Source organism: Mycobacterium sp. MFM001 (assembly GCF_003402475.1).
Classification (GTDB): domain Bacteria; phylum Actinomycetota; class Actinomycetes; order Mycobacteriales; family Mycobacteriaceae; genus Mycobacterium.
Genome location: NZ_BFAB01000002.1, coordinates 1 through 113,868 on the forward strand (window position 1 = coordinate 1; position 113,868 = coordinate 113,868).

At 66.9% G+C, this 113,868-nt stretch carries 105 protein-coding genes, 1 tRNA gene, 1 rRNA gene and 1 pseudogene (1 of these 108 only partly in view); 45 read left to right on the forward strand and 63 right to left on the reverse strand.

All coding sequences use genetic code 11. The features are described from left to right. Positions 1-484, reverse strand: a 16S ribosomal RNA gene (locus MFM001_RS03430); the annotation flags it as partial. Between the two features lie 237 nt (positions 485-721). Then, entirely contained in the window at positions 722-1,975 is a 1,254-nt protein-coding gene (murA, locus tag MFM001_RS03435; RefSeq protein WP_116373642.1) for a UDP-N-acetylglucosamine 1-carboxyvinyltransferase, read from the reverse strand. A 59-nt stretch (positions 1,976-2,034) separates the two neighbouring features. Here murA and MFM001_RS03440 point away from each other — a divergent pair, with 59 nt between their 5' ends. Next, the gene (locus MFM001_RS03440; RefSeq protein ID WP_116373644.1) at positions 2,035-2,619 is read left to right on the forward strand and encodes a cob(I)yrinic acid a,c-diamide adenosyltransferase; all 585 of its coding nucleotides are present in this window, start codon (positions 2,035-2,037) and stop codon (positions 2,617-2,619) included. 7 nt (positions 2,620-2,626) lie between these two features. On the opposite strand, the gene MFM001_RS03445 is transcribed toward MFM001_RS03440, so the two are convergent. The 22 genes from MFM001_RS03445 to argS all read right to left on the reverse strand — a co-directional run bounded on the left by MFM001_RS03445 (position 2,627) and on the right by argS (position 25,713). Continuing rightward, entirely contained in the window at positions 2,627-3,070 is a 444-nt protein-coding gene (locus MFM001_RS03445; protein WP_116373646.1) for a DUF2550 domain-containing protein, read from the reverse strand. A 15-nt stretch (positions 3,071-3,085) separates the two neighbouring features. Next, on the reverse strand, positions 3,086-3,451 hold the full coding sequence (locus tag MFM001_RS03450; protein WP_116373648.1) for a F0F1 ATP synthase subunit epsilon: 366 nt from the start codon (positions 3,449-3,451) through the stop codon (positions 3,086-3,088). 21 nt (positions 3,452-3,472) lie between these two features. Next, positions 3,473-5,023: a F0F1 ATP synthase subunit beta gene (atpD, locus tag MFM001_RS03455; RefSeq protein WP_116373650.1), complete on the reverse strand. Its 1,551-nt coding sequence runs from the start codon at positions 5,021-5,023 to the stop codon at positions 3,473-3,475. A gap of 23 nt (positions 5,024-5,046) precedes the next feature. Then, positions 5,047-5,970 carry a F0F1 ATP synthase subunit gamma gene (locus tag MFM001_RS03460; protein ID WP_116373652.1) on the reverse strand — a complete coding sequence of 308 codons (924 nt, stop codon included), beginning with the start codon at positions 5,968-5,970 and terminating at the stop codon, positions 5,047-5,049. Positions 5,971-5,976: 6 nt separating this feature from the next. Continuing rightward, complete coding sequence (atpA, locus tag MFM001_RS03465) at positions 5,977-7,629, reverse strand: F0F1 ATP synthase subunit alpha (RefSeq protein WP_116373654.1); 1,653 nt, start codon at positions 7,627-7,629, stop codon at positions 5,977-5,979. Between the two features lie 43 nt (positions 7,630-7,672). Further along, positions 7,673-9,013 carry a F0F1 ATP synthase subunit B/delta gene (locus MFM001_RS03470; RefSeq protein ID WP_116373656.1) on the reverse strand — a complete coding sequence of 447 codons (1,341 nt, stop codon included), beginning with the start codon at positions 9,011-9,013 and terminating at the stop codon, positions 7,673-7,675. A 6-nt stretch (positions 9,014-9,019) separates the two neighbouring features. Next, complete coding sequence (locus tag MFM001_RS03475) at positions 9,020-9,553, reverse strand: F0F1 ATP synthase subunit B (protein ID WP_116373658.1); 534 nt, start codon at positions 9,551-9,553, stop codon at positions 9,020-9,022. Positions 9,554-9,562: 9 nt separating this feature from the next. Further along, positions 9,563-9,808 (reverse strand): F0F1 ATP synthase subunit C, encoded by a 246-nt coding sequence (locus tag MFM001_RS03480; RefSeq protein WP_099539703.1) that lies wholly within the window; start codon positions 9,806-9,808, stop codon positions 9,563-9,565. An 87-nt stretch (positions 9,809-9,895) separates the two neighbouring features. Then, positions 9,896-10,651: a F0F1 ATP synthase subunit A gene (gene atpB, locus MFM001_RS03485; RefSeq protein ID WP_116373660.1), complete on the reverse strand. Its 756-nt coding sequence runs from the start codon at positions 10,649-10,651 to the stop codon at positions 9,896-9,898. Further along, entirely contained in the window at positions 10,644-11,111 is a 468-nt protein-coding gene (locus MFM001_RS03490; RefSeq protein WP_116373662.1) for an ATP synthase subunit I, read from the reverse strand. The genes atpB and MFM001_RS03490 overlap by 8 nt, the downstream gene beginning before the upstream one ends. 223 nt (positions 11,112-11,334) lie before the next feature. After that, a complete protein-coding gene (locus MFM001_RS03495; RefSeq protein ID WP_116373664.1) occupies positions 11,335-12,519 on the reverse strand; it encodes a glycosyltransferase family 4 protein in 1,185 nt (394 codons plus the stop codon). 7 nt (positions 12,520-12,526) lie between these two features. After that, positions 12,527-13,180 carry an L-threonylcarbamoyladenylate synthase gene (locus MFM001_RS03500; RefSeq protein ID WP_116373666.1) on the reverse strand — a complete coding sequence of 218 codons (654 nt, stop codon included), beginning with the start codon at positions 13,178-13,180 and terminating at the stop codon, positions 12,527-12,529. After that, the gene (prmC, locus tag MFM001_RS03505; RefSeq protein ID WP_116373668.1) at positions 13,177-14,022 is read right to left on the reverse strand and encodes a peptide chain release factor N(5)-glutamine methyltransferase; all 846 of its coding nucleotides are present in this window, start codon (positions 14,020-14,022) and stop codon (positions 13,177-13,179) included. The genes MFM001_RS03500 and prmC overlap by 4 nt, the downstream gene beginning before the upstream one ends. Continuing rightward, complete coding sequence (gene prfA / locus MFM001_RS03510) at positions 14,019-15,092, reverse strand: peptide chain release factor 1 (RefSeq protein WP_116373670.1); 1,074 nt, start codon at positions 15,090-15,092, stop codon at positions 14,019-14,021. Before prfA ends, prmC begins: the two co-directional genes overlap by 4 nt. A 66-nt stretch (positions 15,093-15,158) precedes the next feature. Then, the gene (gene rpmE, locus MFM001_RS03515; protein WP_045380239.1) at positions 15,159-15,401 is read right to left on the reverse strand and encodes a 50S ribosomal protein L31; all 243 of its coding nucleotides are present in this window, start codon (positions 15,399-15,401) and stop codon (positions 15,159-15,161) included. A gap of 107 nt (positions 15,402-15,508) precedes the next feature. Continuing rightward, positions 15,509-17,125 carry a fatty-acid--CoA ligase FadD1 gene (gene fadD1, locus MFM001_RS03520; protein ID WP_116373672.1) on the reverse strand — a complete coding sequence of 539 codons (1,617 nt, stop codon included), beginning with the start codon at positions 17,123-17,125 and terminating at the stop codon, positions 15,509-15,511. Positions 17,126-17,206: 81 nt separating this feature from the next. After that, entirely contained in the window at positions 17,207-18,976 is a 1,770-nt protein-coding gene (gene rho, locus MFM001_RS03525; protein ID WP_116373674.1) for a transcription termination factor Rho, read from the reverse strand. Between the two features lie 271 nt (positions 18,977-19,247). Continuing rightward, the gene (thrB, locus tag MFM001_RS03535; protein ID WP_116374351.1) at positions 19,248-20,183 is read right to left on the reverse strand and encodes a homoserine kinase; all 936 of its coding nucleotides are present in this window, start codon (positions 20,181-20,183) and stop codon (positions 19,248-19,250) included. A gap of 54 nt (positions 20,184-20,237) precedes the next feature. Beyond that, on the reverse strand, positions 20,238-21,320 hold the full coding sequence (gene thrC / locus MFM001_RS03540) for a threonine synthase (protein WP_116373676.1): 1,083 nt from the start codon (positions 21,318-21,320) through the stop codon (positions 20,238-20,240). Continuing rightward, positions 21,317-22,642: a homoserine dehydrogenase gene (locus MFM001_RS03545; RefSeq protein WP_116373678.1), complete on the reverse strand. Its 1,326-nt coding sequence runs from the start codon at positions 22,640-22,642 to the stop codon at positions 21,317-21,319. The genes thrC and MFM001_RS03545 overlap by 4 nt, the downstream gene beginning before the upstream one ends. Positions 22,643-22,645: 3 nt before the next feature. Then, positions 22,646-24,025 (reverse strand): diaminopimelate decarboxylase, encoded by a 1,380-nt coding sequence (gene lysA / locus MFM001_RS03550; RefSeq protein ID WP_238158943.1) that lies wholly within the window; start codon positions 24,023-24,025, stop codon positions 22,646-22,648. Positions 24,026-24,060: 35 nt separating this feature from the next. After that, on the reverse strand, positions 24,061-25,713 hold the full coding sequence (argS, locus tag MFM001_RS03555) for an arginine--tRNA ligase (protein ID WP_160117991.1): 1,653 nt from the start codon (positions 25,711-25,713) through the stop codon (positions 24,061-24,063). A 114-nt stretch (positions 25,714-25,827) separates the two neighbouring features. Here argS and MFM001_RS03560 point away from each other — a divergent pair. After that, positions 25,828-25,903: transfer RNA gene (locus MFM001_RS03560), tRNA-Arg, on the forward strand. A gap of 13 nt (positions 25,904-25,916) precedes the next feature. Here the strand turns inward: MFM001_RS03560 and MFM001_RS03565 are convergent. Continuing rightward, positions 25,917-27,002 (reverse strand): sulfite oxidase, encoded by a 1,086-nt coding sequence (locus MFM001_RS03565; RefSeq protein WP_116373685.1) that lies wholly within the window; start codon positions 27,000-27,002, stop codon positions 25,917-25,919. Between the two features lie 90 nt (positions 27,003-27,092). After that, entirely contained in the window at positions 27,093-27,971 is an 879-nt protein-coding gene (locus tag MFM001_RS03570; protein ID WP_116373687.1) for an LLM class flavin-dependent oxidoreductase, read from the reverse strand. Between the two features lie 39 nt (positions 27,972-28,010). Here MFM001_RS03570 and MFM001_RS03575 point away from each other — a divergent pair, with 39 nt between their 5' ends. Beyond that, the gene (locus MFM001_RS03575) at positions 28,011-28,424 is read left to right on the forward strand and encodes a VOC family protein (RefSeq protein WP_116373689.1); all 414 of its coding nucleotides are present in this window, start codon (positions 28,011-28,013) and stop codon (positions 28,422-28,424) included. Positions 28,425-28,517: 93 nt separating this feature from the next. Then, positions 28,518-28,907 carry a VOC family protein gene (locus tag MFM001_RS03580; protein WP_116373691.1) on the forward strand — a complete coding sequence of 130 codons (390 nt, stop codon included), beginning with the start codon at positions 28,518-28,520 and terminating at the stop codon, positions 28,905-28,907. Positions 28,908-28,910: 3 nt separating this feature from the next. On the opposite strand, the gene MFM001_RS03585 is transcribed toward MFM001_RS03580, so the two are convergent. The 5 genes from MFM001_RS03585 to MFM001_RS03605 form a co-directional block, all read right to left on the reverse strand. Further along, positions 28,911-29,381: an RrF2 family transcriptional regulator gene (locus tag MFM001_RS03585; protein WP_116373693.1), complete on the reverse strand. Its 471-nt coding sequence runs from the start codon at positions 29,379-29,381 to the stop codon at positions 28,911-28,913. Positions 29,382-29,390: 9 nt separating this feature from the next. Then, complete coding sequence (locus MFM001_RS03590; RefSeq protein WP_116373696.1) at positions 29,391-30,119, reverse strand: 3'(2'),5'-bisphosphate nucleotidase CysQ; 729 nt, start codon at positions 30,117-30,119, stop codon at positions 29,391-29,393. Beyond that, positions 30,116-31,960 (reverse strand): adenylyl-sulfate kinase, encoded by a 1,845-nt coding sequence (cysC, locus tag MFM001_RS03595; protein ID WP_116373698.1) that lies wholly within the window; start codon positions 31,958-31,960, stop codon positions 30,116-30,118. The genes MFM001_RS03590 and cysC overlap by 4 nt, the downstream gene beginning before the upstream one ends. Continuing rightward, entirely contained in the window at positions 31,960-32,889 is a 930-nt protein-coding gene (gene cysD, locus MFM001_RS03600; RefSeq protein ID WP_238158897.1) for a sulfate adenylyltransferase subunit CysD, read from the reverse strand. Before cysD ends, cysC begins: the two co-directional genes overlap by 1 nt. Positions 32,890-33,110: 221 nt before the next feature. Beyond that, a complete protein-coding gene (locus MFM001_RS03605) occupies positions 33,111-33,602 on the reverse strand; it encodes a carbonic anhydrase (protein WP_116373702.1) in 492 nt (163 codons plus the stop codon). Between the two features lie 167 nt (positions 33,603-33,769). On the opposite strand from MFM001_RS03605, the gene MFM001_RS03610 reads away from it, so the two are divergent. The 4 genes from MFM001_RS03610 to MFM001_RS03625 are packed head-to-tail and all read left to right on the forward strand — an operon-like array spanning position 33,770 to position 39,159. Further along, positions 33,770-34,747, forward strand: coding sequence for an ABC transporter permease (locus MFM001_RS03610; protein ID WP_116373704.1), 978 nt, complete (start codon positions 33,770-33,772; stop codon positions 34,745-34,747). Next, positions 34,744-35,673, forward strand: a complete 930-nt coding sequence (locus tag MFM001_RS03615) for an ABC transporter permease (protein ID WP_116373706.1) — start codon at positions 34,744-34,746, stop codon at positions 35,671-35,673. Before MFM001_RS03610 ends, MFM001_RS03615 begins: the two co-directional genes overlap by 4 nt. After that, the gene (locus MFM001_RS03620) at positions 35,670-37,511 is read left to right on the forward strand and encodes an ABC transporter ATP-binding protein (RefSeq protein WP_116373708.1); all 1,842 of its coding nucleotides are present in this window, start codon (positions 35,670-35,672) and stop codon (positions 37,509-37,511) included. The genes MFM001_RS03615 and MFM001_RS03620 overlap by 4 nt, the downstream gene beginning before the upstream one ends. Then, entirely contained in the window at positions 37,504-39,159 is a 1,656-nt protein-coding gene (locus MFM001_RS03625) for an ABC transporter family substrate-binding protein (RefSeq protein ID WP_116373710.1), read from the forward strand. Before MFM001_RS03620 ends, MFM001_RS03625 begins: the two co-directional genes overlap by 8 nt. A 49-nt stretch (positions 39,160-39,208) precedes the next feature. Here MFM001_RS03625 and MFM001_RS03630 read toward each other — a convergent pair whose 3' ends face one another. Genes MFM001_RS03630 through MFM001_RS03640 form a run of 3 tightly spaced genes read right to left on the reverse strand, consistent with a single transcriptional unit; the run spans position 39,209 to position 44,611 of the window. Beyond that, a complete protein-coding gene (locus MFM001_RS03630) occupies positions 39,209-40,813 on the reverse strand; it encodes a GMC family oxidoreductase (RefSeq protein ID WP_116373712.1) in 1,605 nt (534 codons plus the stop codon). A 43-nt stretch (positions 40,814-40,856) separates the two neighbouring features. Further along, positions 40,857-43,469, reverse strand: a complete 2,613-nt coding sequence (locus MFM001_RS03635) for an ATP-binding protein (RefSeq protein ID WP_116373714.1) — start codon at positions 43,467-43,469, stop codon at positions 40,857-40,859. Beyond that, entirely contained in the window at positions 43,466-44,611 is a 1,146-nt protein-coding gene (locus MFM001_RS03640) for an exonuclease SbcCD subunit D (protein WP_116373716.1), read from the reverse strand. Before MFM001_RS03640 ends, MFM001_RS03635 begins: the two co-directional genes overlap by 4 nt. A 145-nt stretch (positions 44,612-44,756) precedes the next feature. On the opposite strand from MFM001_RS03640, the gene MFM001_RS03645 reads away from it, so the two are divergent. Continuing rightward, positions 44,757-45,254, forward strand: coding sequence for a histidine phosphatase family protein (locus MFM001_RS03645; RefSeq protein WP_238158898.1), 498 nt, complete (start codon positions 44,757-44,759; stop codon positions 45,252-45,254). An 81-nt stretch (positions 45,255-45,335) separates the two neighbouring features. Here MFM001_RS03645 and MFM001_RS03650 read toward each other — a convergent pair whose 3' ends face one another. After that, on the reverse strand, positions 45,336-45,881 hold the full coding sequence (locus tag MFM001_RS03650; RefSeq protein ID WP_116373718.1) for a DUF3558 domain-containing protein: 546 nt from the start codon (positions 45,879-45,881) through the stop codon (positions 45,336-45,338). After that, positions 45,878-46,426, reverse strand: coding sequence for a DUF3558 domain-containing protein (locus tag MFM001_RS03655; protein ID WP_116373720.1), 549 nt, complete (start codon positions 46,424-46,426; stop codon positions 45,878-45,880). Before MFM001_RS03655 ends, MFM001_RS03650 begins: the two co-directional genes overlap by 4 nt. A 139-nt stretch (positions 46,427-46,565) precedes the next feature. Here MFM001_RS03655 and MFM001_RS03660 point away from each other — a divergent pair, with 139 nt between their 5' ends. The 3 genes from MFM001_RS03660 to MFM001_RS03670 all read left to right on the forward strand — a co-directional run bounded on the left by MFM001_RS03660 (position 46,566) and on the right by MFM001_RS03670 (position 51,667). Beyond that, entirely contained in the window at positions 46,566-48,305 is a 1,740-nt protein-coding gene (locus tag MFM001_RS03660) for an ABC transporter ATP-binding protein (protein ID WP_116374353.1), read from the forward strand. A gap of 8 nt (positions 48,306-48,313) precedes the next feature. Then, entirely contained in the window at positions 48,314-50,212 is a 1,899-nt protein-coding gene (locus tag MFM001_RS03665) for an ABC transporter ATP-binding protein (RefSeq protein WP_116373722.1), read from the forward strand. 156 nt (positions 50,213-50,368) lie between these two features. Then, a complete protein-coding gene (locus tag MFM001_RS03670; RefSeq protein WP_116373724.1) occupies positions 50,369-51,667 on the forward strand; it encodes a trypsin-like peptidase domain-containing protein in 1,299 nt (432 codons plus the stop codon). 7 nt (positions 51,668-51,674) lie between these two features. Here the strand turns inward: MFM001_RS03670 and MFM001_RS03675 are convergent, their stop codons facing one another. Beyond that, complete coding sequence (locus MFM001_RS03675; protein WP_116373726.1) at positions 51,675-52,235, reverse strand: hypothetical protein; 561 nt, start codon at positions 52,233-52,235, stop codon at positions 51,675-51,677. Between the two features lie 258 nt (positions 52,236-52,493). Beyond that, entirely contained in the window at positions 52,494-53,600 is a 1,107-nt protein-coding gene (locus MFM001_RS03680) for an adenylate/guanylate cyclase domain-containing protein (RefSeq protein ID WP_116373728.1), read from the reverse strand. 39 nt (positions 53,601-53,639) lie between these two features. Here MFM001_RS03680 and MFM001_RS03685 point away from each other — a divergent pair. Further along, positions 53,640-54,135, forward strand: a pseudogene (locus MFM001_RS03685) (DNA-deoxyinosine glycosylase). Here MFM001_RS03685 and MFM001_RS03690 read toward each other — a convergent pair. After that, positions 54,130-55,521, reverse strand: coding sequence for an amidase (locus tag MFM001_RS03690; RefSeq protein WP_116373730.1), 1,392 nt, complete (start codon positions 55,519-55,521; stop codon positions 54,130-54,132). The pseudogene MFM001_RS03685 and the gene MFM001_RS03690 sit on opposite strands and share 6 nt — an antisense overlap. 19 nt (positions 55,522-55,540) lie before the next feature. Here MFM001_RS03690 and MFM001_RS03695 point away from each other — a divergent pair, with 19 nt between their 5' ends. Genes MFM001_RS03695 through MFM001_RS03705 form a run of 3 tightly spaced genes read left to right on the forward strand, consistent with a single transcriptional unit; the run spans position 55,541 to position 57,588 of the window. Next, positions 55,541-56,692 (forward strand): MalY/PatB family protein, encoded by a 1,152-nt coding sequence (locus MFM001_RS03695; RefSeq protein WP_116373732.1) that lies wholly within the window; start codon positions 55,541-55,543, stop codon positions 56,690-56,692. A 13-nt stretch (positions 56,693-56,705) separates the two neighbouring features. Next, positions 56,706-57,140 (forward strand): HIT family protein, encoded by a 435-nt coding sequence (locus MFM001_RS03700; RefSeq protein ID WP_116373734.1) that lies wholly within the window; start codon positions 56,706-56,708, stop codon positions 57,138-57,140. Between the two features lie 4 nt (positions 57,141-57,144). Then, positions 57,145-57,588, forward strand: coding sequence for a nitroreductase family deazaflavin-dependent oxidoreductase (locus tag MFM001_RS03705; protein WP_116373736.1), 444 nt, complete (start codon positions 57,145-57,147; stop codon positions 57,586-57,588). On the opposite strand, the gene MFM001_RS03710 is transcribed toward MFM001_RS03705, so the two are convergent. Together MFM001_RS03710 and MFM001_RS03715 are read right to left on the reverse strand one after the other, a co-directional pair. Continuing rightward, positions 57,585-58,622, reverse strand: a complete 1,038-nt coding sequence (locus MFM001_RS03710) for an LLM class flavin-dependent oxidoreductase (RefSeq protein WP_116374354.1) — start codon at positions 58,620-58,622, stop codon at positions 57,585-57,587. The two genes, MFM001_RS03705 and MFM001_RS03710, sit on opposite strands and share 4 nt — an antisense overlap. A 20-nt stretch (positions 58,623-58,642) precedes the next feature. Then, positions 58,643-59,482 (reverse strand): uracil-DNA glycosylase, encoded by an 840-nt coding sequence (locus MFM001_RS03715; protein WP_116373738.1) that lies wholly within the window; start codon positions 59,480-59,482, stop codon positions 58,643-58,645. A gap of 47 nt (positions 59,483-59,529) precedes the next feature. On the opposite strand from MFM001_RS03715, the gene MFM001_RS03720 reads away from it, so the two are divergent. The 3 genes from MFM001_RS03720 to MFM001_RS03730 all read left to right on the forward strand — a co-directional run bounded on the left by MFM001_RS03720 (position 59,530) and on the right by MFM001_RS03730 (position 62,805). Next, entirely contained in the window at positions 59,530-60,897 is a 1,368-nt protein-coding gene (locus MFM001_RS03720; RefSeq protein ID WP_116374355.1) for an FAD-binding oxidoreductase, read from the forward strand. Positions 60,898-61,000: 103 nt separating this feature from the next. After that, a complete protein-coding gene (locus MFM001_RS03725) occupies positions 61,001-62,224 on the forward strand; it encodes a cytochrome P450 (RefSeq protein WP_116373740.1) in 1,224 nt (407 codons plus the stop codon). Continuing rightward, the gene (locus MFM001_RS03730) at positions 62,224-62,805 is read left to right on the forward strand and encodes a TetR/AcrR family transcriptional regulator (RefSeq protein ID WP_116373742.1); all 582 of its coding nucleotides are present in this window, start codon (positions 62,224-62,226) and stop codon (positions 62,803-62,805) included. The genes MFM001_RS03725 and MFM001_RS03730 overlap by 1 nt, the downstream gene beginning before the upstream one ends. Here the strand turns inward: MFM001_RS03730 and MFM001_RS03735 are convergent. From MFM001_RS03735 to MFM001_RS03745, 3 genes are read right to left on the reverse strand one after another with little or no spacing between them, the layout of a single operon-like run. Then, on the reverse strand, positions 62,789-63,517 hold the full coding sequence (locus MFM001_RS03735) for a siderophore-interacting protein (RefSeq protein ID WP_116373744.1): 729 nt from the start codon (positions 63,515-63,517) through the stop codon (positions 62,789-62,791). The two genes, MFM001_RS03730 and MFM001_RS03735, sit on opposite strands and share 17 nt — an antisense overlap. A gap of 45 nt (positions 63,518-63,562) precedes the next feature. Beyond that, complete coding sequence (locus MFM001_RS03740; protein ID WP_116373746.1) at positions 63,563-64,702, reverse strand: acyltransferase; 1,140 nt, start codon at positions 64,700-64,702, stop codon at positions 63,563-63,565. Then, the gene (locus MFM001_RS03745; protein ID WP_116373748.1) at positions 64,699-66,357 is read right to left on the reverse strand and encodes a DEAD/DEAH box helicase; all 1,659 of its coding nucleotides are present in this window, start codon (positions 66,355-66,357) and stop codon (positions 64,699-64,701) included. The genes MFM001_RS03740 and MFM001_RS03745 overlap by 4 nt, the downstream gene beginning before the upstream one ends. A 71-nt stretch (positions 66,358-66,428) precedes the next feature. Between MFM001_RS03745 and MFM001_RS03750 the strand changes: the two genes are divergently transcribed. Both MFM001_RS03750 and MFM001_RS03755 read left to right on the forward strand, forming a co-directional pair. Then, positions 66,429-67,001: an LppP/LprE family lipoprotein gene (locus MFM001_RS03750; RefSeq protein ID WP_371685293.1), complete on the forward strand. Its 573-nt coding sequence runs from the start codon at positions 66,429-66,431 to the stop codon at positions 66,999-67,001. Between the two features lie 109 nt (positions 67,002-67,110). Further along, positions 67,111-70,518 carry a TM0106 family RecB-like putative nuclease gene (locus tag MFM001_RS03755; RefSeq protein WP_116373751.1) on the forward strand — a complete coding sequence of 1,136 codons (3,408 nt, stop codon included), beginning with the start codon at positions 67,111-67,113 and terminating at the stop codon, positions 70,516-70,518. Here MFM001_RS03755 and MFM001_RS03760 read toward each other — a convergent pair. Both MFM001_RS03760 and MFM001_RS03765 read right to left on the reverse strand, forming a co-directional pair. After that, positions 70,509-72,314, reverse strand: a complete 1,806-nt coding sequence (locus MFM001_RS03760; RefSeq protein WP_116373753.1) for an MFS transporter — start codon at positions 72,312-72,314, stop codon at positions 70,509-70,511. The two genes, MFM001_RS03755 and MFM001_RS03760, sit on opposite strands and share 10 nt — an antisense overlap. Continuing rightward, positions 72,311-72,871: a PadR family transcriptional regulator gene (locus MFM001_RS03765; protein WP_160117992.1), complete on the reverse strand. Its 561-nt coding sequence runs from the start codon at positions 72,869-72,871 to the stop codon at positions 72,311-72,313. The genes MFM001_RS03760 and MFM001_RS03765 overlap by 4 nt, the downstream gene beginning before the upstream one ends. Before the next feature lie 135 nt (positions 72,872-73,006). Here MFM001_RS03765 and MFM001_RS03770 point away from each other — a divergent pair, with 135 nt between their 5' ends. Together MFM001_RS03770 and MFM001_RS03775 are read left to right on the forward strand one after the other, a co-directional pair. Then, positions 73,007-73,759, forward strand: a complete 753-nt coding sequence (locus MFM001_RS03770; RefSeq protein ID WP_116373757.1) for a hypothetical protein — start codon at positions 73,007-73,009, stop codon at positions 73,757-73,759. A gap of 143 nt (positions 73,760-73,902) precedes the next feature. Beyond that, positions 73,903-77,580, forward strand: a complete 3,678-nt coding sequence (locus tag MFM001_RS03775; protein ID WP_116373758.1) for a multifunctional oxoglutarate decarboxylase/oxoglutarate dehydrogenase thiamine pyrophosphate-binding subunit/dihydrolipoyllysine-residue succinyltransferase subunit — start codon at positions 73,903-73,905, stop codon at positions 77,578-77,580. An 83-nt stretch (positions 77,581-77,663) separates the two neighbouring features. Here the strand turns inward: MFM001_RS03775 and MFM001_RS03780 are convergent, their stop codons facing one another. Further along, complete coding sequence (locus MFM001_RS03780) at positions 77,664-79,403, reverse strand: MOSC and FAD-binding oxidoreductase domain-containing protein (RefSeq protein ID WP_116373760.1); 1,740 nt, start codon at positions 79,401-79,403, stop codon at positions 77,664-77,666. 230 nt (positions 79,404-79,633) lie between these two features. On the opposite strand from MFM001_RS03780, the gene MFM001_RS03785 reads away from it, so the two are divergent. From MFM001_RS03785 to MFM001_RS03825, 9 genes are all read left to right on the forward strand, one after another. Then, complete coding sequence (locus MFM001_RS03785; protein ID WP_116373762.1) at positions 79,634-80,506, forward strand: alpha/beta fold hydrolase; 873 nt, start codon at positions 79,634-79,636, stop codon at positions 80,504-80,506. 63 nt (positions 80,507-80,569) lie between these two features. Beyond that, on the forward strand, positions 80,570-81,256 hold the full coding sequence (locus MFM001_RS03790) for a TetR/AcrR family transcriptional regulator (protein ID WP_116373764.1): 687 nt from the start codon (positions 80,570-80,572) through the stop codon (positions 81,254-81,256). Between the two features lie 104 nt (positions 81,257-81,360). Beyond that, positions 81,361-82,023, forward strand: a complete 663-nt coding sequence (locus MFM001_RS03795) for a TetR/AcrR family transcriptional regulator (protein ID WP_238158903.1) — start codon at positions 81,361-81,363, stop codon at positions 82,021-82,023. Positions 82,024-82,149: 126 nt separating this feature from the next. Beyond that, entirely contained in the window at positions 82,150-83,019 is an 870-nt protein-coding gene (locus MFM001_RS03800) for a DUF427 domain-containing protein (RefSeq protein ID WP_116373768.1), read from the forward strand. A 2-nt stretch (positions 83,020-83,021) separates the two neighbouring features. Continuing rightward, entirely contained in the window at positions 83,022-83,453 is a 432-nt protein-coding gene (locus tag MFM001_RS03805; protein ID WP_116373770.1) for a VOC family protein, read from the forward strand. Then, positions 83,450-84,148 carry a haloacid dehalogenase type II gene (locus tag MFM001_RS03810; RefSeq protein WP_116373772.1) on the forward strand — a complete coding sequence of 233 codons (699 nt, stop codon included), beginning with the start codon at positions 83,450-83,452 and terminating at the stop codon, positions 84,146-84,148. The genes MFM001_RS03805 and MFM001_RS03810 overlap by 4 nt, the downstream gene beginning before the upstream one ends. Positions 84,149-84,174: 26 nt before the next feature. After that, the gene (locus MFM001_RS03815) at positions 84,175-85,236 is read left to right on the forward strand and encodes a zinc-binding alcohol dehydrogenase family protein (protein WP_238158905.1); all 1,062 of its coding nucleotides are present in this window, start codon (positions 84,175-84,177) and stop codon (positions 85,234-85,236) included. 82 nt (positions 85,237-85,318) lie between these two features. Then, entirely contained in the window at positions 85,319-85,816 is a 498-nt protein-coding gene (locus MFM001_RS03820) for a DUF417 family protein (protein ID WP_116373774.1), read from the forward strand. 31 nt (positions 85,817-85,847) lie between these two features. Beyond that, positions 85,848-86,678 carry an SDR family oxidoreductase gene (locus MFM001_RS03825; RefSeq protein WP_116373776.1) on the forward strand — a complete coding sequence of 277 codons (831 nt, stop codon included), beginning with the start codon at positions 85,848-85,850 and terminating at the stop codon, positions 86,676-86,678. A 20-nt stretch (positions 86,679-86,698) separates the two neighbouring features. On the opposite strand, the gene MFM001_RS03830 is transcribed toward MFM001_RS03825, so the two are convergent. Genes MFM001_RS03830 through MFM001_RS03840 form a run of 3 tightly spaced genes read right to left on the reverse strand, consistent with a single transcriptional unit; the run spans position 86,699 to position 89,717 of the window. Next, positions 86,699-87,541, reverse strand: coding sequence for a glycine betaine ABC transporter substrate-binding protein (locus MFM001_RS03830; RefSeq protein ID WP_116373778.1), 843 nt, complete (start codon positions 87,539-87,541; stop codon positions 86,699-86,701). Continuing rightward, positions 87,538-88,707, reverse strand: a complete 1,170-nt coding sequence (locus tag MFM001_RS03835) for an NADP-dependent malic enzyme (protein WP_238158906.1) — start codon at positions 88,705-88,707, stop codon at positions 87,538-87,540. The genes MFM001_RS03830 and MFM001_RS03835 overlap by 4 nt, the downstream gene beginning before the upstream one ends. A 20-nt stretch (positions 88,708-88,727) precedes the next feature. Continuing rightward, positions 88,728-89,717, reverse strand: a complete 990-nt coding sequence (locus MFM001_RS03840) for a malate dehydrogenase (protein ID WP_116373780.1) — start codon at positions 89,715-89,717, stop codon at positions 88,728-88,730. Positions 89,718-89,878: 161 nt separating this feature from the next. On the opposite strand from MFM001_RS03840, the gene corA reads away from it, so the two are divergent. Continuing rightward, positions 89,879-90,982 (forward strand): magnesium/cobalt transporter CorA, encoded by a 1,104-nt coding sequence (corA, locus tag MFM001_RS03845; RefSeq protein WP_116373782.1) that lies wholly within the window; start codon positions 89,879-89,881, stop codon positions 90,980-90,982. Between the two features lie 60 nt (positions 90,983-91,042). On the opposite strand, the gene MFM001_RS03850 is transcribed toward corA, so the two are convergent. From MFM001_RS03850 to MFM001_RS03875, 6 genes are all read right to left on the reverse strand, one after another. Next, the gene (locus MFM001_RS03850; RefSeq protein ID WP_116373784.1) at positions 91,043-91,690 is read right to left on the reverse strand and encodes a suppressor of fused domain protein; all 648 of its coding nucleotides are present in this window, start codon (positions 91,688-91,690) and stop codon (positions 91,043-91,045) included. Further along, positions 91,671-92,855 carry an ABC transporter ATP-binding protein gene (locus MFM001_RS03855; protein ID WP_116373786.1) on the reverse strand — a complete coding sequence of 395 codons (1,185 nt, stop codon included), beginning with the start codon at positions 92,853-92,855 and terminating at the stop codon, positions 91,671-91,673. The genes MFM001_RS03850 and MFM001_RS03855 overlap by 20 nt, the downstream gene beginning before the upstream one ends. A 4-nt stretch (positions 92,856-92,859) precedes the next feature. After that, positions 92,860-93,702, reverse strand: a complete 843-nt coding sequence (locus tag MFM001_RS03860; RefSeq protein WP_116373788.1) for a carbohydrate ABC transporter permease — start codon at positions 93,700-93,702, stop codon at positions 92,860-92,862. After that, positions 93,689-94,582, reverse strand: a complete 894-nt coding sequence (locus tag MFM001_RS03865; protein WP_116373790.1) for a carbohydrate ABC transporter permease — start codon at positions 94,580-94,582, stop codon at positions 93,689-93,691. Before MFM001_RS03865 ends, MFM001_RS03860 begins: the two co-directional genes overlap by 14 nt. Next, positions 94,579-95,985 (reverse strand): extracellular solute-binding protein, encoded by a 1,407-nt coding sequence (locus MFM001_RS03870; RefSeq protein ID WP_238158907.1) that lies wholly within the window; start codon positions 95,983-95,985, stop codon positions 94,579-94,581. The genes MFM001_RS03865 and MFM001_RS03870 overlap by 4 nt, the downstream gene beginning before the upstream one ends. Before the next feature lie 96 nt (positions 95,986-96,081). Continuing rightward, positions 96,082-96,609 (reverse strand): general stress protein, encoded by a 528-nt coding sequence (locus tag MFM001_RS03875; protein WP_116373792.1) that lies wholly within the window; start codon positions 96,607-96,609, stop codon positions 96,082-96,084. Here MFM001_RS03875 and MFM001_RS25140 point away from each other — a divergent pair. Beyond that, positions 96,567-97,106 carry a DUF4190 domain-containing protein gene (locus tag MFM001_RS25140; protein WP_371685157.1) on the forward strand — a complete coding sequence of 180 codons (540 nt, stop codon included), beginning with the start codon at positions 96,567-96,569 and terminating at the stop codon, positions 97,104-97,106. The two genes, MFM001_RS03875 and MFM001_RS25140, sit on opposite strands and share 43 nt — an antisense overlap. A gap of 4 nt (positions 97,107-97,110) precedes the next feature. Then, positions 97,111-97,572, forward strand: a complete 462-nt coding sequence (locus MFM001_RS03885) for a DUF4190 domain-containing protein (RefSeq protein ID WP_116373796.1) — start codon at positions 97,111-97,113, stop codon at positions 97,570-97,572. A gap of 1 nt (position 97,573) precedes the next feature. On the opposite strand, the gene MFM001_RS03890 is transcribed toward MFM001_RS03885, so the two are convergent. Further along, complete coding sequence (locus tag MFM001_RS03890; RefSeq protein WP_116373798.1) at positions 97,574-98,542, reverse strand: CoA ester lyase; 969 nt, start codon at positions 98,540-98,542, stop codon at positions 97,574-97,576. Between the two features lie 24 nt (positions 98,543-98,566). Between MFM001_RS03890 and MFM001_RS03895 the strand changes: the two genes are divergently transcribed. The 4 genes from MFM001_RS03895 to MFM001_RS03910 all read left to right on the forward strand — a co-directional run bounded on the left by MFM001_RS03895 (position 98,567) and on the right by MFM001_RS03910 (position 103,113). Then, positions 98,567-99,862: a magnesium transporter MgtE N-terminal domain-containing protein gene (locus MFM001_RS03895; RefSeq protein ID WP_116373800.1), complete on the forward strand. Its 1,296-nt coding sequence runs from the start codon at positions 98,567-98,569 to the stop codon at positions 99,860-99,862. Next, positions 99,859-100,389 (forward strand): DUF1003 domain-containing protein, encoded by a 531-nt coding sequence (locus MFM001_RS03900; protein ID WP_116373802.1) that lies wholly within the window; start codon positions 99,859-99,861, stop codon positions 100,387-100,389. Before MFM001_RS03895 ends, MFM001_RS03900 begins: the two co-directional genes overlap by 4 nt. Positions 100,390-100,532: 143 nt before the next feature. Further along, on the forward strand, positions 100,533-101,939 hold the full coding sequence (locus MFM001_RS03905) for a lytic transglycosylase domain-containing protein (RefSeq protein WP_192886847.1): 1,407 nt from the start codon (positions 100,533-100,535) through the stop codon (positions 101,937-101,939). A 25-nt stretch (positions 101,940-101,964) separates the two neighbouring features. Further along, the gene (locus tag MFM001_RS03910; RefSeq protein WP_116373806.1) at positions 101,965-103,113 is read left to right on the forward strand and encodes an Mrp/NBP35 family ATP-binding protein; all 1,149 of its coding nucleotides are present in this window, start codon (positions 101,965-101,967) and stop codon (positions 103,111-103,113) included. Positions 103,114-103,164: 51 nt separating this feature from the next. On the opposite strand, the gene tatB is transcribed toward MFM001_RS03910, so the two are convergent. The 4 genes from tatB to sigE all read right to left on the reverse strand — a co-directional run bounded on the left by tatB (position 103,165) and on the right by sigE (position 106,376). Continuing rightward, positions 103,165-103,551: a Sec-independent protein translocase protein TatB gene (tatB, locus tag MFM001_RS03915; RefSeq protein WP_116373808.1), complete on the reverse strand. Its 387-nt coding sequence runs from the start codon at positions 103,549-103,551 to the stop codon at positions 103,165-103,167. Further along, the gene (locus MFM001_RS03920; RefSeq protein ID WP_192886848.1) at positions 103,552-105,054 is read right to left on the reverse strand and encodes a S1C family serine protease; all 1,503 of its coding nucleotides are present in this window, start codon (positions 105,052-105,054) and stop codon (positions 103,552-103,554) included. 78 nt (positions 105,055-105,132) lie between these two features. Beyond that, the gene (gene rseA, locus MFM001_RS03925) at positions 105,133-105,519 is read right to left on the reverse strand and encodes an anti-sigma E factor RseA (RefSeq protein WP_116373812.1); all 387 of its coding nucleotides are present in this window, start codon (positions 105,517-105,519) and stop codon (positions 105,133-105,135) included. A 104-nt stretch (positions 105,520-105,623) separates the two neighbouring features. Further along, positions 105,624-106,376, reverse strand: coding sequence for an RNA polymerase sigma factor SigE (sigE, locus tag MFM001_RS03930; RefSeq protein ID WP_116374360.1), 753 nt, complete (start codon positions 106,374-106,376; stop codon positions 105,624-105,626). A 186-nt stretch (positions 106,377-106,562) separates the two neighbouring features. Here sigE and MFM001_RS03935 point away from each other — a divergent pair, with 186 nt between their 5' ends. The 5 genes from MFM001_RS03935 (at position 106,563) to MFM001_RS03955 (ending at position 111,227) form a co-directional block, all read left to right on the forward strand. Next, the gene (locus tag MFM001_RS03935; RefSeq protein WP_116373814.1) at positions 106,563-107,231 is read left to right on the forward strand and encodes an O-methyltransferase; all 669 of its coding nucleotides are present in this window, start codon (positions 106,563-106,565) and stop codon (positions 107,229-107,231) included. 117 nt (positions 107,232-107,348) lie between these two features. Continuing rightward, complete coding sequence (locus tag MFM001_RS03940) at positions 107,349-107,987, forward strand: TetR/AcrR family transcriptional regulator (RefSeq protein WP_116373816.1); 639 nt, start codon at positions 107,349-107,351, stop codon at positions 107,985-107,987. Continuing rightward, entirely contained in the window at positions 107,977-108,912 is a 936-nt protein-coding gene (locus MFM001_RS03945) for an ABC transporter ATP-binding protein (RefSeq protein ID WP_116374361.1), read from the forward strand. The genes MFM001_RS03940 and MFM001_RS03945 overlap by 11 nt, the downstream gene beginning before the upstream one ends. Then, the gene (locus MFM001_RS03950) at positions 108,909-110,543 is read left to right on the forward strand and encodes an ABC transporter permease (RefSeq protein WP_116373818.1); all 1,635 of its coding nucleotides are present in this window, start codon (positions 108,909-108,911) and stop codon (positions 110,541-110,543) included. The genes MFM001_RS03945 and MFM001_RS03950 overlap by 4 nt, the downstream gene beginning before the upstream one ends. Positions 110,544-110,552: 9 nt before the next feature. After that, complete coding sequence (locus MFM001_RS03955; RefSeq protein ID WP_116373820.1) at positions 110,553-111,227, forward strand: isoprenylcysteine carboxylmethyltransferase family protein; 675 nt, start codon at positions 110,553-110,555, stop codon at positions 111,225-111,227. A gap of 9 nt (positions 111,228-111,236) precedes the next feature. Here MFM001_RS03955 and glgC read toward each other — a convergent pair whose 3' ends face one another. Then, positions 111,237-112,451 carry a glucose-1-phosphate adenylyltransferase gene (gene glgC, locus MFM001_RS03960; protein ID WP_116373822.1) on the reverse strand — a complete coding sequence of 405 codons (1,215 nt, stop codon included), beginning with the start codon at positions 112,449-112,451 and terminating at the stop codon, positions 111,237-111,239. A 101-nt stretch (positions 112,452-112,552) separates the two neighbouring features. Here glgC and glgA point away from each other — a divergent pair, with 101 nt between their 5' ends. Continuing rightward, the gene (glgA, locus tag MFM001_RS03965) at positions 112,553-113,716 is read left to right on the forward strand and encodes a glycogen synthase (protein WP_116373824.1); all 1,164 of its coding nucleotides are present in this window, start codon (positions 112,553-112,555) and stop codon (positions 113,714-113,716) included. Positions 113,717-113,719: 3 nt separating this feature from the next. On the opposite strand, the gene MFM001_RS03970 is transcribed toward glgA, so the two are convergent. Then, positions 113,720-113,868, reverse strand: the 3' portion of a protein-coding gene (locus MFM001_RS03970; RefSeq protein WP_003406247.1) for a DUF3117 domain-containing protein. 19 nt of this gene lie beyond the right edge of the window; only the last 149 of its 168 coding nucleotides appear in the window; its start codon lies beyond the right edge, outside the window; the stop codon is at positions 113,720-113,722.

Consider the following 113,868-nt stretch of genomic DNA (forward strand, 5'->3'; position numbering starts at 1 on the left):
CTTCTCCACCTACCGTCACCTGAGTCACCCCAAGCTTCGTCGATGGTGAAAGAGGTTTACAACCCGAAGGCCGTCATCCCCCACGCGGCGTCGCTGCATCAGGCTTGCGCCCATTGTGCAATATTCCCCACTGCTGCCTCCCGTAGGAGTCTGGGCCGTATCTCAGTCCCAGTGTGGCCGGACACCCTCTCAGGCCGGCTACCCGTCGTCGCCTTGGTAGGCCATCACCCCACCAACAAGCTGATAGGCCGCGGGCCCATCCCACACCGCAAAAAGCTTTCCACCACACACCATGCAGCATGTGGTCCTATCCGGTATTAGACCCAGTTTCCCAAGCTTATCCCGAAGTGCAGGGCAGATCACCCACGTGTTACTCACCCGTTCGCCACTCGAGCACCCCCCGAAAGGGGCCTTTCCGTTCGACTTGCATGTGTTAAGCACGCCGCCAGCGTTCGTCCTGAGCCAGGATCAAACTCTCCAAACAAAACCTTCAAAAAAGGCCAATCAGAGAAACCTGACAAACAAACAAAAACACCACACCCATGACACGGGGCATCAAAAGGCATGGCAAAAACAACAACAAACAAAACCACCAAACACACTATTGAGTTCTCAAACAACACCCATTAACAGGCAACCCTGCCACTATACTCCGCGACATAGGCCCGGTCAACTCCGGTAGCTGCTCCGCTCGGGATCAGCGGGAGTCGTTAAGTGCTCGCTATTCTACCCGCTCGATCTCAGCTCCGAGACTGGCCAGGTTCTCCACAAACAACGGATATCCGCGATCGATATGGAAGACGTCGTGGACCTCGGTGTCGCCGTCGGCCACCAGACCGGCCAGCACCAGTCCGGCGCCCGCGCGAATATCAGAGCACCACACGGGCGCACTGGATAGTTGCGGGAGGCCTCGCACGACGGCATGGTGTCCGTCGGTGCGGGCGTCGGCGCCAAGCCGGATCATCTCTTCGACGAACCGGAATCGTGCCTCGAACACATTCTCGGTGATCATCGATGTTCCGTCGGCGATCGAGGCCAACGCGATGGCCATCGGCTGCAGGTCGGTCGGGAAGCCCGGAAACGGCAACGTCGCGACGTTGACGGCCTTCGGCCGTTCGTACTGCACCACCCGGAAACTGTCATCGGTCTGGGTGACGGTGGCGCCGGCGTCGTGCAGCTTGTGCAGTACGACCTGCAGATGCGCCGGGTCGATCCCGGACACCGTGATGTCGCCGCGGGTCATGGCCGCGGCAATCCCCCACGTAGCGGCGACGATCCGGTCCCCAATCACCCGATGCTCGGTGGGATGCAACTGCGGGACACCGGTGATCGTCATTGTCGGCGAGCCGGCGCCGTCGACCTGTGCGCCCATCTGATTCAGCATCGTGCACAGGTCAACCACGTCCGGCTCGCGCGCCGCGTTGTGAATTGTGGTGACGCCGTCGGCCAGAACGGCCGCCATCAGGATGTTCTCGGTCGCCCCCACCGAAGGAAACTCCAGCTGAATCTCCGCACCGCGCAACGTTTCTGCCTGTGCGACGACGCAACCGTGTTCGATGTTGCACCGTGCGCCCAGTTGCCGCAGGCCCGCCTGGTGCATGTCCAGCGGGCGTGAGCCGATGGCATCACCGCCAGGCAGCGCGACCTTGGCCCGCTTGCACCGTCCGACCAGCGGCCCCAATACGCAGACCGACGCGCGGAACTGGCGGACCGCGGCGAAGTCCGCGTCGTACTTCGGCTCGTCCGGGGACGTGATTCGGACGGTGTCGCCGGCGAGTTCGACGGTGGCGCCCAGGCCTCGCAACACTTCTGCCATCAAAGGGACGTCAAGAATGTCGGGGCAGTTGGTGATCGTGCTGGTGCCCTCGGCCAACAGTGCCGCGGCCATCAATTTGAGAACGCTATTCTTGGCGCCCCCAACAGCAACTTCGCCCGACAACCGGTTACCGCCGGCCACCACGAAACGCTCCGCCACCCGCGTTAGTTTAGTGAGCGGTATCGTCCCTGTCAGTCAGCCCGGTACCGTTTTGAGACATGGCCGTACATCTGACCCGCATCTATACCCGCACCGGCGACGACGGCACCACCGGGTTGAGCGATTTTTCGCGGGTTTCCAAGACCGATCCCCGGCTGGTGGCCTACGCCGATTGCGACGAGGCCAACGCGGCGATCGGCACCGCGATCGCGTTGGGAAACCCGGAGCAGCGCATCGCCGACGTGTTACGGCAGATCCAAAACGACTTGTTCGACGCTGGCGCCGACCTTTCCACCCCGGTGGTGGAAAACCCGAAATACCCTCCGCTGCGTGTCACGCAGCCCTACATTGACCGGCTGGAGCACTGGTGTGACGAGTTCAACGAAGGGCTGCCGGCACTGAACTCCTTTGTGCTGCCTGGTGGTTCGCGCCTTTCGGCGCTGCTGCACGTCGCGCGCACCGTGGTACGTCGCGCCGAACGTTCCGCCTGGGCTGCTATCGATCAGCATCCGTCGGACGTCAGTCCGCTGCCGGCGAAGTACTTGAATCGACTGTCGGACTTGCTGTTTATCCTGTCGCGGCTGGCCAACCCTGAGGGCGACGTGCTGTGGCAGCCGGGCGGCGGACAATCGGAGCAGTCGTAGGCGCGTGTCAGGTGCTGCGGCGACGGGCGCGCGGTGAGGGACGGGATTCCAGCCAGGACAGAAATGCCGTCAATGCGCCTCGGTCCAAGGCGATTTCATAACCTCGTCTTCGATCCTGGGTTGTGTCACGCAACTCGAGTACGACGATCTCCTCGGTCATGATGTCGAACTCGTCGCCGCGAGGTGAGCGCCGCGAAATGATTTCAATGCCACGCCTGCTGAGTCGGCGGTCAGGCCATAGCCGCACGCTCGACAGCCGGTAGAAGGCGGCCTCGCCGCCGCGGTAGCGGATGACGCCGTGGCGCCAGCCGTGGCCTCCCACCGCGGGAAAGTCGCGCATGATAGCGGCTGTACCACCTTGACGCAGTTTCCACAACCGAAAACTCAATGCCAGGACCGCAAGTCCCAACAGGGCGATGAGCACGACCATGCCGACCATGGGCGCGCTCATCGGCTGCGAACTCCGTTAGTCGAGCGCGCCGACAGCGCGCAGCCTGGCCCGGCCCCTGGCGGCGATGCGGGGATCGTCGGACTCGGAATCCTGTTTCGCGGTCGCCTCGTCGATCTCGGATTCGAATTCCGCGGATTCGGCGAGAATGCTGACTCCCTCTTCGGTCACCGACAGGAACCCGCCGTCCACCGCGATGCGCAGGTCCTTGTCGCCCTCACGCTCGACGCGCACCATGGCGTCGTCGACCAGTTGGGCTACCAGCGGAATATGCCTTGGCATAATGCCGATTTCGCCGACGGTGGTGCGGGTGAAGATGAAAGTCGCCTTGCCGGACCAGATCTTGCGATCGACGGCGACGATCTCGACGTCCAATTCGGCCACGTCACGCTAACCTTTCGCCGCTCAACCTTCGCCGTCCGAAGAACCGTTGCCACCATTGTCTTTCTTGGCGCCGTCGTCCTTCTTGTCGCCGCCGGACTTCTTCGAGCCGCCACCATCCAGCTTGGCGCCGAAGCTCTCGGCCTTCTTGGCCAAGTCGTCCAGGCCGCCGATCAGGAAGAAGGCCTGCTCGGGCACGTGGTCGAACTCGCCCTTGCACAGCCGGTCGAAGGCCTCGATGGTCTCCTTGACCGGCACGGTCGAACCGGGCTGACCGGTGAACTGCTCGGCCGCCATCATGTTTTGCGAGAGGAAACGTTCGATGCGCCGTGCCCGCTGCACCTGCTGCTTGTCCTCTTCGGACAGCTCGTCGATACCAAGGATCGCGATGATGTCTTGAAGGTCCTTGTAGCGCTGGAGGATTCGAATGACTTCCTGGGCTACCCGGTAGTGCTCTTCGCCGACCACGGCCGGGTCGAGGATGGTCGAGCTGGACGCCAGCGGGTCCACGGCCGGGAAGATGCCCTTCGAGAACACCGACCGGCTCAGCTCGGTGGTGGCGTCGAGGTGGGCGAAGGTCGTCGCCGGTGCGGGGTCGGTGTAGTCGTCGGCGGGAACGTACACCGCCTGCATCGAGGTGATCGACTTGCCTCGTGTCGAGGTAATCCGCTCTTGCAGCTCACCCATTTCGTCGGCCAGCGTGGGCTGATAACCCACCGCCGACGGCATCCGGCCGAGCAGCGTCGACACCTCCGACCCGGCCTGGGTGAACCGGAAGATGTTGTCGATGAACAGCAGCACGTCCTGGCCCTGCTCGTCGCGGAAGTACTCGGCCATGGTCAGCGCCGACAGCGCCACCCGCATACGGGTGCCGGGCGGCTCGTCCATCTGACCGAACACCAGCGCGGTGTCCTTGAGCACATCCGCTTCGCCCAACTCCACCCACAGGTCGTTACCCTCACGGGTGCGCTCCCCCACGCCGGCGAAAACCGAAGTGCCGCCGAAGTTCCGGGCGATGCGGTTGATCATCTCCTGGATGAGCACGGTCTTACCCACACCGGCACCGCCGAACAGCGCAATCTTGCCGCCGCGCACATACGGTGTCAGCAGGTCGACGACCTTCAAACCCGTCTCGAGCATCTCGGTACGAGGCTCCAGCTCGTCGAACGCCGGCGGCTTGCGGTGGATGGGCCAGTGGTCGAAGTCTTTTCCGTAGCCTTCGTCGTCCAGGCAGTCGCCCAGCGCGTTGAAGACGTGGCCCTTGACGCCGTCGCCGACGGGAACCGAAATCGAGGCGCCGGTGTCGATCACCTCGACACCGCGCACCAGCCCGTCGGTGGGCTGCAGCGAGATGGTGCGCACCAGGTTGTCGCCGAGGTGCTGCGCCACTTCGAGTGTCAACGTCTTGGCGAGCGATTTGAACGTGACGTCAGCGTGCAGCGCGTTGAACAGATCCGGCACGGACCCACGCGGAAACTCGACGTCGACGACGGGCCCGGTCACCCGCACCACACGCCCGTTGTTGTCGTTGCTCTTGGCGTTGTTCGACTTCTGAGTCTGTTTGGTAGCAGCCATATCTTTTCGCTTCCTAGAGGGGCTTATCCAGCGGCTTCGGCGAGCGCGTTTGCCCCACCGACGATTTCGCTGATTTCCTGGGTGATTTGTGCCTGCCGCTCGCGGTTGGCCTGCAGCGTGAGGTCCTTGATCAGATCGTCGGCGTTGTCGCTCGCCGACTTCATTGCCCGTTGGCGCGAGGCCAGCTCGGATGCCGCGGACTCGAGCATCGCCGTGTATACGCGGGTGGTCAGGTACCGCGGGAGCAACGACTCGAACAATGTGGTCGCATCCGGCTCGAACGAATACAGCGTGTGCAGTCCGGCTTCTTCCTCGACGTACTCAATGACCATCGGTGCAATCCGGTGCGCCTCCGCGGACTGCGACATCATCGACTTGAACTCGGTGTAGACGATGTGCAGTTCGTCGACGGGGGCAGGGCCCTCCTGCTCCTGGGGCTCACGGTCCTCCACGGCGCCGGCCATGAATGCACTCACCAGTGTTTCGGCGACCTCCGCCGCGTTCTCATAGCTGGGCCGCTCCGAGAAGCCCGTCCACGACTCACTGATATCCCAGTTCCGGAACGTGTAGTAATTCAACGCTTTACGCCCGACGACGTAGAGCACCGGCGACTTGCCTTCTTCACGCAGCAGCGAGAAGAGTTCCTCGGCCCGGCGCAAGACGCTGGAGTTGTACGCGCCACAGAGTCCACGGTCGGACGAGACCACCAAGACGCCGGCCCGTTTCGGCTCCGGCTGCTCGACCAGCAGCGGATGGTCCAAAGCCGCTTCGGCGGCCAGGGTGGTGAGCATCCGGGTGATCTCGTTGGAGTACGGCCGTGCAGCCTCCAGCCGGGCTTGCGCCTTGCCGATGCGCGACGTCGCGATCATCTCCTGTGCCTTGGTGATCTTTTTGATCGACCCTGCGGAGCGGATCCGACCTCGCAGTTCGCGAAGTGTGGCAGCCATTTTCGATTACTTCTTCTTCTTGGGCGGCGCGGGCTTGTGAACCTGCACCGCCTCTTTCGCCAGTTTTTCTTCGTCCAGGGCTTCGACGTGCTCGTCGGGCACCACCGAGCCGCCGCCGGTCGCTGCGAAGCCCTTCTTGAACTCGTTGACCACCTCGGTCAGCTTGTCGGCCAACTCGTCGCTGAGCTTCTGTGATTCCCGGATCTCGGAGAGAATGCCCTCTTCGGAAGCACGGACATGGTCGAGGAACTCGCTTTCGAAGCGCCGAACGTCTTCCACCGGAACCGAATCCAGGTGACCGCCGGTACCGAGGAAGATGGCAACCACCTGCTCCTCGACCGGCACCGGCTGGTTTTGCGGCTGCTTGAGCAATTCGACCAAACGCTCACCGCGGGCCAACTGCGCCTTGGACGTGGCGTCCAGGTCCGAGGCGAAGGCCGCAAACGACTCCAGTTCGCGGTACTGCGAGAGGTCCAGCCGCAGCGACCCGGCGACTTCCTTCATCGCCTTGATCTGCGCGGCGCCACCGACCCGGGACACCGACACACCGACGTTAATCGCCGGGCGCACACCCTGGTTGAACAGATCGGACTCCAAGAAGCACTGTCCGTCGGTGATCGAGATGACGTTGGTCGGGATGTAGGCCGAGATGTCGTTGGCCTTGGTCTCGATGATGGGCAAGCCGGTCAACGAGCCGCCGCCGAGCTCGTCGGAGAGCTTGGCGCAACGCTCCAACAGCCGGGAGTGCAGATAGAACACGTCGCCCGGGTAGGCTTCGCGGCCCGGGGGGCGGCGCAGCAGCAGCGAGATCGCGCGGTACGCCTCGGCTTGCTTGGAAAGGTCGTCGAACACGATCAGCACGTGCTTGCCCTCGTACATCCAGTGCTGAGCGATCGCCGAACCGGTGTATGGCGCAAGCCATTTGAAGCCGGCAGAGTCGGATGCGGGCGCAGCGACAATCGTCGTGTAGTCCATTGCACCGCCCTCTTCGAGGGTGTGGTGGACGGAAGCGACCGTGGTGCCCTTCTGCCCGATGGCGACGTACACGCAGCGCACCTGCTTGTCCTCGTCGCCCGATTCCCAGTTCTGACGCTGGTTGAGGATGGTGTCGACACACACCGCGGTCTTGCCGGTCTTGCGGTCGCCGATGATCAGCTGGCGCTGCCCGCGCCCGATCGGGGTCATGGCATCAATGGCCTTGATCCCAGTCTGCAGTGGCTCTTTGACGCCCTGACGCTGCACCACCGACGGCGCCTGAATTTCCAACGCCCTGCGTTCTTGCGCTTCGATGTCTCCGCGACCGTCGATCGGCTGACCCAGCGGATTGACCACCCGGCCCAGGAACCCGTCGCCGACCGGCACCGACAACACGTCGCCGGTGCGCTTAACCTGCTGGCCCTCTTCAATTTTCTCGAAGTCACCCAGGATCACCGCACCGACGCTGTGCTCGTCGAGGTTGAGCGCGACGCCCAACACACCGCCGGGGAACTCGAGCAGTTCCTGCGTCATCACAGACGGCAAGCCCTCGACGTGCGCGATACCGTCACCCGCGTCGATGACCGTGCCGACCTCTTCCCGGGCGGTGTCGGAAGTGAAGGAGCTAACGTATTCCTCGATCGCGCCCTGAATGTCGTCAGGGGAGATTGTCAACTCTGCCATGGCTTTTCGTCTTCCTGCTTGATTGTGGTGATTAGTTTGTTGTTCAGTCCGGTAGCTGGGTCTGCGCCTTGGCGAGACGAGACGAGAGCGTCCCGTCGATCACCTCGTCGCCAACCGAGATCGACAGTCCGCCCAGTAGTTCGGGATCGATCTGCATCTGCACCGTCACCGGGTGGCCGTAGATACGGCTCAGCACCTCGGTGACGCGGTTGCGCTGAGTGTCGCTGAGTTCGGTCGCAGCGCTGACGTGAGCGACGACCTCGCCGCGACGGGCCACCGCCACTTCCGCGAGTTGCAGCACGGCGTCCTCGATCGATTGGCCGCGCAGCAATTCGACCGTCTGCGACAACAGCGCCGACGCGATCGGGTTGACGGTGGTGTCCGCGCTGTCGAGCACCTTGCGCAGCAGCTGAACCCGGCCGTCGGCGGGGGCGGAGTAGTCGCCCAGCAGGATGGCCAGGCGGGGCTCGGCGTCGAGGATGCGGTTGAACCGGAACAGCTGGTCTTCCACCTCGTCGACCTGGCCGGCACGCTCGGCGCGCATCAGCAGTGCATTGCGCGCAACATGTTCGACGGCGTCGACCAAATCCGAACCGGTGGACCAACGTTCGGCGACGGCGCTCTTGAGGATGTCGAGCGCGGGCTCGCCCACCTTGCCGGATACCAGCCGCTCGAGCAGTCGCACTCTGGGCGCCGCGTCTTCGGCGGGCACGGTGAGATACCGGGTGACCACGATCTCGCGATTCAGCAGCGAGGCCACCGATGCAAGGTCGTCGGCGAGGGCGGACAACCCTTTGTCGTCAAGGTCCTTGGCGATTTCGTCGAACCGGTCCACCAGGGCGGTCAGCGCGCGCCGGCTGGCCGAGCGCATCTTGGCCAGCACGGGATAGGAGACCTCGGCCTCTGAGGGGGCCATGGCCTCGAGCTCGTCGAGAAAGCGGTCGACAGTGGCCGCCTGCTGCTCGGAGTCGGCCACGTAGCCGCGCACCAATTCGCCTGCGCGCCGCACTGATTCGACGCCGATGTCGCCCCGGAGCTGGCGAATCAGCTGCGCGCGCAGCAGTTCCACCTGCTTGGCGCCCTGGGTTTTGATGCGCTCGACTTCGACGTCGGCCTGTGCCCGCAGTTGTTCGGCGATACGTTCGGCGTCAATGCGAGCCTCCTCGGTGACCCTCTTGGCCTCAGCCTTGGCCTCTTCGAGCGCCTTGGTGTGGGCCTGGCTGGCTTCCTCCAGCTTCTTGGCGGCCGTCGCCGAGTCCTCCAACTGTTGCCGAACGGTTTCTTGCCGCTCGACCATCAGCCTGCGCACCGGCGGCACGACATAGCGCCACACCAACAACACGATGGCGATGAACCCGGCCAGTTGCCCGATGAAAGTCGACATCGGCGGTTACCGTCCGGACCCGGTCGCAGTCGTCGTGACCGAGGTGGTGACCTCGACACCCAGGATGCGGCTGGCCAGGGTGGTGGCCATGCCCTCTACCCGAGAGCGCAGCTCCGCGGCCACGGCGTCACCCTCCCGCTTGAGTTGCTCCGCGGCGTCCTGCAGGGTCCCGGCCACCTGTTCCTCGGCCCGACCCCGCATGTCCTCGATGACCTTGCGTCCTTCGGCCCGGGCATTGTCGCGGGCGGCCGACGCTTCCACCCGGGCCTCGGACATTGCCTTCTCGAAATCTTCCTGCGCAGCGGCGAACTGCTCGGCCGATTTCTTGTTGTCCTCCAGGGTTTTGGTGACCATGTTTTCGCGCTCGTGGAGCACCCTCATGATCGGCGGCACGACGAAGGTGCCGATCACGCCGAGCACGATCAAGAAAATGACCAGCACGACGAAGAAGGTTCCGTTGGGAATGAGGAAGTTGTTGCCTTCGGCTTCCTCGGCGGCCCGGCTTGCGACGGCCAGGACAGTAGCGCTCATGTCACCCATCCCTGCGGACTACTTGACTGGCGTAGCGAAGACGAACAACGCCATGAACGCCAGGTTGATGAAGTACATGGCCTCCACCAGACCGACGGTAATGAAGAACGGGGTGAACAGCCGGCCTTGTGCCTCGGGCTGCCGGGCGACCCCGGAGATCAGCGCGTTACCGGCGATGCCGTCACCGATGGCCGCGCCGACAGCGCCGCCGCCCAGGATCAGCCCGCCGCCGATGAGCGCGCCGGCTGCGATTTGTGGGTCCAGTCCTGCCATTCCATATCCTCCTTGACGTCTGGTAGCGGTCTACCAGATTCCTGTGGTGGTCCTTGCCTCGGGCGAACTCGTGATCGTCTACCCGTGGTCCTCTTCCGTTTCCATTGCCTGACTGAAGTACAAGATGGTCAGCAACGCGAAGATGAAGGCCTGGATCAACCCGACGAACAAGTCGAATGCCTTCCAGATGGCGTTGGGGGCCCACATGATGTACGGCGGGAAGAGCGCGATCAGCGCGACCAGGATTCCGCCGGCGAAGATGTTGCCGAAAAGTCGGAGCGACAACGAGATCGGCTTGGCGATCTCTTCGACCAGGTTGAAAGGGGCCATGAACGCGACGTGGCCCTTGAGCACCCCGATCGGGTGTCCCACGGGGCCGCGGCGCCAGATACCGGCCGCGTGGTAGCAGATGAACACGAAGAGCGCGAGGGCCAGCACGTAGTTGATGTCCGCCGCCGCCGACTTGAGCAACTCGGTGGTGCGCCCCTCGGCGTCGGTGTACTGCAGTGGCAGCACCGAGAGCCAGTTCGAGATCAGGATGTAGACGAAGATCGTGACCGCCAGCGGCAGCACGAACGGGGCGATGCGCATGCCGATCGCGCTCTCGATCTGGTTGCGCATCCCGATGGTGATCGCCTCGAAGAACAGCTGCACGCCACCCGGCACGCCACTCGAGGTGACCTTGGCGCGCAGGAAGAACGCCAGCGCGATCACGATGACGGCGGCGATGGCGCTCGACAGGACCGTGTCGGTGTTGACGGTCAGGCCGAACCAGTGGGCGGTGGTGTGCTCGCCGACTTCGATGTTCGCCTCGGCCAGGAGCGCCTCAGTCATCGCTGCCTTCCCTCCCCTCACTACCGCTGCCGCCCGCAGTCGGCTCGACGGTTCCCGCGCGCATCTTCTGCCAGACCGGCAGAGCGGTGCTGAGCACCAGCAGCACCTGGAAAAGCGCCAGTCCAAAAACTACGCCCAACCCCTCCGGCCGGAAGGCAAACGCGATGATCAGTCCGATCACGGAGATAACCAGCAGCCGTGCCGCCGAATTCAGCGCCATCTTCTTTTTCAGCGGGTGCGCGTCGGCGGTGATCACCGCAACGGAACGCCGCACACCGAGTGCGTTGAGCAAACCCATCAGGAGCCCGATTCCGAAGAACACACCGATCATCGGATGGTCGAGCCAACCGGCGGCGGCGATCGCCACGGCAGTCAGGGCAACGGAGATGACGAACAGTCGAACTGGCCGGAACGCAACGGACGGAAACACCAACGGCGCGTCCTGCGCTGGCGTTGTCACAGCTGCACCTCAGTCCTCGCTAGGGGGAGTTGCCTGGTTGATCGTTGCGTGGCCCGTAGAGCGTATCGGAGGGCAATCGGCGCGCTCGAATCACCCAAGGAGTAGCTCCCCATGTCGGTCGTAGGTCGGCGCGAACGGAACTGAATCCGACGGCCGGTGGCCGGCAACCCGCGAGGTTTAATTCGGGTTCTAGCTGCACCGTACCACACGGCAGGCGACTCTACTACTCCTCGTCGTAGACGTCGTCGTCGCGTCGCAGCAAGGGAATCAGCGTGGCGATGATCGCGATGACGATCGCGGCCAGCATCACCACTCCGGTCTCGCGGGGATCGAAGAAAATCGAGCTCGCCGCTCCGAACGCGACGATGCCCACCCACAAGTAGATGAGGAGCACCACGCGCCGATGCGAATGACCGATCTGCAGCAGCCGGTGATGCAAATGCATCTTGTCCGGAGTGGAGAAGTGCACGCCGGCGCGGGTGCGGCGAATCACCGCCAGCAACATGTCGAGCATGGGCACGAACATCACCGCCACCACCAACAGGAACGGGGACAGCAGAGCAAACACATCGCGGGCGCCGTAGGCGTTCTGGGAAATGGGCCCCGCGGCGGTTGTCGACGCGGCCGCGAGCATCAGTCCGATCAGCATCGACCCGGAGTCGCCCATGAAGATCTTGGCCCGGTGGAAGTTGTGCGGCAGGAAGCCCAGACAGGCTCCGGCGAGCACCACCGAGATCACCGCGGGCGGATAGAACAGCACGTCGCCGCCGTGGTCGCGAAGCAGGCCGACCGAGAACATGCAGATTGCCAGCGCGGTGATCAGGCCCAGGCCGGCGGCCAGTCCGTCGAGGCCGTCGACGAAGTTCATCGCGTTGACGATCGACACGGTCAGCGCCAGAGTGAGCAGGATCGACGAAACCTGGTCCAGCACGATGGTTCCGACGCCGCCGAGCGGGATGTAGAGCACGCTCCAGGCGACGCCCATGGTGACCAGCACGCTGGCCGCGGTGATCTGTCCGGCGAATTTCGTCAGCGCGTCCAGACCCCACTTGTCGTCGATCAGACCGATGCCCATGATCACGCCGCCGGCCACCAGCACGGCGGGCATACCGGAGGAGTAGACGAAGCCGCGGGTGAGCGCCGGAAGCTGGGATGCGAGAAAGACCGCAGCGATGACACCGAGATACATGGCCAGCCCGCCCATCCGGGGCGTCGGCGTTTCATGGACGTCGCGTTCGCGCGGGTAGGCCACCGCGCCGAACCGGGTTGCCATCACGCGGACCGGCCCGGTGGCGAAGTAGGTGATGATCGCGGCGGTCAACCCAACTAGCACGAGCTCGCGCAGCGGGACACCGGCGCCGCGATCCGAAAGCGCGAGCACGCTGACCACTTCGCGACCGTACTGCATGACCCGATCAGCCCATCAAAGCTGCGGCGTCCACCTCGAGCACCGCGGCGATGGCGTCTGCGCTCACGGGTCCGGGCCGCAGAATCCGGGGGGTCGGCCCGGTCAGGTCCAAGATCGTCGACGCCGCCTGCTGCGCGGATGGGCCGGCGTCGAGATAGACCTCGACGGAATCTCCGAGTTGCCGACGGGCATCGTCGGCGTCGACGGCGGGCGGCTGCCCGGAGACGTTGGCGCTGGACACCGCCATCGGGCCGACCTCGCGCAGCACGTCGATCGCGACCGGGTGCAACGGCATCCGCAGCATCACCGTGCCGCGGGCATTGCCGAGGTCCCACTGCAGCGACGGCGCCTGCTGGACAACGAGGCTCAGCGCGCCGGGCCAGAACGCGCGGATGAGGTCGCGGGTCCCCTGCGTCACGCTGAGGGCGAGGCCGTCGATGGTGTTCCAGGAGCCGACTAGCACTCCGACCGGCATGTCCCGACCGCGGCCCTTCGCCGACAGCAGGGCGGCCACTGCTGCGCTGTCGAAGGCGTCGGCGCCGATGCCGTAGACGGTGTCGGTGGGCATGACGATGAGCCGGCCGTTTTTGACCGCGCCGGCGGCCGCAGCGATTCCGCGTGAACGCCGGTCGGGGTCGGCACAGTCGAACACCTCTGTCATGCGTCGCTCCTTCGGCGCGCGGTCACGAACCTGGGCCGGCCGGCTAGATCGGTATGGGCGACGACGTCGTCGAAAAGCCCTGTGCCGGAGGTTAATTCAGTTGTCTGCGTCGAGGTGGTGTCGTCGTGCTCGACGGCGAACAAGCCGTCCGGACGCAACCACCGGCCGGCGAGCGCGACGATCGCTCTGATCACCGTCGTCCCGTCGGGCCCGCCGAACACCGCGTGGGGAGGATCATGTTGGGACACTTCGGGTTCCAGCTCGGCGTTGTCGGGAACGTACGGCGGGTTGGCCACCACGAGGTCGACGTGGCCGTCGAGCTCGCTGAGCAGGCCGGGGGTGGTGACGTCGGCGCGCAGCAACTGCACCGTGGTGCCGGCGGCGTTGCGTCGGGCGTAGTCCAGGGCGGCATCGGAGTCGTCGATACCCAGCACCCGAGCCGACGGGTAGTAGTGCGCCAGTGCGACGGCCAGCGCACCCGACCCGGTGCACAGGTCGACGATGACCGGCCGTGCGGAAAGACGTTGCCCGGTGGCCCATTCCAGCATGGCCTCGGTTTCCGGGCGCGGGATGAACACACCTGGGCCGACGTTCAGGGTCACGGGTCCGAAGGTTACTGCGCCGGTGAGGTGCTGCAGCGGTACCCGGCGCGAACGCTCCGCGACAACCGACTGGTAGCGGGCGAAGAACTCGTCGCCCGGTGAGTCCAGTAGCGGCAGGCGTCCCCGCTCGGTACCGGCCAGGTAGGCGGCCAATTCCTCGGCATCGTAACGGGCAGAGTCGATTCCGGCTTCTGCCAACCTCGCCGCAGCCGAGTCGATCGCGTGCCGCAGTCTGGTCATGCCTGCTGCAGTCGGGACTGCTTGTCTGCGGCGCTGAGCGCGTCGAACAAGTCGTCGAGGTCGCCGTCGAGAACCTGATCGAGATTGTGTGACTTGTAACCGACGCGGTGGTCGGTGATGCGGTTCTCCGGAAAGTTGTAGGTGCGAATGCGTTCGCTGCGATCCACCGTGCGGATCTGACTGGCCCGGTCGGCCGACGCGTCGGCCAGCGCCTGCTCCTCGGCCATCGCCTGCAGGCGCGCGGCCAGCACTTGCAGGGCACGGGTCTTGTTCTGCAACTGGGAGCGTTCGTTTTGGCAGGTGACGACGATTCCAGTGGGCAGATGGGTGATTCGCACCGCGGAGTCGGTGGTGTTGACGCCCTGGCCGCCCTTACCGGACGACCGGTAGACGTCGATGCGCAGATCCGACTCGTCGATCTGCACCTCCCCGACTTCCTCGGGCTCCGGATAAACCAGCACACCCGCTGCCGAAGTATGCACGCGCCCTTGGGATTCCGTGACCGGTACGCGCTGCACGCGGTGCACGCCGCCCTCGAATTTCATGCGGGACCACACACCGTCGGCGGAGTCGCCCTTGCTGGCGATGGACAGCGTCGCGTCCTTGTAGCCGCCCAGATCCGAAGTGGTCTCGTCCAGGACGGTCACCGTCCAGCCGTGCCGCTCGGCGTAGCGGATGTACATGCGGGCCAGGTCGGCGGCGAACAACGCCGATTCCTCGCCGCCCTCACCGGATTTCACTTCGAGCAGGATGTCGTCGGCGTCGTGCGGGTCGCGTGGGGCCAGCATGTCGGTGAGTTGCGTGTCCAGTTCGGCCGCCCGCGCTTCGAGTTCGGTGACCTCGGCGGCGAACGAGTCGTCGGACGCGGCCAGCTCCCGTGCGGCCTCCAAGTCGCCGCGCACTGTCTCCAGTTTGCGGTGAGTGGCGACGATCGGCGCCAACTGGGCGAAACGGCGCCCGACTTTGCGGGCGTTGGCGGGGTTGCTGTGCAGTTCGGGATCGGCCAGCTGACGTTCGAGGTCGGCATGTTCGGCCACCAGCGCGTCGATAGCCTGCACGCTCTGCGTCATCTGCACCTCCGAACACAAAACGACGCCCGACCTGTGCGGGTTCCGCGACAGGTTCGGGCGTCGGCGCTATTTGTCGGCGTTGGCTTCTTTGTCGGCGCCGGCCTTGCGCTTGCCGTAGCGCTTCTCGAAGCGGGCAACCCGACCGCCGCTGTCCAGAATCTTCTGCTTGCCGGTGTAGAACGGGTGGCACTGCGAGCAGACCTCGACCACGATGCGGCCGCTTTCCTTGGTGCTGCGGGTTTGGAAGGTGTTGCCGCAACCGCAGACCACGGTGGTCTCGCCGTATGCCGGGTGAATACCAGATTTCATGATTTCCTCTTCAATCGTCGGCCGCCGGGTCGTCCGCATCGCGCCGATGCTCGGACGTGAACCGGAACCTGAGGGGTTGGCGGTTGATTATGCCAGCTCAGCCGCCCTTAGCCCAAACGCGGGGACGCCGGAGCGCATTCCCCGGCGCGATCCAGCACGCCGTAGCTGCTGCCGCGGGGGGCACGCGTCCACAGCACACCGCCGTCGACCGCGGTGCCGCGGGCTCTTAGCTCCCGCTTGAGGACCTTGTTGGTCGCAGTGCTGGGCAGGCTGTCGGTGATCCACACGTAGCGCGGCCAGGCCTTCGGCGACAGGTCGGGTTGGCCAGCCAGGAAGCCGCCGAACTCCTGCGGTGTCAGCTCGGCGCCGTCGACCAGCACGATCGCGGCCATCACCTGGTCGCCGACGTGCTCGTCGGGCACCGCATACACCGCGACCTGGCTGACGGCAGGCAACCGCTGCAGGATGCGCTCGATAGGCGCGGTCGTCATGTTTTCCCCGTCGACCCGCAGCCAGTCCCCGCTGCGGCCGGCGAAGTAGATCCAGCCGTCGTCGTCGCGATAGGCCAGGTCGCCCGACCAGTACATGCCGTCCCGCAGCCGCGCGTCGGTGGCGTCCGGGTCGTTGTAGTAGCCGGCGAACAGTCCGGCGCCGGTGGTGTTGACCAGTTCGCCGATGGCCTCCTCGGCGTTGGTCAGGGCGCCGTCGTCGTCGAACCGGGCGGGAGGGCATTCGGTGAGGGTGTCGGGGTTGTAGATGGCCACGCCGGGAAAACCGCGGCCCAGCGAGCCGGGTGGGCAGCCGTCCTCGCGGGTGATGATGATGGCGCCTTCGGTGGAGCCGAAGCCGTCCCACACCGTGCAGTCGAACCGGCGGCTGAACTCGGCGATGTCGCGGTCGCTGGCCTCGTTGCCGAACGCCACCCGCAGCGGGTTGTCGTGGTCGTCGGGCCGCTCGGGGGTGGCCAGCACGTACGCCAGCGGCTTGCCGACGTAGTTCATGTACGTCGCGCCGTAGCGGCGCAGGTCTGCCAGCAGTCCCGACGCCGAGAAAGTGGCCGGCACCATGGCGCCCCCGGAGCCGACGGCCACGCTCCACCCGGCCAGCAGTGCGTTGGAGTGAAACAGCGGCATCGACAGGTAGCAGACATCGGAGGCGGTGACCCCGAACCGCTCGATCAGGGACGCGCCGGCAAACAGCACGGTCAGATGGGTGACCTGCACCGCCTTCGGTTCGCCGCTGGTGCCCGAGGTGAAGATCATCATGAAGGTGTCGGTGGGCGTGACCTCGCGATACGGGGTCAGCTCCCCAGCCGACGTCAGCAACGCTGACCAGTCGTCGCTGGACGTGTCGAAGACCCGCACTCCGGGCAGGTCCAGGCCGTCGAGAAGGCCGCGGTGCGCGGCATCGGCGAGCAGTATCTGGCAGTCGGCCCGGGCGATGTCGCGGGCCAGGGCCTCGCCGCGGCGGGTGTCGTTGATGCCGCAGAGCACATAGCCACCGAGCGCGGCCGCGGCCATCGCGGTGAGCATTTCCGGGGTGTTGCCCAGCAGCGCGCCGACGTGCAGCGGGCGTTGGCGGTCGGCGATGCCGATCACGGCGGCGGCGACGGCGGAGGCGTCGGCGAGATGCTGGCGCCAGCTCCAGACCCAGTCGCCGTACTTCACGGCGGGACCGTCGTCGGCGATGCGTTCGCGGAGCAGTTGCTGCAGAGTGTCCGCCACGGACTCGCACCTTACCGGCGCGACGTCAATTGCTTAGCGGGACGGCGGGATCGCCCGCCGTCGCTGATGTGCTACGTCCAGTTAGTCGTTGTCCATGCCGGGCGTGGTCTTGGACACCTGCACCAGGAATTCGTAGTTGTTCTTGGTCTTGCGCAGCTGCGAGATCAGCAGATCGATGGCCTGATGCGAATCCAGGCCTGAGAGTACCCGGCGCAGCTTGTGCACGATCGCGAATTCGTCTGGTGACAAAAGCAATTCGTCCTTGCGGGTACCCGACGGGTTCACGTCGACCGCGGGGAACACCCGTCGCTCAGCGATCTTGCGGTCCAGCTTGAGTTCGGCGTTACCGGTGCCCTTGAACTCCTCGAAAATCACTGTGTCACCGGTGGATCCGGTCTCCACCATCGCGGTGGCGATGATCGTCAACGACCCGCCTTCCTCGATGTTGCGTGCCGCGCCGAGGAAGCGCTTGGGCGGGTACAACGCGGTGGAGTCCACACCACCGGACAGGATGCGGCCCGACGCCGGAGACGCATTGTTGTAGGCGCGGCCCAGCCGGGTGATCGAGTCGAGAAGCACCACAACGTCCTTGCCCTGTTCGACGAGGCGCTTGGCGCGCTCGATCGCCAGCTCGGCAACCGAGGTGTGGTCGGACGGCGGGCGGTCGAAGGTGGAGGCGATGACCTCACCCTTGACCGAGCGCTGCATGTCGGTGACCTCCTCCGGCCGCTCGTCGACGAGCACGACCATGAGGTGGCATTCCGGGTTGTTCTTGGCGATCGCGTTGGCGGTGTCCTGCAGGATCGTCGTCTTACCGGCTTTGGGCGGTGACACGATCAGCGCGCGCTGGCCCTTACCGATCGGCATGATCAGGTCGATCACCCGGGTGGTGAGCCGCTCGGGCGCGGTTTCCAGACGCAGCCGTTGGTTCGGGTACAGCGGGGTGAGCTTGCCGAATTCGGGACGCTTCTTGGCGTCTTCGACGGGCCCGCCGTTGACGCTGTCCAGGCGCACCAACGGATTGAACTTCTGCCGCTGGTTGGGCTGTTCACCGTCCTTGGGCACCCGCACGGCACCGGTCACGGCGTCGCCGCGGCGCAAGCCGTTCTTGCGGACCATGTTCATCGACACGTAGACGTCGTTCGGGCCGGCCAGATATCCGGAGGTGCGCACGAATGCGTAGTTGTCCAGGACGTCGAGAATGCCGGCCACCGGCTGGACGACGTCGTCTTCACGCAGTTCGGTTTCACCGCCGTCACCCGAGCGCTCACCGCGACGCCTGCGCTCCCGGAACCGACGGCCACGTCGGCCCTGGCGTCCTTCGCCGTCGTCGTCTTGCTGATTCGAGCCGCCGCGGTTCTGCTGTCCGCCCGAACCCTGCTGGTCGGCACCTTTGTCCGACTCGCGCTCGTCTGTCTTGATGTCTTGTTGGTCGCGTGTCTGGGTCTGCTTCTCAGTCGCGGCAGAGTCGGCATCGCGAGTGGCGCTGCGTCGTTCGCGGCGGGGCGCCTCGTCGGAGACGGTCTCGGTTGGGTTAGCCGGCGGGTCGGACTTGCTGTCGTCGCCTTTGGCTTCTTTGGCGTCTTTGGCCGCCGCCCCGTTGGCGTGTCCCTGGATGTCGCGGATCGCCGCGATCAGTTCGTTCTTGCGCATGCCCGACGTGCCTTTGACGCCGACCCGGTTGGCCAGCGCACGCAGTTCGGGAAGCACCATCGTGGACAGCGAACCGTCTTTGGTGCTCACCGCCGGCGCGGATGCGTCCGAGGCGGTGGGATTGTCTGGGGTCACGGAATTCGACAGCTTGTCGTCTTGGGTGCTGTCGCCAGCCGTGATGAGGTCCGTATCAGTCACGGATTTCCTTTCTTCCCTCGCTGATCGGATCACGCGAGGGGTTCGTTGCATTCAGCCAAATCGCCGAGTGCTGCCAACCATCGACTCTGCAACGGTGATCGCCAAGACTGGCGGGTTAAATGGCGAACCATCGTCCACGAGAAGAATTTGGTGGTTGTCCTGGTTGCACGCAGTGTCTATGCATGATGCAGAAGCTGCGATTGCTGGACGGCTCCGAGGATAACCCGCTTTTTTGCCGGAAGCAAGAAACCCATCCTCCCGCCTGTCGGCATCAACTCGGGACCGCAACCCCAGAACTCCAGCGAACTCCGTCGCCTGCGCTCATCTCGCGGACGGTGAACCCGTTTGCGGCGCCGAACTCGATGGCCTCTGCGGGCAGCTCCGGTTCCGTGCTCAGCGCAATCACCGCAGGTCCGGCACCGGAAAGTACGGCTGCGACGTTGTAACGGCGCAACAGCCGAAGGTATTCCGCCGATGCCGGCATCGCGGGGGCCCGCTGCGGCTGGTGCAAAACGTCTTCGGTGGCCGCCATCAGCAGGTCGGGCCGTTCGGTGAGCGCGATCACCAGCAGCGCAGCGCGGCTCACGTTGAACCGCGCATCAACGTGGCTGACCTGCGCGGGAAGCAGTACCCGGGTCTCGGCCGTCGATGAGCGCTGCTCGGGAATGGCCGGAAACAGGTGGACGTCGGGGTGCAGCCGCAGCGGCACTCCGGCGTAGCCTGGCGGCTCGCGGCTGCTGTCGGTCCACGACACCACCGCACCACCGAGCACAGCGGCGGCCGCATTGTCGGGATGACCTTCGAACTGCGAGGCCAGCTGGATGAGTTGAGTTTCGGACAGCGGCGTCGAATCGGCTTGTGCCAGAAGGCCGTTGACCGCGGCGAGGCCACCGACCACCGCTGCGGCGGACGAGCCTAGGCCGCGGGAATGCGGGATCGTGTTGCGACATCGCACGGCGAGGCCGGGGACACTGACACCGGCAGCTTTCAGGCCGCATTCGACGGCCCGGACCACCAAATGGTCTGCGCCGCGCGACAGTTGGTCCGCGTCCTCGCCTTCGACATGCACGGTCAAGCCGGAAGCCGTTGTCTCGACGACGATTTCGTCGTAGAGACTCAGCGCAAGCCCGATGCTGTCGAAGCCGGGGCCCAGATTGGCGGTCGACGCCGCGACGACGGCGCTGGCCGACAGCCCCGAAGGCAGCATCTGTCCTCCGTGGCGACCCGCTTCGCCCGGCTCCGCCGCGCTTGCGATCGCCACCTAGACCAGTCCCAACTTCGCGACGACGGCGACGGGGTCGACTGGCACGGGCGACACTTTCGGCAGGTCTTTGAGTGCGGTGTCGGGATCCTTGAGGCCATTGCCGGTCACCGTGCACACGACCGTCGATCCGCGCGGGACCCAGCCGTCCTCGATCGATTTGAGCAGCCCGGCGATGCTGGCCGCCGACGCCGGCTCCACGAACACCCCTTCGGAGCGGGCCACCAGGTGGTAGGCGGCGAGGATCTCGTCGTCGGTGGCGGCCAGGAAGCGCCCGTCGGACTGCTGCTGAGCCTCGACGGCTGACGTCCACGACGCCGGCGAACCGATGCGGATCGCGGTGGCGATGGTCTCGGGCTTGCTCACCGGCTGGCCCAGCACCAGCGGCGCCGCGCCGGCCGCCTGGGTGCCCAGCATGCGGGGCAGCTTGTCGATGATGCCCTCGCGGTGATATTCCGTGTAGCCCTTCCAGTACGCGGTGATGTTGCCGGCGTTTCCGACCGGCAGCGCATGCACGTCCGGTGCGACGCCGAGCGCGTCGACGATCTCGAATGCGGCCGTCTTCTGACCCTCGATGCGCACCGGGTTGACCGAGTTGACCAGTGAGATGGTCGGAAAGTCATTGGCCATCTTGCGGGCCAGCTCAAGACAGTCGTCGAAGTTGCCGTCGATCTGGATGATCTTGGCGCCGTGCATCACCGCCTGGGCCAGCTTGCCCATCGCGATCTTGCCCTGAGGTATCAGCACCGCACAGGTGATGCCCGCGCGCGCAGCGTAGGCAGCCGCCGACGCCGAGGTGTTCCCGGTCGACGCGCACAGCACGGCCTGTTGACCGCGGGCCACTGCGTCGGTGACCGCCATGGTCATGCCGCGGTCCTTGAACGACCCGGTGGGGTTGAGGCCCTCGACCTTCAGATGCACTGTGCAACCGGTCTGTTCGGATAGCCCGGTCGCATGGATCAGCGGGGTGCCGCCCTCGAACAGCGTGATCGGGGTCCAGTCGTCGCCGACGGGCAGCCGGTCGCGGTAGGCCGCAATCACACCCGGCCACGGCTGATGGGTGCTGGTCTTCGGCAAACTCATGGGTTGGTTCCTTCCAGCCGCAGCACACTGGCCACGGCCTGCACCACGTCCAGATCCTCCAGCGCGGCAACGGTTTCCGACAGGGCGCCGTCGGTGGCCCGGTGGGTGACGACGACGACGCGAGCCCCGACCCGTTGGCCGCCTTGGTCGACCACGCCTTCCTGGCGGACCTCGGCGATGCTCACTTCCCGCTTCGCGAATTCCGCTGCAACCGAGGACAATACGCCGGGCTCGTCGGCAACGTGCATGCTGACGTAGTACCGGGTCGAAGCAAGACCTATCGGAATGACCGGCAGCTGAGCGTATTTGGACTCCCGCGGACCGCGGCTGCCCAGTACCCGGTTGCGGGCGGCCATCACCAGGTCGCCGGTCACCGCCGAGGCGGTCGGCGCTCCCCCGGCACCCTGACCGTAAAACATCAGCCGGCCGGCCGCCTCGGCCTCGACTACCACCGCGTTGAACGCGCCGTTGACCGCGGCCAGTGGATGGCTCAGAGGCACCAGGGCAGGATAGACCCGTGCCGAAACGCGTTGTTGCCCACCGTCGACGGTGACGCGTTCACAGATGGCCAGCAGCTTGATGGTGCAGCCGAGGGCCCGCGCCGACTCGAAGTCGTCGGGAGTGATGTTGGTGATGCCCTCGCGATAGACGTCGTCGGCGGTGACCCGGGTGTGGAAGGCGATGGACGCCAGGATCGCCGCTTTGGCGGCGGCGTCGTAACCCTCGACGTCGGCGGTGGGGTCGGCCTCGGCGTAGCCGAGCGCGCTGGCGTCGGCCAACGCGGCGGCGTAGTCGGCGCCGGTGCTGGCCATCTCGGAGAGGATGTAGTTGGTGGTGCCGTTGACGATGCCGGCCACCCGCTGGACCGTGTCGCCGGCCAGCGACTGGGTCAGCGGGCGGATGACAGGGATGGCCCCCGCCACCGCGGCCTCGAAATACAGGTCCACGTTGGCGGTTTCGGCCGCCTGCGCGAGCTCACCGGTGGAGATCGACAGCAGTGCTTTGTTCGCGGTGACGACGGACTTGCCGTGTTCGAGCGCCGACAGGATCGCCTTGCGGGCCGGCTCGACCGGCCCCATCAGCTCGACGACAATGTCGACGTCCTCGCGGGATACCAGCTCTTCGATGTTGTCGGTGAGCAACTCGACGGGCACGCCACGGTCGGCGGCCACCCGGCGCACGCCGACCCCGCGCAGCACCAGCGGGGCGCCGATCCGGGCCGCGAGGTCGTTGGCGCTGTCCTCGATGATGCGGACAACCTCACTGCCGACGTTGCCCAGTCCCAGCACCGCTACACCGACCGGCTTTCCATTACCGCTCACGCCTCACCTCACCTCCAAGCTCAACAGGTCGTCGACCGTCTCCCGGCGCAGAATCAGTCTGGCCTGCCCGTCGCGCACCGCCACCACCGCCGGGCGGCCGATCAGGTTGTAGCGGCTCGACAACGAGTAGCAGTACGCGCCGGTGGCCGCTACGGCGACCAGGTCGCCGGGTTGCAGGTCTCCCGGAACCCAGGCATCGCGCACGACGATATCGCCGCTCTCGCAGTGCTTTCCGACCACACGCGCCAGCGTCGGCTCGGTATCGCTGCTCCTGGAGACCAGCCGCACGTCGTACTCCGCGGCATACAGCGCCGTGCGGATGTTGTCGCTCATGCCGCCGTCAACGCTGACGTAACGGCGCTGTGCCGTCGCGCTCACGTCGACGTCCTTGACGGTGCCGACCTCATAGAGGGTGATGGTGCCGGGCCCGGCGATCGCGCGGCCGGGTTCGACGACCAGCCGAGGCGCGGGCAGGCCCACTGCCGCGGATTCGTTGCGCACGATGGTGTTCAGCTTGGCGGCCAGGTCTTGGACCGGCGGTGGGTCGTCGGGCGGCAGGTACGAGATCCCCAGGCCGCCACCGAGATCGACGGTCGAAATCTGGCTGGTCTTACCGACACCGAACTCGGCGACGATGTCGTGCAGCAGGCCGATGACGCGGTGCGCTGCCAGCTCGAACCCGGCGACATCGAAGATCTGTGAACCGATATGACTATGCAGGCCAACCAGTCTGAGGTTATCGGTGGCGAAGACCCGTTTGACGGCGGCCATCGCCGCGCCGTTGGTCAGCGACAGCCCGAACTTCTGGTCCTCGTGCGCGGTGGAGATGAACTCGTGGGTGTGGGCCTCCACGCCAACGGTGACCCGGACCAGGACGTCCTGGACCACGCCGGCTTCGGCTGCGATCGCGTCGAGGCGCTCGATCTCGGTCATCGAATCCAGCACGACATGGGCGATCCCGGCCTTGACCGCAGCGGTCAGCTCGGCGACCGATTTGTTGTTGCCGTGCAAGGCGATTCGCTCGGCGGGAAAGCCGGCTTCTAGCGCGACAGCCAGCTCGCCGCCGGTGCACACGTCGAGGCAGAGTCCCTCATCGTTGATCCAACGCGCGATCTCGGTGCATAGGAACGCCTTGGCGGCGTAGTGCACGTTCTCCCCGCCGCCGAACGCCTCGGCCATCTCGCGGCAGCGTGAGCGGAAGTCGTCTTCGTCGATGACGAAAAGCGGTGTGCCGTATTCCCGTGCCAGCTCGGTCACCGTGACGTTAGCGATACTGACGTCGCCGGTCTGGTTGCGGACGGCGTTGCGCGGCCAGACATTCGGTGCCAGGTGCAGCAGTTCCTGCGAGGACTGCGGCCGCGGTGGCGTGTCCGCGTGATGGATTTCTTCGGCGTGCCGTGGGCCGGCCGGATGTGCGCTCACATTCGCTCCGGCGCGGTGACGCCCAGGATTGCCAAGCCGTTGGCAATGACCTGGCGGGTGGCCTGGCACAACGCAAGGCGCGCGGTGTGCAGCTCGTTGGGTTCCTCGTCGCCCTGCGGCAACACCCGGCAGGAGTCGTAGAACCGGTGGTAGTCGCCGGCGAGGTCTTCCAGATAGCGGCACACCCGGTGCGGTTCGCGCAGCGACGCCGCGGTTTTGAGCACGCGCGGGAACTCGCCGAGACCGCGGATCAGTGTGCCCTCTTTGTCATGGGTGAGCAGTTCGAGGTGACCGGTGTCCGGGATCAGGCCGAGCTCGGCGGCATTACGGGCCAGCGCCGAGAGCCGGGCGTGCGCGTATTGCACGTAGTAGACCGGGTTTTCGTTGGATGCCGACGACCACAATGCCAAGTCGATGTCGATCGGGGTGTCCACCGAGGAACGAATCAGGCTGTAGCGGGCAGCGTCGACACCGATCGCTTCGACAAGGTCGTCGAGGGTGATCACGGTGCCGGCCCGCTTGCTCATCTTGATGGGCTGGCCGTCGCGAACCAGGTTGACCATTTGGCCGATGAGCACCTCGACGGTGGCCGGGTCGTCGCCGAACGCGGCCGCGGCGGCCTTGAGCCGGGAGATGTAACCGTGATGGTCGGCGCCGAGCATGTAGATGCACAAGTCGAAGCCGCGCTGCCGCTTGTCGAGATAGTAGGCGAGGTCACCGGCGATGTAGGCCGGTTTGCCGTCGCTCTTGATCACGACGCGGTCCTTGTCGTCGCCAAAGGCGCTGGTGCGCAACCAGGTTGCGCCGTCCTTCTCGTAGATGTTGCCGTTTTCGCGGAGTTTCTCGATGGCCTGGGCGACCCGGCCGCTGGCGTGCATCGACTCTTCGTGGGTGTAGACGTCGAAGTCGGTGCCGAAGTCGTGCAGCGAAGCCTTGATGTGGGTGAACATCAAGTCGACGCCGATGGCCCTAAACGTTTCGTGCTGCTGCGCCTCGGGGAGTTGTAGTGCGTCAGGGGACTTTTCAAGCACCTGTGCGGCGATGTCGGTGATGTAGCTGCCGGCGTAACCGTCCTCGGGCGTCGGCTCCCCCTTCGCGGCAGCGATCAGCGAGTTGGTGAAGCGGTCGATCTGCGCGCCGTGGTCGTTGAAGTAGTACTCGCGGGTGACGTCGGCGCCCTGGGTGGTCAGCAATCGGCCGAGGGCGTCGCCGACGGCGGCCCAGCGGGTGCCGCCGATGTGGATCGGGCCGGTGGGGTTGGCCGAGACGAACTCGAGGTTGACCTTGTGGGTGGCCTGGGTGTCGGAGTGGCCGTATGTGGCGCCGGCGTCGATGACGTTGTTGACGATGACGCCCTGCGCCGACGCGTCGAGGCGCAGGTTGATGAAGCCGGGACCGGCTACCTCGGCCGTGGCGATGCCGTCGGCCTGCGTGAGCGCGTCGGCCAGCCAGCCGGCCAGCTCGCGGGGGTTGGCGCCGACCTTCTTGGCGAGCTGCATCGCCAGGTTGCTGGCGTAGTCGCCGTGCTCGGGGTTGCGGGGCCGCTCGACGGTGACCGTGGCCGGCAGCGCGGCGGTGTCAAGGCCACGCTCGGTCAGCACCGCGGTCGCGGTGTCCTTGAGCAGCTCAGCCAGGTCAGCGGGGGTCACGAGGCTCCATCCTATTGGCTGAGGTGCTCGCGACCCGAATCCGTTCCGGTGGTCGGCTGTCCGCTTTGATGCGCTAGTCTGGCTGGGCCCAATGGCGCAGCACCTCGCGCGTGCGCCCCCGTAGCTCAGGGGATAGAGCGTCTGCCTCCGGAGCAGAAGGCCGCAGGTTCGAATCCTGCCGGGGGCACCACCGTTTCCGCAGGTCAGATGACGTCGAAGTGCACCCGTGCCCACGAATTATTGCCATAACCCTTGGGGTTCCACAGCGATGCCGCCGATTCGGGCTGAGTGTTTCCGGCGGTGTCCCATGCCCGAGCCGTCACTGCCAACGGTCCCGGCTCGGCGTTCACGGTCAGCGACCACTGCCGCCACGCCCACCGGCTGAGCACCGGCTCGAGTTTGGCTTGGCGCCAGCTGCGCCCGTCGTCGAGAGATACATCGACCCGGGCGATGCCGCGATCACCGTCGGCGAGGGCATAACCGCGGACGATCAACGGTCCGGCGGGAAGCTGGGCGCCGTTCTCCGGAACCAGGATGTCGCAATTCAGCGCCACCGACGACAACGAAATGCCTTCCTCCGGTTCGGCAATGTCCGGATCGGCATCGGCCGGAAGGATCCGATAGGCGACGGCTTGAAAGTAGTTGTCCGACGGCGTTTCTCGCACAGTGATCGCGTTGACCCATTTCACACTGCGGGCCCCGATGTATCCCGGGACCAGCACCCGCACCGGTCCGCCGTGGATCCTCGGAAGCGGTTGGCGGTTCATCTGCCAAACCAGAAGGACCTCCTCCGACATCGCCTTTTCCAACGGAATCGAGCCGCCAAAGGGCTGAGCCGGATCAGCCAGCGGCGAGACGTCCGGGCCCAGAAACGCCGCGTGTAAGCCGCCGATACGATGGACACCGGCGGCGTCGAGCACGTCGGCCAACCGCACACCCCGCCATTCGGCCGTCGACGTCGCCCCCGGACCCCATGGATCCTCGCCGACGATCTCGCGGATCTCGTTGAACTCAGCACGGCGGTTTCCTGCGCACTGCAGGGTCGCGACGACCGTCTGCGCATCAAATGCGCTGGTCAGCTCATCGAAGGACAGGTTGAGCGGCGTGGCGACCAGCCCGTCGACCGCCAGCCGCCACCGGTCGACCGAGATGTCGGGGATAGGCCCGTGGTTGCGGCAGTAGAAGACGTCCAGCGGGGTGATCTCGTCGCGGGCCAGCGCCGCGGGAGCCGCTTCCGCGTTGAATGGGGAACGTCCGTGCACGATGGTGCTCGCGCTCTTACCCCACATGCATCCAGCTTGCCTGGTGGGAGCCGCCGAGCAGACGCAAAGTCGCGTTGCCAGGGCAAGAGGTGGGCGATTTTGTGTCTGCTCGCGACCCTAAAGGGCGGCAACCACCTCGGCGACTCGGCGCAGCTGGTCCAGATCGGAACTGGTTGGGATGAGCTGAATTTCGTCGGCGCCGATCGCTTCAAACTTGCGTAGCACCGCCACCAGCTCGTCCTCGCTGCCGGCAAATCCGGTCGTCGGCGCCATCGCGTCGACATACTCCGCCGGTATCCAGTTCATGTAGCGGCGCAGATGCCGATGCATCTGCTGCCGCGCGCCGTCCAAAGACCCGAGCGCGAACCAGAACGACGTCGCTAGGTGCGGTTTTGGCTTGCCCGCCTCGGCCCACGCCGTCCTCGCCACGTCGAACAGCTCGTTTTGTTTGGCGACGTCGAGGTCCAACGTCGTGCCGGCTAGCCCGTCGGCCCAGGCAGCGGCGCTGCGCAAGGTCTTCGGGCCGATGGTGCCGACCAGCAGCGGCGGGCCGCCCGGCTGAGCCGGCGCCGGCCCGACCGGCAGCACCGACTCGGTGACCTTCTCCCCCAACCAGACGCGTTTCATCACCGCCACCCGCTCGGCCATGCCGCGCATCGTCTGCGTCGTCAGATCCGCGCCGACCGCTTCATAGTCCTCAACACGGCCGCCCACCCCGACCCCGACGGTCAGCCGTCCGCTGCTCAGCATGTCGCCTGTCGCCAACGCTTTCGCCAGCATCACGGGGTCGTGCAACTGGGGCACGATCACCGTCGTCACCAGCCGCACCCGATCGGTCCACGCGCCCAGCGCGCCCAGCAGCGTCAACGCCTCGGGGTTGTCGAACGCGATGCGCTCACCCCAGCACAGCGACGAAAACGGGCCCTCGTCGATCGCCTGCGCCCAGTCGCGGAGCACATGCGCATCCAAATCCGGTTCCATCACCGGCATGGTCATCCCTATCTGCACGACCGCGATTCTGGCAGCATGTCTCGCGTGGGCATCACCGCCACCTCTATCGCGCATGTCCGACTCACCGTCACCGATATCGAGCGATCCCGGCAGTTCTACGAGAGCGTCTTCGGCTGGCCGGTGCTGGTCGAGTTGCCCGACAATGCCGACGAAGCGACCCGCAGCCAACTGGGGTTTCTGTTCGGCGGCGTCATCTACGACCTAGGTGGCGCGCTGATTGGGCTGCGGCCGGTTGCCAACGACCGCTTCGACGAAGATCGCGCCGGCCTGGACCACATCGCGTTCCGTTGCTCTGACAGGGACGAACTAAACGCTGCGGCAACACATCTCGACGAGCTGGGTATCCATCATGAGCCGGTCAAGGACATCGGACCGTCCTACATCCTGGAGTTCCGCGACCCGGACAACATCGCATTGGAGCTGACCGCACCTAAGTAGTCGCCACCCCCTGCGAGCGTGCGGAGAATGACATCAGATACGGCGTGTCGACGTACAAATACGCACGCTCGCGCCGAGATAAGGAGAAGCACAATGCCTATTGCCTTGAACCACACCATCGTCGCCGCACGCGACAAGCGGGAATCGGCCGAGTTTCTCACCGAACTGTTCGGGCTACCGGATCCGGTGCCGTTCGGACACTTCTTGAGCGTCAAGCTCGAGCACGGCGTCGACCTCGACTACGCCGATGTGCCCGAGGGCGAGGACATCCGGCCCCAGCACTACGCCTTCCTCGTTTCCGAGGACGACTTCGACGCGATCTACGGCAAGATTCAATCGCGCGGGATTCAGCATTGGGCCGATCCCCGCGCGCAGCGCCCCGGCGAGATCAACCACAACGACGGCGGCCGCGGCGTGTACTTCCAAGATCCCGGCGGGCACTACCTGGAAATCATCACTCGGCCGTACGGCTCAAGTGGCTGAGCGCTACCGACCGTGCCGCTTGCGTTCCTGGTCGCGGTAGTCGTCGGCGAGTCGGCCGACGTGCTTGGGCAAGGCGCCGGCCGCGACGTCGGCAACCGTCGTCTCCTCTAATACCGAACGCATGCTGGCCCGCAGCGCCCGCCACACGTCGGTCAATGCCGCGGTGGGGCCGGAATAGGGCAGGTCGCCGAGACCGATGTCGCGCACGCTGGCCAGCGGCCCGTCGATGCAACGCAGCACGTCGGCGATGCTGATCTCGGTGGCCGGACGCGCCAGCTCGTAACCGCCGTCGCGGCCGCGGTGGCTGCGCACCAGCCGATCGGTGCGCAGGTCCGACAGGATGTCGACGAGGAATTGTGGCGGGATCCCTTGGGCGTTGGCCAGATCTTCGGTCTTGACCAGCGTGCCGCTGTCGGCCGTTGCGAGCTGCACCATCGCCCGCACTGCGTACTCCGCCTTGGCCGACATCCGCATGCTCCGAGGTTAGCCAGTTACGGCCAGCACCGCCTCGGCGTATTCGGGACGGCACACCACCAGATCCGGCAGCCGCGGGTCGCTGTGGTTGTAGGTCAGCGGCGACCCGTCGATGCGCGACGTATGCAGGCCGGCCGCGCGGGCCACCGCAACCGGCGCCGCGGAATCCCATTCGTACTGCCCGCCGGCGTGGACGTACACGTCGGCGCGCCCTTGAATGACCGCGGCGACTTTCGCCCCCGCCGATCCCATCTCCACCAGCGTGCCGCCGAGGTGGTCGCGCACCTGCAGCGCGATCGCCGGCGGGCGAGTACGCGATACCACCACCCGGGGCGGACCCGGATGCGACGACGGCGGCGCGACGTCGGGGGTGGCCAGCGTGATGCCCTGCGCCGGCAGAGCGACGGCGCCCGCGACGAGCTCGCCGGATTGCCACAGTGCCACGTGCACGGCCCAGTCCTGGCGGCCGAGTTCGGAGAACTCGCGAGTGCCGTCGAGCGGGTCGACGATCCATACCCGCTGGGAGCTCAGCCGCACCCGGTTGTCGGCGCCCTCTTCGGACAGTACCGCGTCAGCGGGCTGTTCGCGCTCCAGAGCTTCCATCAGGAAATCGTGGGAGCGCTTGTCCCCCGCGGCTTTTCGCTCGCCCTCCGTTGCCCCGGCCAGTTCCTCGCGCACGGCAAGGAGCAGTTCACCCGCCTGCGTGGCCAGCCGCGCCGCCAGCTCGTGGTCGCTCACCTGCGCGACTCGAGCAAGTCGAGGACTCGCTGGGCCTGCTCGTCGACCGACATTCCCGGTGTCAGGCGCAGATCCGGGTTCTTGGGCCGCTGATACGGGCTGTCGATACCGGTGAAATGGGTGATCTCACCGGCCCGTGCCTTCGCGTAAAGCCCCTTGGGGTCCCGCTTTTCGCAGTCTTCGATCGGGGTGTCGCAGAACACCTCGAAGAAGTCGAGCCCGGCCTCGGCATGCACCTGCCGGGCCAGCTCACGGTGCTCGGCGAGCGGGCTGATCGCCGGCACCAGCACGGTGTGCCCCGAATCGGCGAGCAGCGTCGCCACGTGCGCCAGCCGGCGCAGGTTCTCGGCGCGGTCGGCCATCGAGAAGCCCAGGTCGGCGTTCAGACCGTGACGTAGGTTGTCGCCGTCGAGAACGTAAGCGGGAACGTCGTTTTCGAGCAGCTTTCGCTCGACGAGCATGGCCACTGACGACTTGCCCGAGCCGGACAGTCCGGTGAACCACACCGTGCGGCCTCGTGCCATCCGGTCTTCGGCGGTCACCAGCGACTGGTGTCGCACGGTGTTAGGGCTCGACGTGCGACCGGCGACGTCGCGCAGCACCATGCCCGCGGCCACGGTTCCGTTGGTGGCCGGGTCGATCAGGATGAACGAGCCCGTGCTGGCGTTGCGGATGTACTCGTCGAGCAGCAGCGGCACCTGGGTGCGCAGCGAGATGCGGCCAAGTTCGTTGAGGTTCAACGCCGTTGCGCTCTTGTCACGGTGCAGCGTGTTGACGTCCAGGCGGTAGTCCAGCCCGGTGACGATCGCCCGCGTGGTGCGGGTGGTGTGCTTGACGAGGTACTCGCGACCCGCCTCCAGCGCCGAGCCGTCGGCCATCCAGCAGATGGTTGCGTCGAACTCCTGGGTGACCCGCGGCTGGTTGTTGGTGCGGGCGATCATGTCGCCGCGCGAGATGTCGATGTCGTCGGCGAGTCGCACCGAGACCGCCATCGGCGGAAACGCCTCGTCCACCGGCCCTGTGGGCCCTTCGATTTCGGTGATGCGGCTGGTCTTGCCTGCCGGCAGCACGATGACCTCGTCGCCGGGGCGCATGACACCGCTGGCCACCGAGCCTGCGTAGCTGCGGTAGTCGTGATGCTCGCGGGTCTGCGGGCGGATGACGTATTGCACTGGGAACCGCACGTCGACGAGGTTGCGGTCACCGGCGATGAACACCTCCTCGAGGTGCGACAGCAGCGCCGGCCCGTCGTACCACGGCGTCTTGTCGGACTTGGTCACCACGTTGTCGCCGTGCAGCGCCGACATCGGGATAGCGAGCACGTCGTGCACGTCGAGGCGCGTGGCGAAGGCATGGAAGTCGTCGCGGATGGCCTCGAAAGCCGCTTGGTCCCAGTCGATCAGGTCCATCTTGTTGACTGCGAGCACGATGTGCTCGATACCGAGCAGCGACGCCAAGAAGGTGTGCCGGCGCGACTGCTCCAGCAGACCGTGGCGGGCGTCGACCAGCACGATAGCCAGCTGGGCGGTGGATGCCCCGGTCACCATGTTGCGGGTGTACTGAACGTGGCCGGGGGTGTCGGCGATGATGAATTTCCGCTTGGGCGTGGCGAAATAGCGGTAGGCGACGTCGATCGTGATGCCTTGCTCGCGCTCGGCGCGCAGCCCGTCGGTGACCAGCGCCAGGTCGGTGTAGTCGTGGCCGCGTTCCTTCGACGTGGCTTCGACCGACGCCCACTGGTCTTCCATCACGGCCTTGGAGTCGTACAGCAGCCGCCCGATCAGGGTGGACTTGCCGTCGTCGACGGAGCCGGCCGTTGCGATGCGCAGCAATGTCGTCATCAGAAGTACCCCTGCCGCTTGCGGTCTTCCATGCCTGCCTCGGAGATTCGGTCGTCGGCGCGGGTGGCGCCACGCTCGGTCAGCCGCGACACCGCGGTTTCGGCGATGACCTCCGCCACCGTCGCCGCCGTCGACTCCACACATCCCGTACAGGTGACGTCGCCGACGGTGCGGAACCGAACCGTCGCCTCGAACACCTCCTCGTCGGCGCGGGGCTGCATGTGCCGGTGCACGGCCAGCAGCATCCCGTCGCGCTCGAACACCTTGCGGCGGTGGGCGAAATAGATCGACGGCAGCATGACCTTCTCGGCGCCGATGTAGGACCACACGTCGAACTCGGTCCAGTTCGACAGCGGGAACACCCGGATGTGCTCGCCCTTGTGGTGCCGGCCGTTGTAGAGGTTCCACAGCTCGGGTCGCTGGGCTTTGGGGTCCCACTGCCCGAACTCGTCGCGGAAGCTGAACACCCGCTCCTTGGCGCGGGCCTTCTCCTCGTCGCGCCGGGCGCCGCCGAATGCCGCGTCGAACTTGTTCTCGCGGATGGCGCGCAGCAGCGTCACGGTCTGGATCGGGTTGCGCGACGGGATGGTCTCGACGACGCGGCCGGCGTCGATGTCGTCTTGCACCTTGGCGACCACCAGTCGCACCCCGGTTTGCTCGACCAGTTCGTCGCGGGTGGCGATGACCTCGTCAAAGTTGTGGCCGGTGTCGACGTGCATCACCGGAAACGGCAGCCGGCCCGGGCGGAACGCCTTGAGTGCGAGGTGCAGCATCACGATCGAGTCCTTGCCGCCGGAGAACAGCAGCACCGGGCGTTCGAACTCGGCGGCCACCTCGCGAATGATGTGGATGGCCTCGGCCTCCAGTGAGCGCAAATGGCTCAGTTCGTATTGCCCGGCGGTCGGGCTGGCGGTTGCCTGGCTGGTCATAGAGCCTTCGCTATCTTGGTAAAGTTGGGTAGATTGGCCTGATTTATGAGCCTTACCGGGAATCTACTCAAGTCGGGCGGCCGGTGTCAACGCTCAACGCCGAGTGGGCTAGGGCGTCGTCGAATGATCGAGTGTGAACTGAGGGCTTCGAGTGCGCGGAGAGGGCGGGAATTTTCGACCGGGGCCGCCGAGGATTCACTCTCGGCGCCCAGGATTCACACTCAGAGGGTGACCTCGTTGAGCTTGCCGGTGGCGACGTCGAACACGAAGCCGCGCAGCGAGGTGTGCTTGGTAACGAACGGGCTGGCTTCGATGCGGCGCAGCGACTGGCGGACGTCCTCCGCCGGGTCGGGGAAGGCCTCGGCGGCCCAGGCGGGTCTGATGCCGGTCTCCTCCTGGATCGCGCGCTTGAAGTCGTCGTCGGTGAAGGTGAGCATCCCGCAGTCGGTGTGGTGAATGAGGATGATCTCGCGGGTGCCCAGCAACCGCTGGCTGATCGCCAGTGAACGGATCGCGTCGTCGCTGACGACGCCGCCGGCGTTGCGGATGACGTGCGCCTCGCCCTCTTTGATCCCGAGCGCGCGGTAGACATCGAGCCGCGCATCCATGCACGCGACGATCGCGACGTGTTTGCTCGGCGGCATCGGCAGCGGGCCGTTGAAGGAGCTCGCGTATTGGGCGTTGTTGGCCAGATAGTCGTCGGTAACCGTCACGCCAATCTCCTTGCGTTGTTTGCTGGATCGAGCATTCGGGTGGCTGATTCTAACAATTCGGCCGTTGCTGTTCACCGGTACGAATCAGCCGGATCGCATCTGTGCGCGTCGATCGGTGAGTGCATCTCTTACCCTGTGCCCATGCGACACGGGCGAGGCCGGAAGGCATGATCCGCTTTTTGGCGCGTCGCTTGCTCAACTACATCGTGCTGCTGACGCTGGCGTCGTTTCTGGCCTTCTGCCTCGCGTCGGTGACGTTTCATCCGTTGGACAGTTTCGTCCAGCGTCACCCACAGCCGCCGCAGGAGGCCATCGACGCCAAGAAGGCTCAACTCGGCCTGGATAAACCGATCCCCATCCGGTATGCCAACTGGGTTTCCGGCGCGGTTCGCGGCGACTTCGGCGCCACGGTGACCGGCCATCCCGTCTCCGAGGAGTTGTGGCGGCGAATCGGGGTCAGTCTGCGTCTGGTGGTGATCGGTTCGGTGCTGGGCACTGTCATCGGCGTCGTGGTGGGCGCCTGGGGAGCGATCCGGCAATATCAGCTGAGCGACCGCGTGATCACCGTGCTGTCGTTGATCATCCTGAGCATCCCGTCGTTCGTGCTGGCGGGCCTGCTCATCCTGGCCGGGCTCCGAGTCAACATGCTCACCGGCCTGCGGATCTTCCTCTACACCGGCGAAACGTCACCTATTCCCTTCGGCAGCGCATGGGCCCGGATCGTCGACCGCATTCAGCACATCGTCTTGCCGACTCTGACGCTCGCCCTGGGCGCGATCGCGGGTTTCAGTCGCTACCAGCGCAACGCGATGCTCGACGTGCTGGGCGAGGATTTCATCCGGACCGCCCGCGCCAAAGGCTTGACCCGCCGTCGCGCGCTGTTCAAACACGGCCTGCGCACCGCGCTGATTCCGATGGCCACGTTGTTCGCCTACGGCGTGAGCGGCCTGGTCGTCGGCGCGGTGTTCGTCGAGAAGATCTTCGGCTGGCACGGCATGGGCGATTGGGTGGTGCAGGGCATCTCGACTCAGGACACGAACGTCGTCGTCGCGATCACGGTGTTCACCGGCGCCGCGATTCTCATCGCCGGACTGCTTTCGGACGTCATCTACGCGACGCTCGACCCGAGGATCCGGGTGTCATGACCGCGTCGACGGAGACGACGGCAGTCCGGTCCGGTGTTCACCCAGCCGCGTTCACGTCGCGGCGAAACCTCTTGATACGCCGGTTCATCCGTAACAAGCCTGCAGTGGTGGCATTGGTTCTGCTGGCGGTGCTGTTCGTCGGCTGCTACGCGCTGCCGCCGCTACTCCCCTACAGCTACACCGCGCTGGACTACGACGCGCTGCTGCAGCCACCGTCGGTGCGTCATTGGTTCGGCACCAACGCGCTCGGCCAGGACCTGTTGGCGCGCACGCTGCGGGGCATGCAGAAGTCGATGCTGATCGGTTTCTGTGTGGCAGTGATTTCGACCAGCATCGCCGCGACGGTCGGGTCGGTAGCGGGCTACTTCGGCGGCTGGCGCGACCGGATATTGATGTGGCTGGTGGACCTGCTGCTGGTGGTACCGAGCTTTATCCTGATCGCGATCGTCACTCCGCGGACCAAACAGTCGAGCAGCATTCTGTGGCTGATCGTGCTGCTCGCTGCGTTCGGCTGGATGGTCAGCTCGCGGATGGTGCGCGGCTTGACGATGAGCCTGCGGGAGCGCGAATTCGTCCGTGCCGCACGGTATATGGGGGCGTCGAGCCGCCGTATCATCGTCGGGCACATCGTGCCGAACGTCGCCTCGATCCTCATCATCGACGCGACGCTCAACGTGGGGTTCGCGATCCTGGCTGAAACCGGGCTGAGTTTCCTGGGATTCGGCGTCCAGCCTCCCGACGTGTCACTGGGCACGCTGATCGCCGAGGGCACACCGTCAACCACCACGTTCCCGTGGGTATTCCTGTTCCCGGCCGGCGCACTGGTGCTGATCGTGTTGTGCGCCAACCTTGCCGGCGACGGTCTGCGCGACGCATTTGATCCCGGCAGCGGAGCCGCCCGCCGCAGAAAGCGGCGTGCGGAATGACCGCACTGCTCGAAGTAACGGACTTGACCGTCACCTTCGAAACCGAAGACATGGTCGTGCCCGCCGTGCGCGGCACCAGCTACCACATCGACCCCGGCGAAGTGGTAGCCATCGTCGGGGAATCCGGTTGCGGCAAAACAACCGCCGCCATGGCCGTCGTCGGTCTACTGCCGGAATACGCGCGGGTGTCGGGATCGGTACGGCTGCACGGCGAGGAATTGCTCACGCTGGGCGACCAGGCGATGTCGCGGATCCGCGGCAAGACAATCGGCACAGTGTTCCAAGACCCGATGTCGGCGCTGACGCCCGTCTATACCATCGGCGACCAGATCGCCGAGGCTGTCGAGGTCCACCACCGCGGGATCAGCCGAGCGGATGCCCGCAAGCGCGCCGTCGAGCTGCTCGAGTTGGTCGGCATCGCGCAGCCGCAGCGCCGCGCAAAGGCTTTCCCGCACGAGCTCTCCGGCGGTGAACGCCAGCGGGTGGTGATCGCGATCGCGATCGCCAACGATCCCGATCTGCTGATCTGCGACGAACCGACCACCGCACTGGACGTCACCGTGCAGGCACAGATCCTCGACGTGCTGCGAACCGCGCGCGACGTGACCGGCGCCGGCGTGCTGATCATCACCCACGACTTGGGCGTGGTGTCGGAGTTCGCCGATCGAGCGCTGGTCATGTATGCCGGACGCCCTGTCGAAATCGCTACCGTCGACGAGCTTTACCGTGACCGCCGGATGCCCTACACGGTCGGGCTGTTGGGATCGGTGCCGCGGCTCGACGCCCCGCAGGGCACCCGGCTGATCCCGATCCCGGGCGCGCCGCCGACGATGACGTCGCTGTCCCCCGGCGCCTGCACATTCGCCCCGCGCTGCCCGCTGGCAATCGACGAATGCCGTTCAGCCGAACCGGATCTCGTCGCTATTGCCGACGGCCATCGGGCGGCCTGCATCCGCACCGATCATGTCGCCGGCCGCAGTGCCGCCGAGATCTACGGCGTGTCAACCGGACCGGAGCCCGTCGATAGCGTGGCCGGCGAGCCGCCGCTGGTGGTGCAAGTCGCCGATCTGGTCAAGACCTATCCGCTGACCAAAGGCGTGGTTTTCCGAAGGCGGGTAGGCGAGGTGCGTGCGGTCGACGGCGTCAGCTTCACCCTGGAGCAGGGCCGCACACTGGGCATCGTCGGCGAATCCGGTTCGGGCAAATCGACTACGCTGTCTCAGATTCTCGACCTCGCCCGGCCCCAGACGGGCTCCATCGAGATTCTCGGTGCTGACGTCGCAGCGCTGGACTCAGCTGCCCGTCGTAAGCTGCGCACCGAGCTGCAGGTGGTGTTCCAGGACCCGGTCGCCTCGCTGGACCCGCGACTGCCGGTCTTCGACGTGATCGCTGAACCGTTGGTGGCCAACGGCTTCGATAGGCCTCGCTCCGAGGAGCGGGTTGCCGAGCTGCTGGCGATCGTCGGGCTGGACCGTGCCGACGCCAGCCGCTATCCCGCCGAGTTCTCCGGCGGGCAGAAGCAGCGGATCGGCATTGCCCGGGCGCTGGCGCTGCAGCCGAAGATCCTTGCGCTCGACGAGCCGGTGTCGGCGCTCGACGTGTCGATTCAGGCCGGTATCATCAACCTGCTGCTGGACCTCCAAGACCAATTCGGGTTGTCGTACTTGTTTGTGTCGCATGACCTTTCGGTGGTCAAACACCTGGCGCACCGGGTCGCGGTGATGTACAAGGGCACGATCGTCGAACAGGGCGATGGCGAACAGGTTCTCACCAATCCGCAGCACGAGTACACCCAACGACTACTGGCCGCGGTCCCGCGGGCGCACGCCGATGTCTAGCCGGCTCGCGGTGCTGCTGTCGGTGATCCTGGTGGTCGTCACCAGTTGCACCAGCGGGTACCGGGACCTTCCGGAGACGCATGCCGCGCGGGTCGGCAGCACCAGCGACATCAACCCGCGCGACCCGGCGACGCTGCGCGACGGCGGCAACCTGCGGCTTGCGCTGACGTCATTCCCGGAAAACTTCAACGAACTCAACATCGACGGCAACACGGCGGATGTCGGTTCCATTGTCGCGCCCACGCTTCCGGGCGCGTTCATCACTCAGCCCGACGGCTCGCTGAAACTCAACACCGACTACTTCACCAACGTCGAGCTGACCAGCACCACGCCGCAGGTCGTCACCTACACCATCAATCCGAAAGCCGTGTGGAGCGACGGCAGCCCGATGACCTGGGAAGACCTCAAATCCGAGGTCGACGCCTGCAGCGGTCGCGACAAGCGCTACCTGATCGCCAGCAGAGCCGGATTCGAAAGGGTGAAGTCGGTGACTCGCGGCGTGGACGATCGCCAAGCGGTGGTCACGTTCGCCGAGCCGTATGCGGAGTGGCGAGCGATGTTCGCAGGCGGTATGCAACCACGCAGCATGACCGCGAACCCGGAGGTGTTCAACAAGGGCCAACTCAACGCCCCTGGGCCGTCGGCCGGACCGTTCATCGTGTCCACCATCGACCGGACCGCGCAACGCATCGTGCTGACCCGCAACCCGCGTTGGTGGGGCGCCAAACCGCGGCTGGACTCCATCACGTTCCTGGTGCTCGACGCCGCCGCCGTCATTCCGGCCTTGCAGAACAATGCGATCGATGCTGCCGGAGTGGGCACCCTCGACGACATGGTCACCGCCCAGCGCACCCCGGGGATCGTGATCCGCAGCGCGCCGGCGCCCACCTGGTACCACCTCACCTTCAACGGCGCGCCCGGATCCATCCTGGCCGACGAGAAACTGCGGCTGGCGATCTGCCGGGGCATCGACCGCCAGGCGATCGTCGACGTCGTCCAGCACGGTCTGACCGGTCATCCGGCACCGCTGAACAACCACGTCTATGTCGCCGGGCAGGTGGGTTACCAAAACAACAGCGCCCCAGCCGATTACAACCCCGACCAGGCTCGCCGGGATCTGGATGCGCTGGGCTGGAAACTCAATGGTGCGGTGCGGGAGAAGAACGGCAAGCAGCTGGTGATCCGCGACGTGTTCTACGACGGGCAATCAGCTCGGCAGATCGCTTTGGTGGCTCAGCAGAACCTGGCGCAGATCGGGGTCAAGCTGCTGCTCGACCCCAAGCCCGGCACCGGATTCTTCAGCCAGCACGTGTCCGTCGGCGACTTCGACGTTACCCAATTCGGTTGGGTGGGCAACGCTTTCCCGCTCTCTGCGCTGCCGCAGATCTACACCTCCGACGGCGACAGCAATTTCGGCAAGATCGGCAATCGCGAGATCGACGCCAAGATCGAGCAGACGCTCTCCGAGCTGGATCCTGACAAGGCGCGTGCGCTGGCCAACCAGGTCGACATGATGATCTGGCAAGAAGGCTTCAACCTGCCGCTGTTCCAGTCACCCGGTGACATCGCGGTGCGCAGCACGCTGGCCAACTACGGCGCGCACGGTCTGGCCGACGTGGTCTACACCGCGATCGGGTTCACCCGCTGACTTCTGTGCCGAATGGCCACTTATTGCACGCTTTCGGCCAAAAAGCGTGTCATAACTGGCCGTTCGAGGAGGAGATCAAATCCGCGGCTTTCTCGCCGATCAGCACCGTCGGCGCGTGGGTATGGCCGCGGATGATGCTCGGCATCACCGACGCGTCGGCGACCCGCAGCGCCTCCACACCGCGGACCCGTAGTTGCGGGTCGACCACACTGGCGTCGTCCCTGCCCATCCGGCAGGTACTCACCGGGTGGTACAGGGTGTGCGAGCAGGTGTTGAGCGCCTCCTCGAGGGTGGCGTCGTCCAGCTCGGTGGCACCCTGCGGTCGGGCGATGGCGCCGAGGAGGTCCTTCAGCGGCGGGGTTTCGGCCATCTGCGCGCAGATTCGCAGGCCCGCCATCATCGTTGCGCGGTCGACGCCGTCGGGATCGGACAGGTAGCGCGGGTCGACGATCGGCTTGTCGAGCGGGTCCGCGGATCGCAGCAGGATCTGTCCGCGGCTCTGCGGCTTGAGCAGGATGGGCCCGAACACCACGGCGTGCCCGGTGTACGGCTCGCCGATTCCCTCGTCGAAATACGGCGCGGGCGCGAAAATCAGCTCCAGGTCGGGTAGCTCCAACTCCGGTCGGCTGCGGACAAACCCATACGCCTCACCGACATTGGAGGTCAGCATGCCGCGGTGCCGCAGCAGATAGTTGACCAGCTGCTTGGGCTTCTCGGCGACGAAAAGGCTGTCCTGCTCGACGTCGAAGCCCAGCGGGGTGACCAGGTGGTCACGCAGGTTCTGCCCCACCTCGGGCGCGTGGTGCACGGTGTCGATGTCGTGCTCGTCGAGGTGGTCGGAATCGCCGACGCCGGAGAGCATCAACAGCTGCGGCGTGTTGATCGCGCCGCCACACAGCACAACCTCGCGGCGGGCGTGGACGATGCGGCGCTGGCCGTCCTGGTCGAATTCCACTCCGGTCGCCCGGTTGCCGTCGAAGAGCACCCGGGTCGCAGTGGCCTCGGTGAACACGTCGAGGTTCTTGCGGCGCAGCACCGGTTTGAGGTAAGCGTCGGCGGCGCTCCACCGGGTGCCCTTGCGCTGGGTGACGACGGTTTCGCAGAAGCCTTCCGGTGTAGCGGAATTCGGGTGCGCGCTGCCGAATCCGCATTCCCGCGCGGTGGCCAGCCAGGCCGCGGTCGAGCTGCGCGGGCTGCGCTGGCGGGACACGATCAGCGGACCGGTCACCCCGCTTTCGTCGCCGTTGACGAAATGCCAAGCGTCGGCGACGTTCTCGATGCGGCGAAAGTAGCTCAGCGCCTCGGCATACGACCATTCCGGTCCCGCGTGCTCGGCCCACTCGTCGTAGTCGGCGCCGAACCCTCGCACCCACATCATCGCGTTCATCGACGACGATCCGCCGAGCATCTTGCCCCGCGGCCAATAGATCTCCCGGCCGGCCAGCTCCTTCTGCGGTTCGGTGAAGTAATCCCAGTCCACCTCGGTGCGGAAGAGCTTGGAGAATGCCGCCGGGATGCGGATGAACTTGTTGGCGTCGCGCGGGCCCGCCTCGAGCGCCACCACCGAGATCGCCGGGTCGGCGCTGAGCCGATTGGCGAGCACCGCCCCCGCCGACCCCGTGCCGACGACCACGTAATCGCAGTTCAAGTCCATCGCTCACCCCCTGTTGCGGGTGAGTGTATGTCGGCGCCGCGCGTTAGGCGCTCAATTCGATGCGGTGCGCACCCTTGACGCCGTCGTAGCGGGCGGGAGTACACGTCAGCACGATCACCTGGCCGTTAGCGCCCAACGTGTCGAATACCTCGCCCATTCGTGCCAGCCGCTCGGGATCTGTGAATCCGAGCGCATCGTCGATCAGCACCGGGACGCTGTCCTCCTTGGCGACCAACGCCGCCCCGGCCAGCCGCGCCAGGATGCCGAGTTGCTCCTTGGCACCGCCGGACAACGACTCGTACGGCACCGTGCAGCCGCCGAGAGTGCGGTTGCGGATACACAGATCGCTGTCGACGTCGACCTCGAAGCTGGGTCCGAACACCGGCCGCCCGAGCCGCTGCAGTTCGGCGCGGAACGGCTCGACGTAACGCAGCCGGGTGGTGTCGCGGTGGCGCGTCATCACCGACCGCAGCAGCTGCACGGCGCGGGCCCGTCGCTGCACCCGCAGGTACTGGCTGTGGGCGTGTTCGCGTTTGGTCTGGGCAGCATCGAGCTTGCCCTGGCGGCCCTCGGTGCCGAATACGGCAAGTTCGACGGTGATCTCGTGCAGCGTCCGCGCCGCCTCGTCGTGGCGGGCGCGCAGCGCGTCGGCCGCATCGGCGGCCTCCGCCAACTCGGCCGCGACGGTATCGGGTGCAGCGGCGGCCAGTTGTTCTGACAGCTCGGCGACACGCCGTTCGGCGGTTTGCGCGGCGCGCTGATCGGCGTCGGCGGTGGCCGTCAGGTGGTCGTCGGCCATCGATGCGCGCTGCTGGACCAGCCGGTCGGCAGCGGCTGCCAGCTCGGCGCGTTGACTGGTCACCTTGTCGCGCAACAGCTTTGCCTGCGTGGCTATTTCGGCGAACTTACGAGCCGCTGCGGCGGCGACGCGGCGGTGGGTTTCGCAGTCTTTGGCGGCTTGGCTGCGGGCGGCGTCGGCGGCGTTGAGTTCCGCGGCGGCCGCCGCGCTGTCCATCGCGATGTCGGGAAGCGGGTCGGCACGCAACTGCGCCAGTTGCGAGCGCAGTTGTTCGACATCGTCGTCACCGCACAGCGCGGCCAGGGTGGCGGTCAGCCGGTCGCGAGACTGCTGCAGTTCGCGGCGCCGCTGGTCGGTTTCTCGCGCCGCCGCCAGGTCAGTTACCCGCCCGGCGGCCAGCGCGGTGGCCAATTCTTCTTGCGCCGCAGTCAGTTTGGCTTGCACGTCGACGGCGGTGGCCCCGCCGCTGAAGCGTGCGCTCACGACGCCGGGAACCTGCACCTCGGTTTCGGCGCCGGCGGTCATCGACCAGCTCTGGCCGGCAGCCAACGGCACTCGCTGGTTGTCGACGGCGAGTTCGATGTCGGCGAGGGCGGTGAATTCCACCGTCGTCGAGATCAACGCCAGCTGCCCTTCTGCGCGGTCGACGGCCGCAGCCGCCTGCTCGATCCGCTGGAACACCGCCTGAGTCAAAGTGATTGCGGCCAACTCGGCGCTGATCTGGTCTGCCTCACGCTGGGCGGCGTCGATCTTGGCCAGCCGGGCGGCCAACCGGTCGGCTTCGTCGCGGCGGGACAGCTCGTCGACGACGCGACGGGCGGACTCGGCTCGCTGCTGTGCGGCCGCCAGGGCCTCTTCGGCCTCTTCGACGGCGGCGTCGGCGGCCTCGACGACCTCGCGTGCCGTCGACTCCGCCTCTCCGACCTCGCGAGCCTCGGCCTCCGACGCGGCGACCGCCGCGGTGCGGGTGTCGATTTCGGTGCGCAGCCGCAGCCGTTCGGTGTGCGCGGCCGTCGATGCGGCGCTGGTGGCGGTGGCGGCCGCGGCGATCAGCTTGGCTTCCCGCAAGTGTTCGGTCAGCTCGGCGATGTTGTCGGCGGCGCTTTGGGCGGCGCTGTGGCGCTTACGAGCCGCTTTTTGCTGCTGCGACAACTCGGCCAGTTCGGCGGTCAGCGTGGCGTGCCGTTGTACCCGTTCGTCGACTTCGGCGACTGCTGCCGCGCAGCGCTCGACCTCGTCGTCGGCGTCGCCCAGCGCAGCGATCGCGGCGGCCCACTCCCCTGTCGGGCGTCCGGTCGGGGTGAAGTAGCGGGCGTATTCGGCGTCGATCCGCTCGATCAGCAGGGGTTCGGTGCCGGACAGGGTCGCGGTGTCACCGGCCGCCACGTCGAGCGCCCGTGACAGCGCGTCGCAGCCCGACAGGTTGACCGCTGCCGTCGAATTCGCCTGCAGCACGCGTTGGGCGTGCCACAGCTCGACGTCCACCGTTTCGGCCAGCATGGCCCGCACCCGCTCGTGCGCCTCGTCGCCGGTCAGCTGTTCGCGATGCGGCGCCAGCACCGTCAACTGCGTCTCCGGTTTCTTGTGAAAGCGCTTGCGGTAGACGAAACGGTAAGGGCCGGTGCTGATTTCGGCGGTGACTTCAGAGCCGACGTCGGCGTGGGTGGGCTTGACCTGCTTGACGTCCTTTTTGGTCGAGCGGTCTTTGGATTCCAGCAGCAGGTCCAGCGCCTCGATCATCGAGGACTTGCCGATCTCGTTGGCCCCGCACACGACGACCACGCCGTGGTCGGGGAAGTCGAGCTCGCGGTGGCCGATTCCGCGGTAATTGCTAAGGACCAGCCGGTGCAGCCTCACGCGGCACCCCGATCGGTGAGCCGCAGCAGTAGCGCCAGCGCCGCCTGGGCATCGTCGGCGGTTTCGCCGTCGCCGGCGCGTGCGGTGGCAACCAACTCGTCGACGGCGGCGGCGGCGAAGCCCCCGATCCCGAGGTCGTCGAATTCGCCGTCGCCCGGGATCACGGCGAGATCGGTGTGCCGATCCCAAGTGCCCAGCCAGGCGAACAGCCGCGAGTAGCGGTCCAGGCACGCGTCCAGGGCGGCGCGGTCGGTGACGGTCAGCGAGCCGACCAACGCCAGTCGCACCACCGTGCGGTCTTTGTCGGCGATCTGGTCGAGGTTCAGGTCCAGATCGGCGATGTCGCGGTTGTTGTCGACGTGACGACGCAGGGTGAGGAACCGCCACCGGCCGACGTGGCGGGCGTCGACGGTGACCGGGCGGCGCGGATCGGTCTGGTCGACGTCGACGACGAGCACGTGACCGGGGTCGGGTTCGATGTCGTCGAAATTGGTGACCTCCGGAGATCCGGAATACCAGACCCGGGCGTCCACTTCGGTGACCGAATGCTTGTCGCCCAGCGCGACGTAATGGATGGTGCCGCGGGCCAGCGCGTCCTGCACGGCGGCCAACCGGATCAGCGCCGGGTTGGTGGGGTCGGGGTCGAGCACGTCGACGCCGCCGTGCGCGAGGAGTACCCGGGTGACTCCATCGGCAGGCAGGCCGTCGAGCACCTCGGCGACCAGGTCGGTGGTAGGCGATTTGGACCGCCATGGCGCGGCGACGATCTGCAAGCCCGGCCGCACCTCGTGCACGCCGGTGCGTTCGAGCACCACCACGTTGTCCGGGCATTCGGCTTTGAACAGCGCGCTGGTGTACACCGACGACGCGTCCAGCGGGTCATGGTTACCGGGCAACAGATAAACCGGAATTCCGATGGCGCGCATGGCTTCCAGCGATTGGCTGATGACCTGCGGTGCGAGCTGGTTGTGTTCGAAGACGTCGCCGGCGACCACGACGAACTCGGCGCCGACCTCGGCGGCCAGTGGCCCGAGCCCGGCCACCACGTCGCGGCGGGCCGCCGAATACCGCGGCTGAGCCTCGCCGGCCAGGAAGTGGCGGGTCATGCCGAGTTGCCAGTCGGCGGTGTGGATGAACCGCATGTCGACCCCCTTCCGTTGCCGGGCATCGCGAGTGTATGGCGGGCCACCGACAAGTCCGTGGAGGCTGATCGGCAGGTCTACGCGGCGATCGCAAGCGCGGCGAAGCCGGGCGAAGCGGGTCGCCGCCAGGTCTACCGTTGGTCGGGTGACGCGAACTCTGGTCTTGCTGAGGCACGCGAAGTCGGCGTACCCGGACGGGGTGGCCGACCATGAGCGGCCGTTGGCGCCGCGGGGCGAACGAGAGGCCGGCCTGGCCGGTGAGTGGCTGCGGGCCAACCTGCCGCCGATCGATCTGGTGTTGTGCTCGACGGCAACTCGCGCGCGACAAACTTTGGTGCGCACCGGTATCGACGCGCCGGTGCGCTATGTCGAGCGCCTGTACGGCGCCACACCCGGGATGGTGATCGGCGAAATCAACGGTGTCCCCGACGAGGTGACCACCTTGCTCGTCGTCGGGCACGAGCCGACGACGTCGTCGGTGGCCGTGGGGCTGGCCGGCACCGAGGACACCAATACCGCTGCGGTCGAAGCGATTTCAGAGAAGTTCCCGACGTCGGCCATCGCAGTGCTCGAGTTAGCCGGCACGTGGAAAGAACTGGAGCTCGGCGGCACCGCGCTGGTCGACTTTCACGTGCCCCGCTGAGCTCCGCACACCGCGAACCAGAAGCTGCGGTCGTGATTCTGACGCGATCGCAGCCCTAGCTTCTGGCTCGCGACAAGCGACTCAGGAGTTAGTCGACAGCGTCAGCTCCATCAGCTTGATCGCCTGCGCACACGCGTCGATCCCCGGCGCCTGCGGGTTGACCCACCAGCCGACAACCCCGGCGGCGTCGCTGGCCACGCCGCACGAGCCATTGGGGTCGTTGGGCCGCATCACGATCGATCGCACGCCATTGATGGAACGAGTCTCGATCTGATACTTCAGACCCTCGGCGACCTTGCGCTCGTTGTCCAGGCTGCCCTGCTCGAACCAGAACCGGGTGATGTCGATCAGACCGGCCGGGTTGGCGGCCTGCCAGCGGCAGATCGCGCCGACGAACGTGCTCTGGATGTCGAGTGGGTCGGCGCCGACCGTCTTGGCCAGCAGATCAGTGGTCAGCACCTCACATTCCTTGAGCAGGTTGGGGTACTGCTGCTCGGAGTTGTTGTTGCGCTGCACATCACCTGAGCCGGCCTTGACCGCGGTGCCGCCGACCGACCTGGTGCAGCCGGTCACCACGGCCAGCGCGGTGAGCAACGCGGCCGCAACAATCAATAGCCGCCTAGTCATTTCGAGTTCGCAATCGACTGGCGTGTCAGTTCTTTGGCGATGTTGCACGGGTCGGGGAACGGCTTTTGGTTGAAGCTGACCGACCATTCGATGAAGTCGTCGTTGAACTGGATTCCGATCTCGCACAGGGAGTCACCCAACGTGGGCTCGTTGCCGATGGCGATGAAGCCGCCGTGGCCGTTGATGTTGATGTCTTCGACGCTCGAGCGCGACAGCTCCTCGGTCTTGCGTTCCCGACCGATCGGGCTGCCGCGATACCAGGAGAAGGAGAAGTGCGGGCCGAGGATGCCGCCGCCGGCCAGCCACTGACAGCCCACCGAGTTCTGGGCCGTGTTGATCAGCCCGGTGATCTGGGTGAGCTGGGCAACCGTCTCGTCGGTGACGCCGCCGCACTGCGGGAAGAACGGCCCGTGATGTCCCTCTCCGGACGCCGGCGCCGACGACTCCGTCGACTTGGCCTGGTCGGAGTCGGAGCCGGAGCATGCGGCCACCGTCGGGATCAAGGTCGCTGCCGCGAGGGCCAGCGCCACCACACTGCGCCGCACCGCTACACGCACCTGCTTCTCGTCACAGCATGCACTGTAGCGGCAGCATCTGTGGCCAACCCAGGCACCACGCTGACCAGGTCTTTCTAATCCGGCAGTGGTCCCAACCAGGCCGCTTGGAGTGTGCGACAGTTACCAGATGCTCCTGGCACTGCTGCGCCAGTACGTCCGGCCGTATCGCTGGCTGGTCGCGGCGGTGATGACACTGCAGTTGGTCAGCACGCTGGCGTCGCTGTATCTGCCGACGGTCAACGCCGCGATCATCGACGACGGCGTCACCAAGGGCGACACCGCGACCATCGTCCGGCTCGGCGGGGCGATGCTCGCGGTCACCGGGCTGCAGGTGCTGTGCGCGGTCGGCGCGGTCTACTTCGGCTCCCGGACCGGGATGGGGTTCGGCCGGGATCTGCGCTCTGCGATGTTCCACCACGTCGTCACGTTCTCCGAACACGAGACCGCCCGGTTCGGCGCGCCGTCGCTGCTGACCCGCACGACCAACGACATCCGGCAGATCCAGTTTCTGGTGCAGATGACCTGCACGGTGCTGGTGACCGCCCCGATCATGAGCGTGGGCGGAATCTTCATGGCCATCCACCAAGACGCCGGGCTCTCGTGGCTGTTGCTGGTCAGCGTCCCGGTACTGGCGGTGGCCAACTACTGGATCGTCTCGCACACCCTGCCGCTTTTCCGCAGCATGCAGCGGCTGATCGACAACATCAACCGGGTGATGCGCGAGCAGCTGTCCGGTGTGCGGGTGGTCCGGGCATTCGCCCGGGAACCGTTCGAGCGCCGGCGATTCGGCGAAGCCAACCTGGCGCTATCCAATACCGCGCTGGCCGCGGGCAATTGGCAGGCGCTGATGTTGCCGGTCACCACGCTGACCGTCAACTGCTCGTCCGTCGCGCTGATCTGGTTCGGCGGCCTGCGCATCGATGCCGGCCAGATGCAGGTGGGCTCCCTGATCGCGTTCCTTGCCTACTTCACCCAAATCCTGATGTCGGTGTTGATGGCGACGACGATGATGATGGTGTGGCCGCGGGCCTCGGTCTGCGCGGACCGCATCGCCGAGGTGCTGGCCACCCGTCCAGCGATCAGTAATCCGGACACGCCGCAGGCGCCCGAGGCCCGCGGTGTCGTGCGGCTCCAGAACGCGACATTTTGCTACCCCGGCGCGGATCGCCCTGTGCTGCAAGATGTCTCGCTGTCTGCGCGGCCGGGTACCACCACGGCGATCGTCGGCAGCACCGGTTCGGGGAAGTCGACGCTGATCTCGCTGATCTGCCGCCTTTACGACGTGACCGCCGGCGCCGTGCTGGTCGACGGGGTCGACGTGCGCGACCATGACATCGAGCAGCTGTGGGCGGGCATCGGGCTGGTGCCGCAGCGCGGCTACCTGTTCTCCGGCACCGTCGCCGACAACTTGCGCTACGGCAAAGCGGACGCCACCGATGCACAGATGTGGGAAGCGTTGCGGGTGGCGGGCGCCGACGGGTTCGTGCGGGCACACGACGACGGGCTGGCGATGCGGGTGGCGCAGGGCGGCATCAACTTCTCCGGCGGACAACGGCAGCGGCTGGCGATCGCAAGGGCGGTGATCCGCCGCCCGGCCATCTACCTGTTCGACGACGCGTTCTCCGCGCTCGACGTGCACACCGACGCCCAAGTCCGCGCGTCGCTGCGCGAGGCCGCCGCGGACGCGACGATGATCATTGTCGCGCAACGTATTTCGACCGTTGCGCAGGCAGGTCAGGTGATCGTCGTCGACGATGGGCGCGTGGTGGGCACGGGCACGCACGAATCGCTGCTGGCCGACTGCCCCGCCTATCGCGAATTCGCCGAATCCCAGTCGGTGGGCAGCGGCGTGGGAGGCCAGCGGTGACGGCTTCCATGGACCGCCCGATCCGCGGTGTCGTGCAGGCGCCGACGGAACGCTCGCGCGACTTCACCGGCTCGGCCGTTCGGCTGGTGAAACGTCTGGCGCCGCAACGCGGGCCGGCCGCCGCGGTGATCGCGCTCAGTGTCGTCGGCACCGGGATCGGCGTGGTGGTGCCGCGGATCCTCGGCCATGCCACCGACCTGTTGTTCAACGGCGTGATCGGCCGCCAGCTGCCGGCCGGCATGACCAAGGCGCAAGCCGTCGCGGCAGCCCGGGCACGCGGCAACAACACCTTTGCCGATCTGCTGTCCGGGATGAACGTGGTCCCGGGCGAGGGCGTGAACTTCGCCGCGGTGGCCCGCACGCTGGCGTTGGCGTTGGCCCTGTATCTGATTGCCGCAGCGATGGTTTGGGCGCAGGCGCGGCTGCTGAACCTGACGGTCCAGCGAACCCTGCGGGCATTGCGCTCCGATGTCGAAGACAAACTGCACCGGCTGCCGCTGGCTTACTTCGACGGGCGGCAGCGCGGCGAAGTACTCAGCCGGGTCACCAACGACATCGACAACGTCGCGACGTCGCTGTCGATGACGATCAGCCAACTGCTGACCGCGATCCTGACAGTGACGACCGTGCTGGTGATGATGCTGACCATCTCACCGCTGCTGACCGTGCTCACCCTGGTGACCGTGCCGCTGTCATTGCTCGCAACCCGGGCGATCACCCGGCGCTCGCAGCGGCTGTTCGTCGCGCAGTGGACCAACACCGGACGGCTCAACGCCCACATCGAGGAAACCTACAGCGGTTTCACGCTGGTCAAGACCTTCGGTCACCGGGCGCAGGCCGAGGAGCAGTTCCGCCGGCTCAATGACGATGTGTACCAAGCGAGTTTCGGCGCCCAGTTCTTCTCCGGGCTGGTGTCGCCGGCGACGACCTTCATCGGCAACCTCAGCTACGTCGCGGTGGCGGTGGTCGGCGGATTACAGGTCGCGACCGGGCAGATCACCGTCGGCAACATTCAGGCGTTCATCCAGTACGTCCGCCAATTCAATTGGCCACTCGGCCAAGTGGCCGCGATGTACAACACGCTGCAATCCGGAGTGGCCAGCGCCGAACGGGTCTTCGAGTTGCTCGACGAACCCGAAGACTCGCCCGACCACTCAGCGGCATTGCCGTCGCTCAACGGACAAAGCCCCACCGGCCGTGTCGAATTCGAGCATGTCAGCTTCGCCTACCGCCCCGGCACGGCGGTGATCGACGACTTGTCGCTGGTGGCCGAACCGGGCAGCACCGTCGCGATCGTCGGGCCGACCGGGGTGGGCAAAACCACACTGGTGAACCTGCTGATGCGCTTCTACGACGTGGATTCGGGCCGGATCCTGATCGACGGCGTCGACATCGCGTCGGTGAGCAGGCATTCGCTGCGGTCGCGGATCGGCATGGTGCTGCAGGACACCTGGCTGTTCGGCGGGACGATCGCGGAGAACATCGCCTACGGGCGGCCCGACGCCACCGAGAACGAGGTGATCGAGGCCGCCAAGGCCGCCTACGTCGACCGGTTCGTGCACACGCTGCCGCACGGATACCAGACCCGGGTCAGCGACGACGGCGGCAACATCAGCGCCGGCGAGAAACAGCTGATCACCATCGCCCGGGCATTTCTGTCCCGGCCCCAACTGCTGATCCTCGACGAGGCAACCAGCTCGGTGGACACCCGCACCGAACTGCTCGTCCAGCATGCGATGCGCGAACTTCGTCGTGGTCGAACGAGCTTCCTTGTCGCCCATCGGCTTTCGACAATCCGAGACGCCGACGTCATCCTGGTGATGGAAGCGGGCAAGATCGTCGAGCACGGCAATCACGCCGAGCTGATGGCGCGCCGCGGCGCCTACTACGCGATGACCCAGGCGTAGAGCAGTCTGGGCGATTTCCCAGCGGCGCAAGGCCCGCCCCGCGTACACTGCCGTCGTCCGGGATGTTTGCCGGCAGCGGTGGATGCCAGTGGTATCGGGACGGATGACGGTTTGCAGGGCTGTTTGCCACCGACGGATGACATTTGAGGAATTGTCATGACGGCTACGTTCATCACCCGTTCGGTCCGCCTGTTCGCAGCATTGCTCTTGACGGCTGCTGTCGGGCTGGCCGGCGCGCCACACGCTTCGGCGGATAACACCAAGAACTCAGTGGCCAACCTGGAAAAGTCCATTGTCTTCCTGCTGACCCAGTGGAGCGGCTCGATCCTCGTCCCGCCGAGCGCCGACGCGGATGGCCAAGGCTTCTGGACCGAGAAGCTCAAGTATTCGGTGACCTGCACGGGCTGGTACGTCAGCGCGTCGGCGCAGATCGTCACCGCCGGACATTGCGTCGACCCGGGGCAGGGCCGGTTGGTTCTGCTCGACGGTTACCTGCACGACCAAAAGGCGCCCAAGTTCAAGGAGCAGGCCTACGCCAACTGGCGCGTGGAAGGCGAACTGGGTGGCTCACCGCCGGACCGCAGCGTGCGTGCAATCCAACCCAACGGGGTGGATGGTGCGACGATCACCAGTCCGACGACGGTCGAAGTGGTGGACTTCAAGTCGCCGGAAGCGGGCGACGTTGCCTTGCTGCACGTTCCGAACATGTCCAAGCAGACGCCGGGCCTGGTGATTGCGAAAGACTCGCCACAGGTGGGCGACTCGGTCACCTCGATCGGCTTCCCCGGGGATCTGCAGGACATCGCCGACCAGAGCCAGATCGCCCGGGCGTCGTTCAAGACCGGCACGATCTCCAGTAATCAAGTCACCCCGTCGGGCGTGGTGCAGATCGAAGTCAGCACCGAACTCGCGCCGGGCATGTCCGGGGGCCCGACCGTCAACCAGGACGGGCAGGTCATCGGCGTGAACAGCAGGGGCCTGACCACGTCGGCCGGCTTCAACTTCATCACCAACACCCCCGACCTCAGGTCTTTCCTGTTGTCGCACAATGTGACTCTGATCCAGCCGCCGGCGCCGCCCAACGCAGGCCTGGGCAACGCGTGGTACATCATCGGCGGGGTGGTGCTGGTTGGCGTCGCAGCACTCGTGCTGTTGACGCTGCTGGTGCGACGACGCAGGCGCAGGCCGCAATTTGCCGGCGGCCCGCCGATTCCGGGATACCCGATGCAGGCCCCGCCGCCGTCGCCCGTGCAGGGCTGGATGCCCGGCCCGACGCCGCCGCCACGCGGTCCCACCGCTGTCGGCGGGGTTCCGCCCCAACCGTTTCCGAGGCCGAGCACTCCCGTGCCCGGCAGCGACACGGTGACCACCGAGATCAAAGTCTGTCCGGCGTGCGGCGCGCCGCGCCGACAGCTGGACCGGTTCTGCCCGCGGTGCGGAAAGCCGGTGAGCTGACAGCGGTTTACAGTTCGGGACCCTGGGCGCGCAGGTCGTCGACGGCCGACATGGCGTCGCGCAGCTTGGCCAGCCACTCTTCGGTGTGCTCGCCGACCAATTTGACCGTCCAGGCCAACGCGTCGGATCGGGACCGGGCCACTCCGGCGTCGACCAGGGTGTCGAGCACCTGACGCTCGGGCTGCTTCAGCCGCGTCATGACCGGTACGGCGATGTGGGTGAACAGGATTCGCTCGCCGCCGGTCTCGACGCCCCAGGAAACCTTGCGGCCGTAGCGTTCCTGCGCCTCGTCGGCGATGTTCATCCGCTCCGGCCGGGTTTCTTCGCGGAACCGCGAGACGCGGCCCGACGCACGCGCCTCGCTTTCCTCCTTGTCGGAGGCATCGGGCAGCTTGCCGATGACCGTGATCTCCTCACGGTCGACGATGACGGTCGGATCGCCGTCGAACCACGTATCGGGCAGGCGGCCGGCGAACCACTCGGCGGCATCGCTGGCGTCCGGCTGCTCGGCTTGCTGCCAGCCCCCGGGCCGCCCGTAGCGCCGCTGGTGTGTGTGATGGTGTCTCATGCTTACATGATTACACCATTACAACATTTGCAAAAGGGGCTTCGCCGCCAGAGAAACTCCGCTCCGGCGGGCGGTGCTCGTCGCCGCCCCCAGTGCGCGAAAACCATTGATATGACGCGTCGAACGTTGTAGCTTTAACAGCGAAGCAGGCCCGAGAGTGGCTGATCCAAAGAGCCGGTGTAAGGGGTAAGAGAGCCGGCCGCGCAGGATGTATGAGACGCAGCCCCAGTGCCCTCCGGGCCTGCCCTCATGTCTGGACTAGGTGCTGTCGCCGCGCCGGGCGCGGAACAGTTTCACCTCGCCCTTGATGCCCTTGAGGTGGCGCCCACCGGCGAACGACCAGCTGAATCCCGCGGAATCGCCAAGGATCTCACGTGTCGACTCGGCCGCGAGCACCGTGCCCGGCCGGGCCACGCCGGTCACCCGGCTGGCCATGTTCACCGGGCTGCCGAACCAATCGCCGGCCCGGCTCACGGCCGGCCCGGTGGCGATGCCGGCCCGTAGCCGCAGCAACTCGTTGTCGGTGTCGGTCATCTCGACCAGCTTCAGTACGGCGTCTAGCAGCGGCGCCGGTTCGGGGCAGACGAGCATGACCGCGTCGCCGATGGTCTTGACGAAGCGCACCGGCGGCACCGCCACGTCCCGGGCCAGATCGGCCAGCCGGTCGGCGAGTTGCACCAGGTCCTCGGGTGGCACAGCCTCCCCCAGCCGGGTGAAGCCGACAAGGTCGGCGAACGCCACGGTGACTTCTCGGGCACCCGGAAGTGCTCTGCCCGCAGCACGTTCACTGGCATTGACGGCTTCGGTTTCCATCTGGTGGCGCAGGTGCATGAACAGCATGTCCTCGATCCACGGGCCCAGCAGCGGCGCGATCCGGCCGACCAGCGCTTCGGAGCGCTTCGCGACTTCCAACTCCGTCACGCCCGGCTGCAGGATGGCCGACAGCGCGGTGTAGCGCATGACCTGCGCGGCATGCGAAAGCCCATCAGCCAGCACCCGAACGACGAGCACCAGGTGCTCGGGATCCAGCCCGACCTCGAGGAAGCGTTGCGCGTGAGCCGCGGCCGCACCGTCGGCCTGCATGTGCACCGGCGCGTCGGGATCGTCCACTCTGGCCAGCCCGATGGCACGCTGCACGCGCTGCAGCAGATCGAGGTCTATGCCGTAGCGCTCGCTGATGTCCCGCGCCGACACGTAGACGCCGTCGTCGCCGATAATCCGGCGCGACGCCAGCAACATCGGCGGATCTCCGGTCCGGATCTCCTCGGCGGTGAAACCCCGCCCGAGCAGCCACTCGATCAATTCGGCCCGCTCGTCGCGCGCGCTGCCCTCCAGTCCGTCGAGCAGCTCTTCCGGGACGTCCACGCCGTCAACGTATAACGCGGCGGGGCATCATGTGGGTCGATGAGCACACCACTTCTGCAGGGATTCCCTCCGGTGGTCGACGACGCCGCCCGGCTGCTGATCCTGGGTTCGTTCCCCAGTGTCCAATCGCTGGCGCAGCGGCAGTACTACGCCAACCCGCGAAATGCGTTCTGGCCGATGATGGCTGGGCTGTTCGGCATCGACGGCAGCTTGGCGTACGAAAGTCGGCTGGCCGCACTGCAATCGCACGGGATTGCGTTGTGGGATGTGCTGCACAGCTGCCGCCGCGCCGGCAGCGCTGATGCGGCGATCGATCCGAAGAGCGTGGTGGCCAACGACTTTAGCCAGTTCTTTGCGAAGTACCGTGGGATCACCCGGGTTGTACTTCAACGGCCAGACAGCCGCCGGTTTGTTCCGCCGGCTGGTCTTTGTCGAGCGGCCGCTGACTTATCAGCTGCTGCCGTCGAGCAGTCCCGCTCGCGCGATGCGGGCCGGCGACAAACTGGCGGCCTGGCGGGTGATCACCCGGTCATGACACCGGCGGTCGCCGGTGCGCCCACGGCCGCGCCGCTTCGATCTGGGCGGACAGCGCCAGCAGCGTGGCCTCGTCGTAGGGCCGGCCGACGAGCTGTACCGACAACGGCAGACCCTCGCTGTCGAATGCCCACGGCACCACCGCGGCCGGCTGGCCGGTCAGATTCCAGATCTCGAAGAACGGCACCCGCGCCGACACCAGCAGCAGGCTCGCGATCGCCCCGCGCCGCTGGTAGGCGCCGACGCGGGGTGGTCCGGTGGCATTGGCGGGCGTGACCAGTACGTCGACGTCGTCGAAGATCGTCTGGATCCGGGCGGCCAGCGCCGCCTCGTGCGCACGCACCTTGGCGATCCGCCGCTCGGAAAACAACGCGCCGACGCGGGCCATGTTGCGGGTGCGGGCCTCCAGCCGCTCCGGGTGGGGCAACAAGCGAAAGTCGTTGTAGATGCCACGGAGATAGCGGGGCAGGTAATTTCCGGAAATCGCCGCGGGCGGATAGTCGGGATCGCGGGCGACGACGTGGTGGCCCAGGTCTGCAAGCAACCGACCCGCCTGCTGGACGGCTGCACGCTGCTGCTTTCCACCGCGGATCACCAGTGGCGGTGGTGTCTTGGTGCTCAAGGCAATTCGCAGTCGGCCAACAGGCCGCGACGCCGCGGTGACGAATCCACCGTCGGGTGCCGGCACCGTCGTCGTCGCATCCAGGAACAGCGCCGCGTCGCGCACCGAGCGCGCGATCGGGCCGTTGACACTCAGGCCGCACCAGACGTCGTCGTGGGGTGCGACGGAGACCCGGTCGCGGTGGGGTTTGAGGCCGTAAACCCCGCACCAGGTCGACGGGATGCGGATCGAGCCGCCACCGTCGGAACCCAACGCCAACGGCGCCAGCCCGGCAGCCACCGCGGCGGCGCTGCCGCCACTGCTACCGCCCGGCGTGCGGGAGACGTCCCATGGGTTGCGGGTCGCGCCGAAGCTCACCGACTCGGTGTAGGGCAGCATCATCAACTCGGGCACCGCGGTCTTGCCGAGGATCACCGCACCCGCGGCGCGCAGCGCGCGCACCACGTCGGCGTCTTCGGCGGACGCCGGGCCGTGCGCACTGGTGCCGAAAGTGGTTGTCTGCCCGGCGATGTCGACGTCGTCCTTGATTGCGACGGGCACACCCAAGAGCGGCAGCCGCTCGCCGGCGTCGAGGCGGCGCTGCGCCGCGGCGGCCTCTTCGCGGGCGGTGTCAGCCAGCACGACGCGGTACGAGCGCAGCTGCGGGTCCAGCCGGGCGACGCGGTCCAGATACACCTCGAGCAGCTCGGGCGCGGTGACAGTGCCGTCCGCCAGCATCTGCGCCTGCTCCGCCGCGCCGGCGAACGCCAACTCACGGGGATCCATGTGCAGGCAGACTACTGACATGTTCGATCTATTGACCGAAGATCAGCTCCGCGCGCGCAACACGATCAAGTGGAACCTGTTTGCGCCCGACGTGCTGCCGTTGTGGATCGCGGAAATGGACTTCCCCACCGCGCCGGCGGTGCTCGACGCGGTGCGTGCCTGCGTCGCCAACGAGGAATTCGGCTACCCGCCGGTGACCGAGGACACCCTGCCGCGGGCCACCGCCGACTGGTGCCAGCGCCGCTACGGCTGGCACGTCGAGCCCGCGTGGGTCCGCGTCGTTCCGGACGTGCTCAAGGGCATGGAAACCGTCGTCAACTTCCTCACCCGCCCGGAGAGCCCGGTGGTACTGCCCGTCCCCGCCTACATGCCGTTTTTCGACGTGCTGCGGGTCACTGGCCGCCAACGCGTGGAAATACCGTCGCCGCAAGCCGATTCGGGTCGGTATGTGCTGGATCTGGATGCGCTGGATGCCGCGTTTGCCGGCGGGGCCGGGTCGCTGATTCTGTGCAATCCGAACAACCCGCTGGGTACCGCGTTCACCGCCGGCGAGCTACGGGCGATCGTCGATGTCGCGGCCCGGCATGGCGCCCGAGTGATCGCCGACGAGATCCACGCGCCGCTGGTGTACGACCGGCCGCACGTTGCCGCCGCGTCGGTGTCCGACACGGCCGCCGACACGGTGGTCACGCTGCTGTCGGCCTCCAAGGGCTGGAATCTGCCCGGGCTGATGTGCGCGCAGGTGGTGTTGTCCAATCCCCGCGACATCGACGAGTGGGACCGGATCAACATGCTGCACAAGATGGGCGCGGCCACGGTCGGTATTCGCGCCAACATCGCGGCGTACGAGGATGACGGCCGCTGGCTCGACGAGTTGCTGGTGTATCTGCGGGCCAACCGGGATCACCTGGCCCGGGCCCTGCCCGAGGCGGTTCCGGGGCTGAAGATCAATACTCCGGAGGCTACGTATATGTCGTGGGTGGATTTCCGGGCGCTGAACCTGCCGGCGGAACCGGCCGACTACCTGCTGTCGAAGGCCAAGGTGGCGCTGTCGCCCGGCATTCCGTTCGGCGCGAGCGTCGGCTCCGGTTTTGCGCGGCTGAATTTCGCGACCCCGCGGGCGATCCTGGACCGCGCGATCGAGGCGATGGCCGCGGCGCTGGCGGTCTGACTACGGTGGCCTTATGTCTTGTGTGTTCTGCGCGATCGTCGCCGGCGAGGCGCCCGCCATTCGCATCTGCGAAGACGACAACTACCTGGCGATCCTCGACATCCGTCCGTTCACCCGCGGCCACACCCTGGTGCTGCCCAAGCGCCACACCGTCGATTTGACCGATACCCCGCCGGAGACGCTGGCGGACATGGTGACGATCGGACAGCGGATCGCCAAGGCTGCCCGCACCACCGAGCTGGCCGACGCCACCAACATCGCGATCAACGACGGCCGGGCCGCCTTCCAGACGGTGTCCCACATTCACCTGCATGTGCTGCCGCGCCGCAACGGCGACAAGCTGTCGGTCGCCAAGGGAATGCTGCTGCGCCGCGACCCGGACCGGGAGTCCACCGGGCAGATCCTGCGCGACGCGCTGGCGCGGATCGATGCACGGCAGTCAGACTGAGCCGATGAGCAATCTCACGCCGATCGAGCAGGTGGGCATCCGGCTGCTGCGAATCCACGACATGATCTACCAGAAGACCAACGGCTGGGTCGGTCACCGGATACCGGGGGCACCGCCGAGCCTGCTGTTGCACACGGTCGGCGCCAAGACCGGCAAGCCGCGCACCACGTCACTCACGTATGCGCGCGACGGCGATTCGTATCTGATCGTCGCGTCCAACGGCGGTGCCAACACCTATCCGGGTTGGTATCACAATTTGCGGAAGCGCCCCGACGTCGAGATCAACGTCGGCCCAAAGCGTTTCGGCGTCACCGCGCGACGGGTCATGCCGGGCGACGCCGACTATGACCGGCTGTGGGAGATCGTCAACAAGCCCAACGCCAACCGCTACAAGGCTTACCAGCGGCGCACGTCGCGGCCGATCCCGGTGATCGTGCTGACGCCCTAGAACAGTTCCTTCGCCAGAAGCTCGAGCGTTTTCTCCCGACCGGGCGCGGTTTTCGGGTCGGTGCCGCGGCGGGCCGAGGCGACAGGGTGCACCATCACCTCGTCGACGTCGAAACGTTTTGCAAGCGCCCGCAATTGCTCGGCGGCCTCGGCGGGTGCGCCGAGAACGGCGCGCTTCAAGCCGCTTTCGACGATGTGCTGCTGTTGCGGGGTGAGTTCGACGTGTTGTGCATCCTCGACGAGTCCCAGCGGCCCGAGGGGTTGGCCCGTGCGTAGCCGCGCCATCATCTGTAAGTTCGGCAGGATCAAAGCCGTTGCCTCGTCGCGTGTTTCGGCGACGACGGCGTTGACGGTGAGAAACGTGATCGGCTCGGCAGCCAGCTCACTCGGCACGAACTGCGAGCGGTACAGCGCGAGCGCCTCTTCGGTCCCCTTGCCCGAGAAGTGGTGGGCGAACACATACGGCAGCCCCTTGGCCGCAGCCAGTCGCGCCGAATATAGCGACGAGCCGAGCAGCCACAGCCGCGGCTCCGTGGCGGCCGCGGGGGTGGCTTTGAGGACGTAGTCGCCGTCGCGCAATTGCACCCGCACACCGGTCCTGCTCATCATCGCCCGCACGTGGTCGAGATAGTCCGGGAACTGATCGATGTCGCGATCGTCGCGACCGGCCGCGCCGCGCAACAGGACTGACGTCACCGGATCCGAGCCGGGGGCGCGGCCGATGCCGAGGTCGATGCGGCCCGGCGCCGCGGCTTCCAGCAGCGCGAACTGCTCGGCCACCGCCAGCGGCGCGTGGTTGGGCAGCATCACGCCGCCGGACCCCAACCGCAGCTGCGTGGTCTGCGCGGCGAGGTAGGCGATCAGCACCGGCGGGCTGGTGGCGCCCACCGACGGCATGTTGTGGTGTTCGGCGACCCAGTAGCGGGTGTAGCCCAGCCGGTCGGCGGTCTGCGCCAGTGCCACCGTGGCCGCCAGCGCGTCGGCGGTGGTCTGGTCGGTGCGGACCGGGACGAGGTCGAGGACGGAAAGCCGCATGTCGGCGTCAACGCCTGGGGTCACCCGGATAGTCCTGCCAGGGCGGCGGCCCGGCCGAAGACGTCGTCGAGCATCGCGGTGGTCAGTTTGCCGGTGAAGGTGTTCTGCTGGCTGGGGTGGTAGCAGCCGAGCAGCGTGACGTCGCCGTGAGCGGCCTTCAGCGTCGCGGCGGCGCCGTGACCGAACTTCGGCTGCGGCCGCGGCACCTGACCGCCGCCGGAGCGGACCATCGCCAGCGCCGATCGCCAGCCGAAACCGCCCAGCGCCACGATGACCCGCACGTCGCTGCCCGTGAGCCGCCACTCGGCGGCCAGCCACGGCGCGCACGTGGCGCGCTCGACCGGTGTCGGCGCGTTGTCCGGCGGTGCGCAGCGCACGGCCGCGGCCACCCGGGTGCCGATGAGGCTCAGGCCGTCGGCGGCGTCCACGCTGATCGGCGAATTCGCCAGACCGGCCCGGTACATCGCCGCATAGAGCACGTCGCCGGACCGGTCACCGGTGAAAACCCGACCGGTCCGGTTGCCGCCCTGAGCGGCCGGCGCCAACCCGACGATCAGCACCCGCGGATCCTCGGCGCCCCAGCCGGGCACCGGCCTGCCCCAGTACGGCTGGTCGGCGAACGAGCGCCGCTTGGTCAGGGCCGCCTGTTCGCGCCATTCGACCAGGCGGGGGCAGGCCCGGCACACCGACACCTCCGCGTCGAGCTGAGCGGGCGTCTCGGCGGCCTCTGCCATTGCGGCGACCTGCGCCGGTGTCGACGCGATCGCGGTATCCGGAGTGGCGGGATCGCCCGGCCAGCCTGTGCCGGGCGGCACCGGCGACTCAAACAGCTCTGCGGTGCGCGGGTGGGCGAACTTCACGGCTCTACTCTGCCGCACCCGATCCGCGCCTCCGTAGGATCGTGCTGGTGAGCACTGATGCGCTGGCCAGCCTGATTGCCGAACTGCCGGAGGGCATGGTGGTCACCGACCCGGCCGTGACCGAGGGCTACCGGCAAGACCGCGCGTTCGACCCGTCGGCGGGAAAGCCGTTGGCGGTGGTGCGCCCGCGCCGCACCGAAGACGTCCAGACCGTGATGCGCTGGGCCAGCGCCAATCGGGTTCCGGTGGTGACGCGCGGCGCGGGCACCGGCCTGTCCGGCGGGGCGACCGCCGTCGACGACGGCATCGTGTTGTCGACGGAGAAGATGCGCGACATCGTCGTCGACCCGGTCACCCGCACGGCGGTCTGCCAACCCGGGCTGCTCAACGCCGAAGTCAAGAAGACGGTCGCCGAGTACGGACTGTGGTATCCGCCCGACCCGTCGTCGTATGAGATCTGCAGCATCGGCGGCAACATCGCCACCAACGCCGGCGGGCTGTGCTGCGTCAAATACGGCGTCACGACCGACTACGTGCTCGGTGTGCAGGTGGTGCTGGCCGACGGCACCGCGGTGCGGTTGGGCGGACCGCGCCTCAAGGACGTGGCGGGGCTGTCGCTGACGAAGCTGTTCGTCGGCAGCGAGGGGACACTCGGCGTGATCACCGAGGTGATACTGCGGCTGGTGCCGCCGCAGCCCCGGTCCTGCACGGTGGTGGCCAATTTCGCGTCGGTGGAGGCCGCGGCCGAGGCGGTGCTCGCGGTCAGCGCCCGGATTCGCCCGGCGATGCTGGAATTCATGGATTCGGTGGCCATCAACGCCGTCGAGGACAAGCTGCGGATGGGTCTGGACCGCGGCGCGGCCGCGATGCTGCTGGCCTGCTCCGACGAGCGGGGCCGGGCGGGCAGCGAAGACACCGAGTTCATCGCCGAGGTGTTCACCAAATACGGTGCCACCGAAGTGTTTTCGACCGACGACCCCGACGAGGGCGAGGCGTTCGTCGCCGCCCGCCGGTTCGCGATCCCGGCGGTGGAAGCCAAGGGGCCGCTGCTGCTGGAGGACGTCGGCGTGCCGGTGCCCGCGCTGGCCGACCTGGTGAGCGGGATCGCCCGGATCGCCGCCGAACGTGAGCTGATGATCTCGGTGATCGCACACGCGGGCGACGGGAACACCCATCCGCTGATCGTCTACGACCACGACGACCCGGCCATGACCGAACGCGCGCAGCTGGCCTACGGCGAGATCATGGATCTCGCGTTGCGCCTCGGCGGCACGATCACCGGCGAACACGGCGTCGGGCGGTTGAAGCGGCCATGGCTGGCCGACCAGCTCGGGCCCGACGCGATGGCGCTGAACCGTCGCATCAAGGATGCGCTCGACCCGCTGGGCATTCTCAACCCCGGCTCGGGCATCTGACCGCTCGCCGAGCGTGAATCTGACGACGGCTACGCGGCGTGTCGCGTCGTGAGATTCACACTCGGCGGTTGACACTGCAGCGCGACTGTCGTACGAATAAGACATGACGACAACTTTGTCTCATGAGGCCCGGTTCGAGCTTGCGACGGCCGAGACATGGCCCAACCCGTGGCCGATGTACCAGGCATTGCGCGACCACGACCCGGTGCACCACGTGGTGCCGGAGGGCAGGCCCGACGAGGACTACTACGTGCTGTCCCGGCACGCCGATATCTGGGCGGCCGCGCGCGACCACGAGACGTTCTCGTCGGCGCAGGGGCTGACCGTCACCTACGGCGACTTGGAACTCATTGGGCTGCAAGACAATCCGCCTATGGTGATGCAGGATCCGCCGGTGCACACCGAGTTTCGCAAGCTGGTGTCGCGCGGCTTCACCCCGCGGCAAGTCGAGGCGGTCGAGCCGAAGGTGCGCGAGTTCGTCGTGCAGCGCATCGAGCGGCTGCGCGCCGAGGGCGGCGGCGACATCGTCGCCGAGTTGTTCAAGCCGCTGCCGTCGATGGTCGTCGCGCACTACCTGGGCGTGCCGGAGGAGGACCGGGCCCAGTTCGACGGCTGGACCCAGGCCATCGTCGCGGCCAACGCCGCCGAGGCCGGCGTTGCGTCCGCCGGTGACGCGGTCGGGTCGATGATGGCCTACTTCACCGGGCTGATCGAGCGGCGCCGCCACGAACCCGAGGACGACACGATTTCGCACTTGGTGGCGGCCGGGGTCGGCGCCGACGGCGACATCGCCGGCACGCTGTCGGTGCTGGCGTTCACCTTCACGATGGTCACCGGCGGCAACGACACAACCACCGGCATGCTGGGCGGCTCGGTGCAATTGCTGCACCAGCGGCCCGACCAGCGACAGCTGCTCGTCGACGACCCCGGCCTGATTCCGGACGCGATCGACGAACTGCTGCGGCTGACCTCGCCGGTGCAAGGTCTGGCCCGCACCACCACTCGCGACGTGACGATCGGCCACACGACGGTGCCGGCCGGCCGCAAAGTGCTGCTGCTGTACGGCTCGGGCAATCGCGACGAGCGGCAGTACGGGCCGGACGCCGCCGAACTCGACGTGCGCCGGTGTCCGCGCAACATCCTGACCTTCAGCCACGGCGCACACCACTGCCTGGGCGCGGCCGCGGCCCGGATGCAGTCGCGGGTGGCGCTGACCGAATTGCTGTCCCGCTGCCCGGAATTCGAAGTCGACGAGTCCGGCATCGTGTGGTCCGGCGGCAGCTACGTGCGGCGTCCACTGTCGGTGCCGTTCAAGGTCAGGTCCTGATGCCGCGCAACGACTGGCTGGCGGAGCGGCGCACCGAGGTGGCCGCCGACCGGATTCTCGACGCGGCAGGGGAACTTTTCACTCGCCAGGATGCCGCTTCGGTCGGGATGAACGAGATCGCCAGTGCGGCAGGGTGTTCGCGCGCGACGTTATACCGCTACTTCGAGAGCCGTGAGGCATTGCGGACCGCATACGTACACCGCGAGGCGCGTACGGTGTACCGCCGGATGACGGAGAGCCTCGCCGGTATCGAGGACCCGCATGAGCGGCTCGTCGCGGGCATCGCCAGGTCGGTAGCCATGGTGCGGGAAAATCCCGCGCTGGCATCATGGTTCGCCACCACGCAGCCGCCAATCGGCGGCGAGATGGCCGAACATTCCGAAGTGATCACGGCGCTGGTCGGCGCGTTCGTCACCTCGTTGGGTGTCGACGATCCAGCGGCGGTCGATCGCCGGGCCCGCTGGTTGGTGCGGGTCATCACGTCGCTGCTGATCTTCCCGGGCCGCGACGACGCCGACGAACAGGCGATGATCGAGGAGTTCGTCGCCCCGACCATGGTGCCGACTAGACTCCGCGGCTAGCCATCCAATACGCCCGCGACGCAATGGAATTGCGCGGGATGCCAAACTCGTCGCGCAGCACCTTGACCACCGAGCGCGTCGTGCGGTGGTCGCACGCCACCCAACCGAAGTGGTCGCCGGCGTCGAACGCCGCCGACCGCACCGCTTGCACCAAAGCCTCGCCCGCGTTCTTGCGGTCCACCCAGGTGACGTCCGAGTCGCGGTCCACCGGCAAGTCCTTGTCGTCGTCGTAACCCGCCTCGAGGAACACCTGCGCCGGGGCATCTCCGATTGCCGTCAGCAGAGAGTTGATCGCCGGCAGCGAGGCGGTGTCGCCGACGATGACGTACCCGGCCGGCGGCGGCTCGGGGACGGCGAACTTGCTGCCCATTACCGTCGCCTCGATGGTGTCTCCGGGTTGCGCATCCTGCGCCCACCGCGACGCGATCCCACCATGCAGCGCGAATTCGATGTCGAAGGTGTCGGCGCCCGGGTCGGGGTCGACCAGGGTATAACCGCGCTGATGCTGTTTGGCGCCGTCGGCGAACCACATCCGGATCCACATCGTCGGGTGCACCGGGTGCTCGGCGAGCATGCCGCCCCCCTCGAAGCTCAATCGCAGGTAGTGGGGGCTTATTTCGCGCTTGCCGGTCACTGTCAGCCGGTAGTCGCCGGCCCGCAACAGCTTCAGCACCGCGCCCGCGAAGCCGCGGGACCCCTTTTGATCAGCCATCAAGCACCCTTCCCGTACGACTTAGGGAAGGTTAACCTAACACAGTCAGCTGGGCACGCGGGTGAAACGGTGCAGCAGCCAGGCCAGCGGGATCGTGATCGCCAGCGTGGCCACGAACAGGTTCAGCATCGAGCCGGTGTAGACGCGGTAGCGCACCACCTCGACCATCGCGATCTCCATGGTCACCAGGTGGATCAGGAAGATCTCGTAGGAGATCTCGCCCAGCCACACCATCGGCCGGCTCGCCAGCAGCTTGCTGTACCAGCCGCGATCACCGAGTGCCAGCGGCGCGACCGCCAGCGCGGCGATGGCCGCGTAGAACCCCGACTTCACCAGCGCCTCGGGCAGCCCCTGCGGCGACGTCGTCGGCGCGCCCGCGATCGGGGTGGAGACAATCAGGTAGCTGATGATCGCCAGCGGTAGCGCGACGAGCGTGTAGCAGCGCACGCCCATCGCCTGCAGCACCGACAGCATCATGCCGGCGAGGAACCAGGCCAGATAGGTGGGCAGCCACAACCGCGCCCCGTTGGGCACCGACGTGGCGGCGTGTACGAACGCCAGCCAGGCCGGGGTGATCAACATCAACGCGCCCAGTGCGACCAGCAGCCGCACCGGCTCCCACCGCCGCTTACAGATCCACACCAACAGCAGGTAGGCCAGCAGCGGCAACACCACATAGAAGGCGGCTTCCACTGCGAGGCTCCACATCTGGGTGAGTCCCTGGTGCAGGTAGGAGTCCAGGTAGTTGCCGGCGTAGATCTGCGTCAACGTGAGGTTGCGGAACAGCCCAAGCCAGGTGTGGCCGGGATTGGGCCCGGCGGTGCGGAAGTGGTAGACGACATAGGCCGCCAGCACCGTGACGACGTAGGCCGGCATGATGCGCCGAACCCGGTGCCACGCATAGCGACTCACCGACGGCGACGGGCCGCCGGTGGCGACGGATTTCACCCACGGACGAAACAGCAGAAATCCGGACAGCACGAAGAAGATCGGCACCCCGATCTCCATGCGCGCACAGATCAACCCGAAATAGCCGTGGGTGTACTTGCCGGTGGTGTAGGCGGCGTGGGTGGCAACGACGAGCAGGGCGGCGACGGCGCGGATGCCGGTCAAGGACGCGACCCGGTCCGGGCCGGAGACCTGCTCGAGTCCGCCCTGGTCGGTGGTGGCGTCCGAGACCGTCATCCCGCGTGTTTCCGCCGGGGCTTGGCACCGCGATTGTCGGGCCGCAGATTGATGAGCACACCCGAAATACGGGTGCGCTCAAGCGCTTTGACTGTCGAGCGTGGCAGCTTGGCCGGCAACTCCACCAACGAGAAGTCGGGCCCGATGCTGATGTGGCCGAAATCGCTGCGGTGCAAACCGCCTTCGTTGGCGATGGCGCCGACGATTGCGCCCGGGCCGACCTTGTGCCGCTTGCCCACCGCGATGCGGTAGGTGGCGAACCCGTCCTTGGGCCTGGGCTTGGCGGGCTTGTCCCGTCGTTCGTTGGACCGGCGCTCCGGCGGTGGCTCCGGTTTCATCAGGAACGCTTCGCCGTCGCGGGATTGCAGCGCGAGTGCCGCCGCGATGTCGGCCATCGGGACGTCGTGCTCGCGTTCGTAATCCTCGACCAGGCTGCGGAACAGCTCGATTCCCGGCGAGCCGAGTGTGTCGGTGATCGAGTCGGCGAACTTGGCCACCCGCTGCGCGTTGACGTCCTCGACGCTGGGCAGCTCGGCCTCGGTGAGCTTTTGGCGCGTCGCCTTCTCGATTGCCTTGAGCAGGTGGCGTTCCCGCGGCGAGACGAACAGCAGCGCGGTGCCCGAACGTCCGGCCCGGCCGGTGCGTCCGATCCGGTGCACATACGACTCGGTGTCATGCGGGATGTCGTAGTTCAGCACATGCGAGATCCGGTCCACGTCCAGTCCGCGGGCGGCCACGTCCGTGGCGACCAGGATGTCGATACTGCCGTCCTTGAGCGCGGCGATGGTCCGCTCCCGCTGTGCCTGCGCGATGTCGCCGTTGATGGCAGCCGCGGAAAACCCTCGGGCACGCAGTCTTTCGGCCACCTCTTCGGTGGCCTGCTTGGTGCGCACGAAGACGATCATCGCCTCGAACGGCTCGACCTCGAGCACCCTGGTCAGCGCGTCCATCTTGCGCGGGCCGGCAACCTGGATGTAGCGCTGCGAAATGTTCTCCGCCGTAGCGGTTTTGGTTTCGACGGCGACTTCGAGCGGGTCGTGCAGGTACTTCGCGGTGAGTTTACGGATCGCGGCAGGCATGGTGGCCGAGAACAGCGCCACCTGCTTGTACTCCGGGGTGTCGGCCAGGATGCGCTCGACGTCTTCGGCGAAACCCATCTGCAGCATTTCGTCGGCCTCGTCGAGCACCAGGTAGTCCACCCGGGACAGATCGAGTGTGCCGCGTTCGAGGTGATCGATGACCCGGCCCGGAGTACCGACCACGACCTGCGCGCCGCGCTTGAGCCCGGCCAGTTGCACGGCATACGACGAGCCGCCGTAGATCGGCAGCACGTGGATCTGCGGCAGGTGTGCGCCGTAGCGGCTGAACGCCTCGGCCACCTGCAGCGCGAGCTCGCGCGTCGGCGCCAGCACCAGCGCTTGGGTCGCTTTGCTGGCGGTGTCGATCTTGGACAGGATCGGAATCGCGAAGGCGGCGGTCTTGCCTGTGCCGGTTTGCGCCAGCCCCACCACGTCGGAGCCCGCCATCAACGCCGGGATCGTCGCCGCCTGAATGGCCGATGGCGACTCGTAGCCGACGTCGGCGACAGCCTGCAGCACCGCGGGGTGAATCTGCAGGTCGGCGAATGTCGGAGTTGCGTCGTCCGGAGAAGCCATCGGAATTGCAGTCTAGTGTGCCGGCGTCGACGAGATCGTTGCTCGACGCGCCTGCCACACCCACGCGGTCGCTGACGGTACGGTGCAGCGTTGTGTGGAGGCGGCTGACGGTGCTGGCGACTGCGGCGCTGGTGGCCGCCGGCTGCGGGTCGGGCGACTCGACCGTCGCCAAGACGCCGCAGGCCACCACACCGCATCCGACCACCACACCGGGGGCGTCGCGGGCCTCCGCCGCGCCGACCACGACCCCCGCCGGGCCTGCGGATCCATGTGCGGTCGATCTCGCCGACCCCGCGATCGCCAGGGCGGTCTCCGAGTTGCCCCGTGATCCGCGCAGCCAGCAGCCGTGGAATCCCGAGCCGCTGGCGGGCAACTACAACCAGTGCGCCCAGCTGTCCGCGGTGATCGTCAAGGCCAACACCAACGCCGCGAATCCCAACACCAGGGCGGTGATGTTCCATCTCGGCAAGTACATCCCGCAGGGCGTGCCCGACACCTACGGGTTCAACGGCGTGGACACGTCGCAATCCACCGGCGACACGGTGGCGCTGATCGCCGCCAGCGGTATCAGTGGCTTGGCCAGCGTGGTGAAATTCCGCTGGAACGGCAACGGGGTGGAGCTGATCGGCAACACCGCCGGCTGATCACCCCCTGCGGCGAGCCGGCCGACACGCCGGGATAATTCCCGGGTCTGCGCACGCCCGCGGCGAATAGGAACCCAATCCTGTCGGTGCACTCACTTACAGTTGGCCCGTGTTCGTCACCGACGACGGCGTGATCTACAGCGCGTCGGATCTTGCGGCTTCGTCCCGCTGCGAATACGCGCTGCTGCGGGCTTTCGACGCCAAGCTGGGCCGTGGGCCCGCGGTGGCCGTCGAGGACGAGTTACTCGCGCGCACTGCCGATCTCGGCCGCGAGCACGAACAGCGACAGCTCGAGGAGTTCCGCGCCGAATTCGGCGGCGCCGTCACCGTCATCGGTCGTCCGGCCTACACGATCGCCGGGCTGACCGCCGCCGCCGAGGCGACCCGGCGTGCGATCGCCGACGGCGCGCCGGTGGTGTACCAGGCGGCAATGTTCGACGGCCGCTTCGTCGGATTCGCCGACTTCCTGGTGCGCGACGGCGAGAAGTACCGCGTCTCGGACACCAAATTGGCTCGCTCCGCCAAGGTCACCGCGCTGCTGCAACTGGCCGCCTACGCCGACACGCTGAGCTGCTCGGGCGTGCCGGTAGCGCCGGAGGCCGAACTGATCCTCGGCGACGGCACCGTTTTGCGCTACGCGGTCGACGAGCTGATCCCGGTCTATCGCTCTCAGCGCACGCTGGTGCAACGTCTGCTCGACGAGCATTACGCCGCAACCGAACCGGTGCGCTGGGAAAACGAGCGGGTGCGGGCGTGTTTTCGCTGCCCGCAGTGTGAGGAGCAGGTCCGGCTCAGCGACGACCTGCTGCTGGTCGCCGGCATACGGGTGAGCCAGCGCGCCAAGCTGCTCGATGCCGGCGTCACCACCGTCGCCGACTTGGCCGGCCACGCCGGGCCGGTGCCGGACCTCGCGCCCCGCACGCTCGCCAAGCTCACCGCGCAAGCCAGGCTGCAGCTGGTCGAACGCGAGACCGGCGTGCCCCAGTTCGAAGTCGCCGATCCACAGCCGCTGGCCTTGTTACCCGACCCCGACGACGGAGACCTGTTTTTCGACTTCGAGGGCGATCCACTCTGGACCGCCGACGGCAAGCACTGGGGTCTGGAGTATCTGTTCGGCGTCTTGGACGCCGGCGGCGATTTCCGCCCGCTGTGGGCGCACAACCGCGCCGATGAGCGACGGGCGCTGACCGACTTCCTGGCGATGGTGGCCAAGCGCCGCAGGCGCTACCCGAACATGCACATCTACCACTACGCGCCCTACGAAAAGACCGCGCTGCTGCGACTCGCCGGTCGGCACGGCGTCGGCGAGGACGACGTCGATGACCTGTTGCGCAGCGGGATCCTGGTGGACCTGTATCCGTTGGTGCGCAAGAGTTTCCGGGTGGGCGCGGAGTCGTTCAGCCTCAAGGCGCTGGAGCCGCTGTTCATGGGACAGCAGCTGCGCTCCGGGGACGTGACCACCGCCGCCGATTCGATCACCCAATACGCCCGGTTCTGCGAGCTGCGCGCCGACGGGCGCGCCGACGAGGCTGCGACGGTGCTCAAAGAAATCGCGGAGTACAACCACTACGACTGCCGGTCGACTCGGGAGTTGCGCGACTGGCTGCTGATGCGGGCCTTTGAATGCGGCATCACTCCGCTTGGCGCCCAACCTGTTTCGGATGGCGGCAGCGTCGAGCAACACGACCCGCTGGAAGCCGCCCTGGCCGAATACACAGGCGACGCCGCAGTTGGCGACCGCGCTCCCGAGCAGACGGCGGTCGCGCTGGTGTCCGCGGCGCGCGGCTATCACCAACGCGAGGACAAGCCGTTCTGGTGGGCACATTTCGACCGGCTCAACTATCCGCTCGAGGAATGGGCCGACAACACAGACGTTTTCGTCGTCGACGAAGCCTCGGTGGCGGTGGACTGGCGTCAGCCGCCGCGCGCCCGCAAGCCGCAACGCAGGGTGCGGCTGACCGGCGAGCTGGCCCGCGGCGAACTCGGCTCGACGGTGTTCGCACTCTACGAACCCCCGGCGCCCCAAGGCATGACCGATAATCCCGATCGTCGCGCGGCCGGCCACGCGCAGGTCGTCGAGGCCGACGACGCGGCGGTGCCCACCGAGGTAGTGGTCCTGGAACGAACACCGAAGAACGGCAACACCTTTGACCAATTACCGTTCGCGCTCACACCCGGCCCGCCCATTGCGACGACGAAGCTGCGGGAGTCGATCGAGGCCATGGCGGCCGAGGTCGCTGCCGCATTGCCACAACTCCCCCGCACCGCCGTCGTCGATATTCTGCTGCGACGTGCCCCGCGCCTCCGTAGCAGAGCGTCCCTGCCACGCAGCACGGATACCGCCGCGGACATCGTCGCGGCACTGCTGGACCTGGACTCGTCGTACGTCGCGGTGCACGGACCACCCGGGACGGGCAAGACGTACACCGCGGCGTGCGCCATCACGCAACTGGTCGCCGAACACGGCTGGCGCATCGGCGTGGTCGCACAATCACACGCCGTGGTGGAGAACCTCTTCGACTGCGCGGTCTCGGTCGGAATCGATCCGCAGCGGGTGGCCAAGAAGCCACACGACCGGGCCAATCCGGCCTGGTGCCACATCGACGAAGACGACTACGCCGAATTCGTCGCCGGGACCGCGGGATGCGTGATCGGTGGCACCGCATGGGACTTCGCCAACCGCAACCGGGTACCGCCGGGCAGTTTGGACCTGTTGGTGATCGACGAGGCCGGTCAATTCTGCCTGGCCAACACCATCGCCGTGGCACCGGCGGCCAAAAACCTGCTGCTGCTGGGAGATCCGCAACAATTGCCGCAAGTCAGCCAGGGCACCCATCCCGAACCGGTCGACACCTCCGCACTCGGGTGGCTGGTCGAGAATCAGCGCACGCTGCCGCCCGAACGCGGCTACTTCCTGGACCGCTCGTATCGGATGCATCCCGCGGTCTGCGGGCCGGTGTCGAGGCTCGCGTACGAGGGGCGGCTGCATTCGCATGTCGAACGCACCGCCGCGCGTCGTCTTGACGGCTATTCGCCTGGCGTTCGGGCACTTTCGGTGCGTCATGAGGGCAATTCGACCGAGAGTCCGGAAGAGGCCGAGGCGATTGCCGCCGAGATCTCGCGACTACTCGGCTCGTCATGGACCGACGAGGATGGCACCCGGCCGCTGGGGGCCCGCGACGTGTTGGTGCTGGCGCCCTACAACGCGCAGGTGGTGCTGCTGCGGCAACGACTGGCGGTCGCCGGTCTCGGCGACATCCGGGTCGGCACCGTCGACAAATTCCAGGGTGCGCAGGCTCCGGTGGCCTTCATCTCGATGACGGCGTCGTCCGTCGAGGACATCCCGCGCGGAATCCCGTTCCTGCTCAACCGGAATCGGTTGAACGTGGCTATCAGCCGGGCGCAGTACGCGGCCGTGATCGTGCAGGCGGAGACGCTCACCGAGTACCTGCCCGCCACGCCCGCCGGGCTGGTCGACCTGGGCGCGTTCCTGGCTTTGACCGGTGGTCAGTCGTAGGAGTGTCGGCCGTAGCCGGGTACGTCATCGGGATCGGCCCGGTAATGCCGATTATGCCGCCGCGGCGGCGGGACGGGCCGGAAGTGCCGCTCGTCGTCGACATGGAAACCGTTGTGCGCGAACCCGATCGGCTCGGGTTCGACGTGGGCCCTCAGCGGCTCCGTGTCGTGCTCGTCGACGCGCGGCTCGGGTGCACGAGGCACCACGTACTCGACGTAGTCGTCGAAATCGTCGGAAACATTCGGCATCACCCGGATCCGTTCGGGCTGGGCGGGTTCCGATTGACGACTGGCCCGCGGTACGGCGAATCCGACCATGAACAGCGCCGCGCCCACTCCGAACAGTGCGATGAACGCCGGCAGCAGCATCGACTGGGACATCGCGGCCGCGAACGGCTCGCGCAGGAACTCCGGCAACTGCAGCGCCCCGCGGTCCTGGGCGGGCTCCGGATGCAGCCCGCCCGGCATCGGCGGCAACTCCGCGGTGATCCGCGACGTCATGAACGCGGCAATGCTGGAACTGCCCAGCACGGCGCCGACCTGCCGGGTGGCGTTGTACACCCCCGATCCCGCGCCGGCCAGGTGCGCGGGCAGGTTACGGGTCGCCGTGGCGGCCAGCGGCTGCCAGACGAACGCCATTCCGACGCCCATCGCGACGAACACCAACGCCAGCCGCCAAATCGGCGTGCTCGGCGCCATCTCGATGGAAAGCCACGTCAGCGCGATGGCCAGTGCCGAGAACCCGAAGCCGACCACGGGCCGTGGATGGGTGCGGTCGACGATTCTGCCGACGACCGGGGCGAGCAGGCCGCTGGTGATGGCCATCGGCGCGGTCAGCAGCGCCGAGCGGGTTGGCGACAGGCCGCACACCGCCTGCGCGTAGAACATCAGCGGCAGGATCATCGCCGTCGTGGCGAACCCGATGACGGCCACGCCGACGTTGGACAGGCTGAAGTCGCGGTCGCGGAAGATGTCGAGCGGGATCAGCGGCTCGCGAGTGTTGATCGACTGCCAGTAGACGAACGCGACCATGAACCCGATGCCGGCGACGAGCACCGCCCAGATCCACGGCGCCCAGCCCGCCGACTGGCCTTCCTGCAGGGCGAAGACGATGAGGAACATCCCCGCCCCGGACAAGGCGACGCCGACCAGGTCGAAGCGGTGCATGTCGGTGGGCAGGACCGGAACCAGCCAGGCTGCCAGTCCCAGCCCGACGACTCCGATCGGGACGTTGACGAAGAAGATCCACTCCCAGCCCATTGCGTCGACCAAAAGACCGCCGGCCAGGGGGCCCACCAGGGTGGCGACGCCGGCGGTGGCGCCCCAGACGCTCATCGCCACGCCGCGACGATCCGCCGGGAAGATGCGGGTGATCGTCGACAGTGTCTGCGGGGTCAGCAATGCGGCGCCGATGCCCTGAACCACCCGCGCGGCGATCAGCATGCCGACGCTGCCGGACAGGCCGCACCACAACGAGGCGGCGGTGAACACGCCCAGCCCGGCCAAATAGAGGTTTTTGGGACCGAACCGATCTCCGAGTCGACCGGCCACCAGCAACGGCACCGCATACGCGAGCAGGTATGCGCTGGTCACCCAGATCACCGTGTCGTATCCGGTTTCCAGCTTGGCCATGATGCTGGGATTGGCGACCGCCACGATGGTGGAGTCGAGCAGGATCATGAAGAAGCCGACCATCATGGCCCAGAGCGCGTGCCACGGATTCGGGGTGCTCCCGCGCTTCCTGGGCGTCGCCGCAGGGGTGCGTCGCGAACGCGCCCTGCTGGTCGCCGTGGTCATGTCCTCACCTCGTCTCGGCTCCGCGTCCGCAGCGAGTCGGCAAATCCGCGCAGCCACGAGAGCTCGGCCCGTATCGCCGCCAGCACATAGTCGAAGGCCACCCGATAGCCGGTAGCGGGCGTGACACCCGCGTCCCGAAGAGCCATGACCTCCGCGGCGCGAGCCTCCAATGCCCCGATCCGGTCGCCGACCGCGCTCGCCGCGGCATCCTGATCGAGGGTATCGATCGCGGCAAGCGCAGCGACGAACTGCGGGTACTCGTCGCCCGGCGTCGCCACCAGTTCGCGCACCCGCTCGCCGAGCGCCTCGGCACCGGCGTCGGTGATCTCGTAGACGGCGCGCTCGGGTCGGTTACCGGCCCGGGTGGTTGCTGTGCGCCGTATCAATTTCTCCTCGGTCAACCGGTCCACCACGTGATACAGCGAACCCGGTCGAAGTTTCACGATGCGGTTCGCTTGCCGTCGCACCAATGTCTGGAACATCTCGTAGCCGTGCATCGGGCGCTGCCGCAGCAGCGCCAACACCGAGATACCCAATGCCGTCAATTGGTAGGCCATCAACCATCCGTCCTGTCCGGCTCGGCTTGCCCGGAGCGGATTATTCCCGGCGGAGTATTCGGTGGCGACGCCTCCCCCGCCTTTGGTTGCACCGGCGCTAGCCTGAAGTGACGCCATCCAGCTAACGGAGGGACTATGAGCGCCCGATGGAGCGGGTCGAAGGCGGACCCGCAGACAGCCGGCAACGGCAAGCCCAAAGCATCCGCGCGCGCGTTGGCGCACGTCATCGAGCGTGCGTCGCGGTCGCAGGGGCCGACTGCCCAGGCCTACGTGGAACGGCTGCGGCGCGCCAACGCGGGCGCGGGACCGGCCACCATCGTCGCGAAGCTGGAGAAGCGCTACCTGGCAGCGGTGACGGCCAGTGGCGCGGCGGTGGGCTCGGCGGCGGCGCTGCCGGGGGTCGGCACCTTATCCGCGCTCTCGGCGGCCGCCGGGGAGACCGCCGTGTTCCTCGAAGCCACCGCGTTCTTCGCGTTGGCCGTCGCCGCGGTGCATGGTGTCCCCCTCGAAGACCGGGAACGCCGTCGGGCATTGGTGCTGGCCGTGCTGGTCGGCGACGACAGCAAGCACGTCCTCGGCGAATTGATCGGGCCGGGCCGCACCAGCGGAGCGTGGCTGTCCGACGGCGTGGCGTCGCTACCCATGCCCGCGGTGTCGCAGCTCAACTCGCGGTTGCTCAAATACGCGGTCAAGCGCTACACGCTGCGGCGCGGGGCGCTGCTGTTCGGCAAGCTGCTGCCGGTCGGTATCGGCGCGCTGGTTGGCGCGGTCGGCAACCGGATGGTCGGCAAGAAGATCGTCCGCAACGCCCGCAAGGCATTCGGCGAGCCGCCCGCACGCTGGCCGGTGACGCTGCACCTGCTGCCGACGGTTCGCGACGCCGGTTAGCTCCAAAGAGCTAGCCTTTATGGGGCGGCCATCGTCAAGTCCGCCGCAGGTGGGAGTTTGCGCCGGCACGTCAGGCGCAGTTGAGGGGCAAGTGTCGTGAGTAGCGCGCTTGCCGGACAGAGGAATCGAGGCGAGCAGCTGCCGTGAGCAGTACGAGTTCACCATTCGGGCAGAACGAATGGCTGGTCGAGGAGATGTACCGCAAATTCCGCGACGACCCGTCTTCGGTCGACCCGAGTTGGCATGAGTTCTTGGTCGACTACAACCCCGAGCCGACGGTCGACGCCCCTGGCGACGGGCAACCGGCCGCTCCCGAGCCGGCCCCGGCGCCGGCGCCCAAGCCCGCCGCGCCGCCGGTCACCACCGCCGCCCCGGGCAACGGCGCGACCAGCGCGCCGGTGGCCCCGACCAAGCCGGCCGGTCCCCCGCCTGCCGAGGGCGACGAGGTCCAGGTGCTGCGCGGTGCCGCCGCGGCCGTCGTCAAGAACATGTCGATGTCGCTGGATGTGCCGACGGCCACCAGCGTCCGGGCCATTCCGGCCAAGCTGCTGATCGACAACCGGACCGTCATCAACAACCAGCTCAAGCGCAACCGCGGCGGCAAGATCTCGTTCACCCATCTGCTCGGTTACGCGGTGGTTCGGGCGATCAAGAAGTACCCGAACATGAACCGCCACTTCGCCGAAGTCGACGGCAAGCCCACCGCGGTCACCCCGGCGCACACGAATCTGGGCCTGGCGATCGACCTGCAGGGCAAGGACGGCAAGCGGTCGCTGGTGGTGGCCGGCATCAAACGCTGCGAGAGCATGCGCTTCGCGCAGTTCGTCACCGCCTACGAGGACATCGTGCGCCGCGCACGCGACGGCAAGCTGACCGCGGAAGACTTTGCCGGAGTGACGGTTTCGCTGACCAACCCGGGCACCATCGGCACCGTGCACTCGGTCCCGCGGCTGATGGCCGGCCAGGGCGCCATCATCGGCGTCGGCGCCATGGAGTACCCGGCCGAATTCCAGGGCGCCAGCCCCGAGCGCATCGCCGAACTCGGGATCGGCAAGCTGATCACGCTGACGTCGACCTACGACCACCGCATCATCCAGGGTGCGGAGTCGGGCGACTTCCTGCGCACTATCCACGAGATGATCCTCTCGGATAGCTTCTGGGACGAGATCTTCCGCGAACTGTCCATCCCGTATGAGCCGGTGCGCTGGCGTCCGGACAACCCGGACTCGATCGTCGACAAGACGGCCCGCGTCATCGAGCTGATCGCGGCCTACCGCAACCGCGGACACCTGATGGCCGACACCGACCCGCTGCGGCTGGACAACACCCGCTTCCGCAGCCACCCCGACCTCGACGTGCTGACCCACGGGCTCACGCTGTGGGATCTCGATCGGGTGTTCAAGGTCAACGGGTTTGCGGGCGCGGAGTACAAGAAGCTGCGCGACGTGCTGGGCCTGCTGCGCGATGCCTACTGCCGGCACGTCGGCGTGGAGTACACCCACATCCTCGAACCCGAGCAGCAGAAGTGGCTGCAGGAGCGGATCGAGGTCAAGCACGACAAGCCGACCGTCGCGCAGCAGAAGTACATTCTGTCCAAGCTCAACGCCGCCGAAGCGTTCGAAACGTTCCTGCAGACCAAATACGTTGGGCAGAAGCGTTTCTCGCTAGAAGGCGCCGAGACCGTCATCCCGATGATGGACGCCGCGATCGACCAGTGCGCCGAGCACGGTCTCGACGAGGTGGTCATCGGCATGCCGCACCGCGGCCGGCTCAACGTGCTGGCCAACATCGTCGGCAAGCCCTACTCGCAGATCTTTTCCGAGTTCGAGGGCAACCTGAACCCGGCGCAGGCGCACGGCTCCGGCGACGTCAAGTACCACCTCGGTGCGACCGGCGTCTACATACAGATGTTCGGCGACAACGACATTCAGGTGTCGCTGACCGCGAACCCGTCGCACCTGGAGGCCGTCGACCCGGTCCTGGAGGGGCTGGTGCGGGCCAAGCAGGATCTGCTCGACAAGGGCCTCGGCGAGGACGGCTTCTCGGTGGTGCCGATGATGCTGCACGGTGACGCCGCGTTCGCCGGCCAAGGAGTGGTGGCCGAAACGCTGAACCTGGCGCTGCTGCCCGGTTATCGGGTCGGTGGCACCATCCACATCATCGTCAACAACCAGATCGGCTTCACCACTTCGCCGGAACATTCCAAGTCCAGCGAATACTGCACCGACGTCGCGAAGATGATCGGCGCGCCGATCTTCCACGTCAACGGCGACGACCCCGAAGCCTGCGAGTGGGTGGCGCGGTTGGCGGTGGACTTCCGGCAGAAGTTCCACAAGGACGTCATCATCGACATGCTGTGCTACCGGCGCCGCGGCCACAACGAGGGCGACGACCCGTCGATGACGAACCCGTACATGTACGACGTGATCGACACGAAACGCGGTGCGCGCAAGAGCTATACGGAGGCGCTGATCGGCCGCGGCGACATCTCGATGAAGGAAGCCGAAGACGCGCTGCGCGACTACCAGGGCCAGTTGGAGCGGGTGTTCAACGAGGTCCGCGATCTGGAGAAGCACGGCGTGCAGCCCAGCGAATCGGTGGAGTCCGACCAGATGATTCCCGCGGGACTCTCGACAGCGGTGGACAAGTCGCTGCTGGCCCGCATCGGCGACGCGCATCTGGCCATGCCGGAGGGTTTCACCGTGCATCCGCGGGTCAAGCCGGTGCTGGAGAAGCGCCGCGAAATGGCCTACGAAGGCAAGGTCGACTGGGCCTTTGGCGAATTGCTGGCGCTGGGTTCTCTTGTGGCAGAAGGCAAGTTGGTGCGTCTCTCGGGTCAGGACACCCGGCGCGGCACGTTCTCGCAACGGCATTCGGTGATCATCGACCGCAACACCGGCGCGGAGTTCACCCCGCTGCAGCTGCTGGCCACCAACCCCGACGGCAGTCCCACCGGCGGCAAGTTCCTGGTGTACGACTCGCCGCTGTCCGAATTCGCCGCTGTCGGTTTCGAATACGGCTACACGGTGGGCAACCCGGACGCATTTGTGATGTGGGAAGCCCAATTCGGCGACTTCGTCAACGGCGCCCAGTCGATCATCGACGAGTTCATCAGCTCCGGCGAGGCCAAGTGGGGGCAGCTGTCCAACGTGGTGCTGTTGCTGCCGCACGGGCACGAGGGCCAGGGTCCCGACCACACGTCGGGCCGCATCGAACGCTTCCTGCAACTGTGGGCCGAAGGGTCGATGACGATCGCGATGCCGTCCACCCCGGCGAACTACTTCCACTTGTTGCGCCGGCATGCACTCGACGGCATCCAGCGGCCGCTGATCGTGTTCACCCCGAAGTCGATGTTGCGCAACAAGGCCGCGGTCAGCGACGTCAAGGACTTCACCGAGATCAAGTTCCGCTCGGTGCTCGAAGAGCCGACCTACGAGGACGGCGTCGGCGATCGTGGCAACGTCAAGCGGATCCTGTTGACCAGCGGAAAGCTGTACTACGAGTTGGTCGCCCGCAAGGCCAAGGACAACCGCGACGACGTCGCGATCGTGCGCATCGAACAGCTGGCGCCGCTGCCGCGGCGGCGACTCAACGAAACGCTGGACCGCTATCCGAACGTCAACGAGTACTTCTGGGTGCAGGAGGAGCCGGCCAACCAGGGCGCGTGGCCGCGATTCGGCCTCGAACTGCCCGAAATGGTGCCGGACAAACTGACTGGCATCAAACGGATTTCACGTCGCGCAATGTCGGCCCCGTCGTCGGGCTCGTCGAAAGTGCACGCCGTCGAGCAGCAGGAAATCATCGACCTGGCGTTCGGCTGAGCGCGTCTACGTGCCGCGAGCGTGCGTGTCCCCGGTCGACACGCCGGTTGCCCTCGGCATTCTGCGCACGCTCGCAGGGCTGGTCACAGATCCAGGACCAGGTCATCGTCCGACGCAGCCGCGCAGCAGATCAGCACCGTTCCCGGGGGCGGTTCTTCCAGCGGCGGCTGCACGTATGTCGGTGTGCCCGCGACGACGCCAGTGACGCACGTGTGACAGACACCGCTTCGACAGGAGAATCGGGTTGGTACATCACAGGTTTCAGCCAGCTCGAGAAGGCTACGGTAGTCCGGTGACCAGTTCACTGTGAGTCCGCTGCGCGAGAAAGTGATCGCCGGCCCGGTCCCGCGTCTGCCGGTGGGCGGATGCGGACGCGCGGCTTTCCGCACGGCGACGACGCCGGGATTGATCGGAGTCAATGCACCGAACAGTTCGGTGTGGATCTGGTCGGCGCCGAACCCGGCGGCGGATAAGGCATCGCGCATGGCGTCCATGAATGGGACCGGACCGCACAGGTAGACAGCGGCGCCGGCCGGTAGGCCAAGCGCAGCTATTGAGCGCCGGTCGAGATGCCCGAGGGTGACGACGCCGCCCGCCTCCTCACTGGCTGTGTAGAAGATGTGTTGTCGCGCATTGGGTAACGAGTCGATCAGGCTTGTCACCTCGGCGGCGAACGCATGCGTGCGACCGTTTCGCGTCGTGTGCAGCCACCAAATTTGGCGACAGCTTCTGGCAGCAGCCAGAGCGTGCAGCATTGCCAGTACCGGAGTAGCACCGATGCCGGCAGAGATGAGAACTACCGGAGTGCTTTCGTCGGTGAGGCAGAACTCACCGCGAGGTGCGGCCGCCTCGACGACCGACCCGGCTCTGACATGGTCGTGCAGCCAGCGGCTTACCTGACCGTGGTCTTCACGTTTGACGCTGATGCGGTAGACCCCGGCGGCAGGGGCGCCGGACAGCGAGTAGCTGCGCATCGGCGGCGGGTGGCCCGCATCGGGGATCCTCACCGTGAGGTACTGCCCGGGAAGCGGTGTGGGCAGTGCGGTGTGATCGTCGGACTCGAGTCGAATCGACAAGACGGACGGGGTTTCGTGCTGGGTGGCGGTGACGCGCAGCGGCCGGAAGCCGGTCCATCCCGACTGCAATCCACTCGCAGGAGCCGTTGACGCACTGGAGCTTTCGCGCGCGGTGAGCCTATCGCGGAAAGACTGCTGCCAGCCGGGACTCAGTGCCGGCACATCGACGGCCTTGCGGAGCTTATCCATGTCACGATCGGGCAAGTACAGCAGCGCGTCGACGTCGGCGACACTGAGTTCGTGGCGGCCGTGTCGGATCCGCACGATCGCGTCACCGGCCTGCACACGCCCTTCGGTGATCACCCGGAAATAGAATCCCGGGCGATGATGTGAGACAAGCAGATTGGGCATGTCGGGTTCGCCGAGGCGCATGCCGACTCGGAAGCAGGTGACGCGCGGTTGAGTGACCTCGAACTCGGCGTCCCCGATGCGGTATCGGTCGCCGATGCAGACCTCGCGATCGCTGAGCCCGCTAACGGTGAAGTTTTCCCCGAAGTGAGCCGGTCGAAGGTCGTCGCGGCCCAGTTGGGTCCTCCAGTAGTCGTACGACTCGGTCTGGTAAACCAGGACGGCACGTTGTTCGCCGCCATGGCCGGCCAAGTCGCCCTGGCCGTCACCGTCGATGTTGAGTCGGCGCACCCTCACTGGCCCGTCGACAGGTGTCTTCCAAATCCCGGTATGGACGGTCTTACCGCGCCATGGCACGTCTTTGGGTAGCCCGACATTGACTGAAACAAGCCGGCCCACCGGTGACTCCGTGCGGTCTGGAGTGGCCGAAGGCGCGTCGCCGGTCTGGAAAGTCGTCAACGGGTGGCCTCCCAGCCTCGCCCGATAATTGGGTTGGCCCGCCCAGAATATGCGGACCTCTGTTTGCAGTCAACACTTGTGGATCACTCCATATCGTGCATACTGGGATGCACAACCCAGAACGGTGCACGCGCGCTTGGTCGGCACGCACGGGGTCAGGAGGAATCGCCATGACTGCTGTTCATCATCGCTACGCCACCGTCGACGGCCACCGGCTGTTCTTCCGTCAAGCCGGTCAGCGGGACGCCGCCACTTTGGTCCTGTTGCACGGGTTTCCGACCAGCTCGTATATGTTCCGGCACCTGATACCCGCGCTGGCGGACCGCTATCACGTCATCGCGCCCGATCACCTCGGTTTCGGGTTGTCCGACGCCCCGGGCGTCGAGGAATTCGACTACACCTTCGACGCTCTCACCGAGTTGACTGCCGGCCTGCTGCGCACCCTGGGCGTCAATCGGTACGCGATGTACGTCCAGGACTACGGCGCCCCGATCGGGTGGCGGCTAGCGCTCAACGACCCGGCTGCGATCACGGCCATCATCAGTCAAAACGGAAACGGGTACGACGCCGGCTTCGTCGACGGATTCTGGAAGACGGTGTGGGACTATCACACTGCGCAGACCCGCGAAACCGAAGCGGCGGTACGGCAGTTTCTCACCCTCGATGCCACCCGGTGGCAGTACGTCACCGGCGTACCCGACGAAACACTCGTCGACCCCGAATCCTGGCTGCACGACTACGCGCTGATATCGCGTCCCGGCAACGACAAAGTCCAACTCAAACTGCTGCTCGACTACGCCACGAATGCACCGCTGTACCCACGTCTGCACGAGTACTTCCGCAACAGCAAGGTGCCGCTTCTCGCGGTCTGGGGTCGCGGCGACGAGATATTCGGTCCGGCAGGCGCAGAAGCCTTCGCCGAAGACCTGCCCGACGCCGAGATCCACCTTCTCGACGGCGGCCATTTCCTGCTCGAGTCCGCGCTGGAAGAGGTCACCGGACTGATCCGCCCTTTCCTCGCCGAGCAACTGGGCGCGGCCTGAGGTCGGCGAACACGACTGGGTTGGCTATCCCATAGTCGCGGCAGAGACGGTTAGCCTGAGCACATGGGTAGTGTCGACCTGCACGATACCGACCGGTTGACGACCAAGGGTCGGGCCACCCGCGATCGAATCTTGAAGGCGGCTGCGGAGCTGATTGTCGACGACGGGCTCTCCGCGCTGACGATGGAGAACGTGCGCAAGGCCGCCTCGGTAAGTGGCTCGCAGCTTGCCCACTATTTCGTCGACAAGCAGGCGCTAATCCGTGCGGTCATCGCACGGCAAATCGACGTGGTGCTCGGCTTTCACCGTCAACCAAGCCTTCGAGGGCTGCAATCGTTTGCGGACTTCGAGCGCTGGATCGACCTGAACATGCGCTACCTGCGGCGCATCGGCTATTCCGGAACACCGACCTACCATGCGCTCGCGGGGCAGTTGGTGAAGTCCGACAACGCCATTCGGGAGGCGCTGGCGATCGGCTACTGGCAATGGGTCGAGCTGCTCGAGCAGGCAATCCAGCGGATGAAAGATCACGGTGTTCTTGTTGCAGAGGCCGACCCGTGGCAGCTGGCGCTGGTGATCGTCAGCGCCCACCAGGGCGGGGGAACGTTGACCTTCACCTATAGCGAGGATTGGCCACATGCCGACGCCGTGCGATTCGCGGTGAACTACCTGCGGTTGTTCGCCGCCGACCCCGCGGAGCGAGTTCCCCGCCCACCCCGGCGGCCGCGGAACCGACGCGAAACCCACTGAGCCGTCGGGCGTCGCGATGCCGTATCCGCCTGGCCGACGGTACAGTCGAGATCTCGACGAACAGTGACATCCACTGATCGATGTGTGCCAAAGGTGGCGCTATCGTGACCGACGATGTGCGGTTGACCCGCAAGGGGCAGGCAACCCGAGCTCGCATCGTCGACGTGGCCGCCGAGTTGATGTTCGAACATGGCGTCGCTGGCACCAGTATCGATCAGGTGCGCGGCGCCGCCGCGGTCAGTGGTTCGCAGATCTCGCACTATTTCAGCGACAAGCGCGAGTTGACTCGCCTGGTGATTGCCGCGCGCCGCAACGACGTCGTGGCCTTTCACACCGCACCGCAGTTGGCTCCCCTCGACAGCTTCGAGGCGCTGCAGGCCTGGGCCGACACCTGCGTGGCCGACGCAGACACCGTGTACCGCCGAGGCGGATGCGTTTACGGCTCGCTGGCCGGTGAGCTGATCGAAGCCGATGAGGATATCCACCACGATCTCGCTACCGGATACGAGCAATGGATTGCGTTGTTTCGCGCCGGCCTCACCGCGATGCGCCGCCGCGGCGAGCTGCGCTCCGACGCCGACCCCCGCCATCTCGCGGTCTCACTAGTGGCCGCGCACCAGGGCGGCGCGATGCTCACCTACGCCACCCGCAGCGCAGAACCTCTGCGCGCAGCGGTCAATGCCGCCGTCGACTATGTGCGCTCGTTCGCGCCCGCGGCGAAGCCTCGCGGGTCGCGGACCAGGCGGCAGCGCAAGCCCCTACCCTGACCGTCAGAGTTTGGGTTGCACAACCCAGTCGATAGGGCCATACTTCTGGGTTAGATATCCCAATCTATTGGGCAGGCCGTGTCGATCTATGGCTTGGCGATAGCTTTCGCGCAGGAAGGAAAACCGATGGGTTTGGCATGGCAACAGGGGCCGCTGGCCACCGGGTCGGTTGGGCACTTCCTGACACCGCAGCCGCTGCCGGAACGACTGCTCTTCGCTGAGCCGCTGCGTCGCCGGATGCGCGTACGGTTTGCGGACGAATGGATCGCCGACAGCGAGGATGTGGTGCTGCTGCACGAGCCTGGCCGTTACCCGGTGGCTTACTTTCCACGCCGCGACATCCGCTCCGAAACCTTAGTCACCGAGGATCGGACCACCCAGCACCGCGATCTGGGCGAGGTGCACTGGTTCTCGGTACGAATCGGAGAGCGGGAAACCAACCACGCAGCCTGGCACTACCCGGGGTTGCCAGCGTATGCCAATGTGCTCGAAGAGCGAGTGGCCTTTGCCTGGCGCGCAATGGACGCCTTCTACGAAGAAGACGACCGCATTGTCGGGCACGCGTCGGACTTCTATCATCGCATCGACATCCGGACCACCTCACGCCATCTGGTCGTCCGCGACGGCGAGCGGATCATCGCCGACACCCGAGCGCCGCTGGCCCTCTACGAGTCCGGCTTTGCACCCCGCTGGTATGTCCCCCGCGGCGACGTCGACGGATCGGCGTTGGAAGCCGTTGAGGGACAGACGTTTTGCCCCTACAAGGGCCTGGCGAGCTACTACAACATCGGTGACCACAAACGCGCCGCATGGTCCTACGTCAACGCCTGGCCGGAAGTTGCGCCGGTGCGCAACCTGGTGTCCTTCGAGCCCGACAAGGTCGACGTCTATCTCGACGGCAAACAGCTACACCTCGAGCCCGGGCAGACCGTCGTCTCCCACGGCATCGACCGGGGTCTCGACCCCGATGAAATCCTGCAGAAGAGTGCTGTCTAGCGATGAAGGCGCAATTCGAAGTCGTGATTCTGCCGGTCTCGGATCCGGATCGGTCGCTGCGGTTCTACCGCGATCAGGTCGGATTCGATCTTGACGTCGACTACGCCCCGTCGGCGGATTTCCGGGTTATCCAGCTAACGCCCCAGGGTTCGGCTACCTCGATTCAATTCGGCGTCGGCCTGACCGACGCGCCGGTGGGCTCCGTTGACGGCCTGTATCTGGTGGTCCCCGATATCGAGGCATCGCGACACGAACTGGAAGATCGCGGCGTCACAGTCAGCGAGGTCCGGCACAAGGACACGGAGGGCGGTTGGCGCGGCGGCTTTCGCCCGGGCATCGATCCAAGTCGCACTGACTATGCCAGTTTCGCGGATTTCCGTGATCCCGACGGCAACGCCTGGGTCCTGCAAGAACGTGGCCACCTGCAGGCGTGACCGAATTCCGCGGTGAGGAGCCGCCGTCGGTGCTGGTGTTTGATGTCAACGAAACTCTCCTCGACTTCGAGGCGATGACACCGCTTTTCGTACGCGTCTTCGGTGATGCCCGGGTGCTGCGCGAGTGGATGACCGAGTTGTTCATGTACTCGATGACCACGACGCTGTCGGGCCTGTACGTCGATTACTTCACGCTCGGCCAAGGATTGTTGCAGATGGTCGCCGACATCCACGGCGTGCCCATCACCGCGCAGGATCTGCAAGCCGTGCGGGACGGCATGCTGACCCTGCCGGCGTACCCCGATGTCGCTGATGGGCTATCCGTACTGCGCGACAATGGTTTTCGGCTTGTCACGCTGACGAATTCGCCCCCCAACCCCGACGGTCCGAGCCCATTGGAGCACGCCGGGCTGGGTCGGTTCTTCGAGCAGCAATTCAGCGTCGACGCCAGTCGCGTCTACAAGCCGGCGGTGCAGCTGTATCAGGACGTGGCTCGGCGGCTCGATGTGGTGCCCTCGAGGTGCATGATGGTCGCCGCCCATGTGTGGGACATCATCGGCGCGCAGAGTGCCGGATTCACCTCCGCGTTGATCGCCCGCCCCGGCAACGCGCCCCTGCCAGTCCGCGGTCTACGGCAGCCAAACGTTGTCGCGTCCGACTTGCGCGAGTTCGCGCAGTGCCTGACCAGCGCGTGATGTTGCGGACACACAGAGAGGAAACGATGGAGATTGCCGACAATCACGGGTCATCGCCAGGCTCGCTGCCCGTGGCACCGGCGGTGGTGCGAGAACGGCCGGGCGGGGAAAACATGCGCGCGATCATCCTGGAAAGGTTCGGCGGACTCGACAGCCTGGTCTACGCCGATATCCCCAAACCACTGCCCAAGGAGGGCGAGGTCGTCATCCAGATCAAAGGATTCGGTATCAACCACGCCGAGATGCACATGCGTCGAGGCGAGTGGGCCGAAGCAGCGGAAGTCAGCGGCATCGAATGCGTCGGGATCGTCGACTCCTGTCCAGGCGGGGAGTTTCCGGTCGGCGCCAAGGTCGCTGCACTCATGGGCGGCCTCGGACGAACGATCAATGGCAGCTACGCCGAGTACACCCGCGTGCGCGCCGCCAACGTCGCTCTCATCGAGTCCGACCTGCCCTGGTCACAGTTGGCGGCACTGCCCGAAACCTATGCGACCGCCTGGACGTGTCTCTTCCGCAGTCTCAATCTCGCCGCGGGACAAATACTGGTGATACGCGGCGCCACTTCGTCTTTCGGCCAGGCAGCGCTCAAAATGGCGGTTGCTGCCGGCGCACGTGTCATAGCCACCACACGCAGCCACAAGCGCTTCCCCATGCTCGAGGAGCTCGGCGCCTCACGTGTCGAGCTGGAGAAGCCCAGTCTTGCCGGGCAGATCGCGGAAGCCAAACAGATCGACGCGGTCTTGGATCTCGTTGGCAACAGCACCATTCTCGATTCCCTCGACATGCTGCGCCGCGGTGGCATTGCATGCCTGGCGGGTTGGCTGGGAGGGCTCGCGCCGATCGCCGACTTCAACCCACTGCAGCAGATGGCCAGTGGCGTGTACCTGACATTCTTCGGCAGCTTCGTGTTCGGCACGCCGGGTTTTCCGCTATCTGATGTGCCTCTCGGAGAGATCGCACGGCAAGTCGCCGACGGCCGACTCGAGGCCAAGCCCGCACACGTCTTTGCCTTCAACGAGATTCATGAAGCCCACCGCATCATGGAGACCGGCGAAGCCGCTGGAAAGATGGTTGTTGTCGTGGAATGAGCTCCCGTGAGCGGTGAACCCACCGAGTGCGCTGCACGTGAAACAGTGTGGGGCACAACGCGCCCCGAGGAAGGACACGACAATGCACGGTGGGGTTCGGTGGGATTATGTCACCTACGTCGGCCAAGCGGTTAGCCGCTATGGGCTCGTGATCGTGTTGGCGTGGATCGGATTCGGCAAATACGTCAAGATGGAAAGCCGGGTACTCATCCAGCACAGCCCACTGATGTCGTGGCTTTACCACTTTCTCAGCGTGGGCGCCGTCGCAGCGGCACTGGGCAGCGCGGAGATCGTGGCAGCCCTTCTGATCGCACTCCGGCCACTCTGGCCGCGGGCGTCAGCAGTGGGCAGTGCGATGGCCATAGTGCTCTTCCTGGGGACGTTGAGTTTCCTGTTCACCACGCCCGGGATCGTCGCTGGCCACGCAGGCCCCGTCCCTGTGCTCAGTGCACAACCGGGCCAGTTCCTGCTCAAGGATCTGGTGCTGATTGGCGTGGCTATCTGGACGCTCGGCGACTCGCTCGTAGCCGATACCCAAACGCATAGGGGCGCTGCCCGCGATACCGGAGGTACCGGCTAGCCTCATCGTGAGCCAACCGATAGGAGCGTTCATGGAGGGGTTTGCCGGAAAGGTGGCCGTGGTCACCGGCGCCGGTTCGGGTATCGGCCAGGCGCTGGCCGTCGAGCTGGCCCGCTCGGGCGCCAAGTTGGCAATCAGCGACATCAACACCGAAGGACTGGCGCAAACCGAAGAGCGGCTCAAGGCGATCGGCGCGCCCGTCAAGGCGGACCGCCTCAACGTCGCCGAGCGCGAGGCCTTCTTGGTCTACGCCGACGCGGTCAACGAGCATTTCGGCAAGGTGAACCAGATCTACAACAACGCCGGGATCGCGTTCACCGGTGACGTCGAGGTCAGCCAGTTCAAGGACATCGAACGGGTGATGGACGTCGACTTCTGGGGCGTGGTGAACGGCACCAAAGCCTTTCTGCCGCATCTGATCGCCTCCGGCGACGGGCACGTCATCAACGTCTCCAGCGTCTTCGGGCTGTTCTCGGTTCCCGGGCAGGCCGCCTACAACTCAGCCAAGTTCGCCGTCCGCGGCTTCACCGAGGCGCTGCGGCAGGAGATGATTCTGGCCGGCCACCCGGTGAAGGTCACCACCGTGCATCCCGGGGGCGTCAAGACCGCGATCGCCCGCAATGCCACCGCCGCCGAGGGGATCGACTCCAACGAGCTGGCCGAGTTCTTCGACAAGCGCCTCGCCAGCACCAGCCCGCAGCGGGCAGCCCGGATCATCCTGGAAGCCGTGCGCAAGAACAAGGCCCGAGTGCTGGTCGGCGCGGACGCCAAGGCGCTGGACCTGATCGTGCGCGCGACCGGTTCCGGCTACCAGCGGCTGTTCGCCGCGGTGATGGGCCGGGCGATGCCCCCCACCCACTGAGGCTGCCCCGTCTGGGCGACCTAACGCCCCAGCGGGTGTTCACCGAGCCACGCGTCGGCAACCGCCTGCGGGTCGGCGCCCTTGGCGACCTGACGGCGCATATCGACCAGTGCGGCGGTGTCCAGCACACCGGCCACCTCGTTGATCGCCAACAGCTGCCGGTCGGCCAGTTCGTTGCGGCGATACAGCGGCACCACGTTTTCGGCCTGCACCAACGCCGGCTTCCCGTCGGCCAGCACCACTAAGTCGCCGGGCACGTCAGGGGCCGCCGTGGTGGTCCACGCCGCGGTAACCTGCCCGTCCCGCAACGCCGCGAACATCGTTGCGGCATCCGGGAATTGGCGGGCAAGCGGCAGTTGGCAGCTGCTTATTTTGGTCGGTGTCCGGCTGCCGGCGATCGCCCCTACGACGATGCCACGGCAATGCCGGGGCAAGGCGCTCAGTTCGGTGCCGCCCCACGCCTTGGCCGTCGACTGCGTGACCGCCAGTGCCGGCTTGTCCTCGGCGGCGGTCGCATAGTCCCCGGCGGCGATCCCCTCGGGTAGCACGCCGATCATCGCCCGGTAGACCTGTTCGTCGGAACGCACTTTGGCGCCCGGCTCGAACACCTGTAACACCTGGCCGGTGAACCCGGGGACGACGGTGTAGGCCCCGGCGTCGAGCTTGCTCAGCGGGTCGGGCGCCGACTCGCTGCGCGCGGGGAACCCATACGACCGCAGCGCCCCGACATAGATGTCGGCGAGCAGCACGGACTCGGTGTCGGATCCGACCAGCAACTCGGGCGCATGGTGGTGCGTCTCGGCACAGCCCGCCAGTGCCAGCGCCGCGGCGAGCACCAGCGCCGCAAGCTTGCCGGCGGTCACTCCGGAGTGTCGGCGGCCGCTGCCACCGCGGCCGCCACCGCCGGTCCCACCCGCGGGTCCAGCGGGCTCGGCACAATCCGGTCCGGCGCGAGGTCGTCGGCGACGACGGAGACGATTGCCTCGGCCGCGGCCACCTTCATCGCCTCGGTGATCCGACGTGCTCCGGCGTCCAGCGCACCGAGGAACACCCCGGGGAAGGCCAGCACATTGTTGATCTGGTTCGGGAAATCGCTGCGGCCGGTGGCGACGATCGCGGCGTGCCGGGCCGCCACATCCGGATGGATCTCCGGGTCGGGGTTCGACAGCGCGAACACGATGCCGTCGGGGGCCATCGTCGCGATCAGCTCCTCGGGGACCACACCGCCCGACACGCCCAGGAACATGTCGGCGCCCTTGAGCGCTTCGACCATGCCGCCGGTGAGGCCGTCGGGATTGGTGGACCGCGCCAGGTCGGCCTTGATGGTGGTCAGGTCGTCGCGGCCGGTGTGCAGAATCCCGCGCGAGTCCAGCAGGGTGATGTGCGAAATACCCACGGACATCAGGATTTTCGCGCATGCTAAGCCGGCAGCGCCGACGCCGGAGATCACCACGCGCAGCGAGGCCATGTCACGGCCGAGCACCTTGGTCGCGCCGATCAGCGCCGCCAGCACCACGATCGCGGTGCCGTGCTGGTCGTCGTGCATGACCGGGCAATCCAACGCCTCGACCAGGCGGCGTTCGATCTCAAAGCACCGCGGCGCAGAGATGTCCTCGAGGTTCACCGCGCCGAACGTCGGCCGCAACCGCACCAGCGTGTCGACGATCTCATCGGGGTCCTTGGTGTCCAGCACGATCGGGATCGAGTCCAGGCCGGCGAACGCCTTGAACAGCGCGCATTTGCCTTCCATCACCGGCAGCGCTGCCGCAGCGCCGATGTCACCGAGACCCAGCACCGCACTGCCGTCGCTGACCACGGCCACCAGCCGGTGCGCCCAGGTGTAGCGCGCGGCCAACGTGTGGTCGGCCGCGATCGCGCGACTGACCTGTGCCACGCCCGGGGTGTAGGCGATCGACAGCGCGCGCTGCGTGTCCAGCGGGGCCCTCAACTGCATGGAAAGCTTGCCGGCTTGGTGCGCCTCGAAGATTTCCTCGTCTGCTAAGACGATGTGCGGGCTTGGTTCGGACACGTCCTTGAGCGTACTGCGGCTCAGATCAAGCCCAGTTCGGTGACCGCCTTGCGCTCGTCGGCGAGCTCGGCGGTCGACTTGTCGATCCGGCCGCGGGAGAATTCGTCGATCTCGAGGCCCTGAACGATGCTCCAGTTGCCGTTCTTGGTGGTCACCGGGAACGACGAGATCAGCCCCTCCGGCACGTCGTAGGAGCCGTCGGAGACGACCGCCATCGACACCCAGTCGCCGTCGGGGCTGCCCAGCAGCCAGTCCCGGGCGGCGTCGATGGTGGCCGAGGCGGCCGAAGCGGCCGAGGAGGCGCCGCGCGCGTCGATGATCGCCGCGCCGCGCTTGGCGACGGTCGGGATGAAGTCGTTCTCGATCCAGGACTGGTCGCCCACGACCTCGGCAGCGTTGCGGCCCTTCACCTCGGCGTGGAACACGTCGGGGTACTGGGTGGCCGAGTGGTTGCCCCAAATCGTCATCTTCTTGATGTCGGTGACCGCGGCGCCGGTTTTCTTCGCCAGCTGCGAGATGGCCCGGTTGTGGTCCAGCCGGGTCAGGGCGGAGAACCGCTCCTTGGGGATGTCGGGCGCGTTGCTCATCGCGATCAGCGCGTTGGTGTTGGCCGGGTTGCCGGTCACGCCGATGCGGACGTCGTCGGCGGCAACATCGTTGAGTGCCTTGCCCTGGGCGGTGAAGATGGCGCCGTTGGCCTCCAGCAGGTCGCTGCGCTCCATGCCCGGGCCGCGCGGGCGTGCGCCGACGAGCAGCGCGAGGTTCACGCCGCTGAAGATCTTGTTGGGGTCCGCGCCGATCTCGACGCCGGCCAGCAGCGGAAATGCGCAGTCGTCGAGCTCCATCACCACACCCTCGAGCGCCTTGAGGGCAGGCTCGATCTCGAGCAGCCGCAGCTCGATCGGGCGGTCGGGGCCAAGCAGCGCGCCGCTCGCCAGGCGGAACAACAGGCTGTAGCCGATCTGGCCGGCGGCGCCGGTGACGGCGACCTTGAGGGGACTTGTGCTCACGTCGGTTGCTCCTTGGGCAGTATTGCGTCGCGTCGAAACTAGCGCACCGACGCCGGAGCCAAACCTCGGGTCGCCCGGAGCGGCTCACAGGTGCTGATCTGCCAGGACGCGTAGCATTGCCGACGCTTGGCCCGTTCTGCGCTGACGACGGAGGTGACCCGATGCCATCGTTTCGCGCGTTGTCGCCGTCGCTGCGACCGACCGTGCGCACGAAGGTCGGCGAGCCCGCCGGCCCGTCGGTCCAGTCGCCGATCGAGCGCGTCATGGTCGACTGCGGCGTCTACGTCGACGGCAAGCGGCTGCCCGGGGCGTTCACGCCCGCCGACGCGCTCGCCAAGGCGCGGGAGGTCGAGCAGGCCGGCCAGGAGGCGTTCGTCTGGATCGGCCTGCACGAGCCCGACGAAACCCAGATGAAGGACGTCGCCGATGTTTTCGGGCTGCACCCGCTGGCCACCGAGGACGCCGTGCATGCCCATCAGCGACCCAAGCTGGAGCGCTACGACGAGACGCTGTTTTTGGTCCTCAAGACGGTGAACTACGTGCCGCACGACTCGGTGGTGCTGGCCCGCGAGGTCGTCGAGACCGGCGAGGTGATGATCTTCGTCGGCAAGAACTTTGTGGTCACGGTCCGGCACGGCGAACACGGCGGACTGTCCGACGTGCGCAAACGCATGGACGCCGACCCGGAGCACATGCGGCTGGGACCGTATGCGGTGATGCACGCGATCGCCGACCACGTGGTCGACCACTATCTGGCCGTCACCAACTTGATGGAAACCGACATCGACGCCATCGAGGAGGTGGCGTTCGCGCCCGGGCAGCGCACCGACGTCGAACCGATCTATCAGATCAAGCGCGAAGTCGTCGAGCTGCGCCGCTGCGTCAACCCGCTGTCGGTTCCGTTCCAGCGCATGCAGACCGAACACAAAGACCTGATCTCCAAGGAAGTGCGGCGCTATCTGCGCGACGTCGCCGACCATCAGACGCACGCCGCCGACCAGATCGCCGGCTACGACGAGATGCTCAGCTCACTGGTGCAAGCCGCGCTGGCCCGGGTTGGCATGCAGCAGAACACCGACATGCGCAAGATGTCGGCGTGGGCCGCCATCATCGCGGTGCCCACGATGATCGCCGGGATCTACGGCATGAACTTCGACTGGATGCCGATCCTGGACTGGCGGTGGGGCTATCCGGTGGTGCTCCTCGTGATGGCAATGTTCTGTCTGGTCCTGTATCGCACCTTCCGGCGCAACCGCTGGCTCTAGTTTGGCGAGCAGACAGAGAATCGCGTTACCGCAGGCGAATTCATGCGATTCTGCGTCTGCTCACGCGGAAGAGGCGCGACGGTTCGGGTCCAGCACGTCGACGCCGTCGGCCCGCCACGCCTCGCGCATGGCCTCGGCGCCTTTGAGGCGCACCCACGCCGCCTCGGTCGCCGTGATCGGCGTCGCCGACAAGAAGCTCACCGGCTCGCGGGGCGGGTCGAGCGGCAGCTCAGCGATGTCGCTGCGGCCCAACAACACCGCGGTGAACGGCGCCCGTCCGGATGGTCGCGTCCAGAGCGGCGAACCGAGGTCGATCAGCGCGTCGGGCACCAGCACCACACCCTCGACCGCCGGTGTTGCCGCCACGACTGCCAGGCTGCGGGCCAGCCCGGTGATCGGCCCGGCTAATGGTGGCGACCCGCGGCGCCCGGCTTCGCCGCGCTTGCGATCGCCACGCGGATCACGCAGGCGCAGAACGACTTCCGCGCGCGGACCCTGTAGCGGGTCGGCCACCATCGCGGTCGGGTCGACCATCGGATGCCGCGAACAACCCAGCGACACGTAGTGCACCACCCCGTCGCCGTCCGGCCGGAAACGCAGCACCTCGATGGGCTCGGCGCCCAGAAACGTCACACTCGCAACATCGGGGTCCGCGTCACCGAAGTGAGCGCACACGTGTGCGCGGACGTCAGTCAGAATCTGTGTCACTCGGCGGAACAGTCAGGTTGACACCGGAATCGGCATCGAAGATGGCCAGTTTCAAAGTGTCGAAAGCCAATTCGAGCGACTGCCCTTTGGCGGCCTTCGACGCCGAGGGAACCCGCGCCACGAATTCGTGCTCGACGCCGTCGGATTCCTCTTCGGCCTCGGCCAATTGCTTCGAATGCACCGCGGCACCCTCGGTGGTGAAGTACACGTATTTGTCGGCGCCCAGCGACTCGACCATGTCGACCTTGACCTCGAAGAGCAACGCGCTGAGGCGCTGATACGCGTCGATCAGCGCAGCGTCCTGCAGGTGCTCGGGCCGGATGCCCACGATGACGTTCTGCGGCGTCGGGTGCTGGGCGAGCACGTCGTGAACCGGCTGGGTCAGGGTCACCTCGCCGAACGGCAAACTCACCCCGGTGGGCGTCATGGTGGCGGGGAAGAAATTCATTGCGGGCGAGCCGATGAAGCTGGCGACGAACAGGTTGGCCGGCCGTTCGTAGAGCTCGTCGGGAGTACCGATCTGCTGTGCCACCCCGCCGCGCATCACCACCACGCGGTCGCCCAGTGTCATGGCCTCGGTCTGGTCGTGGGTGACGTACACGGTCGTCGTACCCAACCGCCGCTGCAGGCGGGCGATCTCGCCGCGCATCTGCACCCGAAGCTTGGCGTCCAGGTTCGACAGCGGCTCGTCCATCAAAAACGCCTTGGGATGACGCACGATGGCGCGGCCCATCGCCACCCGCTGGCGCTGACCGCCCGACAACTGCGAAGGCTTGCGATCCAGAAAGTCGGTCAAGTCAAGGATTCTCGCAGTCTCGTCGACCTTTTGCGCGATCTCGGCCTTCTTCATCTTCGCCAAAGTCAGCGGGAAGGCGATGTTCTGCCGCACCGTCATATGCGGGTAAAGCGCGTAGGACTGGAACACCATTGCGATGTCGCGATCCTTGGGGGCTTTTTCGTTGACCCGCTCGCCGCCGATTCGCAGCTCCCCCGACGAGATATCCTCCAGCCCGGCAATCATATTCAGCGTCGTGCTCTTGCCGCAGCCGGAAGGGCCGACCAGGATGAGGAATTCGCCGTCGGCGATGGTGATGCTCAGGTCCTTCACGGCCGTCGCGCCGTCGGGGTAACTCTTGGTCACCCTGTCCAACACAATCTCGGCCATCGAGCTATCCCTTCACGGCGCCAGACGTCAACCCGGCAACTATCCGTCGTTGGAAGATTAGAACAAAAACAATGATCGGGACGGTAATGACCATCGCGCCGGCCGCGATTGATCCGGTCGGTTCCTCGAATTGCGAACTTCCGGTGAAGTTGGCAATCGCCACCGGTGCGGTGATCGCCGCCTTGGTCGCGGTCAACGACAATGCGAGCAGCAGGTCGTTCCAGGCGAAGATGAACACCAGGATTGCCGCAGTGACGATTCCCGGCGCCGCCAGCGGGGCGATCACCTTGCGGAACGCCTGACCCGGTGTGGCGCCGTCCATCTTGGCCGCCTTCTCCAAATCCCAGGGGATCTCCCGGAAGAATGCGGACAGGGTGTAGAGGGCCAGCGGCAACGCGAACGTAATGTACGGGATGATCAGACCCGGCCAGGTGTCGAACAGGCCGATGCTGCGTTCGATGTCGAATATCGGTGTGACAAGCGAGATTTGCGGAAACATCGCGATCAACAGCGCGGCGCCGATCAACAGCCCTTTGCCCGGGAAATCCAGCCGCGCCACCGCATAAGCGGCCATGGCGCCGATGACCACCGCGATCACGGTGGTAATCGCGCCGATGCCAATCGAATTGACCAGCGCCGAGCTGAAGAAGTTCCCGCGGAAAATAGCGCGATAGTTGTCGAAGGTCACCGACGACGGAATCAGCTTGCCGTCCTTGACCGTTGACGTCGGCTTGAGCGACAGCGACAAGATCCACAACACCGGGAACAGCGCATAGAGCACCACCAGCGCGTCGGCCACCACCCAGGCGGCTGCCCGTCCAGGGCTGATCCGCTCAACCACGGCCATCACCGCCCGGTGCGGCGGCGCCGAACACCTTGACGAAGACGAACGCGATGATCGCCACACTGAGGAAGATCAGCACCGAAATCGCCGAGCCCAGGCCCACATTGAAGCCCTTGAACAGATTGTCGTAGCCCAGCATCGACACCGAGTCGGTGTTGTTGGAGCCGCCGGTGAGCACATAGATGTTGTCGAAGATCCGGAAGGCATCCAGTGTGCGAAACAGCAGCGCCACCAGGATCGCCGGTTTGATCAACGGAAGGATGATCTTGAACAGCCGTCGCCAGGCGCCCGCGCCGTCGACCTGCGCGGCCTTGAGCAGATCGTCGGGCACCAACGCCAACCCGGCCAGCAGCAACAGCGCCATGAACGGCGTCGTCTTCCACACTTCGGCGAGCACCACGATGCCCAGCGACGGGATCTGATGGGTCAGCGGCGCGCTGCCCTGCGGAAGCAGGTTGGCCAGGTAGCCGGTGCCCGGCGTCCAGGCGTAGTACCAGCTGTACGCCGCGGCCACCGTGACAATGCCGTACGGAATCAGCACCGCCGCACGCACCACGCCCTTGCCGAACAGACTGCGGTGCATGATCAACGCCAGCGCCAAGCCCAACACAAACTCGAGCGCCACCGAAACCACGGTGATCGCCAGCGTCACCACGAACGCCGTCCACCACAACCGGTCGGTCAAAATGGTCTGGTAATTGGCCAGCCCGACGAACTTCGCGTCGCCCGGTGTGGCAAAGGTGAAGCGCTGCAAGCTCAACCACACCGCATAGCCGATCGGGTATGCCGTCACGGCAAGCATCAGAATCACCGCAGGCGCCACCAAGACGAACGCCAGCCGACGCTCCGAGCGCCGGCCCTCGGTGACGGCGGTCGCGGTCATGGGATCAAACCCTTGCCGTCGATGGCCTTCTGCACCTGCTCGGCGAGCGCGTCCGCGGTCTTCTCCGGATCGATCGCGCTGATCGGGGCCAGCGTCGCCGAGATCCGGGTGGACACCGCCTGGTAGAGCGGCGTCTCCGGGCGGACCGCGGCGTTGGTGAGTTGCCGGCGAATCACGTCGTACATCGGGAACTTCGCCTGGAACTGCGGATCGGAATACAGCGACGCGCGCACCGCGGGCAGGCCGCCTTCGATCGAGACATATTTCTGGTTGGCCAGACTGCGCAGACAGCGCACCGCCTCGAACGCCTGCGCCTTGTGCCGAGTCGTCTTGGCAACCGCCAGATTCAGCCCGCCGATCGTCACCTTGGCCGGCCGGTCGGGCTGCACACCCGGATAAGGCGCGAAACCGAACACCGACTTGGCGGCATCGTAGGCCGCGCGGAACTGCTCGTCGGTCGGATCGAAACTGCCCACGTTGTCAATGCTGCCCGCCAGGTCCTGACGCTTATCGAGCGGCAGGAACCCCACACCGCCTTTGACGGCGTTCTCGAGCATCGAGGGCAGCACGAACGGCCAGTTGACCTCCAACGCGGCTTTGCCTTGCTCGAGCGCCAATCGCGCTGTGCCCTCGTCGGTCTGGGTGATCGACGGGTCGGCGCCGGGCGCGGTGGCCACCGCCTTCAGGATCTGCAGCGCCTTGACCGTCGCCGCGCGGTGGGCGGGGGTGTCCGTCAGCGTGACCGCCTTGCCGTCGTCGGACAGCACCTGACCGCCGGCACTAACCAGCAGCGTGTTGAACCACACCACCAGCCCCTCGTACTGCTTGGCCTCGACCGCGATCCAGCTCGGTTTGCCGGCGTCGTGCAACCGGGTCGCCTCGGCCACCATGGCGTCCCAGGTGGTCGGCGGCTTGTCCATCAAATCTGCTCGGTACCACAGCAATTGGGTGTTGGTCGTCAGCGGTGACGCGTAGAGCTTGTGCTGGCGGCGGGCGGTGGCCAGCGGGCCGGGCAGTGTGTCGGAGACGGCGTCGGCCTCCGCCCGGCCGGCGGGGTCGTCGGACAGCGGCAGCGCCCAGCCCGCGTCGGCGAACTCCGCAGTCCACACCACGTCGATGGCCATCACGTCCAGGGTGCGGTCGTTGCCGGTGAGCCGGCGGGCCAACTGCAGCCGCTGGTCGTCCGCCGCGCGGGGCAGGCTGAATTGCCGGATGGTGAACCGGCCGCCGAGCTGGTCGGTGCAGCGCTGGGCGAGCGCGGTGAACGTCGCGGTTTCGTTGGCCGGTGTGTAGAGGCTCACGACGGCACCGTTGTCGGCCGATCCGCACGACGACACCGAAGCGGTGGTCAGGGCAGCCAGCACGACCGCGGCCAGCCGCCGTGCCCGCCCGCGACTAACCACGACACCTGCCTTTCTCTGGTTGCCCGCGGCAGAACGGTAGAGCCGGTTACGCGTGAGATGCAACACGCCCGGTCTGCACGTCACGTTCGCGAGCGGTCAGATTGCCAGGCGGGCGAGAAGGTCTCGGGCTTTCTCGGCGTTCTGCGGATCGCACAGCACGTCGTAGCGGCCGGCGACCAGTTGCATCGTCGAGCTGAAATCGCGGGTGCCGCGCGCCATCGCGTACGGGACCGCGGAGGTGATCAGCCCGAAGAACACCCCGGCGATCAGGCCGGTGGCCAGCGCGGCCCAGGGGTTGGGGCTGAAAAAACCGAGCACCAAGCCGATGAACAGGCCCAGCCAGGCACCGCTCAAGACGCCGCCGCCGAGGACCTTCGGCCAGGTCAGCCGGCCGGTGACCCGCTCGACCTGCATGAGGTCGACGCCCACGATCGTCACCTGTTGCACGGGGAACTCTTGCTCGGAGAGGTAGTCGACGGCTCGCTGCGCCTCCGCATAGGTGGGGTACGACCCCACCGGCCAGCCCTTGGGCGGGGTCGGCAGTCCAGGAGCGCTGCGCCGGCCCGCCGCCGGGCTGGCGGGTGTGCCGCCGGGAACCTGTCCGGGCTGGAACGGGCTGGTCATGGTTCTATTCTCCTCTGCCGACGCACCGGGTCGCCGTCGATCTGCTACCAGCACATACGTTAAGGCTTGCGTCGCAGGCCGGCTCTGCCAGTTCCGGCCGCCGGACGCCCGCATCGTTTAGGTTGATCAGCATGACAGTTCCCGGCGGCGACTCCGGCGAGAAAGCGCCAGACGGGCCAGACCAGCCGCCGCCCGGTTATCCGCCGCCGATGCCGCCGCAGTATGGCGGCCCGCAGGGCGGCTATCCGGAGTACGCCGGCGGCTACGGAGAACAGCCGGGCACCAACACCCTGGCGATCGCCTCGTTGGTCGCCTCGCTGATCGGCCTGCTGTGCGGCATCGGCTCCATCGTGGGCATCGTGTTGGGCACCGTCGCGGTCAACCAGATCAAACAGACTCGGGAGCAGGGTTACGGCCTGGCCGTCGCGGGCATCGTGGTCGGCATCGCGACGCTGGTGGTCAGCCTCATTTTCTTCGTCACTGTCCGGATGCATTAGCGACATGACCGGCCCCGATCAGCCGCACCCGGGCGGAGAGCAACATCCGTGGTGGAACAACCCGCCGCCCGCCGACCCGCACCCGCCGCTGAACTACCCCGAGTATCCGTATCTGCCGCCACCACCGCCGCCGTATCCGGGTGGCCCGTTCGGCTACGGCGGCCCACCCGGATACCCCTACGGCCCGGCGGGAACCAACGGCATGGCGATCGGATCGCTGACCACGTCGATCGCCGGCATCTTCTTGGGTGTGCCGCTGACGTTCTTCTGCTACCTCGGTCTGCTGATCCCGCTTGTCGGCGTGGTGCTCGGCGTCGTCGCACTCAACCAGATCAAGCACACCCACCAGCAGGGCCGCGGGCTGGCGATTGCCGGCATCGCGGTGGGCGCCACCACCTTCGCGCTGCTGGTGCTGGCGATCATCGGGCTCCTGCTCGTGGGCCTCAGCGTGATGAACCGGTCCTGAACTAGGCAGGCGGAACGAACGGGTCGGACTGCCGCTGCATGCCCGCCGCGCGCCCCTTGGCCGCGATCACCAACGCCATCTTGCGGCTGGCCTCGTCGATCATCTCGTCGCCGAGCATCACCGCGCCGCGGGCACCGCCCGCACTCGAGGTGTGCCACTCGTAGGCCTCAAGGATCAGCTCGGCGTGGTCGTACTCGTCCTGTCGCGGGCTGAAGATCTCGTTGCCGGCCGCGATCTGATCGGGATGCAGCACCCATTTGCCGTCGTAGCCAAGTGCGGCCGACCGGCCCGCCACCCGCCGGAACGCCTCGGTGTCCCGCACCTTGAGATAGGGCCCGTCGACGGCGGCGATGCCGTGTGCCCGCGCCGCCACCAGAATCGTCATCAACGCGTGGTGGTAGGCGTCGCCGACGTCGTAGCCCTCGGGCTGCTCGCCGACGACCAGCGTGCGCATGTTGAGACTCGCCATCAGGTCGGCCGGCCCGAGCACCAGCGCCTGCACGCGCGGGACGGCCGCGATCGCGTCGACGTTCATCAGGCCGCGGGCGTCTTCGATCTGCGCGTCGATGCCGATGCCACCGACCGGGAGTCCGTGGATGGTTTCCAGCTGGGTCAGCAGTAGATCGAGCGCGGTGACGTGTGAGACGTCCGAGACCTTCGGCAGCACAACGACATCCAGCGTCGCGTCGGGCGCCGCACCGACGGCCGAGACCACCTCGATGACGTCGGCGTGGGTCCACGGTGTCGTCCAGCCGTTGACGCGCACGCCGCGCAACTGCCCGGCCCACCCCGGTCCGGCGAGCGCCTGGGCCACCCGGGTGCGGGCCGGTTCCTTGGCGTCCGGTGCGACGGCGTCTTCGAGGTCGAGAAAGACTTCGTCGGCCGGCAGTCCCTTGGCCTTGTCGATCATCTTCTGGCTACTGCCCGGAACCGACAGGCAGGTCCGGCGGGGGCGATAGGCGTTATTCACCGTTTCACTCCTACAGTTTGAACCATGACGTCGATCAACCGGGTGTACGTGGCACGGCTGGCGCGAATGCTGGTGCTAGGCCCGATGGGTGAGTCGCTCGGCCGGGTGCGCGACGTCGTGGTCAGCATCAGCATCGTGCGCCAACAGCCCCGAGTTCTCGGTCTCGTCGTCGAATTGCCTTCGCGCCGAAGGATTTTCGTTCCGATTGGCCGGGTCGCCGCCATCGAGCCCAATGCGGTGACGTTGACCACCACCAGCGTGTCGTTGCACCGGTTCGAGCAGCGGCCCGGCGAAGTGCTGGTGCTGGGCCAGATTCTGGACACCAAGGTGCGGGTCAACGATCCCGAACTGCCGCAGCTGGCCGACACCGACGTGGTGATCACCGACCTCGGCATCGAGCAGACCCGGACCCGCGACTGGATGGTGACCCGCGTCGCCGTCCGCAGCATGCGGCGGCTGGGCCGGCGCGCCGGCGCCTACGTCGTCGACTGGCACAACGTGATCGGCCTGACCCCCTCGGCGCTGGCCATGCCCGGACAGGGCGTCGCGCAGCTGCTGCACCAGTTCGAGGAGTGGCGACCGATCGAGGTGGCCGACGCCCTGCGCGAGCTGCCGCCCAAACGGCGCTACGAGGTGGTCAAGGCGCTCGACGACGAGCGGCTGGCGGACATCCTGCAGGAACTGCCCGAAGAGGACCAGGCCGACGTGCTCACGCAGCTGGGCACCGAGCGGGCCGCCATGGTGCTCGAGGAGATGGACCCCGACGACGCCGCCGATTTGCTCGGCATGATGAACCCCTCCGAGGCCGAGGTGCTGCTGCGCCGGATGGATCCTGGCGAGTCCGATCCAGTGCGACGGCTGCTGACCCACTCCCCCGACAGCGCGGGCGGCCTGATGACGTCGGATCCCGTTGTGTTGCCGCCGGACACCTCGGTCGCCGAGGCTTTGGCCCGGGTCCGAAACCCCGACCTGACTCCCGCACTGGCCTCACTGGTGTTCGTGGTGCGTCCACCGACCGCCACTCCGACCGGCCAGTACCTGGGTTGCGTGCACCTCCAGCGGCTGCTGCGCGAGCCGCCGGCCGCGTTGACCGGCGGGATCATCGACACCGACCTGCCGTGCCTGACACCGGATACATCGCTGCCCGCGCTGACCCGCTACTTCGCCGCGTACAACCTGCTCTGCGGCCCGGTGGTCGACGAGCAGCATCACCTGCTGGGGGCGGTGACGGTCGACGACGTGCTCGATCACCTGCTGCCGCATGACTGGCGGGCCAGCACCGACGAACCGGCGCTGGACGTCGCCGGAGGAGGGTCGTGAGCAATTCGTCGGCGCGCCAGCGGCTTTACACCCCGCGTACCTCACGGCTGCTCGCGCCGCGGGTGGACCCCGAGGCGGTCGGGCAGGTCACCGAATCGGTCGCCCGTTTCTTCGGCACCGGCCGCTATTTGTTGCTGCAGACCGTCGTCGTGGTGGTTTGGATCGTGGTGAACGTCTTCGCGGTCAGCCTGCGCTGGGACCCTTACCCGTTCATCCTGCTCAACCTGGCGTTCTCCACCCAGGCCGCGTATGCGGCGCCGCTGATTCTGCTGGCCCAGAACCGCCAGGAGAACCGCGACCGTGTGGCGCTTGAAGAGGATCGTCGACGCGCCGAACAGACCAAAGCCGACACCGAATACCTCGCCCGCGAGCTGGCCGCGCTGCGGCTGGCGATCGGTGAGGTGGCCAAGACCCGCGAATATCTGCGCCACGAGCTGGAGAGTCTGCGGAGCCTGCTGGAGGACCGCCAGCCGGACGCCAGCGCCCCCGCGGGTGACGGCGTGGACCGTCGCGCCAAGAAATCCTGAGCGCGGGCGCGGAATCTGCGCTCACATAGTCCGCCATTGCCGCCACAGCGGTCACAACTGTTATGTATGGTGACTTAGTTCACGAGGCCCACACCGGGCATCGGGAGCGCCCGGATAAGGCTCGAATACTCAAGGACGGTCGAGTGCGCATAGGGGGACGCTGGGGTGCACACCCGGCCCTTGCCACGGTGCGACGGCAGCTACGCCGCGTAACCCGGCTCCCGGCATTCGGTGACCACATGCGACAGCGGCTCGGCCGCGCAACCCAGACCCCGGCATTCGGCGTGACCGTGATCGTCGCGCTGGTGTTCGCCGGAGCCGTCGGCGCCGCCGCCCCGCCGTTCCGCGCGCCGATGCCCACGGTGCACGACAACGGCATCACGCCGGTTGCCGCGGTCGTCCCTGTCTCCAGCGACCCGTCGGGCCCGATGGTCATCTCGCTAGTGCGTCCTCTCAAGGCCTTCCACATCGCGGCGGCCACGGTGTCGGCGCCGCCGCCCACGGTCGTCGTGAATTCGCCTGGCGCGCTTGGGATTCCGTCGATGGCACTCTCCGCGTACCGCAACGCCGAGCGGATGATGGCCAACGCCTACCCGAACTGTGGGATCAGCTGGAACCTGCTGGCGGGGATCGGACGCATCGAGTCGATGCACGCCAACGGCGGTGCCACCGACGCCCGCGGCACCGCCGTGCGGCCTATCTACGGCCCCGCCCTGGACGGCTCGCTGCCCGGAAACGAGGTCATTGTCCAAAGCAACACGCCGGGCCGGGTCACGTTCGCGCGCGCGATGGGCCCGATGCAGTTCCTGCCCGGCACCTGGGCGCGGTATGCCTCCGACGGCGACGGCGACGGCATCGCCGACCCGCAGAACCTGTACGACTCCACGCTGGCCGCCGCGCGCTACCTGTGCAGCGGCGGCTTGGACCTGCGCGACTCGCAGCAGGTGCTGTCGGCGATCCTGCGCTACAACAACTCGATGCCGTACGCCCAGAACGTGCTGGGCTGGGCGGCCGCGTACGCCACCGGCGTGGTGCCGGTCGACCTGCCGCCGCTCACCGGCGCCCCGCCGCCGCTCGCCGACATGCATCTGGAGCATTTGGAGAACGCCGAGGGCATCGGGCCCGGGCTGCCGCTGAACATCCACGGCCTGCCCTCGACCGACCCGCTGGCACAGATGCCGCTGATCGACCTCAGCCAATCCGCCGCAGCCGGACAGCAGCCGATGTGGCCGTGGGCGCAGCAGCAGCCGCAGCAACAGCTTGGCCCGCGCTCGTCGAGCTGCACGGTGATCTGCATCGGGCCGCAGGAGGCGGCGCCGCCTCAGCAGCCGGGACAGCCACCGCTGCTGGCGCCGCCGCCTGCCGCGCCGCCTCAGGCGCCTCCAGTGGTGGCGCCACCCGGAGCGCCCGCAGGCCCACCGCAGGTCGCGGCACCACCCGTCGCACCGGGTCCGCCACCGCCGGGCACACCGCAACCTGGCGCCGCGCAGCTGCCGGCCGCGGCCAACCCGGCGTCGGGGCCCGGCCCCCTGCCAGGTCCGGCCAGCTGATCGCAGCCGCCTACACTCGGCGGTGATGTCTGAAGAAACTCACGACGCCGACCTGACTGCGGCTATCCGCGCCGCGCTGGCCAAGGTGATCGACCCCGAATTGCGCCGCCCGATCACCGAACTCGGGATGGTCAAAAGCATCGACGTCCGCCCGGGCGGGGCCGTGCACGTCGAGATCTACCTGACCACGGCCGCGTGCCCGAAGAAAACCGAGATCAGCGAGCGCGTCACCCAGGCGGTCGCCGACGTTCCCGGCACCGGCGCGGTCACCGTCGGCCTGGACGTGATGAGCGACGAGCAGCGCACCGAGTTGCGCAAGCAGCTGCGCGGCGACGCCCGCGAACCGGTCATCCCGTTCGCCCAGCCGGGGTCCCTGACCCGGGTGTATGCCGTCGCGTCCGGCAAGGGCGGCGTCGGCAAGTCGACGGTCACGGTCAATCTGGCCGCGGCGATGGCCGCTCGCGGTCTGTCGGTGGGGGTGCTCGACGCCGACATCCACGGCCATTCGATTCCCCGGATGATGGGCACCACCGATCGTCCCACCCAGGTCGAATCGATGATCCTGCCGCCGATCGCCCACGACGTGCGGGTGATTTCGATCGCGATGTTCACCCAGGGCAACACCCCGGTGGTGTGGCGCGGGCCGATGCTGCACCGGGCCCTGCAGCAGTTCCTCGCCGACGTCTATTGGGGAGACCTCGACGTGCTGCTCCTCGACTTACCACCGGGCACCGGCGACATCGCCATCTCGGTGGCCCAGCTGATTCCGAACGCGGAAATCCTGGTCGTGACCACCCCACAGCATGCCGCCGCCGAAGTGGCCGAACGCGCGGGCAGCATCGCGTTGCAGACCCGCCAGCGCATCGTCGGCGTAGTGGAGAACATGTCGTGGCTGATGCTGCCCGACGGGTCGCAACTGCAGGTGTTCGGCGAGGGCGGTGGCCAGCAGGTCGCCGAACGGCTGTCCCGGGCGGTCGGCGCCGACGTACCACTGCTGGGCCAGATCCCGCTGGATCCCGCGCTGGTCGACGCTGGCGACTCCGGTGTGCCGATCGTGCTCAGTGCGCCGGATTCGGCCGTCGGCAAGGAACTGCGCCGAGTCGCCGACGCGCTGTCCTCACGCCGCCGCGGGCTGGCCGGTATGTCGTTGGGCCTCGACCCGACCCGACATTGAGATTGCCCCTACGGCTGTGATTTCTCGAAAATCACGACCCTGGCGGCAATCTCACGTGGCGTCGGTGTCAAACGGCGCGGGCCCATCGACAGGCGGCTCGGGGGCCGGCGGCTCGGGCGGCGGCGGAACACTTTCCTCCACCCGGTCGAACCTGCCGGTGAACAGTGAGTCGTCGCCGTCGAACAGATGCTTGGTCAGTGCCGCCCGCGGCGTCATGCCGCGCAGCTTCTGCAACTCACTGAGCGGCTCGCGCAGATCGTCGAATTCGGGCCCGATGTCCTGCCGCAACTGTTCGGTCATCCCGCTGAGGTAGTCGCGGGCCTGCCGCAAAGCGTTGGCGCTCCAGCGGATTGCGCCCGGCAACCGCTCGGGGCCGAGCACCACCAGCCCGACCACCACGAGGACGAGCATCTCCCCCCAGCCGACGTTGGCGAACACCTAACTGTTGTCCGGACCCGGTTTCACCGTCAGCGTCACGTGCCGCCCGTCGCGCACCACCTCGATCGGGGCGTCCTGCCCAATTGTCAACTGGCGCACCGCAACAACCATCTCGTCGGCGTCGGCGACGGGCCGGTTGCCGACCTTGACCACGACGTCGTTCTCCAAGATGCCGGCCTGCTGCGCGGGGCTGCCGGCTTTCACGTTGGCCACCTGCGCGCCGGAGGCGATCGCGTTGCTCACCGACCGGGTGCTCAGCCCCAGCGTCGGGTGGACGATCTTGCCGTCCTTGATCAGCGTCTGCGCGACCTCTTTCGCCTCGTTGACCGGGATCGCGAAGCCCAGGCCGCTGGCGCTGTCGGACAGCGACTTGCCGGCGGTGTTGATACCGATCACCTGGGAATCCATTCCGATCAGCGGGCCGCCGGAGTTGCCGTGGTTGATCGAGGCGTCGGTCTGGACGGCGTCGATGACGGTGTCGGTGTCCGAGCCGTCACCTGAGAGCGGGATCGGGCGGTGCAGCGCGCTGATGATGCCGTGCGTCACGGTGCTGCGTAGCCCGAGCGGCGCACCGGCGGCCAGCACCTCGTCGCCGACGCGCACTTTGTCGGAGTCACCGAGCCGGGCGACCGTGAGGTTGTTGACGTTGTCAACCTTGAGCACGGCCAGGTCCGTCTTGGGGTCGCGGCCGACCAGGTTGGCGGGCACTTCCTTGCCGTCGTTGAACACGACGCTGGTCTTCCACTGGCTGGGGTTGTTGGCCGCCTCGGAGATGACGTGGTTGTTGGTGACGATGTAGCCGCGGCCGTCGATCACCACCCCGGAGCCCTGCATGCCCTCCTGGTCACTGACCGATTCGATCGTCACCACCGAGTCGGCTATCGCAGCGGCCACTTTCGCGAACCGGCCGGCCGGCTCTTCCTTGTTGCCGCTGGTCGACAGCGTCACCTTCGACGTGGTGAACGCCTCGGCGACCTCGGCGGTCTTGCGTCCGATCCAGCCGCCCGCCAATCCGATCACCAAGGCGAGGACGGCCAGGATGGCCAGCGCACGGTAGGAGACCTTGCCGCCGAACAGCACGTCGCGCACGCCGAGCTTGCCGCCCAGGCCGGCGCCGCCGCGCGGCGGAGCGGGCGCCAGCGCGGGGCTACCCAGGGCCGCGGCCGCGCCCGGGTCGCGCCAGGGATCGTCGGCCTCGTCGGGCTGGTCCTTGTCCTTCTCGCCGTCCAGCGCGCCGGCGTCGGTGGGGTGGCGCTGAAGCGAGTCGGCCTCCGGGAAGGGGCGGCCGAAGGCCTCGGCGAGCACCGGGTCGGCCGGCTCGTCGTGCGGGGCGAAATCGCTTTGGTTGCGGTACTTCTGCGGGCGCACGGCCTCGGCGACGAACGAGCCCTGCACGCCGTCGGGGCGGCTGAAGGTCTGCTGCGACGCGGGATCGACCGGTGGCCGCGAAACGGGTCGCGGCGCCAGCCGGTGGCCGCCGTACTTGTCTTGGTCGGAGGTCACGTCATCCTCTTCCGAGCGCTGGAGAAACACACGCTGTGGGCACGAGCACGGCGTCTGACACCGGCTAATCCACCCTACCTACCGGCGCTTACGCCGGTCACGCGCGCTGCCGTCGGCCAACGGGTCACAGAACGTGTCATCCGGTGGCGACTGCGGAATCTGGGACAGCAGCCCGAGCAGTGAGCTGGGGATGCTGATCGGGCTGGAGTCGCGCAACGCAGCGCGCGCCCGGCTCTGGTCTTCGACTTCCGTGGCGCACTCGGGGCACAACGAAATGTGGTGAGCGGCGCGCAGGTGTGCGTTCATCCGCAGCTCACCGTCGACGAATGCCGCGATGGCCTCGGTGGACAGGTGCTCGGTGGAGCCGAACTGGCGCGGCGCGCCCACCGGCGCGTCGCTCTGCGAGGCGAATTGGGAGGGAAGCCAGGAGAACGCTCGGCGGAACACATGTCCCCGGTCGACCATTGCCAAGCTCCTCTCGGTATCGCGCGGATGCGCGGCACTACCTCGAATGTAGCGCGCTACCCCGGTCCGCAATACCACTGAACAGCCCCGAAGGCCGAGTGTCGTCAGGCCGTGCCGGCACGCTCGGCGTGCTCGGGGTGCGCTGCCAGGTAGTCCCGCAGCGCCTGGCGTCCACGGTGAATGCGGCTGCGGACCGTCCCCAGCTTGACGCCGAGGGTGGCGCCGATCTCCTCATACGACAGGCCCTCGATGTCACACAGCACCACGGCGGCCCGGAACTCCGGCGGCAGCGAATCCAGCGCGGCCTGCAGATCAGCACCCAGCCGGGCGTCGTGGTAGATCTGCTCGGGGTTGGGCTCGTCGGCAGGCACGCGGTCGTAGTCGTCGGGCAATGCCTCCATCCGGACACGGCCGCGCCGTCGCACCATGTCGAGGAACAAGTTGGTGGTGATGCGGTGCAGCCAGCCCTCGAAAGTTCCCGGCTGATAGTTCTGCACCGACCGGAACACCCGGATGAAGGTCTCCTGGGTGAGGTCCTCGGCGTCGTGCTGGTTGCCGGAGAGGCGATAGGCCAGCCGGTAGACGCGGTCGGCGTGTTGGCGTACCAATTCGTCCCACGACGGCATCGCCGCCTTGTCACCGGTCGCGTCGAAGATCGCGGTCCCGTAGGGCTCGTCGGATGGTTCGACCCAGTCGGCGTCGCGGTAGCGCTCAGGGTGCGACATGCTCGCCGGGCTCATCAGGGTGGTGATAGTCAGATCCTCCGGATTGATCCTGCCGTCGTATGGCAGTGCGTCACCGCGCGCAACACCGGGACTGCACTCTGTATTCCCGTCCCAGCGCCCTCCGCGATCCATGTACATACCGTTGCCTATCGGGGTGTGGCCGGCATGTGACGCCACTGAGCTTTCGCTGAGAAACGCGGCTGGCACCGCGTTGCACTGGGGCTTTGCCTCGCTATGTGATGTCGCCGTGCGGGCGTGTCGGGTTGTTAGGGGCGCGCCTGCCCGACCGGGGCCGGGGTTGGCTCTACGCTGCGGGGCATGGCCAGCACCGACCACCCAACCGGCCAGGCGGCCCCAGCCAGCCGGGCCGCGGCCATCTACACCCACGCCGAGGAGTCGATCTCCGAGGACGCGATCCTGGCGGCGGCCCGGGAGCGCGCCGTGGACATCGGCGCGGGCGCGGTCACTCCCGCGGTCGGCGCGCTGCTGAGCCTGCTGGCCAAGCTCAGCGGCGGTAAAGCTCTGGTCGAGGTGGGCACCGGCGCCGGAGTCAGCGGGCTGTGGTTGCTGTCGGGGATGAGCGACGACGGCGTGTTGACCACGATCGACATCGAGCCCGAGTACCAGCGCATCGCCAAGCAGGCGTTCAGCGACGCCGGCATCGGGCCGTCGCGCACCCGGCTGATCGGCGGGCGCGCGCAGGAGGTGCTGACCCGGCTGGCCGACGAGTCCTACGACCTGGTGTTCGTCGACGCCGACCCGATCGACCAGCCGGACTACGTCGTCGAGGGGGTCCGGTTGCTGCGGTCCGGCGGGCTGATCGTCGTGCACCGGGCGGCGCTCGGCGGACGGGCGGGTGATCCGTCGGCTCACGACGCCGAAGTGACCGCGGTGCGCGAGGCGGCGCGGCTGATCGCCGAGGACGAGCGACTAACGCCGGCGTTGGTGCCGCTCGGCGACGGCCTGCTGGCCGCCGTCCGCGACTAGCTCCGCTGTCCGCGAGCAGACACAGAATCGCATTCTTCGGGCCTCATCCATGCGATTTTGCGTCTGCTCGCGCGTCCATGCTTGACCGCGACTGAACGCGCGTTTAATGTACTGAACATGCGTTCAGCCGACTTGACCGCGGCGGCCCGGATCCGCGACGCCGCGATCGAGCAGTTCGGAAAGCAGGGTTTCGGCGTCGGGCTGCGCAAGATCGCCGACGCCGCCGGGGTGAGCGCCGCCCTCGTCATCCACCACTTCGGCTCCAAGGAAGGGCTGCGCAAGGCCTGCGACGACTACATCGCCGACGAGATCCGCAGCGTGAAGTCGGAGGCGATGCGGTCCACCGATCCGGCGACCTGGTTCGCCGCCATGGCCGAGATCGAGTCCTATGCACCGATGATGGCCTACCTGATGCGCAGCATGCAGGAAGGCGGCGAGCTGGCAAAGATGTTGTGGCGCAGGATGATCGACAACGCCGAAGACTACCTCGACGAAGGGGTGCGCGTCGGCACGCTCAAACCCAGCCGCGACCCCAAGGCCCGGGCCAAATACCTCGCCATCACCGGCGGAGGCGGCTTTCTGATGTATCTGCTGTTGCACGACAACGCCACGGACATTCGTGCCGTATTGCGCGACTACGCCCGCGACATGATCCTGCCCGCCCTCGAGCTCCACACCGAAGGATTGATGGCGGACAAGACCATGTATGAAGCATTCCTCGCTCAAGCCGAACAAGGAGAAGCCGATGTCAGTTGACCACAGCCGGACCCCCATCGAAATCCGCAATCTGACAAAAAATTTCGGTGCCGTTCGGGCGCTCGACGGCCTCGACCTGACCGTCCGCGAGGGCGAGGTGCACGGCTTCCTCGGGCCCAACGGCGCCGGGAAGTCGACGACCATTCGCATTCTGCTCGGCGTCGTCAAAGCCGACAGCGGAACCGCCCGGCTGCTCGGCGGCGACCCGTGGAACGACGCGGTCGAGTTGCATCGACAGATCGCCTACGTGCCAGGCGATGTGACCCTGTGGCCCAACCTGACCGGCGGCGAGACGATCGACCTGCTGGCACGCATGCGCGGCGGCCTCGACGAGAAGCGCCGCGCGGAACTGATCGAGCGATTCGACTTGGACCCGCACAAGAAGGCCCGCACCTACTCGAAGGGCAACCGGCAGAAGGTCTCCCTGATTTCGGCATTCTCGTCGTACGCGCGGCTGCTGCTGCTCGACGAGCCGAGTAGCGGCCTGGACCCGTTGATGGAGAACGTCTTTCAGCAATGCGTGGCCGAGGCGCGTGACCGCGGCGTCACCGTGCTGTTGTCAAGCCACATACTCGCCGAAACCGAAGCCCTGTGTGAGCGCGTGACGATCATCCGAGCCGGCAAGACCGTCGAGAGCGGCTCGCTGGAGTCGATGCGTCATCTCAGTCGCACCTCGATCAAGGCCGAAATGATCGGCAACCCGGGAGATCTCACCAGAATCCGCGGCGTCGAGGACGTCAGCGTCGAAGGCAACACCGTGCACGCCCAGGTCGACAGCGAAAGCCTGGGCGAGCTCATCCGGGTTCTCGGCGACGCCGGGGTACGCAGCCTGGTCAGCCAGCCGCCGACCCTCGAAGAGCTGTTCCTGCGCCACTACGGCGGTGACGGACAGCGTGGCCGCAGCCCACAGGAGGTGCGGGCATGACCGCCACCCTGGAGCGGCCGGCACACCAAGCGCCGCAACGTGGTTCGGCCTTCACCGGCACGCTCGGGATGCTGCGGCTCTACCTGCGCCGCGACCGGGTGGTGCTACCGCTGTGGGTATTGCTGCTGTCGCTGCCGCTGGCTACCGTGTACGTCGGCTCCATCGAAAAGGTGTATCCGGATCAAGCCGCGCGTGACAGCTTCGCGGCGTCGATCATGGCCAGCCCGGCCCAGCGCGCGCTCTACGGCCAGATCTACGCGGACAACCTCGGCGCCGTCGGTATCTGGAAGGCCGGAATGTTCCACCTGCTCATCGCGGTGGCGGTGATCCTCACGGTGATCCGGCACACCCGCGCCGACGAGGAGACCGGCCGTGCCGAGCTTCTCGACTCGACGGTGGTAGGACGCTACGCCAATCTGACCGCCGCCCTGCTGCTCTCATTCGGCGCGTCGGTAGCTACCGGCGCGATCGGCGCGGCGGGACTGCTCACCACCAACGTCGCACCGAGCGGGTCGCTCGCGTTCGGGGCGGCGTTGGCCGGCTCCGGCCTGGTGTTCACCGCCGTGGCCGCGGTGGCCGCTCAGTTGTCACCCAGCGCCCGATTCGCCCGCGGCACTGCGTTTTCGGTGCTGGCCGCCGCATTCACGTTGCGCGCGGTGGGCGACGCCGGCTCGGGCACGTTGTCGTGGCTTTCGCCGCTCGGGTGGTCCCTGCAAGTCCGGCCGTACGCGGACGAGCGGTGGTGGGTGCTGCTGCTGCATGTCGCGACGACGGCGGTGCTCACCGTGGGGGCCTACCGGTTGCTCGCCGGCCGCGACGTCGGCGCCGGGCTGATCGCCGAACGCCCGGGCCCGGCCGGCGCCGCAGCGACGCTGCAGGGCGCCGGAGGACTGGCGTGGCGCCTCGACCGCGGCTCGCTAGTGCTGTGGACGGTCGGTCTGTGCCTGTATGGCCTGCTGATCGGCAGCATCGTGCACGGCATCGGCGACGAAATCGGTGGCAGCGCCTCGGTCCGCGACATCGTCGCACGGATGGGCGGCACCACCGCGCTGGAGCGAGCCTTCCTCGCGGTGGCGTTCTGCATGCTGGGCATGGCCGCGGCGGCGTTCGCCATCTCACTGTCCTTGCGCCTGCACCAGGAGGAGACCGGCCAGCGCGCCGAGACGCTGCTGAGCGGTGCGACGAGCCGAAACCGTTGGCTGGCAAGCCATCTGGTGATCGCGCTGATCGGGCCCGCCGCTGCCCTGCTGATCGCGGGGTTGACCGCCGGATTCACCTACGGTGTCGCCGCCCACGACATCGCCGGCAAGTTGTCCACGGTGATCGGGACGGCGGCCGCGCAGCTACCCGCGGTGTGGCTGCTGGTTGCGGTCACGGCAGCGCTGTTCGGCGTGGCGCCGCGGTTCACCCCGGTGGCCTGGGGCGTGCTGGTCGCGTTCATCGCGTTGTATCTGATCGGTTCGTTGGCGGGCTTTCCGCAGTGGCTGCTCGACCTGGAACCGTTCGCGCACATTCCGCGGGTGGGCGGCGGCGACTTCACTCCTGTTCCGCTGCTGTGGCTGCTGGGCATCGACGTGGCGTTGATTGCGCTGGGAGCGGCGGCTTTCCGCCGCCGCGATCTGCGCAACTAAGGAGTTGACATGAAAACCCTTGTGAAGACTGCGCTTTCAGCAGCGCTGGGGCTGACCGCCTTCGGCCTGATGCTGTTCTGGCCGGCAGGCACCTTCCATTACTGGCAGGCGTGGGTGTTTCTCGCCGTCTTCACCGTCTCCACCTGGATTCCCAGCGTCTACCTGATGCGGACCAATCCGGCCGCCCTGGAGCGACGCCTGCGCGCCGGTCCACTCGCGGAAACCAGAGTGCTGCAAAGGATCATCATCTCCATCGCATTGTTGTCGATGCTGGCGACGATTGTGCTCAGTGCGCTCGACCACCGCTTCGGCTGGTCGTCGGTGCCCGCCGCGGTGTGCCTTGTCGGCGATGTCCTGGTCGCGATCGGACTGGGTGTGGCCATGCTGGTGGTCATCCAGAACAGTTATGCCGCAGCCAATGTCACCGTCGAGGCGGACCAGACGGTGATCACCACCGGCCTGTACGGGCTGGTCCGGCATCCGATGTACACCGGCAACGTGATCATGATGGTCGGCATCCCACTGGCGCTCGGCTCGTATTGGGGGCTTCTACTGCTCATTGTTGGCATTGCCGTGCTGGCCATACGAATTCGCGATGAAGAAAAGCTGCTCAGCCACGAGCTGACGGGGTATCGCGAGTACGCCGAACGGGTGCAGTACCGCCTGGTGCCCTACGTGTGGTGAGCCCGCGAGTTAAACCCAGACGCCCTTGCCGACGGCGACCACCCCGCCGGCGCTGATCGCGAACCGTTCGCGGTCCTTCTCCAGATCCACGCCGACCATCTCACCCGGCCCCACCACGACGTTCTTGTCCAGAATCGCGTGGCGTACCACCGCGCCACGCCCGACCCGGGTGCCCGGCATGATCACGCTGCCCTCGACGATCGCGCCGTCGTCGACGACGACGTTCGACGACAGCACCGAATTGCGCACGGAGGCGGCCGAGATGATGCTGCCCGCGCCCACCACCGACTCCTGCGCGGAGCCGCCGTTGACGAACTTGGCCGGCGCCAGGTTTTCCGTCGCACCCCGGATGGGCCAGCGCTTGTTGTAGAGGTTGAACACCGGATGCACCGACACCAGGTCCATGTGCGCGTCGTAGAACGCATCCAGGGTCCCGACGTCACGCCAGTAGGCGCGGTCGCGGTCGGTGGCGCCGGGCACCTCGTTGTCGGAGAAGTCGTAGACCGCCGCCAGCCCGTCGGTGACCAGCCGCGGGATGATGTCGCCGCCCATGTCGTGGTCGGAGTGGTCGTCCTCGGCGTCGGCGCGGATCGCGTCGATGAGCACCTTGGTGGTGAAGATGTAGTTGCCCATCGAGACGAACGTGGTCTCGGGGTCGTCAGGCGTTCCCGGCGGATCGGCCGGCTTCTCGAGGAAACTGCGGATGCGGCCGGAGTCGTCGGAGTCGATGCAACCGAACGCGCTCGCCTCCGCGCGCGGCACCCGGATCCCGGCCACCGTCGCCCCGGCCCCGCTGTCGATGTGGAAGCGGACCATCTGCTCGGGATCCATCCGGTACACGTGGTCGGCGCCGAAAACCACGATGTAGTCGGGGTCTTCGTCGAAGATCAGGTTGAGCGACTGGTAGATCGCGTCGGCGGAGCCGGTGTACCAGCGCGGGCCGAGCCGCTGCTGCGCCGGCACCGGGGTGATGTACTCGCCGGCCAGACCGGATAGCCGCCAGTTCTGCGAGATGTGGCGGTCCAGCGAATGAGACTTGTACTGGGTGAGAACGCAGATCCTCAGGTAGCGGGCGTTGACGAGGTTGGACAGCACGAAGTCGATCAGCCGATAGGCGCCGCCGAAGGGAACTGCGGGCTTTGCCCGGTCCGCGGTCAGCGGATACAGCCGCTTGCCCTCCCCACCGGCCAGGACGATGCCCAGCACGTGTGGCGCTTCCCTCATGGTTCAAACCTATCGGCCGCTTCACGGCGCTGCCAGGGCAATCGTGCGATTGGCAGCGCTGACGGACTGTCCGTCAAGCAATTTGAGCTACCGTGCCGGATATGCGGGTGGCGATGATGACGCGGGAGTATCCGCCGGAGGTGTACGGCGGTGCCGGGGTACACGTCACCCAGTTGGTCGCGCACCTGCGCAGCCTGTGCCGGGTCGACGTGCACTGCATGGGCGCGCCCCGCCCGACGGCGTTGGCGTACCAGCCCGATCCGCGGTTGCAGGGCGCCAACCCAGCGTTGTCGACGCTGTCGACGGATCTGCTGATGGCCAACGCGGCCGCCGACGCCGACGTGGTGCACACCCACACCTGGTACACCGGCTTGGCAGGACATGTGGCCGCCCTGCTCTACGACATCCCGCATGTGCTGACCGCCCATTCGCTGGAGCCGTCGCGGCCGTGGAAGGCCGAACAACTCGGCGGCGGCTACCGGCTGTCGTCCTGGGTGGAACACACCGCGGCGACGGCCGCGGACGCCGTCATTGCCGTCAGCAATGGCATGCGCGACGACGTGCTGCGGGTCTATCCGGCACTGGACCCCAGCCGGGTTCACGTCGTGCGCAACGGGATCGACACCGACGTCTGGTACCCAATCGGGCGCGACCCAAACGAGTCGATACTGACCGAGCTGGGCGTCGACCCGCACCGGCCGGTCGTGGCGTTCGTCGGTCGGATCACCCGCCAGAAAGGCGTTGCCCACCTGCTGGCGGCCGCGCACCGGTTCGACCCCGACGTGCAAGTGGTGCTGTGCGCCGGGGCGCCCGACACCGCGGAGATCGCCGCCGAAGTCACCGCGGCGGTCACCGAACTGGCTCGCAGGCGAACCGGGGTGTTCTGGATCCGGGAGATGCTCCCGATCGGGAAGGTACGCGAGATACTTTCGGCTGCAACGGTTTTCGTGTGCCCATCGGTCTATGAGCCGCTGGGGATCGTGAACCTGGAGGCAATGGCCTGCGCGACGGCGGTGGTGGCCTCCGACGTCGGCGGAATCCCCGAGGTGGTCGCGGATCAGGTCACCGGGCGGCTGGTGCATTACGACGCGAGCGACGCCGCGGGTTATCAGGCCGACTTGGCGGAGGCGGTCAACGCCCTGGTCGCCGATCCGGAGAGGGCGGAGCGCTACGGTCAGGCCGGACGGCAGCGCTGCGTCGCGGAATTCTCCTGGGCGCACATCGCCGAGCAGACGTTGGAGATCTATCGGAAGGTCTGCGCGTAGGGCTCAGCTGGTGACGCCCTTGAGTTCGTCACCCAGTGCGGCGGCTTCGTCGGGCGTCAGCTCGACGACGAGTCGGCCACCGCCTTCCAGCGGTACCCGCATCACGATGCCGCGCCCCTCCTTGGTCGCTTCCAGTGGACCGTCACCGGTCC

Bases quoted from the DNA above. Each gene is read 5' to 3' on its own strand.
- MFM001_RS03440 (WP_116373644.1), top strand. From the start codon at position 2,035: ATGGCCGTACATCTGACCCGCATCTATACCCGCACCGGCGACGACGGC.
- MFM001_RS03445 (WP_116373646.1), bottom strand. From the start codon at position 3,070: ATGAGCGCGCCCATGGTCGGCATGGTCGTGCTCATCGCCCTGTTGGGA.
- atpD (WP_116373650.1), bottom strand. From the start codon at position 5,023: ATGGCTGCTACCAAACAGACTCAGAAGTCGAACAACGCCAAGAGCAAC.
- MFM001_RS03460 (WP_116373652.1), bottom strand. From the start codon at position 5,970: ATGGCTGCCACACTTCGCGAACTGCGAGGTCGGATCCGCTCCGCAGGG.
- atpA (WP_116373654.1), bottom strand. From the start codon at position 7,629: ATGGCAGAGTTGACAATCTCCCCTGACGACATTCAGGGCGCGATCGAG.
- MFM001_RS03470 (WP_116373656.1), bottom strand. From the start codon at position 9,013: ATGTCGACTTTCATCGGGCAACTGGCCGGGTTCATCGCCATCGTGTTG.
- MFM001_RS03475 (WP_116373658.1), bottom strand. From the start codon at position 9,553: ATGGGTGACATGAGCGCTACTGTCCTGGCCGTCGCAAGCCGGGCCGCC.
- atpB (WP_116373660.1), bottom strand. From the start codon at position 10,651: ATGACTGAGGCGCTCCTGGCCGAGGCGAACATCGAAGTCGGCGAGCAC.
- MFM001_RS03495 (WP_116373664.1), bottom strand. From the start codon at position 12,519: ATGCAGTACGGTCGCGAAGTGGTCAGCGTGCTCGCGCTTTCGGATCGC.
- MFM001_RS03500 (WP_116373666.1), bottom strand. From the start codon at position 13,180: ATGACAGAGGTGTTCGACTGTGCCGACCCCGACCGGCGTTCACGCGGA.
- prmC (WP_116373668.1), bottom strand. From the start codon at position 14,022: ATGACCAGACTGCGGCACGCGATCGACTCGGCTGCGGCGAGGTTGGCA.
- prfA (WP_116373670.1), bottom strand. From the start codon at position 15,092: ATGACGCAGAGCGTGCAGGCTATCGACGCGCTGGTGGCCGAACATGCC.
- rpmE (WP_045380239.1), bottom strand. From the start codon at position 15,401: ATGAAATCTGGTATTCACCCGGCATACGGCGAGACCACCGTGGTCTGC.
- thrB (WP_116374351.1), bottom strand. From the start codon at position 20,183: ATGCTGCCTTCGGGGCTGTCGGCCAGCGCCGTCGTCGCGGCGTCGACC.
- thrC (WP_116373676.1), bottom strand. From the start codon at position 21,320: ATGAGTTTGCCGAAGACCAGCACCCATCAGCCGTGGCCGGGTGTGATT.
- MFM001_RS03565 (WP_116373685.1), bottom strand. From the start codon at position 27,002: ATGTGGGGTAAGAGCGCGAGCACCATCGTGCACGGACGTTCCCCATTC.
- MFM001_RS03570 (WP_116373687.1), bottom strand. From the start codon at position 27,971: ATGACCATGCCGGTGATGGAACCGGATTTGGATGCGCATGTGCTCCGC.
- MFM001_RS03580 (WP_116373691.1), top strand. From the start codon at position 28,518: ATGCCTATTGCCTTGAACCACACCATCGTCGCCGCACGCGACAAGCGG.
- MFM001_RS03585 (WP_116373693.1), bottom strand. From the start codon at position 29,381: ATGCGGATGTCGGCCAAGGCGGAGTACGCAGTGCGGGCGATGGTGCAG.
- cysC (WP_116373698.1), bottom strand. From the start codon at position 31,960: ATGACGACATTGCTGCGCATCGCAACGGCCGGCTCCGTCGACGACGGC.
- cysD (WP_238158897.1), bottom strand. From the start codon at position 32,889: ATGACCAGCCAGGCAACCGCCAGCCCGACCGCCGGGCAATACGAACTG.
- MFM001_RS03610 (WP_116373704.1), top strand. From the start codon at position 33,770: ATGATCCGCTTTTTGGCGCGTCGCTTGCTCAACTACATCGTGCTGCTG.
- MFM001_RS03615 (WP_116373706.1), top strand. From the start codon at position 34,744: ATGACCGCGTCGACGGAGACGACGGCAGTCCGGTCCGGTGTTCACCCA.
- MFM001_RS03620 (WP_116373708.1), top strand. From the start codon at position 35,670: ATGACCGCACTGCTCGAAGTAACGGACTTGACCGTCACCTTCGAAACC.
- MFM001_RS03625 (WP_116373710.1), top strand. From the start codon at position 37,504: ATGTCTAGCCGGCTCGCGGTGCTGCTGTCGGTGATCCTGGTGGTCGTC.
- MFM001_RS03630 (WP_116373712.1), bottom strand. From the start codon at position 40,813: ATGGACTTGAACTGCGATTACGTGGTCGTCGGCACGGGGTCGGCGGGG.
- MFM001_RS03640 (WP_116373716.1), bottom strand. From the start codon at position 44,611: ATGCGGTTCATCCACACCGCCGACTGGCAACTCGGCATGACCCGCCAC.
- MFM001_RS03650 (WP_116373718.1), bottom strand. From the start codon at position 45,881: ATGACTAGGCGGCTATTGATTGTTGCGGCCGCGTTGCTCACCGCGCTG.
- MFM001_RS03660 (WP_116374353.1), top strand. From the start codon at position 46,566: ATGCTCCTGGCACTGCTGCGCCAGTACGTCCGGCCGTATCGCTGGCTG.
- MFM001_RS03665 (WP_116373722.1), top strand. From the start codon at position 48,314: ATGGACCGCCCGATCCGCGGTGTCGTGCAGGCGCCGACGGAACGCTCG.
- MFM001_RS03670 (WP_116373724.1), top strand. From the start codon at position 50,369: ATGACGGCTACGTTCATCACCCGTTCGGTCCGCCTGTTCGCAGCATTG.
- MFM001_RS03675 (WP_116373726.1), bottom strand. From the start codon at position 52,235: ATGAGACACCATCACACACACCAGCGGCGCTACGGGCGGCCCGGGGGC.
- MFM001_RS03690 (WP_116373730.1), bottom strand. From the start codon at position 55,521: ATGGATCCCCGTGAGTTGGCGTTCGCCGGCGCGGCGGAGCAGGCGCAG.
- MFM001_RS03695 (WP_116373732.1), top strand. From the start codon at position 55,541: ATGTTCGATCTATTGACCGAAGATCAGCTCCGCGCGCGCAACACGATC.
- MFM001_RS03700 (WP_116373734.1), top strand. From the start codon at position 56,706: ATGTCTTGTGTGTTCTGCGCGATCGTCGCCGGCGAGGCGCCCGCCATT.
- MFM001_RS03705 (WP_116373736.1), top strand. From the start codon at position 57,145: ATGAGCAATCTCACGCCGATCGAGCAGGTGGGCATCCGGCTGCTGCGA.
- MFM001_RS03710 (WP_116374354.1), bottom strand. From the start codon at position 58,622: ATGCGGCTTTCCGTCCTCGACCTCGTCCCGGTCCGCACCGACCAGACC.
- MFM001_RS03725 (WP_116373740.1), top strand. From the start codon at position 61,001: ATGACGACAACTTTGTCTCATGAGGCCCGGTTCGAGCTTGCGACGGCC.
- MFM001_RS03730 (WP_116373742.1), top strand. From the start codon at position 62,224: ATGCCGCGCAACGACTGGCTGGCGGAGCGGCGCACCGAGGTGGCCGCC.
- MFM001_RS03735 (WP_116373744.1), bottom strand. From the start codon at position 63,517: ATGGCTGATCAAAAGGGGTCCCGCGGCTTCGCGGGCGCGGTGCTGAAG.
- MFM001_RS03740 (WP_116373746.1), bottom strand. From the start codon at position 64,702: ATGACGGTCTCGGACGCCACCACCGACCAGGGCGGACTCGAGCAGGTC.
- MFM001_RS03745 (WP_116373748.1), bottom strand. From the start codon at position 66,357: ATGGCTTCTCCGGACGACGCAACTCCGACATTCGCCGACCTGCAGATT.
- MFM001_RS03760 (WP_116373753.1), bottom strand. From the start codon at position 72,314: ATGACCACGGCGACCAGCAGGGCGCGTTCGCGACGCACCCCTGCGGCG.
- MFM001_RS03765 (WP_160117992.1), bottom strand. From the start codon at position 72,871: ATGGCCTACCAATTGACGGCATTGGGTATCTCGGTGTTGGCGCTGCTG.
- MFM001_RS03770 (WP_116373757.1), top strand. From the start codon at position 73,007: ATGAGCGCCCGATGGAGCGGGTCGAAGGCGGACCCGCAGACAGCCGGC.
- MFM001_RS03785 (WP_116373762.1), top strand. From the start codon at position 79,634: ATGACTGCTGTTCATCATCGCTACGCCACCGTCGACGGCCACCGGCTG.
- MFM001_RS03790 (WP_116373764.1), top strand. From the start codon at position 80,570: ATGGGTAGTGTCGACCTGCACGATACCGACCGGTTGACGACCAAGGGT.
- MFM001_RS03800 (WP_116373768.1), top strand. From the start codon at position 82,150: ATGGGTTTGGCATGGCAACAGGGGCCGCTGGCCACCGGGTCGGTTGGG.
- MFM001_RS03805 (WP_116373770.1), top strand. From the start codon at position 83,022: ATGAAGGCGCAATTCGAAGTCGTGATTCTGCCGGTCTCGGATCCGGAT.
- MFM001_RS03815 (WP_238158905.1), top strand. From the start codon at position 84,175: ATGGAGATTGCCGACAATCACGGGTCATCGCCAGGCTCGCTGCCCGTG.
- MFM001_RS03820 (WP_116373774.1), top strand. From the start codon at position 85,319: ATGCACGGTGGGGTTCGGTGGGATTATGTCACCTACGTCGGCCAAGCG.
- MFM001_RS03825 (WP_116373776.1), top strand. From the start codon at position 85,848: ATGGAGGGGTTTGCCGGAAAGGTGGCCGTGGTCACCGGCGCCGGTTCG.
- corA (WP_116373782.1), top strand. From the start codon at position 89,879: ATGCCATCGTTTCGCGCGTTGTCGCCGTCGCTGCGACCGACCGTGCGC.
- MFM001_RS03855 (WP_116373786.1), bottom strand. From the start codon at position 92,855: ATGGCCGAGATTGTGTTGGACAGGGTGACCAAGAGTTACCCCGACGGC.
- MFM001_RS03860 (WP_116373788.1), bottom strand. From the start codon at position 93,702: ATGGCCGTGGTTGAGCGGATCAGCCCTGGACGGGCAGCCGCCTGGGTG.
- MFM001_RS03865 (WP_116373790.1), bottom strand. From the start codon at position 94,582: ATGACCGCGACCGCCGTCACCGAGGGCCGGCGCTCGGAGCGTCGGCTG.
- MFM001_RS03875 (WP_116373792.1), bottom strand. From the start codon at position 96,609: ATGACCAGCCCGTTCCAGCCCGGACAGGTTCCCGGCGGCACACCCGCC.
- MFM001_RS03885 (WP_116373796.1), top strand. From the start codon at position 97,111: ATGACCGGCCCCGATCAGCCGCACCCGGGCGGAGAGCAACATCCGTGG.
- MFM001_RS03895 (WP_116373800.1), top strand. From the start codon at position 98,567: ATGACGTCGATCAACCGGGTGTACGTGGCACGGCTGGCGCGAATGCTG.
- MFM001_RS03910 (WP_116373806.1), top strand. From the start codon at position 101,965: ATGTCTGAAGAAACTCACGACGCCGACCTGACTGCGGCTATCCGCGCC.
- rseA (WP_116373812.1), bottom strand. From the start codon at position 105,519: ATGGTCGACCGGGGACATGTGTTCCGCCGAGCGTTCTCCTGGCTTCCC.
- sigE (WP_116374360.1), bottom strand. From the start codon at position 106,376: ATGGATCGCGGAGGGCGCTGGGACGGGAATACAGAGTGCAGTCCCGGT.
- MFM001_RS03935 (WP_116373814.1), top strand. From the start codon at position 106,563: ATGGCCAGCACCGACCACCCAACCGGCCAGGCGGCCCCAGCCAGCCGG.
- MFM001_RS03940 (WP_116373816.1), top strand. From the start codon at position 107,349: ATGCGTTCAGCCGACTTGACCGCGGCGGCCCGGATCCGCGACGCCGCG.
- MFM001_RS03945 (WP_116374361.1), top strand. From the start codon at position 107,977: ATGTCAGTTGACCACAGCCGGACCCCCATCGAAATCCGCAATCTGACA.
- MFM001_RS03950 (WP_116373818.1), top strand. From the start codon at position 108,909: ATGACCGCCACCCTGGAGCGGCCGGCACACCAAGCGCCGCAACGTGGT.
- MFM001_RS03955 (WP_116373820.1), top strand. From the start codon at position 110,553: ATGAAAACCCTTGTGAAGACTGCGCTTTCAGCAGCGCTGGGGCTGACC.
- glgC (WP_116373822.1), bottom strand. From the start codon at position 112,451: ATGAGGGAAGCGCCACACGTGCTGGGCATCGTCCTGGCCGGTGGGGAG.
- glgA (WP_116373824.1), top strand. From the start codon at position 112,553: ATGCGGGTGGCGATGATGACGCGGGAGTATCCGCCGGAGGTGTACGGC.